Source organism: Amycolatopsis sp. NPDC101161 (assembly GCF_044768185.1).
In the GTDB taxonomy this organism is placed as follows: Bacteria; Actinomycetota; Actinomycetes; order Mycobacteriales; family Pseudonocardiaceae; genus Amycolatopsis.
Genome location: NZ_JBIWPI010000002.1, coordinates 1033328 through 1144157, shown reverse-complemented (window position 1 = coordinate 1144157; position 110830 = coordinate 1033328). Strand labels below are relative to the sequence as shown.

The following is a 110830-nucleotide window of genomic DNA, read 5'->3' as shown; positions in this document are numbered from 1 at the left end:
CGTACAGCAGGAAGCCGAGCAGGTACCAGAGCAGGCCCCACAGCAGCGTGCCGGTGGCGAAGCCGGACAGGGAGAACACCCCGGTCGCCGACGCGGCGGCGAGCCCGGCCGCGCCGAGGATCACCAGCTGCGTCAGCCCGACCAGGCCGAGCCCGATCACCTTGCCCAGCAGCAGCTGCCACGGCCGCACGCTGGCGAGCAGGATCTCCACGACCCGGCTCGACTTCTCCTCGACGACGCCCTGGGCGACCATCATCCCGTAGGTGATGATGCTGAGGTAGAGCAGGAACGCGACGATCAGGCCGACGATGAGCCGTTGCGTGTGGTCCGCGGGTTCCGGCGAGATCGGGTCGTCGTGCACGTGGGTGCCGTCGACCTGGGCCATCACCTGGGCCGGCTCGAGCTGCGCGGACGACAGCACGCCGTCGAGGACCTGCTGCTGCGCCACCTGGTCGAGCACCCTGCGGAGCTGATCGTCCAAAGAGGACTTGTAGGTGGCGGTCAGCTTCGCCGCGCTGCCCGAGACGAGCGCGTCGAGGTCGCCGCCCTCGACCTTCGCGCGGCCCTCGGCCGGGTCGGTGACGGTGACCGTGTCGATGTGCCGCCCGGACTGCGCCGCCGCGACCTGCAGCTGCTGCGCGATCCCGGTCGCCTGGCCGGTGAGCCCGACCGTGCTCTTGTCCGCCGAGCCCGCCAGCGACGTCTGGAACCCGACGTACCCCAGCAGCAGCACGAGCAGCACCACGGTGCCGATGACGAACGAGCGCGTGCGCAGGCGGGTGTTCAGCTCGCGCTTCATCACCAGCCAGACGGCCCGCCGGCCGCTGAGCTTCTTCATCGCCGAACCCCCTCTTCTGAGACAGCGTCGCGGAACAGCTCGGTCAGCGACCGGCGCCGGCGGCTGAACTCGGTGACCGGCCCGGTCGCCAGCGCGGCGGCGAGCACGGCCTGGTCGTCGGCGCTCGGGTCGAGGTCGAGGACCGCGGTGGCGCCGTGGTTTTCCAGGACGCGCACGCCGGGCACGCCCGCGGCCCAGCCTTCGGGCGCGGCGGGCGCGGTGACGACGAGCTTGCTGCTCGCGCCCGCCGTCAGCTCGTCGACCGTGCCGACCGCGACCATCCGGCCGCTGCGGATGATCCCGACCCGGTCGCACAGCCGCTCGACGAGGTCGAGCTGGTGGCTGGAGAACACGACCGGCACGCCGGCCGCGGCCTTCTCGCGCAGCACGGCGCTCATGACGTCCACGGCGAGCGGGTCGAGGCCGGAGAACGGCTCGTCGAGCACCAGCACGGCCGGGTCGTGCACCAGCGCGGCGGCCAGCTGGACGCGCTGCTGGTTGCCGAGGCTGAGCTTCTGCACCTCGTCCTTGCGGCGCTCGGTCAGCCCGAGCCTCCCGATCCAGGTCTCGGCGTTGCGGTGGGCCTCGTTCGCGGTGAGGCCGTGCAGCTCGGCCAGGTAGACGAGCTGCTCCAGGACCTTCATCTTCGGGTAGAGCCCGCGTTCTTCGGGCATGTAACCGATGTGGGTGCGGGTTTCGTGGGTGATCGGTTCGCCGTCGAAGCGCACCTCGCCGCCGTCGGCGGCCAGCACGCCGAGCGCGATCCGCATGGTGGTGGTCTTGCCGGCGCCGTTGCTGCCGACGAAGCCGAACAGCTCCCCGGCGCGGACGTCGAACGTGACGCCGTCCAGCGCGACCTTGGCGCCGTAGCGCTTGGAGATCCCGTCGATCTCCAGTGTCCCCTTCATGCGTTCCCCTCTTCGAAGTCCTCGGGGTCGTCGTCCGGCAGCGCCCAGCCCAGGATGATCGTCGGGATGGTGGTGCCGGTGACCAGCAGCGCGGACAGCATCATCGCGCCGCGGAAGCCGCCGTCTTCGGTGTCCGCCACCACGATGCTGTAGATCATCGCGGCGATCATCAGGTAGCTCAGGATCTGGAAGCCGATGTAGGTGACGCGGTGGCGCCATTCGCGCTCGCGTTCGTCCAGCAGCCGCGAGAAGCCCCCGCTCATCCGGCCGGTGAGGATCCGCAGCAGCACGAACGAACCGGCGCCGACTAGCATGCTGCTCATCCAGACGGCGCCGTAGACCCAGTCGCCGCCGGTCGTGAAGATCGACGCCGCGGCGATCAGGCCGAGGTCGGCGGCCGCCACGACGACGGCGAGGGCCCGGCGGTGCTTCCGGGTGCGCCAGCCGGGCATCCTCTTGGCGTGCCGGAGCTCCCGTTGGTCCATCTTGTCCAGCTGGCGTTCCCAGTAGGCGGCGAGTTTCGTGGTCATGCTCCCCCCTCGCGGTAGACCTGGGTGGACAACGGCGTGAACGGCTCGCGGCTGAACACCGCTTCGACCGGCAGGTCGAACACCGCGCAGATCCGGAAGGCCAGGTCCAGGCTCGGATAGTGGTCCCCCCGCTCGAGCGCGCCGATGGTCTGCGGGTTGACGTCGACGGCGGTGGCAAGCGCGGCGCGGCTCAGTCCGCGCTCGGCCCGGAGCACGGGGAGCCGGTTGTAGATCGGCAGCTCCTTGCCGCGCCTGACCGGACTCATGAACGTACTGTTGCAAAAACCCAACGGGTCGTCAAGTTAAGTGCACATCAAGTGGTGTCCACAGGGTGGCTGTGATGTGGACAGGTGGCTGCCTCGGCGCTTGGGGCGAGTTTACTGTCGGTGCTCGCCGATAGACTGGACGTGGGCACGCCCCCCAGGGAAGGGCGGGGCGTGCCGGTGGAGCGGGGCATGCCGGTGGAGCGGGGCATGCCGGTGGAGCGGGGCATGCCGGTGGGGCGAGACATGCCGGCGGGGCGAGACATGCCGGCGGGGCGGGGCGTGTTGGTGGGGCGTGGCGTGCCGGTGGGGGCGGGGCGTGCCGGTGGGGCGAGGCGTGCCGGTGGCGCGTGGCGTGCCGGTGGGGGCGGGGCGTGCCGGTGGGGCGAGGTGTGCCGGCGGGGCGTGTCGGTGGGGCGGCTGGCGGCTCAGGCCAACCCGGCGAGTGACTTGTCGACAAGCTCCGCCACCCGCGCCCGCGCGGCTTCCGCGTCCGATGGGATCAGTGCCAGCCGTGTCCGGCGTTCCAGCACGTCCGCCACGTCGAGTGCCCCCTCGTTCCGGACCGCCCACACCACCTCGGCCGCCGTGATGTCCGTCCCCGGTGCCACCGGGGCCGCGAACTCCGCGTCCAGCTCGCCCAACGCCGCCACCCGCGGCGCTTCCGTCCCGTAGCGGGCCACCAACCGCGGTGAAGCGTCCACAAGGGACAGACTCGACCTCGGTGCCGCACCGAGCAGGGGCAACCGCGCGGTCCGGCACGGCGACGCGCTGAGGCAGGCCAGCTTCACCGCCGCGTCGACCGCGTCCTCCGCCATTCGGCGGTACGTCGTCAGCTTGCCGCCGACCACGGTCAGCAACCCGTCCGAACCCGCCAGGACGGCGTGCTTCCGGGACAGGTCCGCCGACCTCCCGCCGCCCTCGACCAACGGCCGCAGCCCGGCGTAGGACCCGGCCACGTCGTCTCGGGTCAACGGCCGGGCCAGCACCGAGGAAGCCAGTGACAGCAGGAAGTCCACATCGGACTCGGGCACCGCCGGGACGTCCGGGATCGGGCCGGGAACCGGCTCGTCCGTCAGTCCCAAGTAGACGCGGCCGTCCGGCTGGGGGAGCAGGAACACGAACCGGTTCGTCTCGCCCGGCACGCCGATGTTCACCGACGTCGTGCCCATCGGGACCGTCCCCGGCGCCAGCACCAGGTGTGATCCCAGTGACGGCCGTAGCCGGACCGCGCCCGTCAGCGTGCCCGCCCACACCCCGGTCGCGTTGATCACCTGGCGCGCGTGGATGTCCACAGTGGAACCCGAAACGCCGTCGACCGCCGAAACCCGGTCCGCCGACAGCGACGTCGCCGACAACCGCGTCAAGATCCGGGCCCCGAACGACGCCGCCGTCCGGGCCAGGGACACCACCAGCCGGGCGTCGTCGACCAACGCGCCGTCGTAGGCCAGCAGTGCGCCGCGCAGGCCACGCGGGGACAAGCCGGGCGCAAGGGCCAACGCCTCGGCGGTGGGGATCGACCGCGGCCGCGGCAGCACCGATGACGGCGTGCGCGCCGCCCGGCGGAGGGCGTCCCCGGCTCGCAAACCGGCGGCGACGAGCGCCTGCTGGGCCCGGGATGTGCTGGGGTACAACGGGAACAGCTGCGGCATCGCGCGCGTGAGGTGCGGGGCCGTGCGCGTCATCAGGACACCGCGCTCGACCGCGCTCTCGTGCGCCAGGCCCAGCTCGCCGTGCGCCAGGTACCGCAAGCCGCCGTGGACGAGCTTCGACGACCAGCGGGACGTCCCGAACGCCAGGTCGTGCGCCTCGACCAGCGCCACCGACAACCCGCGCGAGGCCGCGTCCAGAGCGATGCCCGTTCCGGTGACGCCGCCGCCGACCACGACGACGTCGACCCGCTCGCCCGCCGCCAGCTCCGCGAGCTCGTGTTCGCGGCGCCGCGCGTTGAGCGAGCCGGACGTCACGGCTTCAGCGCCGCGTCGAGCACGTGGGTGAACTCCGCCAGCAGCGCCGCCTCGCCGACGTCCGCCGTCGCCGGCCGCAGCGAGAACGCGAAGGACTGGACCACCAGCAGCACCGCCCGGGACTGCACCGCGACCGGCGCGCGCCGGATCGAGCCGTCCTGGTGGCCGGCCTCCAAGAGCCCGTGCAGCGCCTGCTCGGCGAACTTCTGCGTCGCGCCCAGCCGCTCCACGATGTACGGGAGCACCAGCTCGGGGTCGACGTCGAGCAGCGTGCGGAACAGCGGGTCGGCCGACAGCGCTCGGACGCCGGCCGCCGCGATGAGCACGAGCCGCTCGCGGCTGTTCGCGGCGTCGGCGCCGCGCTCGCTCGCCGTGCGCAGCAGCCCGCTGAACTCGCGGGTCATCAGCGCCGCGAGCACGCTGCGGACGTCGGGGAAGCGGCGGTAGACCGTCATCCGGCTGACGCGCGCGGTCCGGGCGATTTCGGCGAGTGTGGTGCGGCGCACACCGACGGCCAGCACGCACGAGCGCGCGGCGTCGAGCAGCACGTCATCGGCCACGCGCGTCGCCGTCTGGCGGTTGCGGGTGTCCGCGAGCGCGGACGATCCCGCGGTCGAAGTGGTGTGACGTTTCACGTCCATGTGTCACACTGTATCGGTGAACGCGCTCATTGACCACCGCCTTCGACGGTCCTGGGCCCCGGAAGCCGCCGACGCCGCCCGGCTGCCCGCGCGGGCGGCCAAGTGGCTTGAACAGCGTATAGGCCAGGCGGGTTCCGGTGCTGCCCTGGCCGGGAATTTGCCGGTGGAAATACCGTCACCGAAACTGGACGAATCTGCTGCCGCCGCGTTGTCGAAAGTGGTCGGCGCGGAGAACGTGCTGGTCGACGCCGCGGCACGGCTGGCGCGCGCGACCGGGCTGTCCTACCTCGACCTGCTGCGCCGCCGTTCGCCCGGCGCGGACTTCCCGGTGCCGGACGCGGTCGTGCTGCCCGCCGACCCGGACGAAGTCCAGGAAGTGCTCGACGTCTGCGTGACCCACGACGTCGGGGTCGTCCCCTTCGGCGGCGGCACCTCGGTCGTCGGCGGCGTCGCGGCCCTGCGCGGCGACAAGGCGTCGGTGATCGCGCTCGACCTCGTCCGGCTCGACGCGCTGGTGTCGGTCGACGCCGAGTCGCGCATCGCGGTCCTGCAGGCCGGCGTCCGCGGGCCCGAGGCCGAGCGCCTCCTCGGCGAGCACGGCCTGACGCTCGGGCACATCCCGCAGTCGTTCGAGCGCGCCACCATCGGCGGCTTCGCGGCGACGCGCTCGGCCGGGCAGGCGTCGTCGGGCTACGGCCGGTTCGAGGACATGGTCACCGGCGTGCGGCTGGCCACTCCGCGCGGCGAGTGGAAGCTCGGCGTCGCACCGGCGTCGGCGGCCGGGCCGGACCTGCGCCAGCTCGCGATCGGCAGCGAAGGCACGCTCGGCGTGATCACGGAGGTGTCGCTGCGGGTCCGTCCCGCGCCGCCGGTCCGCCGGTACGAGGGCTACGCCCTGCCCGGCTGGGAAGCGGGCCGCGAGGCCGTCCGCGACCTCGCGCAGCACCACGCGCTCGCCGACGTCACCCGGCTGTCCGATGTGGACGAGACCGGGGTTTCGCTGGCGCTGAACGCCGGCCTCAAGACGGCGGCGCTGCGCCGGTACCTCGCCGCGCGCGGGGTGCCGCACCCGTGTTTCCTCATCGTCGGCTGGGAAGGCACCGCGCGCGACGTGAAGCTGCGCCGCCGCGAGACGACGCGCCGGCTGAAGGCCGCGGGTGCCGTGCGCGTCGGCAAGGCGCTCGGCGAGTCGTGGCGCCACGGCCGGTTCGCCGGGCCGCGGCAGCGGGATGCCCTGCTGGACCGAGGTGTCTGCGTCGAGACGCTGGAAACCGCCGCCTATTGGTCCAATGTGGATGAACTGCGCGACGACGTCCGCGCGGCGCTGACGGCGTCGCTCGGCCGGGCGATCGTGATGTGCCACATCTCGCACGCGTACGAGACGGGCGCGTCGCTCTACTTCACGGTGCTGACGGCCCGCGACGAGAAGGACCCGGTCGGCCAGTGGCAGCGCGCGAAGGCGGCGGCCTGCGAGGCGATCGTCGGCCTGGGCACGATTTCGCACCACCACGCCGTCGGCGTCGACCACGCGCCGTACCTGCGGGCGGAGATCGGCTCGCTGGGCGTCGAAGTGCTGCGCGCGGCGAAGTCCACAGTGGACCCGACCGGGATCCTCAACCCGGGCAAGCTGGTCTAGGGGAAGGTGCGCCCGTCCGGCGGCTCGACGACCTCGCAGGCGACGCCGGGGCCGTCGGCCGGGACGCCGTCCAGCTCGACGGCCTGCGCCTGCGGGACGTCGGCCGTGCGCACCGGCTTCCCGTCGACCAGCAGCGGGTAGCGGATCGGCACCGCGCCGATGTAGGCCAGCACGTCGGTGACGCGGCTGCCGTCCTCCAACGTGATGTCCGGCTCGGTGAGCCGGACCAGGTGGTAGCGGTTGCCGCGGCCTTCGCAGCGGTCCAGCACCACAAGCTGCTCCGGCGTCACGAACCAGACGGCGTGCTCCTCGACGCCGGGCAGCGCGGTGAGCGTCGCCGGGCGCTGGCCGTCGCGGAAGCGCAGCCCGGACGCCCACACGGCGGCGAGGCCGTCGCAGCGCGCGTGCGCGACGACGACCGGGCCCTCGAGCCCGAGTTCGGCGCGCATCCAGCTGATCTTCGACGGGTTGGCGTTGGAGCCGTAGGCGAGCACGGCCTGCCGGCCGCGCCAGCCCGCCGGCGCGGTGTCCAGCGGGTACCCGGCCCCGTTTTCGTGCACGAACGAGAAGCCCGGCCGGGCCCCCGGGTAGGGGTCGGCCGGGTAGTCCGCGTCGCTGAAGAGAGTCAGAACGTCACCACGCTGCGCAGGACGTCACCGTGGTGCATGCGCTCGAAGGCCTGCTCGACGCCGTCGACGCCGATCCGCTCGGTGACGAACTTGTCGAGCGGCAGCCGGCCCTGCAGGTAGAGGTCGACGAGCATCGGGAAGTCCCGGCTCGGCAGGCAGTCGCCGTACCAGGACGACTTGAGCGAGCCGCCGCGCGAGAAGAAGTCGATCAGCGGCAGGTCGTCCAGGCGCATCTCCGGCGTCGGGACGCCGACCAGCACGACGGTGCCGGCCAGGTCGCGCCCGTAGAAGGCCTGCCGCCAGGTCTCCGGGCGTCCGACGGCGTCGATCACGACGTCCGGGCCGAAGCTGTTCGTGGCGTCCTGCATGGCCTCGACGACCGCCTCTTCGGAGAGGCCCTTGCTGTTGACGGTGTGCGTCGCGCCGAAGTCCTTGGCCCAGTCCAGCTTCCGGTCGTCCATGTCGATCGCGACGATCGTGGTGGCGCCCGCCAGCTTCGCGCCGGCGATGGCGGCGTCGCCCACCCCACCGCAGCCGATGACGGCGACGGAGTCGCCCCGCGTGACGGCGCCGGTGTTGATGGCGGCTCCGAGCCCGGCCATCACGCCGCAGCCGAGCAGTCCGGCGACCGCGGGCTCGGCCTCGCGGTTCACCTTCGTGCACTGTCCGCTGTGGACGAGGGTCTTCTCGAGGAAGGCGCCGATGCCGAGGGCGGGCGAGAGCTTGGTGCCGTCCTGGAGGGTCATGGGCTGCGCCGCGTTGAAGGTCGAGAAGCAGTACCACGGCTTCCCGCGCTTGCAGGCCCGGCAGGTGCCGCAGACGGCGCGCCAGTTGAGGATGACGTAGTCGCCGGGCGCGACGTCGGTGACGCCCTCGCCGACGGCCTCGACGACCCCGGCGGCCTCGTGGCCGAGCAGGAACGGGAACTCGTCGTTGATCCCGCCTTCGCGGTAGTGCAGGTCGGTGTGGCAGACCCCGCAGGCCTGCACGTTCACGACGGCCTCGCCGGGCCCGGGATCGGGCACGAGGACGGTCTCCAGCGAGACGGGCTCGCCCTTCGCCCGCGAAACGACCCCCTGGACCTCGTACGGCATGCGAATCCACCTTCCGGCTTTGCTGGCTCTGCCCGCAGCTAATCACGGATCACGCGGAGATGGCGACATCCGCATGAGTGAGTCTTGGTGGTTTGTGCGCAACATGTTGCGTGTTACGCAACTGTGGCGACCCAGCTGGCGAGGGTTTCGAAGTCGTGGCCGGTGAGCCCCGTGCTCGCGGCGACGGTGTGCACCAAAGCCGGCCCCGGGTGGTGGCGGGCGACCCACGTCCGGTCGGCGTCGGTGGTTTCGTCGTCGACCCAGGCGAACGGGCGGCCCGCCGCGTGCTCGACGATCCGCGGGGTCTTCCAGTGCGGCCCCGGTCCGGTGTCTTCCTCGGGGAAATCGAGCACGGGCAGCGGCGGCAGGCCCAGCAGCGGCGCGACGGCTTCGTTGGCGTCGTCCAGCCACGTCGTGGCCCAGACCAGGTCGCACCCGAGCGCCAGCAGCCGCGGGCCGAGGCCCGGGTCGACCCGGGACAGCAGGGGATTGCCCAGGTCGGCGTCCGTGAAGTGCGCGTACTCGCCGGAACCGCGCCCGAACGGGATCAGCGGGCCGTCGACGTCGAGGAACAGCAGGGGGCGCATGGTTGCGGCAGTCTGGCACGGGCCTCCGGCCCCCGTCTTCCAGCTTAGCGGGCGGTACCGACAGTTCCGGGCGGCTCGGGCAGCTCCATCGACGCCAGGCGCGCCGGGTCGGCGACCCCTGCGATGCCGGTGATCCGGCCGCCGACCACCGTGAACGCCACCACCGACATCGGGGTCCCGTCCGGGTACCACGCCACCACGCCCGGCAGGCCGCCGACCAGGACCTCCTGGCCGCCCGCCGCCGCTCCGACGCGCGCTCCCGCCGCCACGTTCGTCGCTCCCAGGACCACCACCACGCCGTCCGGGGTGTCGACCGTCAAGCGGACGTCCGGGTCCAGGACCCGCAGCAGCTCCTCGAAATCGCCGTCGCGGGCCGCCCTCAAGAACGCGTTCACCACCTCGCGCTGCGACCTCCCCGCACCGGAAGGACCCGCCGGTGTCCGGACCTTCTTGCGCGCGCGGCTCGCCAGCATCTTCGTCGCGCCCGGGGACTTGCCGAGGATGCGGCCGATCTCCTCGAACGGCACGGCGAACAGGTCGTGCAGCACGAACGCCAGCCGCTCGCCCGGCGCGAGGGACTCCAGCACCACCAGCAGCGCGAGCCCGACCGAGTCCGCCAGCTCGGCGTCGTCGTCCGGGGCCGGGCTTTCGTCGACCGCCACGACGATCTCGTCGTACGGCGCCTCGGGCCGGGACCGGCGCGAGCGCAGCACGTCCAGGCTGATCCGGCCGACCACCGTCGTCAGCCAGCCGTCGAGGTTGCCGATCGTCGCCGCGTCCTGGCGGGACAGCCGCAGCCACGCCTCCTGGACCACGTCCTCGGCGTCGGCGTGCGAACCCAGCACGCGGTGGGCCACCGCGCGCAGCCGGTCGCGCTGCGCCTCGAAGACCTCGGTCATCGTGTCGGGCATGTCGTTACCTTCCTCGGTTCCGCTCCGTCATGGGGATGACGGATCCGAACCACCACAGGTAACACCAGGAGGAACGATGGAAGCGCGGCTCAAGAGCACCAGCGGCCCCGAGGTGACGGGAGCGGTCCAGCAGCTGTTCAAGGTCGTGTACGGCGCCGGCGTCGACCCGCTGCTGCTCGAGCTGGTCCACCTGCGGGCCAGCCAGATCAACAGCTGCGCGCCGTGCGTCTACGGGGGTGTCCACTCGGCGAAGAAGCACGGCGAGACCGACGAACGGCTGCACAGCGTCGTCACCTGGCGCGAGACGCCGTTCTTCACCGAGCCGGAGCGGGCCGCGCTCGCGCTGACCGAAGCGGCGACGCGGATCGAGGACGGCCAGCCGGGCGTGACCGACGAGATCTGGGCGGCCGCCGCCGGGCACTTCGACGAGAAGCAGCTGTCGGCGATCGTCCTGCACATCGCGCTGACCGGCTTCTTCAACCGGATCAACCGCGCGATCCGGGAGCAGGCCGGCAAGACCTGGTGAGGTCCGGCGGGGCGCCGCCCGGCGCCCCGCCGATCCGGTCAGGCCGGGGTGATGATGTACGCGACGCCGCCCGGGCCGCTCGCCACGGACCCGTCCGCGCGGTAGCGCTTGGTCCGCTGCCAGATCTTCTCGAACTGGTCGCGCTTGTACACGTTGCGCACGCGGTCGTTGCTGCTCGACGCCGGGTCGTTCGCGATCACGTCGCCGTCCTTCGTGAAGCCGACGACCACCATGATGTGCCCGGACGTCCCGTAGCCCGCGCCGTCCAGTTCCGACGACAGGAACGACTGGGACGTGATCACCGGGATCCCGCGGGCGATGTAGTTCTCGAGCTCGTTCAGCGAGTGCAGCCGCGTGATGTGGCCGCGCAAGCCGCGCGACGCCGCGTACGCCGTGTTGAACGGCCAGTTGCCCGTGCCGTCGTACGCGTGGTCGTAGGTGTAGCGCGCCGCGAACGCCACCGACGGGTCGACGTAGTCCGCCGGGATCCAGGACATCTCCGCCGCTGACGGCTTCTTGCCCCAGTACTCGGCCACCATCTCCGTCGACGTCGGGCTGCACCAGGCTTCGCCGCCCCCGCCGTACTGCGGGAACTGTCCCTTGTGGAGGTTCTGCGCGTAGGCCGGCACCTTCAGCTCGATCCCGGTGGCGCGGCCCGGCTTCGTCGTCTGCACGTCGAAGCGGTCCGGCACCGCCGAGGTCATCGCGCCCAGCGACGTCACCGACGGCGTCGCGTGCGACCCGGCTTCGCGGTAGAGGTCGATCCGCAGCTGGTACGACTTCAGCGTCACGCCCGTCTTCATCACCAGCGTGTCGACGTCGACCAGTGCGTTTGCGTCGTCCTGGCCGTCGACGCTGGTCCGCAGGATGTCGGCGTCACCGCTGGCCCAGCGGCCCATCACGTACCACGCGGTCTCGGTGCCGGCCGACGTCCGGCCGCGCGCCTCGACCTGCAGCCACGTCTTCGCCGGCGTCTGCGCGTTCCAGGACGCGACCAGTTGCGTCGCGCCGAAGCCTTCGCGGTACTCCGGCGACGTCCACCGGCCGTACTCGTACGTTCTCGTCGTGCCCAGCTCCGGCTCGGTGTGCTCGACCGTGCCGGCCGGGCGCGTGATGCGCAGGCCGTCGCGGGTCAGCGCGAGCCCGGCGAAGTCGCCTTCGTGGAAGCGGCCGCCGTTCCACTCGTGGTAATCGATCGCCTCGTCGTCGTGGGGCCGGGCGGGCGCGGCCTCGGCCACTTGCGCGGTTACAGCGGTCAACACAACCACTGACAATAAGGTGAACAACTTGCGTACGCGCATCCCGGCTCCCTGATAGACCCACCCAGTAGGCAGGGATTTTCGCCGGTCCGGCCGGGTCTGTAAACAGGTACCTAGAGGACGGCCTGCGTCTGTGTCACTTTCGCGACCAACTTGCCGTCGTCGTCGTGGATCTCGGTCTCCACCACGACGAACTTGCGGCCAGCGTGCAGTGGTCTGGACGACGCAACGGCGTAGCCCGAACGCACCGCGCGCAGGAAGTTCGTCTTCGACTCGACGGTCGTCGTGCCCTGGCCGCCCTCGGGCAGGTTGAGGAACGCGCACACGGCGCCGGTCGAGTCGGCCAGCGCCATGAGCGCGCCCCCGTGCAGCGCGCCGCCGAGCGTGCACAGGCTCTCGTCCCACTTCAGCCGGCTGCGGACGAGCTCACGCCCGTGTTCCAGCACCTCGACGCCGAGGCGCTCGGAGAACGGCATGGAACGGTGGAAGAGCTGCGTGCCCTCGGGATCGGTCATGCGGTCACCTTGCCGCACGCCCGGCCCGAGGGCGATTACGCCGGAGGTAACGCGTTCAGCTCAGCGGGTTGACGAGCAGCAGCTCGGTGTTGTGGTCCGCGGGATCCCCGACGCGGCCGAGATTGGTGTGGATGTCGTTGTACGACAGCTCGCGGTACAGCGACGCAAGCGCTTGCGGCGTCCGGTCGCCGTAGTCCACGGCGTACGGCGCTTCGGCCTCGATCAGCGTCGTGAACAGCGACAACGTGCCGTCGGCGTTGTCCGCGACCTCGACGATCCGCGCGTGCTGCGGGAAGTCGATGTGCGACGCCGTGTTGATCTCCCAGAAGCCCTGCTGCGGCGTGTTCCCCGCGTGCGGCGTGATCTTGTTGAGGTGCGTGTGGCCGTTGACCCAGGCCAGCACGTTCGGGAACCGCTTGAGGAGCCCGACGAACGCGTCGCCGTTGAGGCGCGGGTCGAGCAGGTGGCGCGAGTCCGGCAGCAGGTTGGTCATCGTGCCGCTGGTGTGGTGGCTGAACAGCAGGAACAGCTCGTCGGTGACGTCGTGGGTGACCTTGCGGCCGAAGAAGTCGTAGTACGTCGAGCTGCCCCGCTTCAACGTCGACTCGACCCAGTTGAACTGCGCCAGGCCGATCGAGCCGTCGGCGAACCCGGCGTCGGTCGTCGTGTCGAGGCTGATCCCGGTGATGCCCGGCGCGATCCGGAACGTGTAGTAGACGTTCTTGCCGTCGGCGTTGGCGCTGCCGAAGCCGTGCCCGACCGGGCCGGGGCCGGTGTTGGCCGTGTCGAGGTGCGCGCGGACGAACTCGCCGGTGTCGAACGGGCGGCGGCGCGCGTCCGGCGTGACCTCGCGGATGGTGCCCGAGCCGCCGAACAGCTCGGCGACCGGCACGCTCGAGCCCGGCTTCTTGATGGCGTCGGCGAGCTTCTTCGCGGTGCTCTCGTCCTTGCCGATGACCTTGTACCGGCCGGTGTACCAGGCGTCGATGCCGGGGATCTGCGCCGGCAGCGAGCCGACGATGCTGTCGTCGTGGTTGCCGAAGGTGCAGAACCACGGGACGTCCAGGCCGGGCGCGGTGAACGGCTTGATGCCGGCTTCGAGCAGGCCGGGGATCTGCGGGAAGCCCTTGGCCGAGTAGTCGTCGCTGCCCGGCGTGCCCGGGTTCCAGAACTCGTGGTTGCCGGAGTTCTGGACGCCCTCGTAGGCGTTCGGGTCGCCCGAGTTCGGCGTGACGCTGCCGCCGTTGAGGACCTTGAGGAACCAGTCGAGCTCGATCAGCTCGTGGTTGTCGGTGTTGTCGCCGGTGGTGACCATGAGGTCGAACGGCCGCCCGGTGAACGGCCCCTGCCGCACGCTGTTGACGCGCTCGACGAGCGCGCTCGTCGCGACGGTGCCGAGTGCCTCCTGCGGCCGGTGCGCCGAGCCGATGAACGGGTGCAGGTACTCGAAGCGCGCGGGGCTCTCGGTGTCGGTGATGTGCAGGTCGGTGAACTGCACGAACGCGCTGAGCGCGCGGCGGCGGTCGTCGCGCCCGGTCTTCGGCGTCGCGAGGTCGCTGCGGACGACGAGCGGCCAGCCGGGGCCGCCCTGGAGGCGGGTGTAGGCCGGCCCGGCGGTGACGGCGGTGGCGACCTGCTCGAGCGTGGTGCCGGACGTCGTGACCGAGCGCGTGCTCGTGAGCCGCAGTGCGCGGTCGAGGGCGTTCGCGGTGGGCGTGCACAGCAGCAGTCCGAGACCGGCGGCGCCCGCGGTCGTGACGGCGCGCCGGGTGAGTTCGGCCATGGTTGTTCGCTCCCCAGTCTTCTCGGTTGCCCAGCACCGTGCCGGACGTGGGTGGACGCGGGGTGAACGTGAAAAACATTCACCGTGACAGTTCAATCCACCCTGTCACAGGCCTCGGTGCGGGGAGTACCGCCGAACGTCGTGGGGATTTCGGGCGCCGGAACGGTCAGCAGGCGATCCCGCACGCGGTCCCGGCCGCGGCGAACAGGCCGAAGAAGAACAGCATCACGATCAGCGCCGGGATCACCGCGATGATCCCGCAGATCAGGCCGGCGATGCCCATGCCCTTGCCGGTGTAGCCGGGCCGGTCCGCCTGCATCATCCCGCCCCAGGACAGGCCGATCGCCAGGAACCCGAGGACCAGGTCGACGAACGGGATCCAGAACGTGACCAGGGCGACGATGCCGACGACCATGCCCGCCACCGCCATTCCGCTGGTCGTCAACGGCTGGTACCCCGGGTATGCGCCGTAACCGGGCTGCGGCGCGTACCCCGCGTACGGCTGCGGCTGCGTCACGTACGGCTGGACCGCGTACTGCGGCGCCGAAGGCGGGTAAACGGGATCGGCCGGGGGCGGGAACTGCGGCTGATCCGGCTGGTAAGGGTCGTAACTGGTCACAGGGCACCCACTTCTGTCCGTCACCGGCGAAGTCGCCTGGACGGTGCCGCACGTTACTCAGCCCGTCAGACCCGACTCCGTCACCCCGCGGACCAGGTACCGCTGCAGGAACGCGAAGAGCAGCACGATCGGCAGGATCGACACCGCCGCCGCGATGAACAGCAGGTTCAGCTGGGGGTTCTGCGCCGTCAGCAACCCGGACAGCGCGACCTGGACCGTCCACGAGTCCGGCGACTGAGCGATGATCAGTGGCCAGAGGAACGCGTTCCAGCTGCCGATCACCGTGATCACCGCGATCGCCGCGAAGAACCCCTTCGAGTTCGGGACGACGATCCGCCAGAACACGCCCCAGCGACTGAGCCCGTCGACCCGGCCGGCTTCCTCCAACTCGCGCGGGAAGTCCAGGAAGTACTGCCGGAAGAGGAACACGCTGAACGCGCTGAACAGCCCCGGGATCACCAGCCCGCGGAAGTCCGACAGCCAGCCCAGCGACGAGACCACCACGAAGCTCGGCACGAACGTCACCGACGTCGGGATCATCAGCGTCGCCAGGACCGCGTAGAACACGAACCGCGAGTGCCGGTACGGGATCCGGGCCAGGCCGTAGCCCGCCAGCGAACAGATCACCAGGAGACCGAGCGTCTGCAGGACCGCCACGATCACCGAGTTCAGCAGGCTGCGCGCGAACGGGACGTCTGTGAGCGAGAACAGCTTCGAGAAGTTCTCCCAGTGCACTGTGGACGGGAAGAACGTCCAGCCGGGCGCGGTGATCTCCGCCCGGGACGCCAGGCCGTTGCGCACCAGCAGGTAGAACGGCAGCAGGAACAGCACCGCCGCGACGGCGAGCGCCGTCCAGCGCAGGGCCGCCTTCACGACACCCGCCCGAAGCGGAAGACGCGGCCCTGCAGCAATGTCACCAGGGCGATGATCAGGGCCAGGATCACCGCGCCCGCGCTGCCGCGGCCCAGGTCCTGGCCGCCCGACCCCAGCGACGTGTAGTACAGGTACACCAGCGGTGGCCGCGCGAACGGCGGGTAGCCCCGGGCGTCCCCCATGATGTTGTAGAACTCGTCGAACGCCTGGTACGCGTTGATCAGGTTCAGCAGGAGCACCGCCACCGCCGTCGCGCGCAGCTGGGGGAGCGTGATGTACCGGAAGACCTGCCAGCCCGGCTTCGCGCCGTCGAGCCACGCAGCCTCGTACAGGTGCCTCGGGATCCGTTGCAGCGCCGCGATGAACAGGATCATGTAGAACCCGAGCTGCAGCCACAGCCGCGCCGTCACCAGCACGATCCAGTACAGCGGCGGGTCGACCGTCCCCGTCCAGGCGACCGGGTCGGCGCCGAACAAGGACAGCACGCTGTTCGCCAGTCCGTAGCGGACCCCGGAGAACAGCGACGTCTTCCAGATCAGCGACGCCACGACGTACGAGCACGCGAACGGCAGGAAGAACACCGACCGGAAGAACGCCCGCGCGAACCGCAGCCGGTTGACGCCGAGGGCGAGCGCCAGCGACAGCGCGAACGTCAGTGGCACGATGAAGACCGCGAACACGCTGAACGTCCCCAGGCTCGACAGGAACGGCTCGTCGGTCAGCATGTGCCCGTAGTTGTCCAGCCCGACGAACTCGGTCGGGGCCACCGTGTTGCGCGCGTCGAAGAAGGACAGGTACGCGCTCCAGCCGATCGGCAGGTACGCGAACACCGCCAGCCCGAGCAGGAACGGCCCGACGAACAACCAGAACGCGCGCGCGTCGCGCCGCTTCACCCGAACAGGCGCTTCAGCTCAGCCTGAGCGACTCCGACCGCCGTCTTGGTCTGCTCGACCGGGTCCGCTCCCTCCTTCGCGATCTTCGCGACCGCGTCGGACAACGCGGTGTTCGACTGCTGCGTCCACACCGGACCGCCGACGAGGTGGCCGTTCTCCCGGACGAACCGGGCGGCGTCCGCGGCCGGCCCCGTCGCGAGGCTGTTCGCCTGGCCGACCAGGCTCTGGCGCGCCGGGACGTGGAAGCCGAACTTCGTCGCGAACTCCAGCTGGTCGTCGGTCTTGTCGATCCACAGCCACTTCACGAACGCCTTGGCCTCGGCGACGTGCGCGCTCTTGGCGTTGACCATCGCGCCGTACGCGCCGACCGGCACCGACGGCGCACCCGTCGCGTCGAGGCGGGGGAACGGCAGGACGCCGAAGTCGTCGTCGAACGCCTGCCGGATCTTCGGCACGTTCCACAGCCCGGTCCACTGCATCGCGGCGAGCCCGTCGACGAACGCGCCCGGGTCCGACCAGTCCGCCGGCGCGCCGAGCAGCAGGGAACCGTTGGCGTTCAAGGTGTGCAGCTTCGCGAGCGCGGTCGCCGCGCGCGGGTCGTCGAAGCCGACCTCGCGGTTGCCGTTCTTGAGGTAGTCGAGGCCGGCCGACCACAGGAGCGGCCCGGTGAGGACGGCGACGCCGCCGTCGTTGCCGGCGAAGAAGCCCTTGACCCCGTCCTTCGTCAGCTTCGCGGCCGCGTCGATCAGCTCGTCGACCGTCTGCGGCGGCTGGACGCCCGCGGCCTGCAGCAGGCTCTTGCGGTAGAAGAGGACCTGCGTGTCCACGGCCTGCGGGATGCCGTAGACCTTGCCTTCGACGGTCTGCGCGGCCAGCACGGCCGGGCTGAAGTCGTTCCGGACCGGCGCGATGACGTCGTCGAGCGACACGACCTGGTTCTGCCGCACCCAGTCGATCTTGACCTGCGCCTCGAAGACGTCCGGGACGGCGCTGTTCTGCAGCGCGGTGACGATCTTCGAGTCGTAGTCGCCGGGGTTCCACTGGACGTTAACGCTCGCGCCGGGATAGCTGGCGGCGTAGCGCTTGACCGCTTCCTGGACGCCGTCCTCGCCGTACGCGTGGTACCACTGCTGGAGCGTGACCTTCGGCGCGTCGGACGGCGGCGGGCCCGCCGAGTACGCGGTCGACGGCGGCGCGGTGCCCTGCCGTCCCGTGTTCGACCCGCAAGCCGCCGCCAGCGCGCCGACACCCGCCAGTGCCAAGAACGTGCGCCTGTTATGCATCCCCAGAACCCCTCCGACGTGGTCTGAAGGCCACCATGAGGGACGTAGGTTCCCCCATGGTGGCCGTCCCAAGCGTGCAGACTCGCCGGAGATTTACCCGTTAGAGCTGGGCGATGTCGAGCTTTCCCTCGGAGTAGGACGCGCGGATCCGCTTCTTGTCGAACTTGCCGACGCTCGTCTTGGGCACTTCGTCCACGAAGGTCCAGTTCTCCGGCAGCTGCCACTTCGCGACCTTGTCGGACAGGAAGTCGCGCAGCTCCTCGGGCGTGGCCGTCTGGCCCTCCTTGAGCACGACGGCGACCAGCGGCCGCTCGTCCCACTTCTCGTCGGGGATGCCGACGACCGCGGCCTCGGCGACGGCCGGGTGGCCCATGACCTGGTTCTCCAGGTCGACCGAGGAGATCCACTCGCCGCCGGACTTGATGACGTCCTTGGCGCGGTCGGTCAGCGTGAGGTAGCCGTCCGCGCTGACCTTGCCGACGTCGCCGGTGCGCAGCCAGCCGTCGTGGAACTTGTCCGGGTCGATCTCCGCGCCGCCGTAGTAGGAGCCGGCGATCCACGGGCCCTGGACCTCGAGCTCGCCGACGGCCTCGTTGTCCCAGGGCAGCACGGAGCCGTCGTCGTCGATCAGCCGGGCGCGCACGGACGCCGGGAAGCGGCCCTGCGTGTAGCGGTACTTCCAGGCTTCCTCGCCGGTCGCGCCGGCCGGCGGGCGGGCGACGCTGCCCAGCGGCGACGTCTCGGTCATGCCCCAGGCGTGCAGGATCGACACCTTGTGCTTCTCCTCGAACGCGTGCATCAGCGACGGCGGCACGGCCGAGCCGCCGACGACGACCTCGCGCAGGTGGGAGATGTCCTGCGGGTTCGCGTCGAGGTGGGCGAGCAGGCCCTGCCAGACGGTCGGGACGGCGCCGGCGAACGTCGGCTTCACGGCGGCCAGCATCGCCGAGATCGGCGCCGGCTGGAGGAACCGGTCCGGCATCAGCAGGGACGCGCCGACCATCAGCGCCGCGTACGGCAGGCCCCACGCCATCGCGTGGAACATCGGCACGATCGCCAGCGCCGTGTCGCTCTGCGCGAGGTTCATGCTGTCGCTCATGCAGACCTGCATCGAGTGCAGCCAGATCGAGCGGTGCGAGTAGGCGACGCCCTTGGGGTCACCCGTCGTGCCCGAGGTGTAGCACATCGCGGCGGCCGAGCGTTCGTCCACGTCGGGCCAGTCGAACGTGTCCGGCTGGCCGGCCAGCAGGTCGGCGTAGGCGTGCACCTGGACGCCGTCCGGGGCTTGAAGCGTCGCCGCGTCGCCGTTGGCCACGATGACGTGCCGGACGGTCTTGAACTCCGGCAGCTGCTTCGCCAGCAGCGGGACCAGCGTGCCGTCGACGATGACGACCTGGTCCTCGGCGTGGTTGGCGACGAAGGTCAGCTGCTCGGGGAACAGGCGGATGTTCAGGGTGTGCAGCACGGCGCCCATCGCCGGGACGGCCAGGTAGGCGGCCAGGTGTTCGGCGTTGTTCCACATGAACGTGCCGACGCGCTGGTCGCCCGTGACGCCGAGGCTCCGGAGCGCGTTCGCGAGGCGGGCGGCGTTGCGGCCGAGTTCGCCGTAGGTCTCGCGACGGGCTTCTGAACCGGTCCAGGTGATGACTTCGCTCGCCGAGTGCACCGACGTGCCGTGGCGGAGCAGGTTCGCCAGCGACAGCTGGCCGTCCTGCATGGTGCTCAACATGGTCGCTCCCGGGGGTCGTTCGCCGGTGGACTGGGGTTGCGCCGACTCTAGTGCGGATCGGGTGAAGCGGGCATGGTCAACAACGGCTCCGTTCGGTCACGGTCGTCGCGCGATCGGGGGACGACCGGACGATGATCAAGATCATCAATTTTTACGCTTTTCCTTATAGGCGAGGAAATGCACGCCGTAACGGAGGCTTCACTTCCGGGTGAGTCTGGCCACTCCGGCCACTTCTTGGGAGCGTTTCCGCAGGCCGGAGCGGGTTGCCCGGTATCACCTCCGGGGGTAATAAGTGCGTGTCGGTTGCACGGCCACGAAGCCGGTGGCGTTTACTGGGGCCGTGGCAAGAGACGGCTGAGCAGCGCTTGCAGGAGCAAGCACTCAGAAAAGCTGTCGGCCGCGAAAGCGGAGACCTGAGAGGAAAGGACACTACGTTGGCTCTGCCTACGTTGACTCCGGAGCAGCGCGCCGAGGCCCTGGCCAAGGCCGCCGAGGCTCGCAAGGCGCGTTCGGAGCTGCTCGCGTCGATCAAGTCCGGCAAGGAGAGCATCGAAAAGGTGCTCAAGCAGGCCAAGGAGAACAAGACCATCGGGAAGACGAAGGTCACCCAGCTGCTGAAGGCCGTCCCCGGCCTCGGCGCGGTGAAGGTCGCCGCCCTGCTCGAGCAGGCCGGCATCGACCCGGACCGGCGGGCCGCCGGCCTGGGCGAGCGCCAGCGCGAGGCGCTCATCGACGCGCTCAAGTAGCTCGTCACCCCGGAGCTCCCGCGAGGGGAGTGTCGCTCGTGACACTCCCCTCGCGGATCTCCCGAAGCCTGGGACGCTAGGTCTTGTGAGTTCTCCTGACCCGGCGACCCCGGCTGACCTCGCCGCCCGCTACCAGCGAGGCGACTTCCTCTTCACGACGGCCCAGCGCGCACTCCTCGCGCAGGGCACGATCCGGACCGTCACGGACACGGACCCGCGGCAGCTCGCCGCGGCGATCCCCGGCGTCCTGGCCTCGACCGGAGCCCCGCTGGCCGTCGGCGTCCTCCCGTTCGACACCGGGCCCGACACGAAGGTGCCGGGCCACCTCGTCGTGCCCCGGACCGTCCACCGCTCCGAGGGCGTGCCTTCGCTTTCGCGCGAGGTCCTCCCGGCGCCCGTGCGGGTGCGCGCGGTGCCCTCGCCCGAGCAGCACATGGCTTCCGTCCGGTCCGCGGTCTCCGCGCTGGGTGAGCGTGACCTGCGCAAAGCCGTCTTGGCCCGGGCTCTCGACCTCGAGTTCGCCGCGCCGGTGTCCGCTGAGCGCGTCGTGCGGAACCTGGCGGTCGGCAACCCCCGGCACTTCACGTACGCGGCCGAGGTGCCCGGTGGCCGCACGCTCGTCGGCGCCACGCCCGAGCTGCTGCTGCGCCGGACCGGCCGCACGGTGTTCTCGTCGCCGCACGCGGGCTCGATGCCGCGGTCGGCCGACCCGGCGACCGACCGCGCCAACGGTGAGGCGCTGCGGACGTCCCGCAAGGACCAGCTGGAGCACGCGGTGGTGATCGACTACCTCGTCGAGGCGCTGCGGCCGTTCTGCCGGACCCTGGACGTCCCGGCCGAGCCGGAGCTGGTCACGACCCCGGCGATCTGGCACCTGCGCACGCCGATCACGGGCGAGCTGGCCGACCCGGACGTCACGGCGCTGGACCTCGCGGCGGCCCTGCACCCGACGCCGGCGATCTGCGGCACCCCGACCGAGGGCGCGCGCGAGCTGGTCCAGGAGCTGGAGCCGTTCGACCGCGACTACTACGCGGGAGCGGTCGGCTGGGTCGACGCGGCGGGCGACGGCGAGTGGGCGGTGGCGATCCGCTGCGCCGAGATCGCGTCGACGTCGATGCGGCTGTACGCGGGCGGCGGCATCGTGGCGGCGTCGGACCCGCGGGCGGAGCTGGACGAGACGACGGCGAAGTTCCGCACGCTGCTGGCCGCGATGGGCCTGGAGGACAGCGTCTAGGGGGCCCAGAGCTCCTCGGTCACCGACAGCTCGTCGGTGGTCAGGACGGCGATGGCCGCGCGGTAGCCGTCCGCGGCCTTCAGGTCCACCAGCCGCGTGCGGGCCGGCTCCAGCGCCGGGTCGCCCGACTCCACCAGCCGGGGCGGCTCGTCGAAGCGCGAGAACGTGATGCTCTTCAGCGGGATGCGCAGGCCCTTGCCGGTGGCCTTCATCACCGCTTCCTTGCGCGTCCAGTAGACGAAGAACGCGTTCGCCTTTTCGGCGTCGGTCAGACCGGTCAGGTGGGCCGCTTCGGCGGGGCTGAGGGCGTATTCGATCAGGCCGTCGTCGGCGCGCCGGGTCGCCGTCTCGACGTCCAGGCCCACCGGGACCGACGGGGTTGCCGCGACGCCGATCAGGTCGCCCGAGTGCGAGATCGACAGCGTCAGGTCGGCGCCCGGGACGTGCGGCCGGCCGTGCTGCTTGCCGCAGTCTTCGCAGGTCGCGTCGAACTTCACCGAGTCCACCGGGACCCCGAGCCACTCGGCCGCCACCGTCTTCGCCAGCACGCGGCCGGTGAGGAAGCGGCGCTTGTCGGCGTCCTGCCGGTACGCCTCGAACCGGCCCTGCTCGACGTCGTCCAGCAGACGCAGGAAGCGCTCTTCGGCGGGCAGCGGCGAGGACCAGCGGACCACGATCTCCATCACGCCTCCGATCCTCCCGGGCGCCGGAGCGGTTGTCACGAATTCGGGGAGAGGTCTGGGGTAATCACGCGGTCAGGAGGTACCCTGGACTAAGCAAGCGCTTAGCCAGTGACAGTGTTGTCTGGGGCCGAGCCCCAGGCCCCGGCCGGGGGCGAGCCCCCTGGACCCCCAAAAGCGTGTCGGAGGAGCAGCGTCGGTATGGACTTTTCTCTCAGCACCGAAGAACGGGAAGTGCGCGACTGGGTCCGCACGTTCGTCCAGCGGGAGCTGATCCCGCTCGAGCAGGAGGTCCTGCGGCGTGAGCGCGCCCACCAGCCCGGCCTCACCGGCGAGGAGCTGAAGGACCTCCAGCTGAAGGCGAAGGAGTCCGGCTTCTGGGGCGTCTTCACGCCCGAGGAGTACGGCGGCATGGGCCTGTCCGCCGTGATGGCCGCGCTGCTGGAGGCCGAGCTCGGCCGCACCTTCGTGCCGTTCCGCTTCGGCGGCGCCGCGGACAACATCCTGTTCCACGCCAACGAGGAGCAGAAGCAGACCTACCTGCTGCCGACCATCTCGGGCGAGCGCAAGTCGTGCTTCGCGATCACCGAGCCGGGCGCCGGGTCGGACGCCAAGGCCATCCGGACCACCGCCCGCAAGGACGGCACCGACTGGATCATCAACGGCGAGAAGACGTTCATCACCGGCGGCAACGAAGCCGACTTCACGATGGTCTTCGCCATCACCGACCCGGAGAAGGGCGCGAACGGCGGCGTCACGTGCTTCCTCGTCGACCGCGAGGCCGGCTGGAAGTCCGAGTACATCGACACCATGGGCGAGTGGGGCCCGGCGTCGCTGATCTTCCAGGACGTCCGCGTCCCGGAGACGCAGATCCTCGGTGAAGAGGGCCGCGGGTTCGAGCTCGCGATGCAGTGGATCGGCCAGGGCCGCTACCTCCTGCCGGCGCGCGCGATCGGTTCGTGCGAGCGGCTGATCTCGATGGCCATCGAGCACGCCAACACGCGGGAGACGTTCGGGCAGAAGATCGCCGAACGCCAGGCCATCCAGTGGATGATCGCCGACTCCGGTGTCGAGCTCGAGGCGCTGCGGTGGCTGGTGCTCAACGCGGCCTGGCAGGTGGACCAGGGCATCGACTCGCGGCACGCGCAGTCGATGGCGAAGCTGTACGGCGGCCAGAAGGCCAACGAGATCGTCGACCGCGTCCTGCAGATCCACGGCGGCATGGGCTACACGCGGGAGCTGCCGATCGAGCGGTGGTACCGCGAGCTGCGGCTGCTGCGCATCTACGAAGGCACCGACGAGATCCAGCGCCGCACGATCGCGCGCAACCTGCTCAAGGGGCACGTGAAGGTCGGCGGCGTCCTGGGCTGAGTCCCCCCGAAACGCGTGAAGCCGTCAAGGCCGCCCTCTCCGGCGGCCTTGACGGCTGTTCGGCTGCGTACTGCTTGCTGACTACTGCTTGTTGCGAATGGCGATCGGGACGCCGGCCAGGTCCTCTTCGTTGCACAGGAGCTTCACGTCGTAGTACGGCGAACCCTGGCGGTCGTCGTAGTCGAGGTGGATGGCCAGGACGTCGAGGGGTTCGCCCAGCCACTCCTGTGCCTGCCGTAGCCACTTCGAGCACCGCTCCAAGGCGGTGGGGAGATCGTCATCACGGAACTCGACGGGGCGATAAGGGACATCCTGCACCTGATCGCGGGGGTGTGCCGGCGCCGGGAGGCCCGGCGCGAGACCCGAGTCGTCCAGTTCCAGTTGGATCGTTTCCTCAGTCACCCTTCGAGCGTCCCCCACGCACGCCGTCTGGGCAAGGCGTACACAGGTAAAAGCGCCGCTAAACGGACATGCCCCACTCTTTCGCGACGATTTCCCGGCAGCGTCGCAAGTCGGCCACGCCCGGCGGTGCGGTGCAGCCCAGGGCCCGCGAGACCAGCTCCGCGTAGTGCTCGGCGAGCTGGTCCAGCGCCAGCGGCCCCGACGGCGAATACCAGCGGGCCACGCCGCTGCACATCTCCAGCAGTGCGAGCCGGGTCACCGCCGGGTGTTCGGTGTGGAACACCCCGGCCGCGACACCTTCTTCGATCGCCGCGGCCCACAGGTGTTCGTACGCGTCCCGCAGCGCCACCACCGGCTCGCGCGCCGACGGCGACAACACGTCGACTTCGTTGTCCACCACGCGGGTTTCCGCCGGGCCGACCGCGTGCGCGAGGACGTGCAGCGCGACCAGCGTGCGCAGCCGGTGCACCGGGTCCACGCTGCCGGCCGTCGCCTCGCGAGCGGCGTCCAGCAGGCGGTTCAGCGCCGTGTGCATGATCTCCGCGAGCAGATCCTCCTTGGTGCCCATGTAGTGGTACAGGCTCGCCGACGAGAGTTCGGCCTCCTGCGCCAGATCGCGGATGCCGGTGCCGTGGAAACCCTTGGTGGCGAACAGCTTCACCGCCGCCGCGCGGACGCGCTCCCGGCTGGTCACAGCCATGCCGCCGCCTTGGCGTCCCACGACCCGGCGCGCGGGTCGGCCACCTTCCGCAGCTCGCCCTTGGCGACGCGCTCCGACGGCGTCATCGGCAGCTCGTCGGCGAACGCCCAGAACCGCGGAACCTTGAAGTACGCCAGCTTTTCCGAGCAGAACGCGACCAGGGCGGCCGGTTCCGGGCGCTCGCCGTCGCAGACGACGTACGCCTTGATCTCCTCGCCGCGCAGCTCGTCGGGCACCGCGACGACCGCGGCCAGCTTGACCGACGGGTGCAGCAGCAGCGCGCGCTCGACCTCGTCGGCCGACACGTTCTCGCCGCTGCGGCGGATCATGTCCTTGGTGCGGCCGACGTAGTAGACGCGGCCGGCGTCGTCCATCCGCGCGAGGTCGCCGGTGTGGAACCAGCCGTTCTCGAACGCCTTCGCCGTCGCGGCCGGGTCGTCGTGGTAGCCGTGCATCAGGCCGATCCCGCGGAGCAGCAGCTCGCCGGTTTCCCCGCGCGGCAGCGGCTTCCCGTCGGTGCCGGCGATCATCGCCTCGCGGTCGCGGCTCGGCCGGCCGATGCAGCCGGTGCCGACGGTCTCGTCGTGGTCGGCCGCCGTCATCCGGATGTCGCCGCCGGTCTCGGTCATCCCGAACGCCTCGTACCACGGCACGCCCCAGCGCGCCTCCAGTTCGGCGTGCAGCTCGTGCGGGATCGCGGACGCGCAGATCGCGCGCACCCGGTGGTCGCGGTCGGCTTCGGACGGTTCCTGGCGCAGCAGCAGCGTCGGCATCAGGCCGAGGCAGTAGAACCAGGTGACGCCGTGCTCGCGGACCTTCGCCCAGAACGTGCTGGGGTGGAAGCGGTCCAGCACGACGAGGGTGGCGCCGGCGGCCAGTCCCAACGCGACGTTCCACTGTGGATCGATGTAGTGGAACGGCTGCGCTGTGAGCACGACGTCGTCCTCGCCGACGGCGGGGAAGTCGGTGGCCAGGCTCACCGCGAGGGTCGTCCAGTACCGGTTCGGCAGGACGCAGCCCTTGGGCGCGCCGGTCGTGCCGGACGTGTACTGGATGTTGACCGGCAGCTCGGGCACCGGGGTGAAGTCCGGCGGTTCGGCGTCGGTGCGGAGCTCGTCCGGCGTGATGACGTCGGTCAGCCCGATCCGGCCGAGGAGATCGGTGAACTCCGGGGCCGCGACGGCCAGTTTCGCGCCGGAGTGGCGGAGAACGTGAGCGCCGTCGAACTCCTGGTAGTTCGTGTTGACCGGCACCAGCTGCGCGCCGATCTTGGCCAGCGCCAGCCACGTCAGCGGGAATTCGGGCTGGTTGCGCAGCATCACCGCGACCCGGTCGCCGGGGCCGATGCCGCGCTCGGCCAGCGCCGCGGCGATCCGTGCGCTTTCGCGGTCGACGTCCGCGAACGTGAACGTCCGGTCCAGGTGATCGAAGACCCACGCCGTGCGGTCCGGCCACAGCGCGGCGGCCCGCGTGACGAGCTGCGCCAGGGTCCCGATCTCGGCGAGCGGCGTCACGCCCGGCTCCGGAAGGCTTCCGTCGACGCGGCGACCGCGGCCGAGGTTTCGGTGATCAGCGCGTGGCTGACCTCCAGCTCGAGGGCCGGTTCGAGGTCGGTACTCGCGTCGAGGACGCGCTTGGCCATCGCCGCGGCCGCGGGCGGGTGCTCGGCGATCCGCTTGGCCCAGCTCAGCGCCTCGGCCTGGAGCTGCTCGGCGGGGACGGCGGCGTTGACCATGCCCAGCTCCGCGGCCTTCCGGCCGTCGAAGCGCTCGCCGAGCAGCAGGAGCTCCTTCGCCTTGAGCGGGCCGACGAGCAGCGGGAGCAGCCGCGACGCCGCGCCGGTGACGCTCAGGCCCAGCGAGACCTCGGGGAACGCGAAGACGGCGTCTTCGGCGGCCAGGATCAGGTCGCAGCCCAGCGCGAACTCCGCGCCGGCGCCGATCGCGTAGCCGTGCACCGCCGCGATGACCGGCTGGCGCAGCCCGCGCAGCCGCCGCGTGACGTCCTGGAGCCGGTCCAGCCGCGCCCGCGAATCACCCGCGGGGGTGGGTTCCTTGAGGTCGTGGCCGGCGCAGAAGGCCCGGCCGTTCCCGGACAGCACGACGACGCGGGCGTCGCTGCGGGCGGCGGCGTCGAGGGCGGCGAGGAAGTCGTCGACCAGCACGGCGGCGACCGCGTTCAGCCGCTCGGGCCGGTTCAGCCGGATGTGCGCGATGCCGTCCTCGACGGCGAAGTCCACGGTGGGCATGAGGGCGATGCTAGACGTTCGATCGATCGATCGATAGCCTCGGACTCATGCGGGTCGATGCGGTCTACGAGAACGCCACGGTGTGGACAGGCGCAGGCGTCACCAGTGCGCTCGCCGTCCTGCATGGCCGGGTCGTCGCGCTGGGTTCCGATGCCCTCGAGCTGTCCGCGCGCTCGCGGGTCGACCTGGCCGGCGGGTTCGTCGTGCCCGGCTTCCACGACGCGCACAACCACATGGCGTGGTTCGGGATGGGCCTCGACGACGTCCCGCTCAGCGACTGCCGCAGCGTCGAGGAGGTCTACGACGCCGTCGCCGCGCGCGCCGCGACGCTGCTGCCCGGGAGCTGGGTGGTCGGCAGTGGGTACGACCAGAACAAGCTCGCCGGCGGGCACCCCGACCGGCACGGCCTCGACCGCGCGGCGCCGGGGATGCTCGTGCGGCTCAAGCACACGTCCGGGCACATGACCGTGGTCAACTCGGCCGTGCTCGACCAGCTCGACCTGGCGCACGTCCCGGTCGGCGGCGACGTCGTGCTCTCGCCGGACGGCTCGCCGACCGGCCTGCTGCGCGAGCAGGCCCAGCTGCTGCTGCGCCCGCTGACGTACCCGACGCCGGTTTCGCGGGTCGTGCGCGGGCTCGGCCGGGCGTCCGAGCAGTACCTCTCGGAGGGCATCACCAGCGTCCAGGAGGCCGGGATCGGCGGTGGACTGGTCGGCGAGACACCCGCCGAGCTGGCCGCCTACCAGGAGGCGCGCGACCAGGGCGTGCTGCGCGTGCGCAGCACCGTGATGGTCGCCGCGAGCGTGTTGCACGACCTGCCCGACGACGCCGGCTTCGGCCTCGACCTCGGCCTGCGCACCGGCCTCGGCGACGAGTGGCTGCGCGTCGGCCCGATGAAGTTGTTCGCCGACGGATCCCTGGTGGGACGCACCTGCGCGATGCACGACCCCTTCGACGGCGAGCCGGACAACCGCGGCTACTTCCAGGTGCCCGAGGACGAGCTCGCGCGCACGATCCGCCGCGCCCACGACGCCGGCTGGCAGATCGCGACGCACGCGATCGGCGACCGCGCGATCACCGTCGTCCTCGACGCATACGAAGCCGCGTTGGCCGCTTCGCCGCGCACGGACCACCGCCACCGCATCGAGCACTGCGCGGTGCTCCAGCCCGCGGAGCTGTCCCGGCTCGCTTCGCTCGGGCTCATCCCGTCACCGCAGGGCCGGTTCGTCAACGAGCTCGGCGACGGCATGCGCGCCGCGCTCGGCGAAGCGCGCGTCCCGTGGTGCTACCGGCTGCGAAGCGTCCTCGACGCGGGTTGCGTGCTTCCCGCGTCCTCGGACCGGCCCGTCGTGAACGGCGCGCCGCTGCTCGCGCTGGCCGACATGGTGCGTCGGCGCACGGCGTCAGGCGCCCCCTTCGCACCCGAAGAGGCGTTGACGCCGGAGCAGGCGTTGCGCGCGTACACGTTCGGCTCGGCGTACGCGACCTTCGCCGAGCGTGACCTGGGCACGCTCGAACCCGGGAAGCTCGCCGACTTCGCCGTGCTGTCCGGTTCGCCCCTGGACGAGTCCGCTTTGGACGACCTCGCTGGTGAAGGACTCAGCGTGCAAGGCACCGCCGTCGGCGGCGAACTGCGTTATCAAGCGTGATGGCTCACTTCCTCCCCACGAACTCGAGTGCTTCTTCCGCCAGCGCGGACCAGGGCTGCGCCGACGCCGTGTCCAGCGCCAGCCACTCCTTCATCGGGGTGCCCTTGTTCGCGTCGAAGCGCACCCCGTGCCCGCCCTCGACCAGTGCGTCGACCCGCGCCCGGGGCAGTTTCAGCACCAGCTGCCCGCGCACGAACATCGCGAAGATCCGGCCGTGCGCACGCAGGGCCGTGCGCCCGAACCCACCGGTCGCGCCGGGTGGCGTGATGCCCGGGCGTCCGGTGAACTCGTCGACCAGGTTCTCGAACTTCTCCTCCGGCGACATCGACCACCTCCGCGTCCGACCATAACGACCACCACCGACAGAAAAGGAGGCGAGATGCCCGTCCGCGACGCCGTCTTCGAAGACATCGAAGAGATCTGCGCGCTCATCGAGGAGCACGCCGTCTACGAGGACAACCACGACCTGAAGCTGGACCGCGCGGAGATGAGCGGTCACCTGTTCGGGCCGGACCCGAAGGCGTGGGTGCTGATCGCGACCCCGCCGGGCGAGCCCGGCACGGTCGCCGGCTTCGCCTTCTGCAGCTGGAACTTCTCCACGTGGGAGGCCCGGCCGGGGATCTGGCTGGACGACCTGTTCGTCCGTCCCGCCCACCGGCGCTTCGGGCTCGGCAGCGAGCTGCTCGACGAGCTGCGCAACCGCACGAGCGGCCGCGTCGAGTGGGACATGCAGGAGGGCAACGAAAAAGGCGCGGCGTTCTACGCCCAGCTCGGCGCCGAGCCGGTGCCGGGCTGGATCCGCTACCGCTGGCGGCCGTGAACTTTCACGAGAAAGAACCCCGCCCCGTATCGTATGCGGCATGGGAGATGGTTCGGTCCGGAGGTCCTCGTCGGTCGAGGACTACGTCCGGGTGATCTACGGCCTGGTCGAGCGGGGTGAGGCGGTCACGAACACCTCGCTCGCCGGCCGGCTGGAGGTCAGCCCGTCCTCGGCGTCGGGGATGGTCACGAAGCTGTCCCAGCTGGGCTTGGTCACGCACATGCCGTACCGCGGGATCGAGCTGACGGCCGACGGCCGCCTCCTGGCGCGCTCGGTGCTGCGGCGCCACCGGCTGATCGAGACGTACCTGGTGTCCGAGCTCGGCTACACGTGGGACGAGGTCCACGCGGAGGCGGACGCCCTGGAGCACGCGGTGTCGGACCGGCTGGTCGAGCGCATCGCAGCGAAGCTGGGCAACCCGGTCCGCGACCCCCACGGCGACCCGATCCCGGCCCCGGACGGCAGCGTGGAGGAGCTGTCGGTCCGGATCCTGGACGACCTGGAGCCGGGCGCGGTGGGCGAGATCGTCCGGGTGTGGGACACGGACCCGGAGCTGCTGAGGTACTTGACGGAACACGCGATCAACCTGGGCGAACGCATCGAGGTCGTCGAGCGCCAGCCGTTCGGGGGGCCGATGGTGGTGAAGGTGGGCTCGCCGCCCGACGCGGCGACGCACGCCATCGGCAAGGAGATCGCGCAGGCCCTGTCGGTCACCCTGCGCTAGCCACCCAGCGAGAGCTGGAACCCCACGCGCTCGGCACGTCGGCGAACGTGAAGGTGAACGTGCGAACCCACATCCCGTCGACGATCTTCGTCTCCTCGCCGGGAGTCCGGTGCAGCTCGGTGGTCGCCACGACTCGGCCGCTTTCGTTCACGAGGGTGACCTGCGAGCCGTCACTGAGGTCGGAATAGCCGTCGTAGCCGTCAGCGGTGGACTTGGTGCACTGCATGTCGCACAGCAAGGAAAGCGTGCCGTTGACCGATGTGGTTCCCGACGTCGTGAGGACGATGGTCAGAACGGTTGCGAACGCGGCAACGGATCAGCCCTCTTCGCTGTTACGATCGGTAACCAAGGCGTTAGGACGCTGAGGGGCGTACGCCCGAGTGACGTCGTGAAGCGGATGTGGTGACGACCCCGCCGCCGCGACCATGGCTTCATGAAACCCTTCCGCTTCGGCGTCGTCGCCGGTTATGCCGCCGATCTCACCTCGTGGACCGCTCAGGCCGAGCGGGTCGAGAAGCTCGGCTTCGACACCCTGCTCGCCACCGATCCCGTCGGTACCGCCGATCCCTTCGTCCTGCTCGGGGCCGCCGCCGCGGTCACCCTGGACCTCACGCTCGGGACCTTCGTGCTCGCCGATCCGTTCCGGGACGCCAAAGCGCTCGCCTGGCAGGTGCGGACGTTGCACCAGCAGACCGGCGGTCGCTTCGAACTCGGGCTCGGTGTCGGGCGCCCCGGGGCCGAAGCGCACACCGCAAGCCTCGGCCGGGAGTTCGGCGGACCGGGTGAGCGCATCACACGGATGGCCGAGACGATCGCCGTCCTCAAGGAGACCGCGGACCGGCCGCGGCTGGTGCTCGCCGGCGGGGGACCGAAAATGCTGGCGCTCGCCGCGCAAGAAGCCGACACCCTCACCTTCACCTGGCGGCCGCAAACCACCGAAGCCGAGGCCGAGTCCATTGTGGATCGATTCCGTAAGCTTGCTGAAGAACGGTTGCCGGACATCGAGCTCGGGCTGAACCTGATGGCCGTCGGGGACGCGCCGTCGCCCGGGATCGCGCGGTGGGCCGGGGTCGACGTCCCGGAGCTCGCCGCCGGCGGGGCCGTCACGGTGCTGCCCGCTGATCCAGGTCAAGCGGTGGAAAGGCTTCTCGATTGGCGGGAGCGGTGGGGGATTTCCTACGTCACGATCAACTCGGGCTACGCGGAACCGTTCGCCGAGATCGCCGCGCAGGTGCGGCTCGCAGGTGGGTGAGGGCCCTTCCGATCTTGCGAAGCTGGGCCTACGCTCCAATTTTCGTACTCGGGAGTGCTTCGGAGCGTTGTGATGACCGGTCAGCGAACTCGCACCATCGACCGGGGGGAACAGGCGGAACTGGGTCACCTCCTGGCCGCCGGGCCGTTCGACGTCGCGCTGCGCGCGGCGATCAGGGCACGCGGCCTCGGCCTCGACCGGATCCGCTATCGCTTGCGCGGCAGGGGAACCACGGTCAGCCTGGCCACCCTCAGCCACTGGCAGTCCGGGCGGTGCCGGCCCGAGCGGCCGGAATCGTTGGAGGCGTTGCGGAATCTCGAGGACATCCTGAACGTGCCGGACGGCTCGCTCAGCAGGCTCCTCGGCCCGCCGCGCGGCAGAACCCGGTTCCACGCGCAGCCACCCGCGCTCAACTGAGCGGTATCAACGGAAAACCGCTCACCTGAGCACGTAGGCTCGTGGTCATGCGAGCTGTCGTCATGGAGGAGTTCTGCGTCCCGCCGGTCGTGCGGGACGTGCCCGAGCCGGTGGCGCCGCCCGGTGGCGCGGTGCTCGAGGTCGACGCCACCGGTGTCTGCCGCAGCGACTGGCACACGTGGCAGGGCCACGACGCCGCGGTGAAGCTGCCGCACGTCGCCGGGCACGAGCTCGCCGGCCGGATCGTCGCGCTCGGCGAAGGCGTGCGCGGCTGGGAGCTCGGCGCGCGCGTCACCGTGCCGTTCGTCTGCGCCTGCGGCACCTGCCCCCAGTGCGCCCGCGGCGACCAGCAGATCTGCGACCGCGAGTTCCAGCCCGGCGCGACGCACTGGGGTTCCTTCGCCGAGCGCGTCGCCATCGAGCACGCCGAGACGAACCTCGTCGCGCTGCCGGACTCGCTCGGCGCCGCCGAAGCCGCCGCGCTCGGCTGCCGCTTCGGGACGGCGTTCCGCGCGGTGCTGCGGCAAGGCCGGGTCACCGCCGGGCAGTGGGTTTCGGTGTACGGCTGCGGCGGCGTCGGCATCTCCGCGGTGCTGCTGGCGGTCGCGGCCGGCGCGAAGGTCGTGGCCGTCGACGTCTCGCCGTCGGCGCTGCAGCTCGCCGCGAAGTCGGGTGCCGCCATCACCGTCGACTCGTCGGCGTTCGACGGCCCGGAAGCCGTCGCCGAGCACGTCCGCGAGCTGACCGGGGGCGGCACGCACGTGTCGCTGGACTGCCTCGGCGCGCCGTCGACCTGCGCGGCGTCGGTGGGCAGCCTCCGCAAGCGCGGCCGGCACGTCCAGGCCGGGCTGATGCCGCCCGCGCAGGGCGTCGCGCCGATCCCGATGCACCGGGTCATCGGCGGCGAGCTGGAGCTCGTCGGCATCCACGGCCTGCAGGCGCACGAGTACCCGGAGCTGCTGCGCGTCGTCGAGACGGCCGGCATCGACCTCGCCGCGCTCATCGGGCAGCGGATCGGCCTCGACGACGTCCCGGCCGCGCTGGCCGCGATGAACGACCCCGTGCCGGCGCGCGCGGGCGTCACCGTCGTGACGTTTCGTGACTGATCCGCGGCACCCAGGTCAAGTGACCGGTTCGTAGCTGATCCACGCTGGCCTTGTGACATTCAGGTGTGGGAACGTCTAGCGCATGGTGGCCCAACGCGAGGGGATTCGGCCGCAGGAGCGCCCGGTTGGTTCGTTCGGGCGACTCCTGCGGCTGTTCACCATCGCGGGCGTGACGTTCCGCGGTCACCGAATCGTGCCTTCGACGATCACCGAACGTGCCCGGCAGGAGTCTCCGGCACAATCGAGGTGATGGACGCCCTCCTGCCGCGCCCGCGCACCGAACTCGCGCCCGGTGCCGTCCACGTGCCCGACTGGCTCGGCTTCGACGAACAGCGCGAGCTCGTCGCGGCCTGCCGCGGCTTCGCCGGCTACCGCCACACCCGGCTGCCCAACGGCGGCGTGATGTCGGTGAAATCGGTCTGCCTCGGCTGGCACTGGTACCCGTACGGCTACTCGCGCACGACCGGTGAGGGGACGCCGGTGCTGCCGTTCCCGGACTGGCTCGGCGACCTCGGCCGCCGCGCGCTGGCGGACGCGTACGGCGCACCCGCCGAGGACTACGCACCGGACATCGCGCTGGTCAACTTCTACGACGCCGCCGCGAAGATGGGCCTGCACCAGGACAAGGACGAGCGCAGCCCGGCACCGGTGGTGTCCTTCAGCCTCGGCGACGCGTGCGTGTTCCGCTTCGGCAACACCGAAACGCGCGGCCGGCCGTACACCGACGTCGAGCTGCGCTCGGGGGACGTGTTCGTGTTCGGCGGCCCGTCCCGGCTCGCCTACCACGGGGTGCCGAAGACGCTGCCGGGCACGGCGGACCCGGCGCTCGGCCTGACCGGACGGCTGAACATCACGCTGCGCGTCTCAGGTCTCTAGTCCTCTGTGGACTCTTCTTCCTCGGGGACGACGATCAGCCGGACGGCGACCGCGCGCGAGCCCGGCGGGTGGTGGCCCGGCTCGGTGACGTACTTCCAGAGCAGGTTCTGGTACTCCTCGACGAACGACGCGACCTGCTCCTTCGTGAGGGTCAGGCCGCCGCGGTAGATCTGGTTCCAGCCGTCGGCGCTGTCGTAGCCCGCGTACGCCCGCGTGACCAGGCCGAGGTCGTGGCTCATCTTGAGCGCGCCGAGCTTGTGCGCGGCTTCGCGCTCGTCCGGCGTCATCTCCAGGCCCGGCGGGGTGTAGATGTCCTTCATCAGCGACCGCCACCAGCGTTCGCGGCCGGTCGAGCGCTCCTCGATCTCCGCGATCAGGTCGAGGTCGGCGAGCCGGCGGAGGTGGTAGGAGGTCGTCCCGGTGCTCTCGCCGAGGGCCTTCGCGACGCTCGTCGAGTTCGCTTCACCGTGTTTGCCCAGGTAGGACAGGATGTCGCGGCGCACCGGGTTGGCCAGTGCCTTGTAGAAGGCCTTGAGGTCCGCGCCCGTGAGGACGCGGCGTTCGGGACGGTCGACCATGCCCAGAGCGTACTACAGAGACTGTTTGCAAAGAACCTCTGCAATCGGCTACCTTGGATCGGGAGATCGGGGGTTCTGATGAAAAGACTGTTCTGGGTGGCGGGTCTGTGCCTGCTGCCGTGGATCGCGGTACTGGGGATGACGCTGCCGGACGTCGCGGAGGCGCGAAACTGGCGGCTGGCCTGGACGGGCTTCGACGCGGCGGAGGCGCTCGGCCTGCTGGCCACCGCGTGGCTGCTCGGCCGCGGCGACCCGCGGACGCCGTTCGCGGCGATCGGCACGGCGACGCTGCTGCTGGCCGACGCCTGGTTCGACGTGGTGACAGCCGGCGACGACGTCGTGTTCTCGCTGCTCATGGCCGGTTTGGAGGTGCCGCTGGCGCTGGCGTGCCTGTCGGTGGCGCTGCCGCGCCCGGCGGTCCCGGCGCATGTCTGAGCTGGACGCGCGGTTGCGCGACGAGATCGACGACCAGGTCGCGGAGGCCCTGGAGGCCTATCTGGCGGAAGCCGGGCACCTGCCGCGCCCGCGCACCTGGCCGCTGGTGGGGACGGTGGCACTGGGGGTCGTCACCACCTGGCTCGTGCCCTCAGCGGCGTGGGCAGCTTGGATCGCGATCGCGGTCACGAACGTCGCCTGGCTGATCGTCCTGAGTGGAGCGCCTCGAAGCTAGCCTGCGGTCGAGGTCTACTTCGGGTCCTCGCCTGAGGGCGACTTCTCGTTGATAATCCCGAAAGGGACGTGAACGCTGGGGATCTGGGTTGTCTTCTCAAGATGCCGCGCTTGATCGTCGAAGAACACGTGAGGTTTCATGACGTCCAGAATGACGCTCTTGTTTATCCCGCCCAGGAAGAAGGCTTCGTTGACGGTTACGCCCCACGACTTGAGGCTGGTGACGGCGCGCTCGTGAGAAGGTGAGTTCCTTGCGGTCACGATTGAAATTCGTACGCGAGTTTTGTAGGAGGGGTCGGTCAGTCGCCGCTCTTCCTCGAGGCGCTGCAGACGGTTCATGTTCGCCAAGAAGTCGCGCAGAGGTCCTGGCGTGTGCGGAGTTACTGCATTCGCTACCTCGTAGCTGTAGAAGTCCTCGAGGGTTCCGGACTGCATCACTCGTTCCGACTCGTCGTTCGCAAGGACGCCGTCGAAGTCGAAGGCGATGCGGAGGTCCTCATCGTCGTCGTCCACGAACGACGACTCCATGACACGGCCTGCGGGAAGTCCCAGTCCGATCGCATCGCGCACATCCGCCTCGTCGGCAGACAGGAATAGCGACATGTTCAGCGCGGACATGTACCTGTACGGCGATCGCCCCTGTGTGAATATCGCCCTTGTGATCGAAAGACCATGGTGGTTGATAGAGCGCATGACACGCATCCCTGTGTCGGGGTCATTTTCGACAGGACGATGACCTCGACCGGGGGATAATCAGCGTTGGCGAGGTTGTTGAGTGAGAGCAACCGTTTGATGAAGGGAAAGGCGACGCCTGGAGTCAGCGCGTTGTCGAGATTCTCTTCCTGATGCCGACGGTAAGCGTCCTCTCCTTGCTCTTCGAAGATCGTTCGACTTCTTGAGGTCGAACAGTGCGCTTGAGGCCACTCCCACGACAAGTCGGTTGGTGAGATCGTACGACATGGTCATCCTTCGGGTCGCTTCAGCGAGATCGAGGCAACCGGGTGCTCGCTTCCGTGAAGTCGGCGACCATGTCGACGCGGTTACTGCTCACACGAATTCGTGATCGTCGAGCTAGGCAAATGTTGCAAAAAAGATCTCTGAAGGCTGGCTCGCGATCGTCCTCACCAACGTCGTCTGGCTGGTGGTCACGACCACGTGAAGCGGACAGTCTGGCCCGGGCGCAGCTGAGCGGCGACGTCCAGGTCGGCCTCCTCGACGACCGCGATCACCGGGTAGCCGCCCGTCGTCGGGGAGTCCGCGTGGAACAGGATCGGGCGGCCCGATGGTGGCACCTGCAGCGATCCCGGCACGCACGCCTCGGACGGCAGCTCGCCGGAGCGGGCGCGCTGCAAGGGCGGTCCGGTGAGCCGGATGCCGACGCGGTCCGAGTCGGGCGAGACCGTGTACACAGTGGACAGCAGCTCGTCGGGGGCGGCGAACCAGTCGCGACGCGGTCCCGGCGTCACGCGCAGGACGGGCGACGACGGCAAAGCCGGGCGCGGGGCCAAGTCGACCACCGGGAAGGCCCCGGGCGTGCCGACCGGCAGCAGCATCCCGGCCGCGAGCGGTGGTGGGCCGAGCTTTCCGAGGGTGTCCGTCGAGCGTGAACCGAGCACCGGTGGGACGTCGATGCCGCCGCGCACCGCGACGTAGCAGCGCAAGCCCGCCGACGCCATGCCCAGCACCAGTTCGTCGCCCGGCCGGAGCGTGATCGGGCCGTTCATGCCACCCGGCGAGACCGCGCACGAAGCTCCGGTCACCGCCACCGTCGTGACGCTCGACGCGCGCAGCACCAGTCCACCCAGCGTCACCTCCAGCGCCGCGGCGTCCGAAGGGTTGCCGACGAGCCGGTTGGCCAGCTCGAACGACGCGCGGTCGGCGGCGCCGGAGCGGGAGACGCCGAGCGCCGCGTGGCCGGGCCGGCCGAGGTCCTGCACCGTCGTCGAAAATCCCGGTCGCACCACTTCGAGCTTCACGACCGCACCGCCTCGAACCGCACGCGCGTGCCCGGCGGCAGCAGGTTCGGCGGGTCGCGCTCGACGTCCCACACCGGCACGGTCGTCCGGCCGAGCAGCCGCCAGCCACCCGGCGACGCGCTCGGGTAGACCGCGCTGTACTCGCCGGCGATCGCCACCGAGCCCGCCGGGATCCGCGTCCGGGGCGTGGACCGGCGCGAGACGTGCAGCGCCGGGTCCAATCCGGACAGGTACGCGAAGCCGGGCGCGAACCCGCAGAACGCCGAGACGTAGGAACCCTCGCTGTGCCGGGAAATCAGCGTGTCGATCGACAGGCCCGCCTCGGCCGCGACGTCGGCGAGGTCCTCGCCGTCGTACACCACCGGGACGACCACTTCGGCCGACGCGGACACCTCACTGTCCACAGGGGACACTTCGCGCAGCACCGCGCCGAGCCGGTCCGCGTCCGTCACCGCGGGGTCGAAGCGGACCAGCAGCGTCCGGGCCGCCGGGACCAGCTCTTCGACGCCGGGCAAGGACAACCGCGTCAACGCCGCTTGGAAGCCGAGCACGTCGTCGAGTTCCACGAGCACCGCGCGCCGCCCGCACGGCAGCAGCCGGACGGTCATCCGGTGAACGCGGTCAGCGGGACGTCCGCGGCGGTCAGGCCTTCGCGGATCCGCCGGGCGAGGTCGACCGCGCCCGGCGTGTCCCCGTGCACGCACAAGGAGTCCGGGAGCAGGTCGAGCTGCCCGCCGTCCGCCGTCACGACGCCGCCGCCGGTGGCCATCCCCACCGCGCGCTCGGCCACCGCCGAACCGTCGTGCAGCACCGCGCCCGGCTCCTTGCGCGAGACGAGCTTGCCGTCGGCGGTGTACGCCCGGTCCGCGAACGCCTCCGCGTACGCCACCACGCCCGCTTTTTCCGCTTGCCGCTGCATTTCCGAGTTCGGCAGGCAGAGCAGCGCGAGCGCGGGGTCGTACCGGCGCAGGCCGTCGACGATCGCCGCCGCCTGCTCGACGTCCACCGCCGCGGTGTTGTACAGCGCGCCGTGCGGCTTCACGTACGTCACGCGGCTGCCCGCCGCGCGGGCGAACGCGTCCAGCGCACCGATCTGGTAGAGCACCTCGTTCGCCAGGTCGTCCGGTGCGATGTCGAGCGCGCGCCGGCCGAACCCGGCCAGGTCGTGGTAGCCGACGTGCGCCCCGATCGCGACGCCGCGTTCGGCCGCCAGGTCGCACACCCGCCGCATCACCGACGGGTCGCCGGCGTGGAAGCCGCACGCGACGTTCGCGCTGGTCACGATGTCGAGCATGGCTTCGTCGTCGCCCATCTTCCAGGCGCCGAAGCCCTCGCCGAGATCGCTGTTCAGATCCATTTCAGCCCACCCGGTATTCGCTGTCGAGCCGGTCCGTGATGAACATGTACCCCGGCGCGTGGGTGATCGCAAAGGGGGGCCGCGACGCCATCAGCGCCGCCTGCGGGGTGACGCCGCAGGCCCAGAACACCGGGACGTCGCCCGGCTCCGCGTCCACCGGGTCGCCGAAGTCCGGCCGGGAAAGGTCGTCGATGCCCAGCGCACGCGGGTCGCCGATGTGCACCGGCGCGCCGTGCACGGCCGGCATCGCGCGGGTGATCCGGACGGCGTCGTCGACGCGGTTCTCCGGGATCTGCCGCATCGACACGACCATCGGCCCGAACAGCCGCCCGGCGGGTTCGCACTGCCGGTTCGTCACGTACATCGCGACGTTGCGGCCCTGGTCGACGTGCCGCAGCGGGACGCCCTCGGCGGCCAGCGCCGTCTCGAACGTGAAGCTGCAGCCGATCGAGAACGCGACCATGTCGCTGCGCCAGAGGCCGGTCGCGTCGGACACCTCGCCGGCCAGCACGCCGTTCTGCCAGATCCGGTAGCGCGGCAGGTCGGTGCGCAGGTCCGCGCCCTCGGCGAGGCGGGTGGCCGGGTCGCCGGGGTCGGTGACGTCGAGCAGCGGGCACGGCTGCGGGTTGCGGGTGCAGAACAGCAGGACGTCGTAGGCCCAGTCCTCGGGCACGGCGATCAGGTTCGTCTGGGTGAAGCCGTTGGCCCAGCCCGTCGTGGGGTGGGCGGTGCCGCGGCGGAACGCTTCGCGCGCTTGCGCGGGAGTGAGCGTCGCGGGTTCCTCAAAGGTCGTCATGAGTTCCCCCTCAGTCGACGAGTTCGATGCCCCGAGTCTCCGGAAGCCCCAGCAGGGCGAGCACGGCGATGCCGTAGCCGAGCGCGCCGAACACGATCGCGCCGCCCGCGCCGAGGAAGCCGACGACGGTCGGGAAGATCGCGCCGACCGCGCGGCCGAAGTTGTAGGTGAAGCCCTGTCCCGTCCCGCGCAGCGCCGTCGGGTACAGCTCGGCGAGGTACGCCCCGAAACCGCTGAAGATCGCGGACATCGAGAAGCCGAGCGGGAAGCCGAGGACGAGCACGAGCCCGTTGGCGCCCTTGGGGATCTGCGTGTACGCGACGATCAGCGCGGCCGAGAGCAGCGCGAACGTCAGGAAGGTCTTCTTGCGCCCCATCAGGTCCGTGAGGTAGCCGCCGCAGACGTAGCCGACGAACGCACCGGTGATGAGGAACGCGAGGTAGCCGCCGGTGCCGATCACGGTCAGCTCGCGCGTCTTCTTCAGGTAGGACGGCAGCCACGTCGAGATCGTGTAGTACCCGCCCTGGACGCCGGTGGCGAGCAGCGCGGCGAAGAGCGTCGTGCGCAGCAGGTCGGCCTGGAAGATCTTGACCAGCGTGCCTTTCACGCGCTCGGTCTTGAGCCGCTCTTCGGCGCGCGGGGCGTCCTTGACGCTCTTGCGGACCCACAGCACGAGCAGCGCCGGGATGATGCCGGTCCAGAACATGATCCGCCAGGCGACGTCGTCGCTCGCGACGCTGAACACCACGGTGTAGACGATCACCGACAGGCCCCAACCGACCGCCCACGCGCTCTGCACGAACGCCACGGTCCGGCCGCGGTACTTGGCCTGCGAGTACTCCGCGACCAGCGCGGCGCCGGCCGCCCACTCACCACCGAAGCCCAGGCCCTGCAGGGCGCGAAAGACCAGCAGCGTCTCGAAGTTGGGCGCGAACCCGCAGAGCACGGTGAAGATCGTGTACATCGCGATGGTGATCTGCAGCGTGCGGACGCGGCCGATCCGGTCGGCCAGCATGCCGGCCCCGACCCCGCCGACGGCCGACACGACCAGCGTCGTCGTGCCGAGCAGGCCGGCTTCGCCGCTGGATATCCCGAAGTACGCGGTGATCGCGGCCAGGCCGAGCGGCAGGGTCTGGTAGTCGAACGAGTCCAGCCCGTAGCCGCCGAAGGCGCCCACGAAGGCGCGGCGCCCGCGTTTGCCGAGCGTGCGGAACCAGTCGAACGGCCGAGCCTCGGTAGCAGTTGTCGCAGTCATGGGCACCTCCTGGCCAGTGTCTCATCGTGGCGCGCCTCACACACTAGGGATTGTTGAACAATTCCACAAGACGGCAATTACATCGTCCTTAGTGTGACGGGTACCATCGTGGGCGTGGTCATCGAAGACAGCGGGCTCCCGGGCCTGGAGGCCGACCGCGGCCTGGTCAGCCGCAAGAGCACGGCCGAGCGGGTCGCCGGCGTCCTGCGCAAGCGCATCGCGGAAGGCTTCTTCCTGCCCGGCGGCCGGCTCTCGGAGCAGGACATCGGCAACGCGCTCGGCGTCTCCCGCAACACGCTGCGCGAGGCGTTCCGGCTGCTCACGCACGAGCGGCTGCTGGCCCACGAGCTCAACCGCGGGGTCTTCGTCCGCATCCCGAGCGTCGAGGACGTCGTCGACATCTACCGCGTCCGCAAGATCATCGAGTGCGCCGCGGTCCGCGGGGTGACGGCGAAGCCGGCGACCTTCCAGCGGATCAAGGAGAAGGTCGAGATCGGCGACGAGGCCGCGCGCACCGGGAACTGGAAGGACCTCGGCACCGCGAACGTGTGGTTCCACCAGGAGCTGGCCGCGCTGTCCGGCAGCGAGCGCGTCAACGAGCTGGTCGGCCGGCTGACCGCCGAGCTGCGGCTGGTCTTCCACATCATGGCCGAGCCGCGGCGCTTCCACGAGCGCTACCTGCCGCGCAACCACGAGATCCTGGACCGCATCGAGGCCGGCGACGGGCCGGGCGCGGAGCAGCTGCTGATGAAGTACCTCGAGGACGCCGAGGAACAGCTGGTCGAGGCGTACGCGGACCGCGCCGAAGCGGCCCGGGCGGCGGTCGCGGCCGACTAGCTAGGCCTGCCGGCGCACCATTTCGGCGATCCAGACCGGCGCGAACGGCGACGTGCAGTTCGGCGGGGTCGGGTAGTCCTTGAGCACCTCGAGGCGCTCGCCGATGTCGATCGCGCGGGCGCGGTGGCTCTCGTGCTCGATCCCGATCCGGGCCAGGCAGCTGTTCATCGCCCACTGCAGCCGGTCCGGCGCGTCCTTCATCTCCTTCTCGATGAGGTCGAGGAGGCCGTCGAGGTCTTCGGGGTGGTCCGCCACGCGGTCGGTGGTCAGCGCCCAGCCGGCGCTCGCGACCACGGGATCCGGGTCGGCGAACCAGGTCCGGCGCAGTTCTTCGGCGTGCGGGCTCTTCTTCACCACGTAATTCACGAGCCAGTCGTGCGCCTTGGGGGTGCGCGCGGTCCGCAGCATGGCGTCCAGCTCGTCGCGGCCGAACGCCTTCGGGCGGCAGATCAGGGTGGCCAGGAGCTTCGCCGCCGTGTCGCCGGTGGCCCAGAGATCGCGGGCGAGGTCCTGCTGCGTCTTCAGCCGCTTCGCGACCGCGCGCAGCTTGCCGAGGTTGACGCCGTGGTCGTCGCCGTGCTTCTCGTTGACCGCGCGGGCCTTGGGGTCCTCGAGCGCGGCCAGCTCGGCGAGCACGGCGTCCACTGTCGATTCGGGCACGGCGGCCAGTCTACGGCTGCCCGTTCGGGCACCCCGGCATTTTGACGGTCCCCAATTCCCGCTCGGCTCGATAGCCTGCGAAAGCGGTTTCGCCGCCGGAGACCCCCAGCGGCAGGCGGAGCCCACCGCTGCCGGGCCGGGGCCTCCCCAGTGTCACGGTCCGGCAGCCCTCGAACGCGCGGCAGGCCCGGCCGGAACCCAGGCCGGGCCTGCTGTTGCACGCCGTCAGCCGGCGTAGCGGGCGAAGATCCTCGTGAAGTCCCACGCCTGCTGGGAAACACCCGAACACGTGTCGTCGTTCGGGTAGGCGCCCGGGCACGGGCGGTCGCGGTTGGCCGACCAGAACGTCAACCGGGCCAGGTGGTGGGAGTTCGCGTAGGCCAGGATGGTGGTGAAGTCGTTCAGCGTGACCGTCTCGTTGTTGTCCGTGATGCCGTTCATCGACGAGATGCCCATGTGCCGGTAGGCCGTGTCGTCGTCGTAGCCGTACGCGGTCTTGACGACGTTCTTGAGCCCTTCGGCCGCGCGCTGGGTCAGCGTGCCCATGTTCTGGCCGGCGCCGCCGAAGTCGAACGGCATGATGACCCAGCCGTCGACCGTCAGCCCGGACTGCGCCGCCCGGTTCACCAGGCTGTTGTCCGGACCGGACTGTCCGGTGCCGAACGTGACGTACAGCTTGATGCCCGGGTTGTTCGCCCGCACCGTCTTCAGCGCGTCGACCGTGCGCTGCTGCACGGTCGGGTTGCTGTAGGCGTCGGCCTCGATGTCGATGTCGATCGCCTTGAGGCCGTAGGCGCTGATCACCTTCTGGTAGCCCGCCGCCAGCTCACCCGCGCTGCCGCACGACGACTCCAGCTTGTTGCCGGAGTAGCCGCCGAACGACGGGATGACGTCGCCGCCGCCCGCGCGCACGGCGTTGATGGTGTTCTGGTCGACACCGCCGGTGAGCGCCCGGCCGCCGTCCCACATCGGGTTGCAGTAGCCGTTGGACAGGATGAACGCCAGCGTGAACCACTTGACGCCGGTGGCGTTCTGGATCGTCTGCGGGCTCGGCGGGTTGCCCCAGCCGTTGTAGAGGTAAGGCGCCACGGCCATTACGCCCGGCCCGCTCGGCGGCGGCGTGGTGCCGCCGGACGGGAGCGTCCACTGCTGGTTGGCCGTGCTCGCGCACGTCCAGATCTGCAGCCGCGTGCCGTTCGCGCTGGAGTTGCCGGTCGCGTCGAGGCACTTGCCCGAACCGGTGTTGACCAGGTTCTTCGCCGCGTTGGCCGTCCACTTCTGGGCGGCGGAGCCGTTGCAGTCCCAGAGCTGGACCGTGGTGCCGTTCGCGGTGCCCGCGCTCGTGACGTCCAGGCACTTGCCCAGTGCCTGCAGGGACCCGTCGGAGCCGACCGTCCACTGTTGGGCGTTGGTTCCGTTGCAGTCGTAGAGCTGGATCGCCGTGCCGTTGGCGGTGCTCGCCGCGTTGACGTCGACGCACTTGCCGGCGATGCCGGTGATCGGGCCGGTCGCCGCCTGCGCGACGCCCGGTGCGAGCACCAGCGCCGACGCGGCGATCAGCGCACCGAATACTGCTGTCTTCTTCATGCGGGCACGTTCCACTTCTGGTTGGCGGCGCCGGTGCACGTCCAGATCTGCAGCCGGGTGCCGTTGGCGCTGGAGTTGCCGGTCGCGTCGACGCACTTGTTCGACCCGGCCCCGACGAGGTCCCGGGCCGCGGTGGCCGCCCACTGCTGGTTGGCCGTGCCGCCGCAGTCCCAGAGCTGCAGCTGCGCACCGTCCGCTGTGGACTGTCCGGTCACGTCGAGGCACTTGCCGAGCGCGCGGATCGTGCCGTCGGTGCCGACGGTCCACTGCTGCGCGCTCGAGCCGTTGCAGTCGTAGAGCTGGACCGCGGTGCCGTTGGCGCTGCTGGCGCCGGCGACGTCGATGCACTTGCCGCCGAGGCCGGTGATCGGGCCGGTCTTGCCGGTGCCGCCCCCGCCGGTGCCCTGGTTGCCGTTCCAGGTGAAGGTGGCCGAGGTGTGGCCGGGCAGGGTGTAGGTGAACGACGAGTTGCCCCAGTTCACGCGCACGCTCTGGTTGCCCGTGCCGGAGTTGTACGCGATGAGCGCCTTCGAGCCGTCCGGGTTCTTCCAAACGACATTGCGGACGGTCGAGTTGTCGTTCGAGTCGATCCGGTACGCGCCGGGCTTCACGAACTTCGTCAGGTGGCCCATCGTGTAGTACTCGACGGTGTAGTCGACCTGCCCGCTGCGCGAGTCTCCGTTGTGGACGGTGATCAGGCCGGTGCAGGTGCCGCAGCCGCCGTTGTGCGGGCCCATGTTCTGGTCGACGCCGAGGCTCCACTTGACGAAGCTCTTCGACCAGTTGCGCGTGTAGTCGACGATGTTGTTCATGTCCTCGGCCTGCTGGTTCGAGATCCAGGTGCCCCCGGAGTGCTCGGTCGAGTAGGCGTTGACGTTCGGGTACTGGTTGTGCGTCGTCGTCTGCTGCGAGATGTCGCCGCCGTAGCCGTGCCAGGCGACGCCGCCGAAGTTGGGGTGGTTGCGGATCGCCGGGTCGTCCAGGGTCGGGGCGCCGTAGGACGCGTAGGTGTCCCAGTTCCAGTCGAGCGCGAGGACCTTTGTGGACAGTCCGGCACCCTGCAGGGCCGGCAGCAGGTTGTTCTTGGCGAAGTACGCCAGCCCGGCGCCGTTCCAGTTGGTCGACGGGTAGCTCGAGCAGCACGTCGGCTCGTTCTGCATCGAGACGTAGTCGATCGGCACGCCCGCGGCCTGGTAGGCCTGGAGGTACTTGACGAAGTACTGCGCGTAGGCCGGGTAGTACTGCGACTCGACCCAGCCGAGCAGGTAGCTGTCGTTGTCCTTCATCCACGGCGGCGCGCTCCACGGCGACGCCATCACCTTGGCCTGCGGGTTGAGCTGCTTGGCCTGCTTGGTGAGCGGCAGCACGTCGGCCTGGTCGTGGGCGATCGAGAAGTGCGTCAGGTTCGGGTCGGTCTGCCCGGCCGGCATGTCGTCGAAGGTGTAGCTGTAGCGGGCCAGGTCGGACGCGCCGAGCGGGTTGCGGATGAAGCTCAGCCCGATGCCGGTGTTCGGGTCGAACAGCTTGCGCATCGTGTCGTCGCGGGTGGCCTGGGACAGCGCCCCGCTGGAGTTCAGCAGCCACGCGGCGGTGTCCGTGAAGGACGCTCCACCGCCTTCGAACTGCTGGTAGGTGGTGTTTTCGTTGACGTTGATGGTCACACCGCCGGACCCGGTGCCCGAGGCGAAGGTGACCGGCGTCTGCTGCTGCAGGCCGCGGGTGACCGTCCGGCCGCCGGAGTCGCTGGTGGTGGTGAGCCAGACGTTCACGGTCTCGCCCGCGGCCTGCGCGGGCGCGGCGAAGGTGGCCGCGGCGAGCGCGGTCACGCCGAGCAGGGTGAGCAGTTTCTTCATGGCAGCGTCCACTTCTGGTTCGCACCGGACCCGCAGGTCCAGATCTGGAGCCGGGTCCCGTTGGCGCTCGAGTTCCCGGTGGCGTCGAGGCACTTGCCGGAGCCGGCGTTCACGAGGTTCTGCGATCCGTTGGCCGACCACTTCTGCGCGGCGGAACCGTTGCAGTCCCACAGCTGGGTCGGCGTGCCGTTGGCCGTGCCGGCACTGGTGACGTCGAGGCACTTGCCAAGTGCTTTTACGGTCCCGTCGCTGCCGACTGTCCACTGTTGAGCGGTCGTGCCGTTGCAGTCGTACAGCTGGACGGCGGTGCCGTTGGCGTTGTTCGCGCCGGCGACGTCGACGCACTTGCCGCCGAGGCCGGTGATCCGCCCGGCGTTCTGCGTGGGCGGCGTCGTGGTGCCGCCGGCGAACTGCGTCGCGACCTGCTCGCCGAGGCTCGTGGCGTTGGCGTGGTTCTCGATCGGGTCGACGTGCGTGTTCGGGAACACGATGTACGTCACCGGGCCCTCGGTGCCGCCGTTGGACGGGTCCGGTTTGATGCCGAGGTTGACGGCGGTCGCGTAGGACGCCTCACCGATGATGCTCGTCGGACCCGTGTCGCCGACGACGGCGTAGGTGACCTTGTTGTTGTAGATCACCGCCACGACCGAACCGCCGTCGATGCCGTAATTGCGGTAGTCCCAAGTGGACGTCGGCTGCGGCAGGACGATGTACGGCAGCTGGGCCGCGTTGAGCGGCTGGTCGGTCGAGGTGTGGAACGCGGTGTCGGGGTAGAAGCAGCAGTCGGTGTTCTCGTTGCACTGGGTCGTCCGGACCCCGTCGCAGTCGATGTCCATGTCGGCCGTGAAGAACACCGCGCCGTTGGCCTGGCAGACGGGCACGGTGGCCGCGCCGCCTTCGTCGAAGGAATATTTGCCGTTCGAAATCTGCTGGCAGGTCTGGGTCTTCGCGAGCAGCTGGCTCGCGGACGGACCGGCCTCGACGGCGGCTTGGGCGGAGCCGGTGAGGAAAGAAAGCGCTAACAGGGCACACCCCATTAGCGCGACGAACATTCGTCGCACTGGGATTCTCCTTGTGGGGGAAGGAAAGAGTGCCGGGCAGGCGGGCCGGGCGGGGCCCGCCTACCCGGGGGGATGGATCAGGGAGTGTTCCACTTCTGGTTGGCCGTGCCGCCGCAGGTCCAGATCTGCAGGCGGGTGCCGTTCGCACTCGAATTGCCGGTGGCGTCGAGGCACTTGTTCGCGTTGGGGTTCACGATGTCCTTCGCCCCGCTGATCGCCCATTGCTGGGCCACGGTTCCGTTGCAGTCGTAGAGCTGCACGGGGGTCCCGTCCGCGGTGCCCGCGGCGCTGACGTCCATGCACTTGCCGAGCGCGCGGATCGTGCCGTCGGTGCCGATGGTCCAGTTCTGCGCGGCGTTGCCGTTGCAGTCGGTGATCTGGATCGGTGTGCCGTTGGCGGTGTTCGCCCCCGCGACGTCGACGCACTTGCCGCCGATGCCGGTGATGGTGCCGGTCCGGCCGCTCGGCGGGGTGCCGCCCCCGGTGTCGCTGGTGACGTGGACGTAGTCGACGACCAGCTGCTGCGGGAACTGCGTGCTGCTGTTCGGGTCGCCGGGCCAGTACCCGCCGACGGCGAGGTTGAGGATGATGAAGAAGTTGTGGTCGTAGACCCAGCGGTTGCCGTTCAGGTCGGCCGGCGTGCGCGTCTGGTAGAGGTTGCCGTCGACGTACCACTTGATCTGGTTGGGCGACCAGTCGACGGCGTAGGTGTGGAAGTCGTCGGAGAAGTTCGGGCCGTTGTAGGCCGCGCCGATGCCGCCGGAGCCGGAGTAGCCCGGGCCGTGGATGGTGCCGTGCACGGTGTTCGGCTCGAACCCGACGTTCTCCATGACGTCGATCTCGCCGTCGGTCGGCCAGTTGCCGCCGCCGAGCATCCAGAACGCGGGCCACATGCCCTGCCCGCGCGGGAGCTTCATGCGCGTCTCGAAGTGACCGTAGGCCTGGCTGAACTTGCCGGCGGTGTTCATCCGCGCGGAGGTGTACTCGCAGCGGCCGTACCAGCAGTTGTAGTTGCCGGGGTTTTCCTTCTTGGCGGTGATGACGAGGTGGCCCTGGCCGTCGAGCTGGGCGTTGTTGGTGCCGGAGGTGTAGTACTGCCGCTCGTGGTTGTTGACGTTGTCGCCGGTTTCGAGCTGCCACTTCGACCCGTCGACGGCGGCGCCCGCGGGGCCGTTGAAGTCGTCGGTGAAGGTGGCGGCGGCCTCGGCCGCTACGGGGGTCAGGACCTGCTGGCCGAGGAACAGCAGGGAGGCCGCGGCGAGGAGCGCGGCTGTTCTCTTTCGGGCTTTTCGGAACGAGGTGGACATCGTTGTCGCCTCTCTCACCGTGGGGGGAACGGCGTTCCGCGCGCAGCACGGAACGCGGGGAGGGGGAGGTGGCCTCGCATGCCGGGGCGGCGGCAGGCGCGACCGTTTCGCCGGCGCACGCGGTCCGTGGGCGGGGTCGGACTTTACGGGCGGCGACGTCTTTGCCGGGTGCTTTGTTGTGCCTGGCAACAAAGTATGCATGGTCCAGACAAGCCGGGCAACCGTCGGGCGGTCATTTTTTTTCAACCCGAATTAAGGGTGAGTGGGTGGCGGGTTTGGGGTGCGATGCTGGTGGGGCGGGTTCCCGGTCAGCGGGGCACGTGCTCTGCACTCGAGCTCGTCGCTCCTTCCGGCACCCCGAAGCCCTCATTGTGACTACGGCCGGCGACACCGCGTCAAGGCGGGAAAGATGCCTTGACCCGGTGCCGCCGGCCGTGTTCTGGCTTCGGATCGGGGTGCGGGGGAGTCTGGGTTCTCGTCCGTTCCTGTTCTCGGGTTCCCCTTGCTTTTGCCTCACGCCGCGTCTGAGTTGGGGGCTCCTGGCTTGGCGATCTTCGATGTTGCTCCCTGCTCCAGCAGGTCCGCTACCGGTAGCGTTGCTGCTCCTGTTGCCACCGCGTCCAGGCCCAGGGAGCCCAGCTGGATTGATGTCTGGCTGAACGGGTGCCTCAGTGCGTGCTCGCTCGCCGCTTCGCGGATTCTTGGCAGCAGCTGCTCGCCCAGGGCCAAGCCTGCCCAGCCGCCGATCACTATGCGCTCCGGGTTGAACAAGTTGATCAAGTTCGCTATCCCCGCGCCCAGGTAGCCGGCCGTCTCGTCCAGTACCTTTGCCGCCGTCTTGGACTTCGGGGCTGCCTCCAGGAGGGCCGCGAACTGGGCCTGCTCGTCCTCGCCCGGGACTTCCTTCCCCCGCACTCGCCGGTACCTCGCCAGCACTCCGCCCGCGCCGATGTACGCCTCCAGGCAGCCGAGCGCTCCGCAGCGGCATTGCTGCCCTCCGTACGCGATCGTTGTGTGGCCCCACTCGCCCGCGCTGCTCGTCGATCCCCGGTACGTCGTTCCGTCCGTCACCACCGCCGCGCCCACGCCCGAGCCGATCAGTGCTATCACCGCGTGGCGGGCTCCCCGGCCCGCGCCGAACCACATCTCCGCCTGGCCCTGCGTCTTCGCTCCGTTGTCGACGAACAACGGCAACGACACCCCCGCGTCCTGCAGCAGTGATACCAGCGGCACCGCGTCCCAGCCCACCGTCGGTGCGTGGACCAGCACCCTCGCGCCCTGCTCGACCGTGCCCGGGACGCCGATGCCCACGCCCAGCACCGTTGCTTCGTCGATGCCCGCGCTCGCGAACACCTCGCGCAACCCCGATGTCACCTGCTCGACCGCCGTTGCCGGGTCCGGGGCCTTCGGGAGCGGGTGGTCCACCGTTGCCAGGCGGGTCATCGCCAGGTCGAACAGCTCCACCTTGACGCCCGTCTCGCCGATGTCGACCCCCGCGACGTGCCCGTACGCCGGGTCGACGCGCAGCAGCACTCGCGGCCGGCCGCCGTCGGACTCGACCTGGCCCGCCTCCGTGATGAGGCGCTCTTCGCCCAGTTCGGCGGTCACGTTGCTGACCGTCGCCGCACTCAATCCGGTGAGCTGGCTCAGTTCGTGCCGCGACAGCGGGCCGTCGAAGTACAGTTTCGACAGCAGCAGGGAACGGTTGTGCCGCCGCAGATCACGGACGGTGGTGCGCTTGCTCGCCATGGGCAACCCATCTGAAACTCTCACCGGCTGCGACCAGGATGCCTGATCACCGTAAGTTGTGGCTATGTATTAAGTGGTGAACTAAGTCCCGAACCCATAGTGACATGGGTGGTATCTGGCACAATCCCCCAGGTGACCCAGGTGGTACGCCAGACAACTCGAGACCTCCGGCGGCACAACCGCGCGGCACTCCTGTCCTCCCTCTACCTCCGCGGCCCCGTCAGCAGGCTGGAACTAGTAGCTGAATCGGGACTGTCGGCCGCCACCGTTACCAACGTCGTCTCCGAGCTCATCGCCGACGGCGTCGTCGCCGAGGCCGGCTCGGTCGAATCCGACGGCGGACGGCCGCGGACGCTGCTCGCCGTGCGCCCCGACTTCGGGCACGTCGTCGGCGTCGACGTCGGCGAAACGCACGTCGAGGTCGGATTGTTCGACTGCGCACTCGGGACGCTCGGCACGGTCCGCCACCCGCTCGTCGGCACCCGCTTGGACCCGGACGAAGTGGCCGGTTTGGTGCGAACCGGCATCGCCGAAGTGCTCGAAGGGGGCGAACCGGACGCGGTGTTCGGCGTCGGCATCGGCGTGCCCGGCGCGGTCCGCGACGGCGGGATCGTGCACGCGCCCACCCTCGGCTGGCGCGGCGTCGCCTTCGCCGACCTCATCCACCCGCACATCGGCGCGCCCCTCCACCTGGACAACCGCGCCCGCACGCTCGGTCAGGTCGAGGCCTGGCGCGGCGCCGGCCGGGGTGCCGAACGCGCGATCGTCGCCCTGCTCGGCGTGGGTGTCGGGGCCGCCGTCGCGACCGCCGGGCCGTCGCACCCCGGCATCACCACCAGCGAGTGGGGGCACACCGTCGTCAAGGCGGGCGGCGCGGCCTGCCGGTGCGGCTCGCACGGCTGCCTGGAGGCCTACGTCGGCACCGAGGCGATCGTCCGGCACTACGCCGACCGCGTCGGAAAGCAGCCGGTCATCGGGGATGAAAGCGACAACGAGCTGGCGCGGATCGTCGCCGAAGCCCGCGACGACGGCCCCGCCGCCGACGTCCTCGCGGAGACCGGCGAGTACCTCGGGATCGGCATCGCGAACCTGATCAACCTGCTCAGCCCGGACCGGGTGGTGCTCTCCGGCTCGGCGGGGGCGATCATGGGACCGGCGATCCTGCCCGCCGTGCGCGACGCGGTGGGCCGGCACGCGCTCGACTACCTGGCCGGGCGCACCGAGGTCGTCCTCGGCAGCCTCGGGCCGGACGCGGTCGCGCTCGGCGCGGCCACCCTGCCCATCGCGCAGCTGCTCGCGAACGGGGGCCGGACCGGCTGATTCCCTTGCGTCGCAAGGAGTAATCACCGAGACAGGTCCAGACCGCCAGTTCTTTCAGTACTTAAACTTAGGTACAAAACGTTACCGCCGTGTTATTGACGTGACCCGAGTCACCCGGGTTGACTTCGGGACGTCGTTCGGTCGCCGGCGGTCGGGGCTCGCTACCAGTCGACATCTACGCACGTCGTCGATGACTAGGAGGAACGATGCGAGTCAAGCGCTCCATCGTCGCAGCGCTGGTGGCCGCGATGGCCCTGAGCGGCCTGACCGCGTGTTCGGGCGGCAGCTCGAACGCCGCGCAGAGCAACCCGGACCAGGTGCTCAACGTGGGCAAGCCCGACGGCCCGCAATCGGAGAACAACAACCCGTTCCTCGAGACGTCCGCCCTGTCGAACATGGGTTACCGGTGGATGATCTACGAGCCCCTCGTCATGCACAACCGCGTCAAGCCGCAGGAGCCGGGCAAGCCCTGGCTGGCGACGAAGTGGGACTGGTCGGACAACTACAAGAAGCTGGTCCTGACCGTCCGTGACGGCGTCAAGTTCTCCGACAACCAGCCGATGACCGCCGAGGACGTCGCCTACACGTTCCAGCTGCTGCGCGACAACAAGGCGCTGAACGTCGACGCCGTGCCGTACAAGGACATCACCGCGGCCGGAAACCAGGTCACGCTGGGCTTCGAGACGTCCCAGTTCGTCAACCAGCTCAAGATCCTGCAGACGCTCGTCGTGCCGAAGCACGTCTGGCAGTCGGTCAAGGACCCGGCGCTCGACACCGTGAAGAACCCGATCGGCACCGGGCCGTACACGCTCAAGTCGTTCACGCCGCAGACGATGATCGTCACCCGGCGCGACGCCGGCTACTGGCAGGAAGCGCCGAAGGTCAAGGAGATCCGCTACACCTCCTACACCGACAACAACGCGCAGGTCAGCGCGCTGGTCAGCGGGGCGTCGGAGTGGAGCTTCGTCTTCATCCCGAACTACAAGGCCGTCTACACGAACAAGGACCCGCAGCACTACAAGCTGTGGTTCCCGGCGCAGCTGGCCGTGCACGGCCTGTGGTTCAACACCGAGAAGGCCCCCTGGAACGACGCGAAGCTGCGTCAGGCGGTCAGCAAGGTGATCAACCGCGACGACATCTTCAACCAGGGCGAGGCCGGCTACTTCTACCCGAAGAACGACCAGGTCACCGGCATCCCCACGCCGGCGGGCGACCCGTTCATCGCGCCGCAGTACAAGGGCCAGACGGTCCAGGTCGACGTCCCGGGCGCCAAGTCGCTGCTGACCGGCGCGGGCTACAAGTTCAACGGCGACAAGCTGGCCGACCCGAGCGGCAAGCCGGTCACCCTCAAGCTGACGGTCCCGTCGGGCTGGTCGGACTACATCACCGACCTGGAGATCATCAAGGACAACCTGGCGCAGATCGGCATCACCGCCACGGTCGAGAAGATGAACCAGGACGCGTGGATCAAGTCGGTCGACACCGGTGACTTCGAAGGCCTGATGCACTGGACCAACGACGGTGCGACGCCGTACGACATGTACCGCGACGTCATGGACGGCAACCGCTACAAGCCGACCGGCCAGGGTGGCATCAACGGCAACTACGGCCGCTTCAAGAACGACGAGGCGACCAAGGCGCTCGAGACCTACGCCAACGCCGAGGACGACGCCGCCCGCACCGCCGCCATGGCGACGCTGCAGAAGATCATGATCGACCAGCAGCCGATGGTCCCGACCTCGGCGGCCAACTCCGGCGGCGAGTACAGCACGAAGAACTGGGTCGGCTGGCCGGACGACGCCAACCCGTACGGCCCGGCGCAGCCCACGCTGCGCAACGCGCTCGACATCGTCCTGCACCTGAAGCCCGCGGCCTGAGCAATGGCGGAGTCCGTGGCAACGACCGAGCAGTCCCCCTCCGACCCCGTCGCCGTCGGGTCGGAGGGGGACCTCCCCGTCGTCCTCGAGGCGGCGGGACTCACCAAGCACTTCCCTGTCCGGCGGCGCGGACGCGCGGGCCTCACCGGCCCGCGTCGCGCCGTCCAGGCCGTCGACGACGTCACCCTGACGCTGCGGCGGGGCCGGGTCACGGCGCTGGTCGGCGAGTCCGGCTCGGGCAAGTCGACCGTCGCCCGCCTGCTCGCGGGGCTCTACCCGCGCACCGGCGGCGACATCCGGCTGCACGGCGAGACGGTGAACGTCAAGCACGGCAAGGCGTTCCGCACCTACGCGCGCCGGGTCCAGATGATCTTCCAGGACCCGTTCGCGTCGCTGAACCCGGTGCACACCGTGCGCTACCACCTGACGCGGGCGCTCAAGATCCACGGCCGCGCGGGCGACGACCTCGAGAAGTCGTTGCACGAGCTGCTTTCCCGCGTCCAGCTGACCCCGCCCGAGCGGTACATCGACAAGTTCCCGCACGAGCTGTCCGGCGGGCAGCGCCAGCGCGTCGCGATCGCGCGGGCGCTCGGCGCCGACCCGGAGGCACTGCTGGCCGACGAGCCGGTGTCCATGTTGGACGTCTCCATCCGGCTCGGCGTGCTGAACCTGTTGCGGGACCTCAAGGAACGCCTGCACCTGGCGATCCTTTACATCACGCACGACATCGCGTCCGCGCGCTACTTCGCCGACGAGACGATGGTGATGTACGCCGGCCGGATGGTCGAGGGCGGCGACAGCGAGACCATCACGCAGAACCCGGCGCACCCGTACACGCGGCTGCTCATCGACTCCGCGCCCGACCCCGACCGGCTGGCCGGCGGCGCGGCCGAGCTCGACCCCGGCGAGGTGCCGGCCGAGCGCGGGGCGGGTGAGCCGCCGAGCCTGATCGACCCGCCGTCCGGGTGCCGGTTCCACCCGCGCTGCCCGGTCGCGATGGAACGCTGCAAGACCGACCTGCCGCCGCGGTTCGAGGTCGACGACGCACCCGGCCACTGGGCCGCGTGCTGGCTGTACGACGGGGCCGCCCGATGAGGTACCTGCTGCAACGGCTGGCCTTCTACGTCTTCACGGCCTGGGCCGCCGTCACCATCAACTTCTTCATCCCGCGGATGATCCCGGGCGACCCCGTGCAGTCGCTGATCGCGAAGAACCAGGGCATGATCAGCCAGGACGCCGTCCAGTCGCTGTACGTCCTCTTCGGACTCGACAAGAACGAAAGCCTGATCTCCCAGTACTTCGACTACTGGGGCCAGCTCTTCCGCGGTGACCTCGGGATCTCGTTCACGTTCTTCCCGACGCCGGTGTCCGACCTGCTGAGCGACAGCCTGCCGTGGACGATCATCCTGGTCGGCATCACCACGATCGTGGGCTTCGCGCTCGGTACCGGGCTCGGCGTGGTCGCCGGCTGGAAGCGCGGCTCGTGGGTCGACGGCCTGCTGCCGGTGACGACGTTCCTCTCGTCGATCCCGTACTTCTGGCTCGGCCTGATCGCGCTGACGCTGCTGGCCGGTCCGGGCAGCTTCTTCCCGTCGTCCGGCGGCTACGACCCCGGCACCATCCCGGGCTGGGACGGCACGTTCATCGGCAGCGCGATCCAGCACAGCCTGCTGCCCGCGCTGACCATCCTGATCAGCTCGATGGGCAGCTGGATCCTGGGCATGCGGAACATGATGGTCACCGTCGCGTCGGAGGACTACGTCACGGTCGCGCACGCCAAGGGCCTGCCCGAGCGCCGGGTGATGGTCGGGTACGCGGCGCGCAACGCGCTGCTGCCCAGCGTGTCCGGCTTCGCGCTGGCGCTCGGGTTCATCGTCGGCGGCACGCTGCTGGTGGAGATCGTCTTCTCCTACCCGGGCGTCGGCTACCAGCTGTTCCAGGCGGTCGGCTCGCAGGACTACCCGCTGATGCAGGGCATCTTCCTGATCATCACGCTGTCGGTGCTGGTGGCGAACCTCTTCGCCGACGTCGCCTACCTCGCGCTCGACCCGCGCACCCGGAAGGAGGGCTGACATGGCCGTACCCGCGGCGGACGTCAAAGCCGCCCGAGCCCTCCCCGTCGACGCGGTCGCCGGCCGGTCGAAGCGGCGCCGGTTCCGGTTCCTGACCGGCGGCAAGACGGTCACCGGGCTCGCCGTCATCGTCTTCTTCGTGGTGATCGCGATCGTCGGTGAGTGGATCGCGCCGTACGACCCGTCGGCGCGCAGCAACGACCTGATGGAGTCGCCCTCGGGCCGGCACTGGTTCGGCACCACCCACCTGGGCCAGGACATCTTCAGCCAGGTCGTGGTCGGCACGCGCAGCGTCATGCTGGTCGGGCTGACCGCCGGGATCGTGGCGACGATCCTCGCGGTGCTCGTCGGCGTGACGTCGGGCTACCTCGGCGGGACGCCCGGGGAAGGGCTGTCCGCACTGTCCAATGTGTTCCTGGTGATCCCGGCGCTGCCGCTGATCATCATCATCGGCAGCGCGGTGCCCACCGGCGGTGACTACCTGGTGGCCGTGATCATCGGCTTCACGTCGTGGGCGTGGGGCGCGCGAGTCCTCAGAGCGCAGACGCTTTCGCTGCGCGGCCGGGAATACGTCGAAGCGGCCCGGGCGACCGGCGAGTCGACCTGGCGGATCATCTTCTTCGAGATCCTGCCGAACCTGACCGCGGTGATCGCGTCCAGCTTCGTCGGCACGGTGATCTTCGCGGTGATGTCGGAGATCACGCTCGCGTTCGTCGGCGTCTCCGGGCTGTCCAACTGGAACTGGGGCACGATCCTGTTCTGGGCGCAGAGCCAGCAGGCCCTCGCGCAGGGCGCGTGGTGGTGGTTCGTGCCGGCCGGGCTGGCCATCGCGATCCTCGGCACCGCGTTGTCCCTGCTCAACTTCGGCATCGACGAGTTCGTCAGCCCGCGGCTGCGCGGCAGCGGCAAGGCCCGCGTCAAGGGCGCCGACGGGCGGACGCATCGCATGCGCGTGGGCTTCACGCCCGTGCTCGGGCGGGAGGAGCAGCCATGATGGACCCGGTCTTGGAGATCAAGGGCCTGGACGTCGACTACGGCGTCGGCGAGGAGGCCGTGCGCGCGGTCCGGGACGTGGACCTGACGCTGCACCGCGGCGAAGTCCTCGGCCTGGCCGGGGAAAGCGGCAGCGGGAAGTCCACTTTGGCCTACGGGCTGACGCGGCTGCTCGCGCCGCCGGGCGTGATCCGCGGTGGTCAGGTCATCTACCACCCGGCCGACGGCGAGCCCTACGACGTCCTTCGCCTGACGGACCGGCAGCTCCGGGACTTCCGGTGGGCGGAGACTTCCATCGTGTTCCAGGGCGCGATGAACTCGCTGAACCCGGTGCACAAGGTCGTCACGCAGCTGGTCGACGTCATCAAGGCGCACGAGCCGCGCTCGACGAAGGCGGCCCGCGTGGCCCGCGCGAAAGACCTGCTCAAGCTGGTCGGGATCTCGGCCGACCGGCTGGAAGCGTACCCGCACCAGCTCTCCGGCGGCATGCGCCAGCGCGTGATGATCGCGATGGCGCTCGCGCTCGAACCGCGGGTCGTCATCATGGACGAGCCGACGACCGCGCTCGACGTCGTCATGCAGCGGCAGATCCTCGGCCAGCTCGTGGAACTTCGGGAACGGCTGGGGTTCTCGGTCCTGTTCATCACGCACGACCTTTCGCTGCTGGTCGAGTTCTCGGACCGGATCGCGATCATGTACGGCGGCCGGATCGTCGAGCAGGCGCCGGCGTCGGCGCTCTACCGGGACGCACTGCACCCGTACAGCTTCGGCTTGCTGAACTCGTTCCCCGCGCTGCGCGGGCCGCGTCGCGAGCTGGCCGGGATCCCGGGATCGCCGCCGGACACGCGCGGCATGCCGGCCGGCTGCGCGTTCCACCCGCGGTGTCCCAAAGCCTTCGAGCCGTGCGACTCGAAGGTGCCCGAGCTGGGCTTGCCCGGCGGCGACCCGTCACGGGAAGTGGCTTGCTTCCTGCACCCGGTCGCGACCCCCTGAACGCCGTCTGTCCTATCCGGTCCACCTGGAGGAGACCCGCCTTGACCGAGACCACCGCCGCGACCGCCGAACAGCAGGCGCTGATCGACACGCTGCCGCCGGACTTCCGCTGGGGCGTGGCCACCGCCGCGTACCAGATCGAAGGCGCGGTCGCGGAAGACGGGCGCACTCCGTCCATTTGGGACACCTTCTGCCAGGTCCCCTGGGCCATCGACAACAACGACACCGGCGACGTGGCGTGCGACCACTACCACCGGATGCCGTCGGACATCGAGCTGGTGAGCGATCTCGGTGCGGACACGTACCGGTTTTCCGTGGCGTGGCCGCGGGTCCAGCCGCGCGGCCGCGGCGGCGTCAACGAGGCCGGGATCGGGTTCTACGACCGGCTGGTCGACGAGACGCTGAGCCGCGGGATCACGCCGTGGCTCACGCTGTACCACTGGGACCTGCCGCAGGAGCTGGAGGACGCGGGCGGCTGGCCGGCGCGCGATACGGCGTACCGGTTCGCGGACTACGCGATGCTGGTGTTCGACCGGCTGAAGGACCGGGTCCGGCACTGGACGACGTTGAACGAGCCCTGGTGCTCGGCGATGCACGGGTACGTGCACGGCGTGATGGCGCCGGGCCGTCGTGACTACACGGCCGGGCTGCACGCGGTGCACCACCTGCTGCTGGGTCACGGCCTCGCGACGCAGCGGATGCGTGAGGCCGCCCCGCCGGACACCGAGTTCGGCATCACGCTGAACATGTGCACGGCGGACCCGGCGACGGACTCCCCGGAGGACGTCCGCGCGGCCCGGCAGGCCGACGGCCTCGGCGTCCGGGTCTACCTGGACCCGCTGGTGCACGGGCGCTACCCGGACGACGTGGTGGAGGACCTGGCTGACCGCGGGGTTCGTCTTCCGGTCCAGGACGGCGACCTTTCGGTGATTTCGACGCCGCTGGACTTCCTGGGCGTGAACTACTACTTCGGCCAGCAGTTCTCGGGCGTCGACGAGACGGGCCGCGCGGTCGACGACGAGGGCGTCCCGGCATCCCGGGTGGTCCCGTTCGGCGAGCCGACGACGGCGATGGGCTGGGAGATCCTGCCGGGCAAGTTCACCGAGCTGCTGACGCGCCTGGGCCGCGACTACCCGGGCCTCCCGATGTACATCACGGAGAACGGCTCGGCGTTCGACGACGACCCGGACACCTCGGGTTTCGTCCGCGACGAGCAGCGCACGGCGTACTTGGCATCGCACATCGCCGCGGTCGCGGCAGCGCGCGAGGCGGGTGCCGACGTGCGCGGGTACTTCGCGTGGTCCCTTTTGGACAACTTCGAGTGGGCGTACGGGTACGCGAAGCGGTTCGGCCTGATCCGGGTGGACTACGAGACGCAGGAGCGCACGATCAAGCAGAGCGGCTACTTCTACCGCGACACCGTGCGGCGGGTCCGCGGCAGCTGAGCAAGGTCACTCGATCGGGGGTGGGGTACGCCCCACCCCCGCGTCGGTGGTGCGCACCATGGTTCGCGCCCCCGGGCAACCCCTAACGTCGGCTGGGACGGATCCCGACGACGGAGGGGAATCATGGCAGTCCGAACCGCGGCCCGGCCCGTACCTCAGACGGCGCGAAAAGCCTGGTGGCGACGGCCGTGGATCGGCCCGCTGGCCCTGCTCGTGCTCGCCTTCCTGTCCTTCTCGCTGCCCCCCTACCTGGCGCTCGACCCCGCCCGGTCGCGGGTGCCGCAGCCCGAGGGCTTCCCGGCGCACTACTGGTTCCTCGTCGCGCACGTCATCTTCGGCTCGATCGCCATGGGCGGCGCCGTGCTGCAGATCTGGCCCTGGCTGCGGCGGACCCACCCGGTGATCCACCGCAACGTCGGCCGCGCGTACGTCTTCGCCGGCGTGCTGCCCTCCGGGTTGATGGCCCTCACGATCGGGTCGCAGAGCCCGTTCGGCCCGGTCACCCGGGTCAGCGACGTGCTCGCAGCCGTGCTGTGGATCGGGTGCACGATCGCCGGCTGGCGGGCGGTGCGCGACCGGCGCTTCGGCGACCACCGCAAGTGGATGATCCGCAGCGTGACGTTGACCTTCTCGATCATCGTGAACCGGGTGATCTCGCCGATCGCCATGATCGTGCTGGAACCGCAGATCCCGACCACTTTCGGGGGTAGCGAACTGGCGTTCAGCCAGAGCGTCGGAGCGATTTCCTCGTGGGGCGGCCTGGCGTTCGCGGCGATCGTCAGCCAGCTGATCCTGGAGCACCGGCCCGCGAGGAAGCCAGCCATCTCGCGATGATCGTTCGCTGGATCTCCGACGCCCCTTCGTAGATCCGGGGCGCGCGGACCTCCCGGTAGAGGTGTTCGAGCAGGTGCCCGCGTCGCAAGGCGCGGGCGCCGTGCAGCTGGACCGCCGAGTCGACGACGAACTGCGCCGCCTCCGTGGCGAACAGCTTCGCCATCGCCGCGCGGCCGCCGAGGTTCTGCTCGCCCGCGTCGTACGCGCCCGCGGCCGCGTAGACCAGCAGCCGCGCGGCCTCCGTGCGCGTCGCCATCTCCGCCAACGCGTGCGCCACCGCCTGCTGCTTGATAAGCGGGCCGCCGAACGCTTCCCGTTGGCTCGTATGGGAAACAGTGGCGTCCAGCGCGGCCTGCGCCATCCCGACGGCGAACGCGCCGACGCTCGGGCGGAACAGGTCCAGCGTCCGCATCGCCACCGCGAACCCGCGGTTCTCCTCGCCGAGCAGCTCCTCGCGCCGGACCTCGACGCCGTCGAACGTGACCGTGCCGATCGGGTGCGGGCTCACCAGGTCCAGGTGCTCGCCGCCCAGGCCCGGGCGGTCGGCCGGGACGACGAACGCGCTGACCCCGCGCGAGCCCGCGCCGGGTGTCGTGCGGGCGAACACCGTGTAGAAGTCGGCTTCGGGGGCGTTCGAGATCCACATCTTCGAGCCGGTCAGGCGCCAGCCGTCGCCGTCGGCCTCCGCTGCCAGGGACAGCGCTGCCGCGTCCGAACCCGCGTCCGGCTCGGTCAGCGCGAACGCCGCCACCGCGTCGCCAGCCGCCACGGCGGGCAGCCACTTCGCGACCTGACTGTCCTGTCCGGACTGCAGGATCGGGTAACTTCCCAATCCCTGCAACGCGAGCGCCGTCTCGGCCTCGGTGTTCACCGTGGCCAGGTTCTCCCGCAGGATGCACAGGTCGGTCGCGGCCGCCTGGCGGGAAGGCGACCCCGAAGAGACGCCCGGGAAGAGCCGCGCGAGCAGGCCGAGCGCACCCATCTCCTTGAGGAGCGGCCGGTTCACCGCACCCTCCACACCGGACTCGGCGAGCGGGCGCAGCTGCTCCGCGCCCAGCCGCCGCACTTCCGCGGCGAACGCCTGCTGGTCGGGATCGAGGGTGAACGTCATGACGAAGCTCCCGGTCGCCAGCGGGCATGGGCGGTCCCCGTCGGTCCGGAGCGGACGAGGTCGAGACGCGGCTCCGGCCCGTCGCTGCGGCCGGTCTGGGGCTTGCGGCGGCCGGCGGCGAACGGCTTCGGCCACGGCAGCGGGTAGTCCTGCTCGGCCGCCGCGTGCAGTGTCCACTGTGGATCGTAGAGGTGCGTTCGGCCCAGCGCGCAGAGGTCCGCGCGGCCCGCGAGGATCAGCGAGTTGACGTCGTCGTACGACGAAATCGCGCCGACCGCGATCACCGCGATCCCGTACTCACGCCCGATCTCGTTGCGGATCCGGTCGGCGTACGGCGTCTGGTAGCTGCGGCCGTACTGCGGACGCTCCTCGCTGACGACCTGCCCGGTCGAGACGTCGATGCCCGCGGCCCCGTGCGAAGCGAACGCGCGCGCGATTTCGACGGCGTCGTCGGCGTCGATGCCGCCTTCGCACCAGTCGGTCGCCGAGATCCGGACGGTCATCGGCCGCTCGGCGGGCCAGGCGGCACGCACCGCGTCGAAGACCTCCAGCGGGAACCGCAGCCGGTTCTCCAGCGACCCGCCGTAGGCGTCGGTCCGCTGGTTGGTCAACGGCGAGAGGAACGACGACAGCAGATACCCGTGCGCGCAGTGCAGTTCGAGAACGTCGAACCCGGCGCGAGCGGCAGCCTCCGCGCACGAGACGAACTGGTCGCGGATCTCCGAAAGCTCCGATGTGGACAGTTCGCGCGGCACTTGGTTCCGCGAGGAGTACGGCAACGCCGAAGGGGCGCAGACTTCCCAGTTGTCCGAAGGCAACGGCTCGTCGATGCCGTCCCACATCAGCTTCGTCGAGCCCTTGCGACCCGAGTGTCCCAATTGGACACCGATGCGGGCGGGGGACTGCGTGTGCACGAAGTCGACTACGCGCTTCCACGCCGCTTCCTGTTCGGCCGTGTACAACCCGCCGCAACCGGGCGTGATGCGGCCTTCGGGGGAGACGCACACCATCTCGGTCATCACCAGCCCGGCCCCGCCGAGGGCCTTGCTGCCCAGGTGGACCAGGTGGAAGTCGCCCGGGACACCGTCCTCGGCGGAGTACATGTCCATCGGGGACACGACGATCCGGTTCGGCAGTTCCAGACCACCCAAGGAGAACGGCTGGAACATCGGCGGCCGCGACGTCGTCCCGAGCGACCGCGCGAACCAGTGGTCCAGCTCGGCGGCGAACTCCGGGTCGCGCAAGCGGAGGTTGTCGTGGGTCACCCGGCGGCTGCGCGTGAGGATGTTGAACGCGAACTGCGGCGGGTCCTGGTGGGTGTACTGCGCGATGTTCTCGAACCACTCCAGGCTCGCCTGCGCGGCCCGCTGCGTCGACTGGACGACCGGCCGCCGTTCCAGCTCGTAGGCCTTCAACGCCGAAGCGACGCCGTCGTTTTCGTGCAGGCACGCGGCCAGCGCGAGCGCGTCCTCCATCGCCAGCTTCGTGCCGGAGCCGATCGAGAAGTGCGCGGTGTGCGCCGCGTCGCCGAGCAGGACGACGTTGTCGTGCACCCAAGTCTCGCAGCGCACGGTGCCGAACGTGACCCACTTCGAGTTGTTGGCCATGATCCGGTGGTCGCCCAGGATGTCCGAGCACAGGTCGCGGATCATCGCGATGGACTTCTCGTCGCTCTCGCCCGGCGGGAGCGAGGTCGCCGCGATGGGCCCGAACGCGCGCTGCCAGACGTCGTCGTGCACCTCGAGGATGAACGTGCTGCCGTCGCGGCCGTACGGGTAGCCGTGGATCTGCATGATCCCGGCCGGCGTCTCGAGGACGTAGAACTTGAAGGCGTCGAACACCAGGTCCGTGCCGAGCCAGATGTAGTGGCACCGGCGGGTCTCGACGCTCGGCCGGAACGTCTCGGCGTACCGGGCGCGGATCGCCGAGTTGACGCCGTCGGCGGCGATGACCAGGTCGTAGCCCGAGAGGTCGGCCGGGGCCTCCTCCCGGAAGTGGAGGCCGACGCCGAGCTCGGCGCAGCGGCCCTGCAGGATGCCGAGCAGGCGCTTGCGGCTCATCGCGGCGAAGCCGTGGCCGCCCGAGGTGGTGACCGTGCCGCGGTAGTGGACGTCGATGTCGTCCCAGCGGGCGAACTCGGCCTTCATGGCTTCGTGCACCGACGCGTCGGCGTGCTCGATGCCGCCGAGCGTCTCGTCGGAGAACACGACGCCGAAGCCGAACGTGTCGTCCGGCGCGTTGCGTTCCCAGACGGTGATTTCGTGACCGGGACCGAGCTGCTTCGCCAGCGCGGCGAAGTACAGACCCGCCGGGCCGCCACCGATGACCGCGATACGCACGTCGTCGAGGATATGTCGTCACCGGTACGACCGTCAATAACGCGAAAGATGGCGTACGGTGTGCCGCATGGAACGCATCAACCCGCCGGAGCTGGGCAAGCCGTCCGGGTTCTCGCACGCGGTCGTGGCCGAGGGCCGGGTCGTCTTCCTCGCCGGCCAGACGGCGCTGGACGCGTCGAACAAGATCGTCGGCGACGGCGTCGTCGAGCAGTTCGAGCGCGCGCTCGGCAACCTGCTGACGTCGTTGCGCGCGGCGGGCGGTTCGCCGGAAGACCTGTGCAGCGTGACGATCTACATCGTCGACATGGCGGACTACCGCGCCCACGCGCGCGAAATCGGCGCGGTGTGGAAGCGGCTCGCGGGCACCGAGTACCCGGCGATGGCCGGCATCGGCGTCTCCCGGCTGTGGGACGAGGAGGCCTTGGTCGAGGTCCAGGGCTTCGCGGTCGTCAGCCGAGGTTGATCGACTTGGCGACGAACGCGCGGGCCGGGTCTTCCAGCTGCGCGTGCAGCTCGAAGAACAGGTCGGCCGCGCGGATCCCGGACCAGTCGCGGGGCAGGAACTCCGCGGGCAGGCCGGGGTCGAGGTAGGGCATCCGCCGCCAGCCGGTCAGCACGCGGACGTAGTCGGCGAAGGCCTGCTCGTCGGTCACGGACTTGCGGCGCAGCGCGGGGCCGTGCTCGTCGAGGAACGTCGTGTACAGCTCGTCGAGCCGGTCGAGGGCCCACCAGTCGCGGATCTTCGCCCGGACGTCGCCGAAGGCCAGGTGGTCGGCGCGGAACAGGTCGGCGTACCCGGCCAGGCCGAGCCGGGTCAGCGCCTCTTCGGTCGCCGCGTGCAGGTGGGCCGGGGCGATCCAGACGCCGGACGCGGCGGTGCCGAAGCCCATCCGGGCGAGCTGGGTGCGCAGGAGGTGGCGCTTGTGGCGCTCGGTCTCCGGCACGGAGAACACCGCGAGCAGCCAGCCGTCGGCCGGGGTCGCGCGCCCGCGGCGGAAGATCCGCTCGTCGCCCTCGCGCAGGATGTCCCGGGCGGCGTCGGACAGCTCGTAGCCCGCGGTCGCGCCGCGGCGAACGGCTTCGAGGATCCCGCGCCGCTTGAGCCGGGAGATGGAGGAGCGCACGGCGGGCTCGTCGACACCGACGGCGGCGAGCAGGTCGATCAGCGAGGCGACCGAGAGCCACCCGCCCTCGGTGCGCGAGTAGAGGCCGTACACCGTCACGATGAGCTGGCGAGGCTGGGCCGCACGGCCGGAGCCGTCCAGTTCGGTTGCCTCGGGTACGGCCGTCATCGGGCCACGATAGCAACTCCCGCGCCGATCGCTCCGCTACGATTTCGCCGCGATGCTGCCAGCCACCAAGGGGATCTTCGACCGGCTCACCCGCCGCGGGCGCTTGATGACCAAGCGGACCTGCGACCGGCAGGGCCACGTGCTGCGCGAGGGGCGGTTCCTCTTCCGGACGCCGACCGCGTGGGAGTACGCCGCCGCCGTCGCCTGCGGCAGTGATCCCGCCGCCCAGCGGTGGCTCGGCTGGCAAGCCGACTCCATCGTCGCGAGGGGCGCGCGGGCCGACGCGCTGCGCGTCGTGCCCGGGACCGGCCCGGACTGGGTGTCGCCCGATCCGCAGTCGGTCGACCTCGTGATGATCGACGTCGAGGCCAACCGGTGCGTCGGCCTGGTGAGCGTGCACACCGGGGAGGACGGCGGCCCGGAGACCGGCGGCTACCTCGCGCCGGACTACCGCGGGCGCGGCAACGGCCGGGTCCTCTTCGCGGCCGGGCTGACGCTGGCGCACGACCACCTCGGCCTGCCGCGGGTCCGCGCCGGCGCCGAGGTCGGCAACATCGCGAGCGCGCGCTCGCTGCAGGCGGCCGGCCTCGCGCGCGTCGCCGGGCCGCCGACCTACCGGCTGCCGGACGGCCGCGTCACCGAGGCCTGGTGGTTCGAGCACGCCGTGCCGCGCGTGACGCGGTGCGGTGGTCCGCAAGCGACCTGGTTTCCGGCCTCGCTCCTTTAGAAGCTTCGGCCGTCGCCGACGTTTTCCGTGGCTACCTTCACCGCATGACTTCGCTTTCCGCTCCGGTTCCGCCCGTTCCCGTCGACGTTCCGCTGGGGAGCGTGGCCTGGCTGCGAGCGACGGTTTCCCGCTTCAGCAATGGTCCCGACCACGTCCGCCGGCGCGCGCTCGCGGTTTCGGCGTTGGCTCAAGTCGACCCGGAAGTGTTGCGGCGCAAAGCATTCGAAGTCGCGAGCCGGGTGCTCGGCGACGGCGTCGACGTGATGGCCGTGGTCGCGCGGCCGGTGCCGATCGCCGTGCTGGCGGGGGAGCTGGGCCTGCTGGTGACGCCCGCCGACGTGGTGGCGGTCGCGGCCGCCTACCACCCGCACGTCGTGCCGGACGCCGCCGCGGAGGACGCGCTGGGCCGGCTGCTCGCCGCGTGCGGCGGACCGACCGAACTCGCGGCGGCGCGGATCGGACTGCTCGTCCAGGCCTGTGACGCCACCGCCGGGCTGATCGGGAACGCGCTCCTGGTGGCGCGCAACGGAAACACCGCCGAGGAGGCGGTCGCCGGGGCGCAGCCGCCGGTGCTGAGCACCCGCCGCCGGGTGGACGGGCAGGACGTCGTCGTCGAGCTGACCGGGACGCCGTTCGGCGCCGGGCCGCGCGAATGCCCGGGCTCGCGGCACGCGATCGCCCTCGCCACCGGCGTTCTCCAGGCGCTGCGCGGTTTTCGCCTGACAGAAGCGGAACCGGCGTGGGTGCCGGCGCCGAATCTCCGGATGCCCGCTGTGCTGCGGGTGACCCGGAACCGAAACGCCGGCGGGTTCTGCTAAGAATTACCGCGTTCATCTTCTGGGGAAGGCGCGGGAATTGCTGTATTTCGATGGCCTGCTGGGCTTCGTCACGCTCGGGCTGTGGATCTTCTGCCTGGTCGACGTGATCACGACGGACGAGCTGTCCTGCCGCAACCTGCCGAAGGGCTTGTGGCTGCTGGTCGTGCTGGTGGTGCCGCTGGTGGGGTCGATCGTCTGGCTGGTGGCGGGCCGTCCGCAGCCGGCGGCGCGGGTGCGCGGGCCGTACGAGCGGAACGCGCCGGCGTACCCGGAGTACGACCGGCCGGGCCGGTTCGCGGCCGGGAACCCGGACGACGACGAGGAGTTCCTCCGCAAGTGCCGCGAACGCGCGGAGGCGCAGCGCAAGCTGGCCCGCGAAAAGCGCGCGGAAGACTGAGCTAGCAGCCCGGCCCTTCGCACGTTCCGCGTTCGTAGGCCTCCAACGTCGAGATCACCAGCTGGCGCTCGGCCGGCGTCAACGGCGCCAGCGCGTCGCTCCACGCCTTCGCGCCGCGCGCCAGCCACTCGTCGACCGCCGGGCGCTTGTCCGGCGTGATGCTGACGATCGTGCGGCGCCGGTCGGCCGGGTCCTCGTCGCGGTTCAGGACGCCCTGGCGGCTCAGGTCGCCGACCATCAGGCTCGCCGTCGTCGGCGCGACCTCCAGCCGGCCGGCCAGTTCCGTGACGGTCATCGGCCCGTCGAAGAGCAGGTACGACAGCAGCGACAGGTGCCGCGGCGCGAGCGCGCAGCCGTTGAGCTCCTCCGGTACCGGCGTCCGCTTCGCGCGGCCCACCAGGCGCGGCATCAACAGCAGGAGCCGGCGCACACCGTCCTCGACACTCGGTCCGGCCTCCGTTGACACCGCCTGCCTCCCGTCGGTAGCTTTGTTTGCAAAGCAAACGCTTCGGGTGAACCCGAGCGTACTCCACACCCGGTCGAGCGTACCGGCCAGAACAGGGGAATCCATGACCGCGCCAGCTGACATGAACGCGTTCAACAACCAGGTCGTCGAGGAGTTCCGGGCCAACGGCGGTGTGGTCAAGGGCATGTTCGAGGGCAAGAACGTGCTCCTGCTCACCACGATCGGCGCCAAGAGCGGCCAGGAGCGCCTGTCGCCGCTGGTCTACACCCGCGACGGCGACCGCCTCGTGATCGCCGCCTCCATGGGCGGCGCCCCGAAGAACCCGGCCTGGTTCCACAACCTCGTCGCCAACCCGAAGGTCACCGTCGAGGTGGGCACCGAGAAGTTCGAGGCCACGGCCACCGTGATCGAAGACCGCGCCGAGCGCGACCGCCTGTACGCCGGCATGGTCGCGCACGCCGAGGGCTTCGCCGACTACGAGACGAAGACCACGCGGCTCATCCCGATCGTCGTCCTCGAGCGCTGACCCTCAGCCGAACCGCCCGGCCGGGTCGTACTTCGCCTTGAGCTGCGTCAGCCGGGCGCGGTCCCCGGCCGGGAAGGCCGTCGCCAGCTCCGCGGCCGAGTGTTCGCCGTAGAGGAACGGCAGCAGCCGGCCGGTGGACCACGGCGCCAGCGCGTCGAACAGCTTCGCGTGCGCGCGGCGGATCGTGTCGACGCCGTCCTCGACGACCGACAGCGCCCGCACCACGAACTCCGCCGCCGAGTCCCAGCCGACGCCGCCGGCCGGGCGCCGGGCCAGCTCGCCGCCCAGCCGGTCGATGATCAGCACCGTCTCCACCGGCGCGCCCGGGCCCGCGTGCTCGACGATCGACGCCACCATCGCGTCGTTCAGGACTTCCACCGTCGCGTTCGTCCCGTGGTACGGGTGCGGGTGCGGCGGGTCGCTCGCGATCGAGCCGGAATCCGTGTACGGCAACCGCTTCAGCGTGTCGAGCAGCACCGGCGCGGCCGCCCGTAGCGGCTCGACGAGCCGGTCGCCGTCCTCGCCGAGGTAGGCGATCCGGATGTTCGCGACGTGCTTCCCGCGGATCGGCTCGGGCAGGAACGGCAGGTCGGGCAGCGGGACCACCGCGATCGACGTCGTCAGCTCGTCGGGCGCGGCCACCGCCCACGTCCGCCACGCGCGCAGCACCGCGGGCAGGTCCGCCGCGTCGAAATACAGCCCGCCGCCGTACAGCTCGGTGACCGGGACCAGGCCGAACTCCAGCGCCGTCACGACGCCGAGGCCGGCACGGCCGCCGAGCAGGGCCCAGAACAGTTCGGACCCCGGCGTCACCGTGCGGAGCTCGCCGTCGGGGGTGACGACGTCGATCGCGCGGACGTGGTCGGCCGCGCGGCCGTAGCGCCGGGCCATCAGCCCGAAGCCGCCGCTGAGCGTGTAGCCGACGACGCCGACGTCGGGCGACGAGCCGCTGAGCGGGGCCAGCCCGTGCTTCGCGGCGGCCTCGATCACCGCGCCCCACCGGACCCCGGCTTCGACCCGCGCGGTCTTGGCGACGGCGTCGATCTCGACGCCGGTCATCCGGCGCGTAGTGATGAGGAGGCCGTCGGTGCCGGCGGTCCGGCCGTGTCCGGTGGCCTGGACGGTGACGGCCAGGTCGTGCTCGGCGGCGTACTTCACGGCGGCGACGACGTCGTCCGCGCTCTCGGCGGCGACGACCACCGCGGGCTGGGTGGCCACGGACGTCTGGAAACCCGCGATCTCTTCGGCGTAACCGTTCTCGCCGGGACGGAATGTCTGCATGTCTCCAGCTTCGGGCCGCGCCGATCAGAAGTCCAAGATCTAGCTTTTCTGATGACTAGAATCAGTGCTTATGGAACTCCACCAGCTCGCCTACTTCGTCGCCGTCGCCGAGGAAGGCAACTTCACGCGCGCGGCGGAACGGCTGCACGTCGCCCAGCCCGGGGTGAGCGCGCAGGTCAAACGGCTCGAGCGGGAGCTGGGGCAGGAGCTGCTGGACCGGTCGGGCCGCACGGTCCGGCTCACCGACGTCGGCGCCGCCGCGCTCCCGCACGCGCGGGCGGCGCTCGCGGCGGTGAAGGGGGTGCGCGAAGCCGTCGACGAGCTGGCCGGGCTGGTCCGCGGCCAGGTCGCGATCGGCGCGGTGACGTCGGCGGGGCCGGTGAAACTGCCCGACCTGCTGGCCCGCTTTCACGAGCGCTACCCGGCGGTCGAGATCACGCTCTCCGAGGCGAACTCGGACGAGATGCTGGCGGCCCTGCGCGAAGGCCGGCTCGACCTGGCGGTGGTCGGGCTGGCGACCGACCCGCCACCGGGCATCGCGACGCAGGTCCTGATCGACGAGCCGTTCGTGGCGGTGACGTCGGGCTTGCTGGCCGACCGGGCCGAGGTGGCGATCGCGGACCTGGCCGGCCTGCCCTTGATGGCGTTGCCGAAGGGCACGGGCCTGCGCACGGCGTTGGACGCGGCCTTCGTGCGAGAGGGGCTGACGCCGCGGATCGCGTTCGAGGCGGCCGACCCGAACGTCTTGGTGCAGCTGGCGATGCGTGACCTGGGTGTGGCGGTCGTGCCGGAGTCGCTGGCCCGCTACCACGAGGGGGAGCTGCGGGTCGTGACGATCACCGGGCCCGGGCTGCGGGGTGTGCTGGCGCTGGCGTGGCGGACCGACGGGCCGCTCAGCCCGGCGGCCCGGGCCCTGATCGCGTTCGCCCGGGGCAGCTACCGCTCTTGACACGTCGTCAACAGTGTCGTTCCCTGGATGGCGTGACCGAAACCGCGCTCGAGGACGCCGTGGTCGGGGCGGGGCTGCTGGCCGGCACCGCCAACGTGATCATGCAGCTGTCCCGCGCGCCCGTCGGGTACGGCGTGCTCGAAAGCAAGGTCGACAGCGGCAACCTCTTCCGGCACCCGCTCAAGCGGACGCGGACCACGTTGACCTACCTCGCGGTCGCCTCGATGGGCACCGACGCCGAACGCGCCGCCTACCGCCGCGGCGTCAACGCGGCCCACGCCCAGGTGCGGTCGACCGCGGACAGTCCCGTCGCGTACAACGCCTTCGACACCGATCTCCAGCTGTGGGTCGCGGCCTGCCTGTACAAGGGTTTCGAAGACGTCTACCTGGCGTTCGTCGGCGGCGAACCGGCCACGTTCTACCGGGACGCCGCCCGGCTCGGCACCACGCTGCAGGTCCGCCCGGAGATGTGGCCGCCCGACCGAGCCGCCTTCGAGGAGTACTGGACCGCCGGAGTCGCCGCGACCGGCATCGACGACACCATCCGCCGCTACCTCACCGACCTCGTCGACCTGCGGTACCTGCCACCGCCGGCGGCGGCGCTCGGCCGGCGGTTCAGCCGCTTCGTCACGACGGGCTTCCTGCCGCAGCACTTCCGCGACGAGATGCGCCTGCCCTGGACGGCCGCGGACCAGCGCAGGTTCGAGACGCTTTTGGCGGCCATCGGCCGGGTGACGCGCGTACTGCCCGGCCCGTTGCGGCGGTTCCCGTACAACCTCTGTCTCTGGGACCTGCGCCGGCGGCTGCGGACCGGGCGTCCGCTCGTTTGAGAGTTGACCGCCTCCCGCGAGGGCGAAAAGGTGGGTCAATGAGCGACGAGGTACGCCACGGCGTCAAGTTGAGCAGTCTCGACCAGGAGGTCTTCCCGGGCGCCGGGGTGACCAAGCGGGAGTGGCTCGACTACCTCGAAGCCGTCTCCGATCGGATGCTCCCCGAACTGCAGGACCGGCTGCTGACCGTGCTGCGGGTGCTGCGCGGCCAAGGCCCGTTCATGCAGAAGAACCTGCCGAAGTACACGCCGGACTGGGTCGAGCGGGTCAGCGTGTGGGCCGAGACGTCCAAACGGGACGTCCACTACGCACTCTGCAACGACCTCCGCACGCTGATCTGGTTCGGCAACCAGCGCGCGATCGAGTTCCACACGTCGCTCTACCGCGGGGAGCCCGGCAACGGCCCGACGCACCTCATCCTCGACCTCGACCCGCCCGAAGACGGACCCTTCTCACTCGCCGTCGGCGCCGCGAAGCTGGTGCGCGAAGCGTTGCGCAACGACGGCCTCGACGGCGCGGTGAAGACGAGCGGTTCCAAGGGCGTGCACGTCTTCGTGCCACTCGCGCCCGGCCAGTCGACGGAGGACATCGCCGCCGCGACGCGGGCGGTCGCGGCCCGGGCCGAGCGCATCGACCCGGCGCTCGGGACGACGGAGTTCGTCAAGGACCGCCGCGAGGGCAAGGTGTTCCTGGATTCGACGCGCGCGGGCGGCGCGACGGTGGTGTCGGTCTACAGCCCCCGGCACCGCCCGGGCGCGCCGGTGTCGTTCCCGGTCGCGTGGGCCGACCTCGACGGCGTCAAGCCCGCGGACTTCACGGTGCACACCGTGCCGGGCCTGCTCGACGGCGGTGACCCGTGGACGGGGGAGATGCCGGAGCCGTTCGCGCTGCCGGACGACCTGGTGGCGGAGGGGCACACGATCCCGATCGCCCGGGTGGTGGCGATGCACGAGGGCAAACGCCGGGCCCGGGCGGCCCGCGAGTCGGGCTAAGCCGCCTGGTTGTGGCCGCGCCAGGCGGCGCCGTGCGGGCGGCGCAGCGTCGCGCGGGTGATCTCGACGATCCGGCCCGGCTCCACCTGCTCGCGGTGGCGGGCCAGCCAGACCGTGTCCCGGCCGAACGACCAGACCAGCGACCCCAGCGCCGCCACGACCAACGCGAACGACAGAGCCCAGGGCAGCAAGCCGGACACCGCGACCAGGAGCACGACACCCTGCACCGCGGCCACCGTCTTGCGGGCCATGCTCGGGTACAGCGGCGCGGTCAACCACGGGAACGCCCACGAAGCCGCCACGAACGCGTAGCGCATCAAGCCGATCGCCAGCACCCACAGCCCCAGCGTCCGGGACACCTGGATGCACAGCAGCAGGATCAGGAACGCGTCGACCTCCATGTCGAACCGCGCGCCGAACTCCGACGCCGTGCCCGTGCGGCGGGCGACCTGGCCGTCGAAGCCGTCCATCGCCAGGGCCACCCCGACCAGGCCGACCAGCCACCACAGCGGGTGACCGCCGGCGGCGATCAGCTCGGCCGCGCAGCCCACCAGGACCGCGCGGGCGAACGTGATCCAGTCCGCCGGGCCGAACGCGCCCCGGCCGCTGCGCCGCAGGCCCCAGCCCGTCAGCAACACCAGCGCCACGCCGTACGCGAGCCCGGTCGCCCCGGCGAGGACACCGCTCGCGAAGACCCCGGCGGCGAGCACCGACAGGGGTACCACCGAGCGTAGGAGAACCTCGTTCTTGATCATCTTTTACTCCGCGAATCGGCACGGCTGCTCATAAGGTGGCGGCGACACAGCCTCCGGTCGCCTGCAAGGGAGAACACGTGGAACAGGCTTTCTGGGTTCAAAGCCCCGGCGAAGGCGCGCTCCGGTCCGTGACGCTTCGTGACCCGGAACACGGCGAAGTCCTCGTCCGCACGCTCTTCTCCGGCGTCTCCCGCGGCACCGAAACCCTCGTCTTCCGCGGCGGCGTCCCGGCGAGCCAGCACGACGTCATGCGCGCGCCGTTCCAGGAGGGCGAGTTCCCGGGTCCGGTGAAGTACGGCTACCTCAACGTCGGCATCGTCGAGCGGGGCCCGGCCGAGCTCGAGGGCAAGACGGTGTTCTGCCTCTACCCGCACCAGACCGCGTTCGTCGTCCCCGCGAGCGCCGTGACGCCGGTGCCGGACGCCGTCCCGCCGGGCCGCGCGATCCTCGCCGGCACCGTCGAGACCGCGGTGAACGCCGTCTGGGACGCGAAGCCGCAGCTCGGCGACCGGATCGCCGTCATCGGCGCCGGGATGGTCGGCTGCAGCGTCGCGAAACTGCTCCAGGGCTTCCCGGCCACCCGCGTGCAGCTGATCGACGTCGACCCCGCGCGGGCCGAGATCGCCGAAGCGCTCGGCGTCGACTTCTCGACGCCCGAAGCCGCGAAGGCCGACTGCGACCTGGTCGTGCACGCGAGCGCGTCGGAAGCCGGTCTCGCCCGCGCGCTGGAGCTGCTCGCGCCGGAAGGCGAGGTCGTCGAGATGTCCTGGTACGGCGACCGCCGGATCAGCGTGCCGCTCGGGGAGAACTTCCACTCGCGACGGCTGACCATCCGCAGCAGCCAGGTCGGGACGGTCGCGCGGCCCGACCGCGACTACGCCCAGCGGCTCGGTCTCGCCCTCGAACTGCTGGCCGATCCGGCGTTCGAAGCGCTGGTCAGCGGCGAGTGCATGTTTGAGGATCTTCCAACCGTGTTACCCCGGTTGGCCGCGAATGAACTTTCCGCCCTCTGCCTCCGTGTTGTGTATCAGCCGCAGTGACCACGTCCACCCGAACGCATCGGAGGTCTTGGTGTTCAGCATCACCGTCCGTGACCACGTGATGGTCGCCCACAGCTTCCGCGGGGAAGTCTTCGGACCCGCGCAACGCCTGCACGGCGCGACCTTCGTGGTGGATGCGACCTTCCGCCGCGCCGAGCTCGACGAGGACAACATCGTCGTCGACATCGGCAAGGCCACGGAAGAGCTCGGGGCGGTGCTGAGCGACCTGAACTACCGCAACCTCGACGACGAGCCGGTGTTCAAGGGCATCAACACCTCCACCGAGTACCTCGCGAAGGTCATCGCCGACCGCCTCGCCGACGCCGTCCACGCCGGACGCCTCGGTGAAGGCGCGCGCGGCCTCGAAGGCATCGCCGTCTCGTTGAAGGAATCGCACGTCGCCTGGGCGAGTTACGAGCGTGCGCTGTGAACAGCCTGTACGTGGTCCTCCCCGGGGACGTCGACGACGCGTCCGTCCCGTCCGGCGGCAACACCTACGACCGGCGGATGTGCGACCGGCTCGTCGAGGCCGGTTTCGACGTCCACGAGATCGCCGTCTCCGGCACCTGGCCGCGCCCGGACACCGAGGCCCGCGCGGTCCTCGGCCACCTGCTGTCCGCGCTGCCCACCGGGTCCGCGGTCCTGCTGGACGGCCTGGTCGCCTGCGGCGTGCCCGAGGTGATCGTCCCGCAGGCGCGCCGGCTCTCGCTGTCGGTGCTGGTGCACCTGCCGCTGGCCGACGAGACCGGCTTGCCGCCCGCGCTCGCCGCCGAGCTCGACGCCCTCGAGCGCGACACGCTCCAGGCCGCGAGCTCGGTCGTCGCGACCAGCGAGTGGGCCGCGCGCCGGCTGGTCGAGCACCACGGCCTCGCCCCGCACCGGGTGCACGCCGTGCCGCCGGGCGTCGACCCCGCGCCGCCCGCAGTCGGCACCGACGGGATGTCCCGGCTGGTCTGCGTGGCCACCGTGACCCCGCGCAAGGGCCAGGGCCTGCTCGCCCAGGCCCTGGAAACCGTCGCCGACCTGCGCTGGACCTGCGAGTGCGTCGGCGGGATCCGCCGCGAGACGAAGTACGTCGAGCGGCTGCGCGAACACCGGCTCGGCGCCCGCTTCACGCTCACCGGCCCCCGGACGGGCGCGGCGCTGGCCGCGACCTACCACACCGCCGACCTGCTCGTGCTGCCTTCGCGCGCCGAGACCTTCGGCATGGTCGTCACCGAGGCCCTCGCCCGCGGCGTGCCGGTGCTGACCACCGACGTCGACGCGCTGCCCGACACCGTCGGCGTCGCCCCGGACGGCTCGGTGCCGGGCATGCTCGTGCCCGGCGACGACGTCGAGGCGCTCGGCGCCGCCCTGCGCCGCTGGCTCACCGAGCCCGACCTGCGGACGCGCTTGCGCGCCTCGGCGAAGCTGCGCCGCGGGACGCTGACCAGCTGGGACGACACCGCCCGCCGGATCGCCGACGTCCTGCAGCGGCAGGAGGCGGCGGCATGAGCGAGCCCGCGAGCGAATCAGTCAGCACTGCCGCGTTCGCGCCGGAGTGGCTGTACCTGCGCGAACCCGCCGACGCCGCCGCCCGCGCCACCGAGCTGCTGGCGCCGCTGCGCGCGCACCTGCCCGAGGACTTCACCGTCCGCGACCTCGGCTGCGGCACCGGCTCGCTCGGCCGCTGGCTGGCCGCGCGGCTGCCCGGCACGCAGCACTGGATCCTGCACGACCACGACACCGAGCTGCTGACCCGCGCCCGGACCGCCCTGCCGGCCACGGCGCTGGACGGCAGCCCCGTCGACGTCGTCGCCGAGCAGCGGGACGTCACCGCGCTGCGGGCCGCCGACCTCGCCGGGACGTCGCTGGTCACCGCGTCCGCCCTGCTCGACCTGCTGACCCGGGACGAGGTCACGGCCCTGGCCCGGGCGGTCGTCGAGGCCGGCTGCGCGGCGCTGCTGATGCTGTCGGTGACCGGCCGGGTGGAGCTCTCGCCCGCCGACCCGCTCGACCCCGCGATCGCCGCCGCGTTCAACGCCCACCAGCGCCGGATCACCGGCGGCCGCCGGCTGCTCGGCCCGAACGCGCTGGACGTCGCCGCGACCGCGTTCGGCCGGCTCGGCGCCACGGTCCGGCGCGCCGAAAGCGCGTGGCGGCTCGGCCCGGACCAGGCGGAACTGCAGCGGCAGTGGCTCGAAGGCTGGGTCGGCGCCGCCGTCGAGCAGCTGCCGGAGCTGCGTCCGGTCGCCGACGTCTACCTGCAGCGCCGGCTCGAGATGGCCCAGGCCGGCGAGCTGCGCGCGGTCATCCACCACGGCGACCTGCTGGTCCTGCCGCCGAGCCTGGAGGTGGCGGCGTGAAGCGCGCGCTGGCCTGGCTGCGGATCTTCGGCGCCTTCGCCATCCTCGGCGTCCTCGTCTGGCAGCTCGGGAGCGCCGCGTTCCTCGACGGCCTCGGCCGGATCAGCGTGCCCGGCGTGCTCGCCGCCCTGGTCATCGGCTTCGCGACGACGCTGTTCAGCGCGGGCCGCTGGCAGATCGTCGCCACCCGGCTCGGCCTGCGGCTTTCGCTGCGCACCGCCGTCGCCGACTACTACCGCGCGCTGTTCCTCAACGGCGTGCTGCCCGCGGGCGTCCTCGGCGACGTCCACCGCGCGGTGCAGCACGGCCGCGACTCGGGTGACGTGCCGCGTGGCGTGCGCGCCGTCGTCCTGGAGCGCACCGCCGGGCAGCTCGTGCTGATCGCGTCCGCCGTCGCCGTCGTGCTGGTCTCGCCGGACGTCGTGCCCGGTGCGTTCCGCGAGGTCGTGACGGTCACCGGCGTGGTCGTCGTGCTGGCCGCCGTCGCCGCGGTCGTCGCCGGCCGGGTGTTCGGCGGACGCTGGATCCACAGCGAGTCGAAGGTCCGCCGCGGCTTCGCCGTCACCCTCGCCGACCTGCGGCTCGGCCTGTTCACCCGCGAGACCTGGCCGGGCGTGGGCTTCCTGTCGGCCGCGACGCTGGCCGGGCACCTGGCGCTGTTCGTCGTCGCCGCCCGCGTCGCCGGGGTCGGCGCGCCGGTGTGGCAGCTCGTGCCCCTGATGGTCCTCGCGCTGCTCGCGATGGGCCTCCCGCTCAACGTCGGCGGCTTCGGCCCGCGCGAGGGCGTCTGCGCCCTGCTCTTCGGCGCGGCCGGTCTGGGTGCCGCCCAAGGTGTCACCGTCGCTGTCGTCTACGGCGTGCTCACGCTGGTCGCGAGCCTGCCCGGCGCCGGTGTCCTGCTCGTCCGGAGCGTCGCCGGGTTCCGCGTGACCCGCGCTCCGCACACCGGTGTCGTGCCTGCTCCGCGCACCGCGGCCGCCGCCGGGATCGAATCGGAAGTGGGGTTGCAGACATGACCGCAAGCGAAGTCCTCGGGGATCTGCCGCGCCGGGCCGTGGTGGAGCGGGTCGTCGAAACCCGGCTGCCGACGCGGCACGGGACGTTCCGGGCGGTCGGGTACCTCGACCGCACCGGCACCGAGCAGGTCGCGCTGGTCCACGGCGACGTCGCCCCGCTCGGCGCACTGGTCCGGGTGCACAGCGAATGCCTGACCGGCGACGTCTTCGGCTCGACCCACTGCGAGTGCGGCGACCAGCTGGCGGCCGCGCTGGACCGGATCGTCGAGGAGGGCGCGGGCGTGGTGGTCTACGTCCAGGGCCACGAGGGCCGCGGGATCGGCCTGCTCGCGAAGCTCGAGGCGATGCGGCTGCAGCAGGACGAGGGCCTCGACACGGTCGACGCGAACGTGGCGCAGGGCCTGCCGGTCGACGCCCGCGACTACCACGCGGCGGCGGGCATCCTGACCGACCTCGGCGTCCGGTCGGTGCGGCTGCTGTCGAACAACCCGCGCAAGGTCGAACAGCTCACGCGCTACGGAATCCGGATCAGCGAGCGGGTTCCGCTGCTGGTTCCGCCGAACCCGGAGAGCCTGCGGTACCTGCGCACGAAAGCCGAGCGGATGGACCACCTGCTCCCGCACCTATCCGGCGCCTAGCGCCTCGAGGACGCCGGCGAAGCGCTGGACCAGCGTGTCCAGCACGACGTGCCCCTTCGCCGCGGTCGCCAGCGACGGGCGGCCGACCACCCCCGACTCCGTGTACGCCCGCAGGCCCAGCGTCAGCAGGTGTTCCCGGTCGGTGACGTGGTCGGCGTCCGCGTGGCCCGGCCGGACCAGGTGCGGGTGGGCGTGCAGCAGGATCGACGTCTCCAGCTCGCCGGCGTGCATGTCGTCGTCCAGCGACGTCCGCAGGCCGGCCGCGGTGTGCGCCGCCTGCCAGTCCGCGACGCCGGGGAACAGCGCCATCGCGCCGGCCGCCTCCTGGACCACATTGGACAGTACGTAGTTGCCGCCGTGCCCGTTGACCAGCACGAGCCGTCCGATCCCGGACGCCTTCAGCGACGCGGCGACGTCGGTGACCACGGCGTGCAGCGTGCGGGCCGAGATGCTCACCGTGCCGGCCCACCCCGCGTGCTCGTGCGAGCACGAGATCGTGATCGGGGGCAGGTGGAGGACGGGGTAGGAGTCGGCGACGGCCTTCGCGAGCGTCGCCGCGATGACCGTGTCGGTGGATAGGGGGAGGTGGGCGCCGTGCTGCTCGAAGCTGCCGACCGGCAGCACCGCGACCGCCGCGCCCCGCTCCTGCTCGTCGACGCTGGTGGCGAGCGGGAAGAGGTCGGTCATGAGCACGTCCCTTCACTTAGGTTGGAGTCATGAGCGAGCATGCCGCACTACTCGACGTCGCGCGCGAAGCCGTGGCGAAGGCGACGGAGATCGTCCGGTCGCGCCCGAGCTTTTCCGTTTCCGCGAAAGGCGATCGCGACCTGGTGACCGACGTCGACACGGCGGTCGAGGACGCGCTGCGGGAGTTCCTCACCGCGGAGACGCCGGAGATCGGCGTCCTCGGCGAGGAGCGCGGCCGCAGCGGTGACGGCGGCGGCCGCTGGTGGGCGCTCGACCCGATCGACGGCACCGCGAACTTCGCCCGCGGAATTCCACTCTGCGGGATTTCCTTGGCTCTGGTGGACGGCGAGCACAGCACGGTCGCCGCGATCGCCCTGCCGTACCTCGGTGTCACGTACACCGCCGCGCGCGGCGAAGGTGCTTTCGCGAACGGAGAGCGCGTCGGCGCGTCGGCGGCGACGGAAATGTCCGACGCGATGATCGCCGTCGGCGACTTCGCGATCGGCCGGCTGGCGGAGGAGAAGAACGCGACCCGGCTGCGGTTGCTGTCGGACCTCGGCGCGCGGGCGCAGAAGATCCGGATGCTCGGCACCGCGGCGATCGACCTCTCCTGGGTGGCGGACGGAAAGCTCGACGCCGCACTGATCCTGTCCAACAACCCGTGGGACACCATGGCCGGCGTGCTGCTCGTGCGCGAGGCCGGAGGGGCCGTCGTGGACCGCGACGGCAGCGAGCACACGGTCGGTTCGTCGTCGACGATCGCGGTCGCCGCGGGGCTGCGCAAGGAGATCGTGGACGCACTTGATCGCGCGTACGGGGTTGTTCGTTAAGATTCCGGGGTACACGGTGGGCAGCGCCACAGCGCGCGATTGCGCTGCCCGTCCAAGGTTTTCGGCTACGTTGGTACCGGCCGGCGGATGATCCTGGCATGCTGGCCGGATCTCGTCGGCACACTTTTTGAGAATGGTGGATGCTCGTGGAAAGTCGCCGGATCCGCGATCGGTACCGGCTGCTGGAGCCGATCGGCGGCGGCGCGATGGGCACGGTGTGGCGGGCGCAGGACGAAATGCTCGACCGCACCGTGGCGATCAAGGAACTCCTGCTCCCGCACGACCACGACGAGAGCCGCACCGAAGAGGCGAAGAACCGCGCGATGCGCGAGGCGCGGATCGCCGCCCGGCTCCAGCATTCCCACGCGATCACCGTGTTCGCCGTCCTCGAAGAGGAGGACCGGCCGTGGTTGATCATGGAATACCTGCCGTCCAAGAGTTTCGCCGTCGTCATCGGCGAGGAGCCGGCCTCGGTGGACGACGCCGTCCGCGTCGGCGCGCAGATCAGCTCGGCGCTGGCCGGCGCGCACCGCGCCGGGATCGTGCACCGCGACGTGAAGCCGGCGAACATCCTCGTGTCCGAGGACGGCACGGCGAAGATCACCGACTTCGGCATCTCCCGCGCGATCGGTGACGTCAAGCTGACGGCCACCGGCGAGATCGCCGGCACGCCCGCGTACCTCGCGCCCGAGGTGGCCCGCGGCGAGGACGCGAGCTTCGCCGCCGACGTCTTCTCCCTCGGCGCCACGCTCTACGCGGCGGTCGAGGGCAAGTCGCCGTTCGGCACGGCGGACAACCCGATCGCCTTGCTCTACAAGGCGTCCAGCGGGGAGATCGAGCCGCCGGAGAAGGCGGGCCGGCTCACCCCGCTGCTGCTGCGGATGCTCGCGACCGAGCCGGCCGACCGGCCGTCGATGGACGAGGTCGAGCAGGAGCTGCGGGCGCTGCTGCCGGACGCGGAGCCCGGCGAGTCGGTGCTCGCGGAGACGATCCCGGAGACGGAGGCCGCCTCGGTGTCCGCGGTGGCGACCGTGCCGGCCACGGTCGCCGTGCCGCCGGGCGGCGAGGTCGCCGCGGTGACGCCGGGCGCGCGCAAGGGCCTGATCGCCGTCGGGGCCGGCGCGGCGCTGCTGTGCATCGCGGTCGTCGTCGCGATCCTGCTGGTCGTGCGCCAGCAGCCGCCGCAGGACAACGCCGCCCCGCCGGCGGCGTCGCAGACGTCGACCTCGGCGTCGGCGGCACCTTCGACGACGCCGTCCCCCGCGACTTCGGCTTCGGAGACCCCGTCGACCACGGCGCCGCCGCCCACTTCGCCGCCGGTTTCGCCGGTGTCGTCGACCCAGAGCGCCGCCCAGGCCCTGTCCGCCTACTACTCGCTGCTGCCGAACAACCCGGCGGAGGCGTGGAAGCTGCTCACGGACAACTTCAGGGCGTCGCGCCACCAGACGTACGAGCGGTATGTGAGCTGGTGGAAGCAGTTCAAGTCGGTGGACGCGACCAACGTGAAGGACGCCGGCCCGAACCGGGTCACGGCCCGGATCCTCTACAACGGCGGCCAGGCCGAGAACGACACCTTCACCATGGTCCAGGTGAACGGCGTTTGGATGATCGACGCCCAGAGTTGAACCGTTCAGCTCCAGGCCGCGTGTGACGGTTGAGGCGTCCCGCCGTCGATCCACGCTGGAGGTTGAGCGATGAGGCCTGCCGACCCGATGGTGTTCCTCCTCCCGGCCGTGCCGCCGGCGGCGGACACGTACGACAAGCGCATGTGCCAGAACCTGCCCGCCGTCGGCCAGCCCGTGCTGGAGCTGCCGATCGCCGGCGACTGGCCGACGCCCGACGCGACGGCCCGCCGTCGCCTGGCCCGGTCCCTGGCCGCGCTGCCGGACCGGACGGTCGTGCTGCTCGACGGCGTGATCGCGTCCGGCGTGCCCGAGATCGTCGTGCCGCACGCGCGGCGGCTGCGGCTGGCCGTGCTGGTGCACCAGGCCCTGGCCGACGAGCCGGGCCTCGACCCGGCGCACGCGGCGGAGCTGGACGCGTGCGAGCGCGAGACGCTGCGGATGGCCGGGATGGTCGTCGCGACCAGCCCGTGGCTGGCCCGGCTGCTGATCGACCGCCACGACCTCGACCCGGGCCGCGTCTACGTGGCCAAGCCCGGCACCGACGCGGCGCCGCTCGCCGCGGGCGCGGACGGTGTGTCCCGCCTGCTCTGCGTCGGCGACGTCACCCGCCGCAACGGCCAGGACCTGCTGGTCCAAGCCCTCGGCGAGGTCGACCACCTGGCGCTGTCCTGCGTCATGACGGGCTCGCTCGAGGTGGAGCCGGGGTACGTCGACGAGCTGGGCTGGTCGATCGAGCGGCTCGGCCTCGGCGGCCGGATCACCCTCACCGGCGACGCGGTGGATCTCGGCGCGGCCTACAACGCGGCAGACCTGCTGGTCATCCCGGCGCGCGCGCCGATGTCGGGGATGTGCATCGCCCAGGCACTGGCCCGCGGCATCCCGGTACTGGCCACCGAGGTCGGCGGGGTGTACGACGCGCTCGGCGTGGACGCGGACGGCGAGATGCCGGGAGTGCTGGTGGAGCCGAACGACCCGTTCGCCCTGGCGGACGCGCTGCACCGCTGGTACGCGGACCCAGAGCTGAGACGGTCGTTGCGAACGGCGGCGCTGGGCCGGGGCAGCGCACTGGAGGAGTGGAACGTCGCGGCCCGGCGGCTCACGGAGGCGTTGTCGAGGCTGGCGTCCGAGCCGCGCATCGTCGCCTGACGCTTGCCGCGGGGGCCGGGACTCCGCCAACCTGGCCGGATGTGGCCCCGACGCCGGACCTCGTCGCCGATCGAACTCACCTCCGAGCGCGGATTCCTGGAGTTGGTCGGGCGGCAGCCCGACCTTCCCCTCCGGGATGTCTTCCTGGGCTTCCGCGACCTCGTCTCCGCGGACATCGAGTGGATCGACTCCCGGAAGAAGCGGTTCAAGAAGCCCGCTTCGCGGGTGCGGATCGCCGCGCTGGTCCTCACCGCGCTGTCCACGATCGTGCTCGGCATCCCCGAGATCCCCCTACGCGCCTCGATCGCATTGCCGCTGGTCGCGGCGGTCACGGTGCTGACCGGCCTCGAAACCTTCTTCACCTGGCGCTCGCGCTGGCTGCTCATGGAAGAAACGCAGTACCGGATGAACCGGCTGCGCGATGAGATGGACTACTACCTGGTCACCACGGCCGCCGCGGACTTGCGCCGCGATCGGCTCGATGCTTTCTACGCTGAACAGCAGGAGCTGTGGGCCGATGTGAGCAGGCGGTGGGTCGAGTTCCGCAAACACGACCGAGCGCCCCAGCCGGAGATCCGGACTTCGCCCTGACCGATTCCTTTCGCTCACCGCGCCGGTCGACCAGAGTGTGACCGTGGATTTCGAGCCCTACCGGCGTGAGCTGCTGGCCCACTGCTACCGCATGCTCGGCACGCCGGACGAGGCCGAGGACGTCGTGCAGGAGACCTACCTGCGCGCCTTCCGGGCGTACGACCGCTTCGAAGGCCGTTCGTCGCTGCGGTCGTGGCTCTACCGGATCGCGACGAACGCCTGCCTGACCGCGCTCGAGCAGCGGGGACGGCGGCCGCTGCCGTCCGGGCTGGGCGCGCCCGCGGCCGACCCCGACGCTCCGCCGGTCCCCGCCGAGCCCGGTGACCAGTGGCCACGGCCGATCCCCGACGCCTTGGTCACGCCGGAAACCGACGACCCGGCGGAGATCGCCGTGGCCCGCGACGGCGTCCGGCTCGCCCTGATCGCCGGCCTGCAGCTGCTCCCGCCGCGCCAGCGCGCGGTGCTGATCCTGCGCGAGGTGCTGGCGTTCCCGGCGGCCGAGGTCGCCGAGCTGCTGGGCACCTCGGTCGCGGCGGTGAAGAGCATGCTGCAACGCGCCCGCGCGACTCTCGACGCGGCCGGCGAAGTCGGCGAGCTGACCGAGCCCGATCAACGCGAACTCCTGAACCGCTACATGAGCGCGTTCATGAACTCGGACCTGGCGGCGCTGGAGCAGATCCTGCGCGACGACGCGGTGATCGAGCCGGTGCCGTCCCGGTCGTGGTTCGCCGGAAAGACGACTTGTGTCGCGTTCTTGCGACACGTAATGGGCGAGCCGGGCGAGTGGCACATGACGCCGACCCGGGCGAACGGCCAGCCCGCGGCGGCGGCCTGGTACCGCGGCGAGCCGTTCGGCATCGCGGTCCTGACCCTCGGCAAGGGCGGCATCGCGCGCATCACCGTGTTCGGCTTCCCTGACCTGGTGGAGCGGTTCGCCGGGACGGACCCGGCGAACCGGACCATCACGCCAGGGTGAGCGCGTAGATCTCGACCCGCGGGTCGTTCGGCAGGCTCACCGACTGCAGCGTCTTGGCGGAATCCAGCGCCGCCGAGATGCCGAACAGCCGGACCGGCGGTCCGTCGATCCCGCTGCCCGCCTTGATGCGGTGCGGCATGTCGAGCACCACCGACGCGCCCGAGCCGGCCCAGTCGGCGAACGTCGCCGCGAGGTCGGCGCTCGTGCCGTCGGTGTAGTGCGCCGTCAGCGTCGTCGACACCGGGCCGTTGTGCGACGACCCGACCAGCTTCAACGCCGCGTGCTGACCCGCCGGCAGCAGCAACGACTGCCCGCGAGCCTCCACGAAGTTGGGCGAAGTCCCCGAAGCGTCGGGAGCCGCGTACGTGACGCCGTCCCAGGTCACCGGGCCCGCCGGCGGCAGGAGCGACGCGTCGTAGCTCCAGCCGCCGCCGTCGAAGTTGCCCTCCGACGACGACGCCACCGTCGCCGTGCCGTCGTGGTTGTAGTCGCGGCCCAGGTCGACCGCGCACGACGTGCCCGAAGACGCGCAAGCCGACGGCGTCCGGACCTCGACCGTGGCCGACCGGGTAACGCTGTTCGCGCCCAGCCCGGACACCTTGACCTGCACCGGGTACGTGCCGAGCGCGGTCCCGGCCGGCACGGTCACCGTGATCGGCACCGTCTTCTGCACCGGCAGCCGCCCCGACCAGATCAGGTCGACCGGCTGGACCTGGACCTTCCAGCCCGTCGGCGCCGTCGCGGAAACCGTCACCGGCTGCAGCGCCGGGTTCTGCGCGAGGACGTCCAGGTCGAGGTGCACCTGCTGCGCCGCGCCCGCCGGGATCACGACGGACGTCTGCCGCAGCGACGCGTCGACGTGCCGCCGCGGGTCACCGGCGGCGTTGTTCACCGACGGCGGCTCCGAACCCGTGCCCCACGAGGACGGCTTCGACCCGAGCTTGTGGTTCAGGACGCCGCCGTGCGCCACAGCGGACCAGTCGAGGGACGTTTCCCGGACGTTCCGGCCGTTGAGCGAAACGCTCTGCACGTACCGGTTCGCGTCGGAGGCACCCGGCGCGTTCACCGTCAGCGTGCCGCCCTGCGAGCGGCCGTACTGTCCGATCCGGACGGTCGCCGTTTCGAACTGCGGGCTCGACAGCGCGAGGAAGTTCGCGCCGCTCATCGTCGGGTACAGCCCGAGCGAGGAGAAGACGTACCAGGCCGACATCGTGCCGAGGTCGTCGTTGCCGGTCATGCCGTCCGGGCCGGTGGTGAACAACGTCATCGCGGCGCGGACGACGGTCGCCGTCTTGGCCGGCGCGCCCGCCCACAGGTACATGTACGGCGCGAGCAGGTCGGGCTCGTTGTTCGGGTTGTAGGTCGCCTTGCCGTAGTAGTCGTACGGGCTGGAGATCCAGTCGTTGCGCGCGGTGCCCGCCGGGTCCTTCAACAGGTTGCCGTAGGCGAAGAAGGAGTCGAGCCGCTTCTCCGTCGTCTTCTTGCCGCCCATCAGCGAGACGAGCCCGGCCGGGTCCTGCGGCACGAGCCACTGGTACTGGTACGCGCCGCCCTCGTGGAACTGGTGGTCGGCGTCGACCGGGTTGTACGGCGTGAGGAACGTGCCCTCGGTCGTGCGCGGGCGGAACTGCTGGATCGAAGAGTCCCACAGGTTGCGGTACCACTGCCCGCGGTCGGCGAACATCTTCGCGTCGGCGCCGTGGCCGAGCCCGCGGGCCATCAACGCCAGCGCCGCGTCGGCCGCCGAGTACTCCATGGTCGCGGACGCCGGGTGCTCGCAGTCGTTGTCGCCGCCCTTGGCCGCGCAGTCCTTGCCGAGCTCCAGGCCGCTCGGGATGTACCCGCGGTCGTTGTAGTAGTTGACGCCGGAGCGGCCGTTGTACGGCGAGTCGGCGGGTGGCGTGCTCGTCGCGTTCTTCTTGAGCAGCGCGTACGCCTCTTCTTCGTGTCCGGCGAGCAGGCCCTTCGACCACTCCTCGACGAGGAACGGTGTCACCGGGTCGCCGGTCATGATGTTGGTTTCGCTCTCGGCCAGCGCCCAGCGCGGCAGCCACCCGCCGTCGCGGCCGATGGCCACGACCGACAGCGCGACATCGCGCGCGACCTGCGGTTCGAGCATTTCGAGCAGCTGGTTCTGCGGCCGGTAGGTGTCCCAGAGCGAGAAGTTCTGGTACGGCGTGTAGCCGCTCGCGGTGTGCACCTTGCCGTCGAAGCCGGTGTACGCGCCATCGGTGTCGCCGGCCAGGTTCGGGTGCAGCTGCGCGTGGTAGAGCGCGGTGTAGAACGCCGTCTGGCGCTCGGTCGTGCCGCCGCCGATCTTGATGGCGCCGAGCTTGTCGACCCACTGCTGGTGCAGCGCGGTCTTCGTGGCGTCGAAGTCGAAGCTGCTCGACGTCTCCGCCGCCAGGTTCTTCCGCGCGCCGTCGAGCCCGGTGTACGACAGGCCGACCTTGAGGACGACGTCGTGGTCGGTGGTCGCGTCGAAGCTCGCCCAGGCGCCGTTGTTCCCGGTGCCCGCGGCATCGCGGCTGCCGTCGGTGCGCGTCGAGCCACGCCAGGTGCCGAACGAGCTGAACGGCCGGTCGAACGTCGCCGTGAAGTAGACGGTGTGCTCGTCGTGGCCGGCGCAGAACCCGCCCGCGCGGACGCGGCCTTCGAGCGTCCGGTCGCCGACGACGTGGATCTCGGAGTCCTTGACGGACTGGTTGGCCTGACCGGTGTTGAACAGGACGTTCGCCTGCCCGGTCGAGGGGAACGTGTAGCGCTGCCAGCCGGTGCGCGCGGTCGCCGTGAGCTCGGCGTTCACGCCGTACTTCTTGAGCCCGACGCGGTAGTAGCCCGGCTCGGCGTGCTCGTCGTCGTGGCTGTACTCGGACTTGTAGGCGTCCTTGTCAACGTTGTCGACGGCACCGGTCGTCGGCATGATCGGCAGCTCGCCCATGACGCCGCAGCCGACTCCGGACAGGTGCGTCTGGCTGAAGCCGTAGATCGCGTTCTGCAGGTAGTCGTAGCCGCCCTGACCGCCGGTGTCCGGGCTGACCTGCACCATGCCGAAGGGCGCGCTCGCGCCGGGGAACGTGTTGCCGAAGTTCTGCGTGCCGACGAACGGGTTGACCAGGCCGATGGGATCGACCGGCGCGGGCGCGGCCTGCGCGACGGCGGGCGCCAGGCCGGCGACCACCACCCCCACGGCCACCGCGGCGGCCATCCGTCTGCTCTGCGACCACATGGGCGCACCTCCCGGAGGGTGACAACGTTGTCAGAAGCGGACCTTTGGTCAGGCCCGTCGTTCGGACAGCAGCTTTCCACCTCGATGGGCGTTTGAGAAGACCTCAACCACCCGCTTCGCGCAGTAACCGGGCGGCGGGCTCGACAGCGTTGTCAGCCAAGTTGCCGTCGCCGAGCACGAGCGCGGGCTCGCCGGGGGCCCAGCCGATCGCCCTTGCGTTCACCCTGGGAACTGTCCGAAGAGGACTTGTCCATCTTGGACAATCGCTGATCAGTCCAGCAGGCGCTGTTCCTTGGCCACGGCGACCGCTCCCGCGCGGGTGTCCACTTCGAGCTTGGCGTAGATCCGGCTCAGGTGGGTCTTGACCGTCGCCTCGCTGATGAACAGCGCGCGGGCGATCTCCTTGTTGCCCAGGCCCTGGGCGAGCTGGCGGAGGATGTCGCGTTCGCGGCCGGTGAGCGTCGGCCGCGGGGCGCGCAGCTGGGCCATCATCCGGTCGGCGACCGGCGGCGACACCGCGGTGCGCCCGGCCGCGGCCGCCTCGATCGCCGCGTACAGCTCGGTGGCGGACCCGGCTTTCAGGAGGTAGCCGGTCGCCCCGGCGGCGATCGCGCGGCTGATGTCCGCGTCGGTGTCGTACGTGGTCAGGACGAGGATCCGGGGCGCGCTGGGCGTGCTCCGGATCCGCCGCGTCGCCTCGATCCCGTCGATGCCGTCGCCGAGCTGGATGTCCATCAGCACGACGTCCGGGCGCAGGGCGGCGGCGGTCGCGACGGCTTCCTCCCCGCTCGCGCTCTCGCCGACGACCTCGATGCCGTCCGCGCCCGCCAGCAGCGCGCGCAGCCCGGCGCGCACGACGGCGTGGTCGTCGCACACCAGGACCCGGATGCTCGTCGGGGGTTCCGGGTGGCGGAGCCCCCGGCCCAGGGCGGAGCCCTGGTTGTCACCGATCGTCACGAGGTCTCCAAGGGGATCGCGGCCGAGATCACCGTGCCCTGGCCGGGCGCGGACTCCACGGTCAGCCTGCCACCGAGCTGCTGGGCCCGGACGCGCATGGCCGGGAGCCCGTGCCCGCGGTTCCCGTCGGAAGGCGCCGCTTCGAGGAAGCCCCGGCCGTCGTCGGCGACGTCGAGCACGACCTGGTCGTCGAGGTAGGTGAGGGTGAGCACGACGTGGCCGGCGTCCGCGTGCTCGCGCGCGTTGGCCAGCGCGCCTTGGGCGATGCGCACCAAAGTGGACTGGACGCGCTGCGGAAGCGGCGGCTCGGCGCCGTCGACGCGGACTTCGACCGGCACCCCGGCCCGGCCGGCCACGGCCCGCAACGCCTCTTCGACCGTGGCGTCGGCGAGGTCGGCGGGCGTCAGGTCCTGCACGAGCCGCCGCGCTTCGGAAAGGTTGGCCGCGCCGACGCGCTCGGCGGCGCGGAGGTGTTCGCGGGCCAGCTCGGGCCGGTCCCACGCCTGGTCGGCGGCCTGCAGCAGCATCGCCTGGCTGGACAGGCCCTGCGCGAGCGCGTCGTGGATTTCCCGGGACACGCGGCCGCGCTCGGCCAGCACGCCGGCGCGTCGTTCCGACTCGCTCAGCCGCTCGGCCTGGCGGCGCATGTAGGTGATCACCGCCGCGGTGACCAGGGCGATCGCGATCGGCACGATCGTGAGGTTGGGGTCGAAGCCGTCGGCGAGCCGGTTCTGCGAGACGACCACCAGCGCCGTGATCACGGCGACGAGCGCGAGCGCCTGCCCGGTCGGCAGCGTGCGCAGGCCGGTGACCAGCAGCGGGATCGCCGACCACGCGAAGCTGGGGGCGAGCACCACCAGCACGACCCAGAGCGCCAGGACCACGGTCAGCCAGGCGAGGTGCCGGTCGACGAACAGGCCGGCGCCGTACGCGACGACCAGCGCCGCGGTGAAGCCGATCACCCACGGTGCCAGGGGAGTGCCGTCGTGGCGCGTGAGGAACCGGACGGCCGAGCCGAGCACCAGCAGGAGGAACGCCGAATGCATGGCGGCGGCGAGCCATCGCGCGTCGGCGTCTTCCATGTCTTCCATGCTGGCTCCTTCCTCGTCCGACACCAGCGTCGACCCGGCCCGGAGGCCGCGCATCAGCCGATCGGATGACCCCGGTGTCAGCCGGGACGCCGACCGGATCCACCCGGTTCCGGGCTGAAGCTGGAGTCGTCGAACCGCTTGATGACGAGGAGCAAACCATGAACTCGACCGGTATCCGCATCGCCGCCGCCGTCGCCGGGCTCGCCGCCGTCGGCGCTGTTTCGTTCGCCGCTGTCCCGGCCACCGCCGCCCCGGCCCCGGCCACCCACAAGGGCGTCATCCAGACGTCGCACCTGTCGATCGCCGCCGCTTCGAAGGCCGCGCAGGCCGCGTTGGACGCCGCCGGCAAGGCCGGCCAGCACGTCTCGGTCGCCGTGGTGGACCGCGACGGCAACACGATCCTGACCCTGCGCGGCGACGGCGCGGGCCCGCAGTCCTACAGCTCGGCGCAGGAGAAGGCGTTCACGGCGGTGTCGTGGAACGCGAAGACGTCCGAACTGGTCGGCCGCCTGCAGCAGACCCCGACGCTGAAGGACATCGACGGCACCCTGTTCCTGGCCGGCGCGGTCCCGGTCGCGGCCGGTGGCGCCCCGATCGCCGCCGTGGGGGTCGCCGGTGCGCCGTCCGGGGCGCAGGACGAGGCGTTCGCCCAGGCCGGTGTGGACGCGCTCGGCAAGTAGCGTGTCCGTGGTGTTGATCAGTGATGTCCGCCCCTGGGGCGGCGAGCGCAGTGACGTCGAGCTGAACGGCGACCGGATCGGGGCGGTCCGTCCGCACTCGCCGGGGCCGGCGACCGTCGAAGGCCGTGGCCGGTTGCTGTTCCCCGCGTTCAGCGACGTCCACGTGCACCTGGACTCGACGCGGATCGGGCTGCCGTTCCGGCCGCACACCGGCGGCCCGGGCGTGGTGGCGATGATGACGAACGACCGGGAGAACTGGCGGTCGGCGGAGGTCCCGCTGCCCGGGCGCGTCGCGGGAACGCTCGAGCGGATGATCGCCCACGGCACGACCCGCGTCCGCAGCTACGCGCAGGTCGACGTCGACTGCCGGCTGGAGAAGCTCGACGCCGTGCTGGCCGCACGGGAGAAGTTCGCCTCTCAGGCCGAGGTGCAGGTGATGGCGTTCGCGCAGGCGGGCATCCTGCGGGAACCGGGCACGCTGGAGCTGCTGGACGCGGCGATGCGGTCCGGCGCGACGGTGATCGGCGGCATCGACCCGTGCACGCTGGACCGCGACCCCAAGGGGCACCTGGACGCGGTGTTCGGCCTGGCCGAGAAGCACCAGGCCGAAGTGGACATCCACCTGCACGAACCCGGGCACCTGGGCCTGTTCTCGACGGACCTGGTCATCGAGCGCGTCCGGGCGCTGGACATGCGCGGCAAGGTGACGATGTCCCACGCGTACGACCTGGGCTCGATTTCCGAGTCGGTCAGCCGCCGGGTCATCGACGACTTCGCCGCGCTGGACATCGCGATGACGACGGTGGCGCCGTCCGCCGCCGGTCAACTGTCCCTTTTGGACTTGGTGGCGTCGGGAGTCCGAATCGGACTCGGCGAGGACGGCCAGCGCGACTACTGGAGCCCGTACGGCAACTGCGACCTGCTGGACCGGACGTGGCAGCTGGCGTTCACCCGCGGCTTCCGCCGTGACGAGCACATCGAGCTGGCGCTGGCGGTGGCCACGATGGGTGGGGCGTCGATCATGAGCCACGACGTCCCCCGCCTGGCCGGCGTTTCCGATCGCCCCGGCCTGGCGGTCGGCGATCGAGCGGACCTCGTCTTGGTCGACGGCGAAACGCCGGCCAGTGCGGTGATGGACCGCGGCAAGGACCGCACGGTCGTCCACAACGGAGTCGTGGTCGCGGACGGACTGTCCGTGGTCAAGCGCTAGCGAGCAGCGCGGCGATGCCGGGTTTGTGTTCGTCGCGCCGCCGCCAGGTCATCGTGACGTCGGCGGTCTCGCCGGCCAGCGGAACGGCGACGGCGCCGGGGTGGTTGACCAGGGCGGGCACGATCCCGCACCCCATCCCGGCGGCGACGCACCGGCCGAGGGCGGCGAGGCTGCCGACCTCGGTGTCGATGACCGGTCCGTCGATCCGGTCCAGCATTTCCCGGAAGCCGCAGCCCTTCGGCGTCGCGAGGAACCCGACCCCGCGGAGGTCCTCGGTCCGGAGTTCTTCCTTCGCTGCCAAGGGATGGCCGGGTGGCACGATGACGACGAGCGGTGTTTCGCCGACCTTCCGGGTCGCGAAAGTCGGGTCCCGCGGTGGGTCGCCGAACGTGAAGCAAACGTCCACTTCGGACTCCCGGACGCTTTGGTACAGCTCGCCGCGGCCACCCTCCTCGAGGGTCAGCCTGACGCGCGGCCACCGGGTCCGGTAGGCGCTGAGGATGCCGGGAACCCAGTGCGCGCACAGGGTTTCGAGCGCGCCGATGGTCAGGTCGCCGTCGGGTTCGCCGCGTTCGTCGTCGACGGCGGCCTTGGCTTCCTCGACGAGTTCCAGCACCTGGTCGGCGTACCCGACGAGGCGTTTCCCGGCGGCGGTGAGCGTCCGGTTGCCGCGGTCGAAGAGCTTCGCCCCGAGTTCGGCTTCGAGGGCCTGGATCTGTTCGGTGACGCTGGACTGCGCGTAGTGCAGTTCGGCGGCGGCCCGCGTGAGGTTGAGCGTCCGCGCGACGACGCGGAAGGTGCGCAGGTGGCGCAGTTCCATGAGATCCCCCATCGGCGTTCCCGATACCCGCCATCGTAACTCCCCGCTTCCGCCGGTGTCACGGAGCGTCCAGGCTTCCTGGTGTGGCAAGACTTCTCACGGGCCTCTCGCTGGGCTACTTCCTGGTCATGCTGGACACGACGATCGTGACGGTGGCGTTGCCGTCCTTGTCGCCGTCTTTGCCGGACCAGCAATGGATTTCCAACGGCTACACGCTGACGTTCGCGGCGTTCCTGTTGACGGCCGGAGCGTGGTCGGACCGCTTCGGTGCTCGCCGCGTGTTCCGCACCGGCTTGCTCTCGTTCGGCACGTTGTCCTTGCTGTCCGCGGTTTCCCCGTCGCCGGCCGCGCTGATCGCCCTGCGCGCGTTGCTCGGCGTGGCGGGCGCGCTGCTGGTGCCGTCCTCGCTGTCGCTGATCGCGACGGCCTACCCGGTCACCGCGGCCCGGGCGAAGGCGATGGGCGTGTGGGCGGCGGTGAGCGGAACGGGCCTGGTGGCGGGCCCGCTGCTGGGCGGCGTCCTGACCCAGGCCTTCGGGTGGCGCGCGATCTTCCTGGTGAACGTCCCGGTGGCGCTGGTCGCGCTGGCGTTGTCCCGGACGGCTCCACCGACGCCGCCCAAGCCGGGCCGGGTCGACTGGGTGGGCCAGGTATCCGCCGTGGTCGCTTTGTCGACATTGACGTACGCCCTGGTGGAGTCGGCGTTCTGGCTGCTGCCGGTGTTCCTGGTGGCGGCGGTGGTGTTCGTGGCATCGCAACGGCGTCCGGACGCGATGCTGCCGGTGTCGCTGCTGTCCCGGAACCTCCTGGCGGGCGCGATCGTGAACTTCGGGTTGTCGGGGGTGTTGTTCGTGCTCTCGCTGTATTTCCAGCAATCGCGTGGTTATTCACCGTCGACGACGGGGCTGGCATTCCTGCCGTTGACAATCCCGACGGCGTTCAACCCGATCTTCACGGGCCGGTTGGTGGCCCGCATCGGCCCGCGAGTCCCGGCGATTTCGGGTTTCTTGCTGATGGCGTCCGGCACGCTGCTTCAGGCATTCTTTCCCGCTTTGTCCGTGGTCGCGCTGGCGCTGCTGGGCTTCGGGGTCTCACTGGCGATCCCGTCGCTGCTGACCGCGGTGGTCGGCTCGGCACCGCGTGAGCTGGCGGGAATGGCGGGCGGCGCCCTGAACGCGTCCCGCCAGACGGGCGCGGTCCTGGGCGTGGCGGTCCTGGGCGCCCTCCTGAACGCGACGACGACCACGACGGCCCTTGCTGTTGCCGGCGGCCTGCTGCTCGCCGGCGCCTTTCTGGTTCCCCGCCGTTGACTGTTTCCTATTCCAACGGGAAACAGGAAACGCCTTGTTGCACCAAGTCACATGACGAATCCTGGGTGCAGGGCCGGAAATTCCTCCGGAATCCCTGGTCAAATCCCATTCCCTTGGAGGATTCGTCATGTCCATGCCCAAGAAGCTGGCCAAGATCGGCGGCCCCGTGCTCGCGCTCTGCATCATCGCCGCGGCGCCGATCATCGGTTCGACCACGGCGTCCGCGGACGGCGGCGGCAGCACCCCGCCGTCGAGCAGCACGCCGCCGCCGGCGGGGACCGACGGCAACCCCTGGCACGGTTGAGCCGCGCGCCGGGCCGGCCGCGACGTCGGCCGGCCCGGTATCAGGCGCAGGCGCAGTCGAAGGCCGCGCGTGTTTCCCGCACCTCGCCGGCCTCCGGCAAGCCGAGGTCGGCGAACCCGGTCGCGGCCGCGTCCCAGTGCTTGACGGCGCGCTCGTGCTCGCCCATCGCGTGCAGCGTTTCCGCGACCCCGCGACGCGCCCGCGCCTGGTAGGTGCGGTTCCCGTCCCCGACGGCCAGGTCCAACGCTGCTTCGCACGCCGCCAACGCGTCCTGGCGGGCGCCCCGGGCCAACGCCGTCGCGCCGCGGTCGAGGTAGAGCTGGGTGCGCAGGTCGGCGTCCGGCACGTTCGCCGCCACCTCGCGCGCCTTGTCGTGGTACCGCACCGCTTCGGTGAACCGGCCCTGCTGGCGGTGCACGTTGCCGATGTTGTTCAGCGCGTACGCCTCGACGCAGTGGTCGCCGACTTCGGCGGCGTGCCCGTGCGCCTGCGTGTAACTGGCCGAAGCCTCCGAAAGCAGACCGAGATGCTCCTGCACGGACCCGAGGTTGTTCAGCGCGTGCGCCAGTCCCTGGACGTGCCCGACTTCGCGCAGCATCCGCGCGGCCGCCGAGTGCTGGCGCAGCGCGACGTCGAGGTGGCCGTGCAGCTCGTTGAGGTAGCCGAGCATGCTCAACGCGTGGGCCTCGCCGCGCCGGTCCTCGCTCTGCTCGTACTTGGCCAGCGCGGCTTCGAGGTGCGCCATCGCCTGCTCGTGCTTGCCCAGCTCCATCGTCGGGATCGCGAGCGCGCACAACGTCGCCGCCTCGCCCCGCGGATCGCCGAGGCGCCGCCACTTCGGCAACGCGCGCGCGGCCAGCTCGAGCGCCTCGGAAAGCTGCCCGCGCCGGTCGTGCGCGGTGGCGAGCCGGAGCAGGACGTGCGCCTGGCCGTAGTCGTTGCCGGAGTCGGCCGAGACGGTCTCCCAGGCGAGTTCGAGCGTGCCGATCCAGTCTTCGAACTGGTTGGTCGTGTTGAAGTAGCGCCACAGCAGCACGGCCAGCCGCCAGGTGTGCTCGGGCAGGCCGTGCCGGGCGGCGTAGCCGATCGCGGCCACGAGGTTGTCCCGTTCGGTGACGATCCACCGCAGCCCGGCAGCCTCGTCGGCGAACTTCGGCGTCACCGGGCAGGAGCGGTCGGGCGCGGGCAGCTGCGCCCGGTCGAACGGGTACGCGGCGCCGACCGCGGCCGCGAGCGTGACGAGGTAGAAGTCCAGCAGCCGCACCAGTGCCTGCTCGGACGCCGGCTCGACGGCGGCGAATTCCTTGAGCGGGTCCAGCATCTGGTACCGCTCCGGCGCGGCCTCCTCGAGCAGGCTGACCTCGTGCAGGTCGTCGAGCAGCGACCGCGCCTCGGCGACGCCGCAGCCGGCCAGCGCCGCGCCGCCCGCGACGCCGACGTCCGGGCCGGGCAGGCTGCCGAGCAGCCGGAACATGGCGCGCTGCGGCTCGCCGAGCTGCTGGTAGGACACCCGCACGGCGGCGATGCCGTCGTCCTCGCCCCAGGGGCCGTCCTCTTCGAGCAGGTGCAGCAGGTGCTCCAGCGGCCACCGCTCGTGCCGCCGGAACAGCGCGGCCGCCACCCGGATCGGCATCGGCAGGTACCCGCAGCGCTTGACGACCAGCGCGACGTCGGCCGCCCGCCCGCGCACCCGCGCCGGGCCGGACAACGCGGTGAACAGCTCGGCCGCCTCGTCCGGCGGCAACGGCGAAAGCCGGACCGGCTCGCCGACGTCACCCATCCGCCGGCTCGTGATGACGGCGAGGCAGCCGTCGGCCTCGGGCAGCAGCGGCCGGATCTGCTCCGGCGTCGCGGCGTTGTCGAGCACGACCAGCGTGCGCGTGCCCCACAGCGTCGTCTGGTAGAGCGTGGCCTTCCGGCCGACGGTGGCCGGGATCTGTTCAGCGGGCACGCCGAGTTCGACCAGCAGCTCGGTGAGCGCGTCGCCGACGCTGGTCTCGGCGACGCCGGGGGTGAAGCCGTTGAGGCGGGCCAGCAGCTGCCCGTCGGGGAAGCGGTCGCGCAGGCGGTGCGCGGCCTCGATGGCGAGGCCGGTCTTGCCGACGCCGGGCGCGCCGCTGATCCAGACCGCGTTCCGGCCGGCCCTGGCGGCCGCCTCGATCGCCGCGAGTTCGGTGGCGCGGCCGGTGAACCCGCCGGGCCGCGACGGCAGCGAGCTCGGCGGCTCGCCGTGTTCGGCACGCGCGGCGAGGTTGCGCAGCACCGGACCGGGCTCCATCCGCAGCTCGCCGAGGGCGGCGCGGGTGCTCTGGAACACGCGCAGCGCGCCGACCTGGTCACCGCCGGCGAGCAGCGCGCGCATGAGGAGCCCGGCGTGCTTCTGGCTGGCCGGGTCGGACCGCACGAGCGGCCGCAGCCGGTCGCGCGCCGAGCGGTGGTCGCCGGCGTCCAGCTCGAGTTCGGCGAGGTCGCCGACGGCGTCCGGCAGGGTTTCCTCCGGGACCACGACCTCCGGCCCGCCGACGCGGTCGATGTCGATGTCCTCGAGGAACCGCCCCCGCCACAGGCCGACGGCCTCCCGCAGCAGTTCGATCTTCCGCCGCGGATCGTCGGTCCGGCCGGCCTCGGCGCGCAGCCGCTCGAACCGGACGGTGTCGAGCTGGTCGTCGCCGAGCCGCAGGAGATAGCCGGTCGGCGTGGTCTCGATGCTCACGCCGATGTCGCGCAGCCGCTTGACGTAGCCGCGGACCAGGGTGGGTTTGGTTTCCCGCCCGGTCCAGACGATCTCCGTGAGCCGCGCGGTCGACACCGGCTTGTTCGCGTTCAGGAGCAGCACGACGAGGACGAACCGCTGCTGCTGGTCACCCAGCGGCACCGGCACGCCGTCGTGCCACGCCTCCAGCGGGCCGAGCATCCGGAACTCCACACAGCCTCCCCGCCGTCAGCTTGCTTTCCCCCGTTGATGTCGCGCAATCGGCCGTTGGAGTTTCGGTAATCCGCATTTCTTGCACGTTCGATACACGCGGGGTTGCCAGACTCCGCCGGTCGAATCAGGGGTGAAGGAGAAACCGGTATGGGGTCCGACGTGTTGCCGTGTTACTTGGCGTGCGACGTCTCGCTTTCGATGGCCGACCACCTCGAAGAGCTGAACGAGGGCCTGCGCGAATTCCGCGGCGCCGTCCACGCGGACGCGTCGATCGCCGACCGGGTGCTGTGCAGCGTAATCGGCTTCGGGGAGGAGCCCTCGGCGGTGCACGGGCTGTACCTGGCGGGCGAGGTCGCCGAGCTGCCGCCGCCGGGCCGGTGCGCGGGCACCAACTTCGGCCCGGTGTTCACGTTCCTGCGGTCGGCCATCGACCTGGACGTCCGGCTCCTGGAGACGCACCGGGTGCGCGTCCACCGCCCGCTGGTGTTCTTCCTGTCCGACGGCCAGCCGACGGACCCGGTCACCTGGCCGGCGGCCTTCGCGCGGCTGGTGGACCCGACCTGGGAGCGCCGACCCCGAGTGGTCACGTTCGGCGTCGGCGACGCGGACGAAGAGGCGCTGGGCCGCATCGGGACGTTCCGCCGCTACCTGGGCCGAGACGGCGTCCGCCTGGGGACGGCGCTGATCGCCTCGGTGATGCACGTTCTGTCCACTTTCGGTCCACCGCCCGACCGCACCCTGTCGCCGAGGGGGTGCTGACCATGGAGACGCACTGAAGGAGAACGCCGTGGAGCGCGCAGAGCTGGTCCAGGAGCTGAAGACGCTGCGCAAGGGCCGAGGACTGGCGGGCCGGCTCGAAGGCCGCGTCGGGCCCCGCCTGCGTACGGCATGCGCGGTCGCGTCGGACGACGGCCAGGTGGCGATCAGGGAGAAGGTGTCCGGCCGCTTGACTGAGTGGGCATCGGATTTACCGGACGACTTGAGGTTGGCGGCATTGGCGGCCTTCGCGATCTGTGCGGAGGCCCGCCAGCCGCTGTATCAGGACAGGGTCAAGTGGGCAGCGTCCCGGGTGGACCGCGACCCGCGAACGGTCCGCCGTCGCGTGGACGAGGCGATCGTGTTGCTGGCGGAACTGGCCTCATCGTCGTCAACGATGCCTGCGTCATCTGATCAATGGCACACTTCGTCACTGTCGCTGGCGCTGGCACTGGAGGAGCTGCTGGTGCTCGAGCAGCGCCGGATCGTCGCCGACCAGGACGGCCTTCGCACGGTCGACCTGGCGGTGTCTCTCCCAGCCGGCCGTCCGTCGGTCACTGTGCTCTATGGAGGGACGTTGGTGGACCACGGAATGGAGACGTCATCCCGCTGGGGTTACGGTCTGGAGCTCCCACGCCCGTTGTCCCGGGGAGAGTCGCTCGACTACGCGATCCTATTCCGGCCGCCGTCGTTGGACTCGCACATGGTGTGCGTGCCCCGGCACCCCTGTGGCCAGTTCGACTTGCGGGTGCGGTTCGGTGGTGCGCCTTTTCCTCCGGAAGTTCGGGTGCTGGGCGGCGCGTTCCAGCGGGACGTGTCGGATCCGGGATTCCGGGGGCGTCCGGAGCCGGTGGACCCGTCGGGGGAGGTACACCTGCGGTTCCGGGGCCTCACGCCGGGGTTGGCGTATGGAGCCCGTTGGGAGAGTGGACTATAGAACCTAACAAACTCACGTGAGCGCTCCTGTCAAGGCCTCAGTAGTGTTTTGCTTCGTGCGTCGATTGTTTCGTTCAGATACTTGGATAGCCCGGAGGGTAGCTTGAGCGTTTCTGCTAATTCTGCCCAATTTGCTCTGACCCGCTCCACTGTCTCCACAACTTGATCGGCCAGCCCGGCATTGGTGGCGCTCAGGCGGCGCTCTAGTCTGTTAAATGTCTCTAGTGAAACGTCTTCAAACCGTCTTGAGCCGCCGAGCTTAAGGCCAAGATCTTCTTTTCCGGACTCCGCTCTATAGATGTCCGTCGACACCAAGTCGTAGGCTGGAGAAAGTGTGGGAATCTGCTCGTTTCGATAGATCAGAGACCAGTTCTTGAGGTGGGCATCACCGTTGCTGATTAGGATAATAAAGGCCATCCTGCGTGAGAATTCTCGCAACGCGTCGACGTCGTGCTTCCTGTAGATAAGGGAAGCAATTGTCTCAAAGTTTCCCTTGTACTTGTCTCGGGGGTAGAAGTTTCTGACTTGTGCGAGATCTTCGATGTGAATGAGCTCCCTGTTTGGTCCGCGGTCAAATCGTTTGATTGCATAGGCCCATTCTTCCCTGCCTGGCCATATGTTGGAGGGAAGTCCAGATAATTGGTCGCGATGAACTAGCGTGATGCTCGGAATATCAATTCCGGACTTTCGTGCAAGATGCATCATTGCAAATTCATTTTGTGGTAACATGCTGAATTGTTGATCCGGCAGCTTTACAATCCAATCGCTCCCTTCTCCGAATCCTGGAATGGTCAAGCGGTCATCTTTCGAGATCATGGCGAACTTCAGTTGCACGCCGGCCAGAGAGATTCGCCAGCCGGGGTGACTCTCCGCTCCTGGAGAAGGGGCTCGACTGTCTGGGGCCTCCCAGGATGCTGCCTCTTCTATGGGCTGAAGATCTATCGGTAATATGCGCACAGCTCCGGGGAGGTCTCTTCCGACGTGGGAGAGAATTTCCATCTCCCTGTCGACTGAAACGCCTCGGTCTTCGGCAACCCAATCGCGAACTCGGCCCTCTGGTAACAAGTTTGAAAACCATGGGGGGGCTCGAAGTGCGGATGCTTGGGGCGATAATACGGTCTCTTCGAAATGTAGACCCAGTACAGGTCGGTCTGGGTCCTCCCGGTAAGAAACATCGAATGTCAAGCGCGTGTGGTCGCCGCGTTGGTGAAGCACGCCAACGTGGCGGTTCTTAAGCCAAACGGCATGCTGCGTTTCACGCAATGCCTTCTTCCTCCGTTGAATCTTCGATCAGAAGTGAAGTAAGCGGCGGCGTGCTTTCGAAGCTCCACTCGCACATGCGCTTAAGGAAAGATGTCAGCTGAGATTGCAGAGCCGCTTGGCGTGCCTTGAGAAAATCCACAGTCTGCCCTCTGACAATCAGGTCTGCCATGTCGGAGGATATTAGGTGGGACGCGAGTGCTGCCCGCCAAGCACTCTCTGAGAGCTTTAGAGGTCGTTGTGCAATAATGGATTCAATCGAAGTCGAAGTGGCCTCCGTGAGGGGTACGAGGGCTCTGTTTGCTGCCCAGAGTCGGTATTCGTGAGGAACTGTATTTCTGGGCACAATGTAGCGCACTGCATCAAGGGCGGTAGGTCGGTCTATTAGCACGCGTGAGAGGTCGTCTCGAGCAAATGGGTTACCGTCATCGAGAGATCGAGGCATATTTGCCCACCAGGCGCACAAGACCGTTTTGGTGGCAGCCTCATTACTGCGAAAACGTCGTAGGTCAGGGGGCGGAGTGTCTGGATACTCGACAAGTTTGAGGAGCTCTTGGATTGACCCGGTAAGGTCGTCTGGTTTTACCGCAAACACTAAGAAACGTATGGCGCCAGTAGTACTTCCCTTGAATACTTCTGGACCAACAACTGCGGCACGCCAGAACCACCTCCGAAGAAGGCGGATGTTTCTGGGGTCCGGATTAGGATGGTGAGCAAATAGTCGCGTAAGAACAACTAGCAAGTGACGATAGGGCAGCATGCCCACGTGTGGAACGTTTGCTTCCTCTTGGAGAAACGAGATCGCGCGGCGCATTGCGCTCTCTCCAAGTCGGTACGCGGTATCGCGAGCCTCGTCGGGGAAGTCGATAATCGCGCGCCCAGGCTGGTGGCCGCGCGGTATACCCTCTTCGCCTCCGAATTCATTTCTAATCTCTCGTTTTACGTCGGGGCCTCTGCGAGCCAGCATTGCCATGAGAATTGTGTCGTTGTCAACCGTTCCGAATCCCAGGTCCTCGTCAAGGTGTTCGGCGATTCTGTCGAACGTGAGCCGGTTCTTAATGGATTCATCGTCCGCAAAGAGTGCTGAAAATATCTCAGCTCTACTCAGCCTTTTTCCGTAATTGTTCATTCGGTCGAAAATGTCTTGCAAGACTTTTACGTCGTTCTGCGTGACCTCGTATGCCGGAATTTGAAACTGGCGCAGTGTTTGCGTGATATTATTTGCGCGATCCACGTATTCAAGAGTTTCGGGGAACTTCTGAAACCACTGCAGTACGCGAGTCAAGTTGAATAGTACTGGCAGTGGGATGACTAGGGGCTCATCTTCGGGCGGCGCGGGTACGAATTCTTGATCGCGTAAGTTGTACGCAAGTGCGAACCGCGGATCCCTGCTCGCTTCGGGGATCAGTGCGCTGGCGAGGCTGGTTATGCGCTGTTGCCCGTCTACCACCCACCTTGCCGCGCTGACGTCTGGAGCCTCGATCTCCAGTGAGCCGAGCTTGAGTGTTTGCGCTGTTGCTGGTCGTCGCCATAACAAAAGGGAGCCAACTGGGTAGCCTCGGACAATGCTGTCGAAAAGCCGCACAACATCTTGGCGCTGCCAGCGGAAGTCACGTTGGAAATGGGGAATTCGAATCTCTCCCGATCGGGCCATGGTCACGAGATTCTCTACCGTGAACATGGTCGCGTTGGGGCGATCATCGAGTCCGGTTGTCACGTTCGCCTCCGGTTGCTCACTGCTAGTCATCAGGAAAGTTGTACCACTTCAATGGCCAGTCGGGGGCGAATTTCGACGCGAGTTGGTTGCATCAGCTGACCGAAACCCGAGCGTCATGCGCTTTACCGATCAGTAACCAGCAGTCGGTCTGATGTCAGTTGGCGTAGCCTGAGTGACGGGAGGTCCCGCGTGTCACTCGTGGCACGGCTGCAACAGTGCAGGCAAGCTGCAGACGCTAGACGTCGCGAACGGCACGCCTCGGATGCCGTCCAGTAGGTGCCCCCGGCAGGATTCGAACCTGCGACACCCGCTTTAGGAGAGCGGTGCTCTATCCCCTGAGCTACGAGGGCCTGCTGCTGCCAAGCTCAGCTTAGCCTGCCGAAGGTCAGCCCGGCAGCAGGGGCGACCAGACTCTCGTCGTCACCCAGGTGAGTGGTTCTGGGGCGCGACCAACCCTGGGGATACACCCTGCCGGACGGCCGACCGCACCTGACCTGGACGGACCAGTGCCTCACCTGGTCGTGTCTGGTTTCGAACTGCTGAACAACAGTAGGTAACCTTCGTTAACGGGACGCGGGGAGCCGCCTCCTACTGGCTGTTGCGGAGGGCTTCGTTGATCAAGCTCATGTTCGCCGACGACGAGGAACTGGTGCGCTCGGGGTTGCGCGCGATGATGTCCGGGGCTCAGGACATCGAGATCGTGGGCGAAGCCTCCGACGGCAGATCCGCAGTGGAAGTTGCCCGGCGGTACCACCCGGACGTCGCCCTGCTCGACATCAAGATGCGCGCCCCTGACGACGGCATTCGCGCGCTCCGGGCCATCCTCGCCCTCCCCGATCCGCCCACCGTTGCCATGCTGACCACCTTCGACATCGATGAGTACGTCAGTCTCGCCCTCAGGCTCGGTGCCAACGGCTTCCTGCTGAAGGACATCGATCCGGCCGCCCTCCTGCGAGCCGTCAGGGACCTCGCGCGTGGGGGCGCCGTCCTGGACCCGGGTGTCGCCGCGCGGATGGTTCAGTCCCACCGGGATGAACAACGCGCTGCTCAGCCTGCCCGGAAGCTGCTCGCCTCACTGTCCGAACGCGAACGGGAGGTCGTCGCGCTCATCGGGCAGGGCCTCTCCAACGCCGAGATCGGCGGGCGCCTTCACCTCTCCGAAGCCACCGTCAAGGGGTACGTCTCCGCCGTGCTCTCGAAGATCGGCGCCGCCAACCGCGTGCAGGCCGCTCTGCTGGCCTACCGCGGGGGCCTGCTCGACCAGTAGATGCTGCTCACGGCGCTGGAGTTCCTCGGGCTCGTCGCCTTCGCGGCGTCCGGGGCGCTCGCCGCCGTGCGGGCTCGGCTCGACGTCTTCGGCGTCGTGGTCGTCGGGCTCACCACCGCGCTCGGCGGCGGCGTCATCCGGGACGTCCTGCTCGGCATCCACCCGCCCACGACGCTGCGGAACTGGCCCTACCTCGCCGTCTGCGCGGCGACCGCCTTGGTCGTCTTCACCTTCCACCCGCAGGTCGCGCGGCTGCGGCGGGGCGTGCTGCTCGCCGACGCGCTCGGGCTCGGCGTCTTCGCCACCGCCGGGACGACCATCGCCCTGAACGCCGGCGCGACCGTCTACGCCGCGTGCCTGATCGGCATGACGACCGGCATCGGCGGCGGTGCCGTGCGCGATCTGCTGCTCCGGGAAATCCCCCTCGTCCTGCGGAAAGAGATCTACGCGGTGGCCGCGCTGGCCGGCTCGGTGCTCGTCGCCGTCGGTCACTCCCTGCAACTGCCGGAGGGGCCGGTCACCGTGGTCTCGGCCGCGGGAGTGGTCGCCATCCGGATGATCGCGCTCTGGCGGCACTGGAACGCGCCCGTCGCGCGACCGCCGGAGTGAGGATCTCTTTGTTAGTTCTGTGTGTGTTCTTAGGCGAGTCTCAGCACGCTGAGTAAGACTGACGCCATGCGCATCCTTGTGGTGGACGACGACCGCGCCGTCCGTGAGTCGCTTCGGCGGTCCCTGGAGTTCAACGGCTACCAGGTCGAGCTGGCCAGCGACGGTGCGCAAGCCCTCGAGGCGATCATCGCCGACCGGCCGGACGCCATGGTCCTAGACGTCATGATGCCCCGGCTCGACGGCCTCGAGGTGGCTCGCCGCCTGCGCAGCACCGGCGACGACCTACCGATTCTCGTGCTGACCGCGCGCGACACCGTCTCCGACCGGGTGTCCGGGCTGGACGCCGGCGCCGACGACTACCTGCCGAAGCCGTTCGCGCTGGAGGAGCTGCTCGCCCGGCTGCGGGCGCTGCTGCGCCGCGCCGTCCCCGAGGGCCAGAACGGCCAGGCGACGGAAGTCCTGTCCTTCGCCGACCTGACCCTCGACCCGGGCACGCGCGAGGTCCGCCGCGGCGGCCGCGAGATCAGCCTGACCCGGACCGAGTTCGCACTGCTGGAACTGTTCCTCTCCTACCCGAAGCACGTCCTCACGCGGGGCCGGATCCTGGAGGAAGTATGGGGTTACGACTTCCCGACGTCGGGCAACGCGCTGGAGGTCTACGTCGGCTACTTGCGCCGCAAGACGGAGGCCGAGGGGGAGCCGAGGCTGATCCACACGGTGCGGGGGGTGGGGTACGTCCTGAGGGAAACCCCACCGTGATCGACGCCGGCGAGCCCGGTGACCCCCGCGGCACGCGCTGGGGGACGCGCCGGTTCTCGCTGCGCGGCCGGGTGACGCTGCTCGCCGCCGCCTGCGTCGCCGGCGCCGTCGCCCTGGTGTCGATCGGCGCGTACATGGTCGTGCGCAGCAACCTCTACCAGCAGCTGGACGACGGCCTGATGGCGCGCGCGCAGGCCGCCGTCGCGTCGCCGCAGGTGCAGACCGAGCTGCGGCAGGTGCCGGGTGCCTTCCTGGCCAGCGCCGACCTGCAGATCGGGCAGCTCAACGCCGCGCCCGACGTCCAGCACGCCGTGATGACCTACCCGCTGTCGAGCTCGGCGCCGCCGTTCGACCAGCGCGAGCTGGCCGTCGCGAACGGCGACTCGCCGGAGTCGATGCGGACGGACTTCCGCACCGACAGCCGCGTGGTCGCGCTGCCATCCGGGCACGGCGAGGCCATCGTGCTCGCCCAGTCGATGGGCCCGACCAAGCGGACGCTGAACGAGCTCGCGCTCGTGCTGTTCCTGATCGGCGGCGCCGGCATCCTGGTCGCCGCCGCGGCGGGCACCGCGGTCGCGCGGGCCGGTCTGCGCCCGGTCGACCGGCTGACGTCGGCCGCCGAGCGCGTCGCCAAGACCGGCGACCTGCGGCCGATCCCGGTCAGCGGCGACGACGAGCTGGCGCGCCTCACCACGACGTTCAACACGATGCTCGGCACGGTCGCGGACTCCCAGGAACGCCAGCGCCAGCTGGTCGCGGACGCCGGCCACGAGCTGCGGACGCCGTTGACGTCGCTGCGCACCAACCTCGAGCTGCTGCTCGCCGCGAGCAAGCCGGGCGCGCCGCCGCTGCCGGACGCCGACCGCATCGACATCGTCGCCGACATCAGCGGCCAGCTCGACGAGCTGACCCAGCTCATCGGCGACCTCGTCGAGCTCGCGCGCCAGGACGAGCCGCGCGAGCGGTTCGAGCGCGTCGAGCTGCTTGACGTCGTCGAGCGCGCGCTTGACCGGGCGCGACGGCGGGCGGGCGAGATCAACTTCGACGTCTCGCTACAGCCGTGGGTGCTCACCGGCGACAACAGCTCGATCGAACGCGCGGTGCTGAACCTGCTGGACAACGCGGTGAAGTTCTCGCCGCCGGACGCGACGGTCTGGGTGCGGCTCTACCCGCTCGGCGACGGCACGGCCGTGGTCGAGGTCGCCGACGAGGGCCCGGGCATCGCCGAGGAGGACCTGCCGAAGGTGTTCGACCGGTTCTACCGCTCGTCGGAGGCGCGCACGCTGCCCGGCTCCGGTCTGGGCCTGGCGATCGTGAAGCACGCGGCCGAGCGGCACGGCGGCGCGGTGTACGCGTCGCGGGCGCCCGAGGGCGGCGCGTTGATGACGATCCGGCTGCCGGGGGCGCCCGGCTGACTTTCGCGCGCTGCGCCGTCCACGGTGGGGTTGTTCACCTGCGACGCGGAGGCCGGTTCCATGACCTGCCGTTTCGAAGTTCACCCTCGTCGGCTCTGCGAATCCTGTGTTGAATCGTGTAGGATTTTGTGTGGTTGAAGACGGGGATGGAGTTGAGCGGTGCTTGCGCGTCAGCGACAGGCGGTGATCCTGGAAGAGGCACGCCGGACCGGGGCGGTCCGGGTCAGTGACCTCGTGACCAGGCTGGGCGTGTCCGATATGACGGTGCGCCGCGACCTCGACGTCCTCGCCGGGCGCGGGCTCGTCGAGAAGGTCTACGGCGGCGCCACCTCGATCGTCGGCAAGAGCACCGACGAACCCGGCTTCGAGGCGAAGTCCGTGCGCCAGCGCACGCAAAAGGAGGCCATCGCCGAGCTCGCCGCGACACTCGTGCGGCCCGGCACCGCGATCGGCATCTCCGCCGGCACCACCACCTGGACGCTCGCCCGCGCGCTCGACGCGATCCCCGGGCTCACCATCGTGACCAACTCGATCCAGGTCGCCGACGTCCTCCGCGGGTCGACGCAGCCGGACCGCACCGTCGTGCTCACCGGCGGGGTGCGGACGCCGTCGGACGCGCTGGTCGGCCCGGTCGCCGTGCACAGCCTGCGGTCGCTGCACCTCGACGTCGTCTTCCTCGGCGTGCACGGGATGGCCGACGGGCCGGGCTTCACGACGCCGAACCTGACCGAGAGCGAGACCGACCGCGCGCTGGTCGAGGCCGGGCGCAAGCTCGTCGTGCTCGCCGACCACACCAAGTGGGGCACCGTCGGGATCTCCACGATCGCCGACCTGGACGAGGCCGACGTCGTCGTCACCGATGACGGGATTCCCGACGAGGCCAAGGAAGTACTCGCCGAACGGGCGGGGGAACTCATGATCGCCGAGACGGCGGAGACGGACGAGGCCCAAGAAGCGTGAAGCGCACCGTACGACACCTGGCCGACGGCCGCGAGATCATCTACTTCGACCAGCCCGGCGCGCCCGACCGCGTCGCCGAGGACACCCGAGACCTGCCGCCGGTCGCGGCCGCGTCGGAAATCCGGCTGGACCCGCTGACCGGTGAGTGGGTCGCGATGGCCGCGCACCGGCAGACGCGGACGTACAAGCCGCCGGCGGACCTCTGCCCGCTGTGCCCGAGCAAGCCCGGCAAACCGAGCGAGATCCCCGAAAGCGACTACGACGTCGTCGTCTTCGAGAACCGCTTCCCGTCCTTCGCCGAGGACGTCATCGGCGAGCCGTCCACTGTGGATGGTCTGGGGCTGGTGCCGGTGCGGCCCGGGCGCGGCCGCTGCGAGGTCGTCTGCTTCACCAGCGACCACGAGGGCGCTTTCTCGCGGCTGAGCCCGGAGCAGGTGCGGGCCGTCGTCGACGCGTGGGCCGACCGCACCGCCGCGCTGTCCGAAGTGCCCGGTGTGGAACAGGTCTTCCCGTTCGAGAACCGCGGCGAGGAGATCGGCGTCACGCTGTCGCACCCGCACGGGCAGATCTACGGCTACCCGTTCGTCACGCCGAAGACCGAGCGGATGCTCGACGTCGCCCGCGCCTACCAGGCCGAACACGGCCGTCCGGTGCTCGGCGACGTGCTGGCCGCCGAGCAGAAGTCCGGTGCGCGCGTGGTGGCGTCCGGCGAACACTGGACGGCGTACGTGCCGCCGGCCGCCCGCTGGCCGATCGAGGTGCACGTGGTGCCGCACCGGCAGGTCGCAGACATCCCGGCGCTGACCGACGCCGAACGGGACGACTTCGCCGCCGTCTACCTGGACGTCCTCCGCCGTTGCGACGCGCTGTACGACCGGCCGTTGCCGTACATCGCCGCGTGGCACCAGGCGCCGGTGCGCCGCGACCGCGAGCTCGGCTGGCTCCACCTGGAACTGTTCTCGGTGTTGCGCGCCAAGGACAAGCTGAAGTACCTGGCGGGGTCCGAATCGGGCATGGCGGTGTGGATCAACGACGCGACGCCGGAGCAAATCGCGGAACGGCTCCGCGCGGCGGGCTGATCCGGCCATACTCATCTCCGATGCACAGGTTCGGCTCAGGAACCTCTCAGGACCATCGCGCAAGGTGAGGGACATGACCGAGAACGACCCCAGCGCGCACGACCCCGCGGCGCCGCGGCACCCCGAGACCGGCCAGCAGGCGGCTCAGGGCGGTTGGGCGGGGAGCCCGTACGGTGACCAGGCCGCCGCCACGCCCGAGTCCGGCGGCACGCCGCAGTACTCGGCGCCGGAGCCGTCCTACCACGCGGTGACCGGGGCCGATCCGTCCTACGGGGCGCAGCAGACCGCGAACCCCTGGTCCGCGCAGGGGGCGGCGCCGGGCCAGACCCAGCAGAGCGTCTACCCCAACCCGAACCCCTACGCACAGCCCGGCACGGGCGCCTACGGCACGCCGTCGGCACCGCCGCCCGCGCAGCCGAAGCGGTCCGGCGGCAAGCTGCTCGCCGGCGTCGCGCTGGTCGCGCTGCTGGTCGGCGGCATCGCGGGCGGGGCCGTCGGGTACCTCACCGGGGGCTCGTCCGGCGGTCCGGTCGGCAACGCTCTCGACGCGCCGAAGCCGGCCCAGCAGACCGGCAACGCGCCGGCCGGCTCGGTCGAAGCGGTCGCGCAGAAGCTGTCGCCCAGCGTCGTCGAGCTGCAGGTGAGCGGACAGCAGGGGGCCGGCGAAGGCTCCGGGTTCGTCATCAGCACCGACGGCTACATCCTGACCAACAACCACGTCGTCGAGGTCGCCGCGAACGGCGGCCAGATCCGGGCCGTGTTCCAGGACGGCAAGAAGGCCCCCGCCAAGGTCATCGGCCGCGACCCGACGACCGACATCGCGGTCGTCAAGGTCGACGGGGTCAGCAACCTGACCCCGGTCGAGATCGGCCGGTCCGACGACCTGCGCGTCGGTCAGTCGGTCGTGGCCATCGGTTCGCCGTTCGAGCTGGCCGGCACGGTCACCTCGGGCATCGTCAGCTCGCTGCACCGGCCGGTGCGCGCGGGCGGCGGCCAGGGCGGGCAGGAAACGGTGATGGACGCCGTCCAGACCGACGCGGCGATCAACCCGGGCAACTCGGGTGGCCCGCTCGCGAACATGTCCGGGCAGGTCATCGGCATCAACTCGGCGATCTACAGTCCGCAGTCGGCGTCCGGCGGCCAGGGCCAGGGCGGTTCCGAGAGCGGCAACGTCGGCATCGGGTTCGCCATCCCGATCGACCAGGCCCGCCGCACGGCGGACACGATCATCAAGACCGGCCAGGCGGTGCAGACCTACATCGGCGCCCAGGTCACGGACGCCCCGCAGGGCGGCGCGAAGCTCGGCGCCATCACCCCCGGCAGCCCGGCGGAGAAGGCCGGCCTCAAGTCCGGCGACGTCGTGACGAAGATCGACGACCGGAACATCGACACGTCCGACACGCTGGTCGCGGCGATCCGCACCCGCGCCCCGGACGAGAAGGCGACGTTCACGCTCGCCGACGGCCGCACGGTCGAGGTGACGCTCGGCGGCCAGCCCGTCCCGGCCAACTGATCCCTTCCAGACGCTCGGCCGCCTGGTGCGGCCGAGACCAAACATCGGCTCGACCCCCGCACCTCGGGGCCGGACCCCCAAGGCCACGCGCGACCCAGGCATTCCATGCCGGTCGCGCGTGGCCGCATTTGTGGGTGGGGTCAGGAGCCGGGAGGGGTGGTTGGCTTGCCGGTTGGGTCGGTCGGCGTGCCGGGAGGGGTTGGGCGCGAGCTGGGCGGGTCGACGCGTGTACCGGGTGGCTCGGCTGGCGCGCCGGAAGGCTCGGCCGGCGTACCTTGCGGGCTTGGCGAGACGGTTCGCGTGTCCGGTGCGGCATCTCGTGTACTCGCAGGAACGACACGCATGTCTGGGCGGACGACACGGCGGACCAGAGGGGTCGCCAGCGCTACCAGCCAGACCGCCGCAAGCGTCAAAAGCAAGCCCAAGGCCGGGTTGCCGTCGTGGAGGCCTGGCATCGGCGGGGTTCCGTACGGGCGCCAGAGCAGCGGGAACGCCACGATCAGCAGCACCCCAGTGATGACCGTGCCCGTGACCACCGGGACCCGCCACGGCCGCGGGAGGACTCGGGCCAGGACGATGCCGAGGATCGCCGTCAGCGGGGCGACCACGCCGTCGTTGACCAGCGGGCCGCCGACGATCCAGCCGACCGTGCCGAACACGTCCGGCCGCAGCGGCAGCGCGTACTCGGCGAACAGCACCACGCCCCACGCCAGCGCCGCGAGGCCCGGCAAAACGAGCAGCGTGCGAGCGATCTTCACAGCGCCTCCAGGTTCGTGACCCACTTCGTCTGCAGCACGCCGGGCCGGTTCGGGGCGATGATCCGGCACGGGAAGCCGTGGTCGAGGTCGAGCACCTCGCCGTTCAGCTCGAGGGCGAGCAGCGTCAGCTCGTCCGCCGTGTGCTCGCCGGGCAGGACGCTCACGCCGTACAGCCCGGAACGCTCCGAAGAGGACACCCGCACCGCCGTGCCCGGTGCCACCCCGACGGCTTTCAGCAGCGCAGGCAGGGAAACCCCGCGCCAGGTCGCCGACTGGCTCCAGCCCTCCACGCACGCGATCGGCAGCTCGGCCGTCGTCTGCGGGAGTGCGCGCAGCTCGTCGAGCGAGAACTTCTTCGTGCCGCTCGGAGTCACGACCGAGAGCCGCCACGACTCAGACCACGTGATGCCCGCGGCCGCGGCCGTCCGGTTCACCGGGAGGCCTTGCGTGCCCTTGCTCGTCTTCCAGGAAAGCCCGGAAACCCCGCGCAGGAACGGGACCGTCGCGCCGGCCGTGGCGACGACCGCGACGCCCGTCGCGAGCCCGGTCGTGCGGAGGAACCCGCGCCGGGACAGCCCGGCGGCCGTCGACTCGTCTTCGGTTACGCCGCGGGTCAGCGCCCGGCGGATGACCGGCAGCTTCACCGCCACGTGCACCAGGATCGACCCGATCGCCAGCCACGCCACCGCGTAGTGCACCTGCGGGAAGTAGAAGCCCCACGGGTAGTTCTGCGCGACGTTCAGCAACCCCGTCGTCAGCTCGAAGAACGCCGCACCCGAGAGCACCAGGATCGACAGGCGCTCCAGCGCGTGCGGCAGCGAGCGGACGAGCGGACGGCCGAACAGCTTCGGGTAGACGCTCCACAGCTTCGCCAGTAGCAACGGGATCGACGCGATGCCGGAGATCACGTGCAGCCCCTGCGTGACGCGGTAGAGCCCGACCGGGCGGCTGGGCCAGAAGAACCACTCCGGCGGGTGCTGGATCAGGTGGCTGATCAGGCCGGTCACGAAGCAGGTCGTGAACGTGACCGCGAGCGCCAGCCCGATCTTCGACGTCACGCGCTCGTTGTGCGCCGGCGCCTTGAACTGTTCTTCCTGGGGAATCGGCAGCTTCACGACCGCTCCAATCGCGCGAACCAACGGTGGCCGTGCCGGGTGGTCCAGGCGACGCGCAACCCGGCGCGCAGGGCGACTCCGGCGATCGCGTCCACGCCGACCCACGCCCACGTGAACCAGGCGACGTCGGCGTGCCCGGGCCGCAGCCGGACGCGCTCGTGCCGCAGGCCGCGGCCGGGCGGCTCCAGTTCGACGAGGACGTCGCCGTCGGGCGCGATCAGCTGCGCCGCGCGGCGCAGCAGGACGACCGGGTCGCCGCCGATGCCGATGTTGCCGTCGGCGAGCAGCGCGTGCCGCCACCGTCCTTCGCCGGGAACGTGGTCGAAGACGTTGCGGTGCAACGCACTTCCGCCGCGACGACGGGTCAGCCGGACGGCCGTGCGCGAGCTGTCCACGCCCAGCGCGACGACTCCGCGTCCGGCCAGGGCCGCGGTGAGCCGGCCGGGGCCACAGCCGATGTCGAGGGTCGGGCCGGTGCAGGCGTCGAGCAGCACCTCGTCGCCGTCGGACGGCGCGGTCCAGCGCTCGACTGGCAGGTCCACCCGCTCGCCGTTCGCCAGCTCGAGCCAGCAGTGGTGGCCGAGCAGACCGCGGTCGAACTCGTTGCCGAGCAGGGCCGTCTTCATGCGACCGCCTGCCCGTGCACGGCCGCGACGGCACGGGCGAAGCGGCCGTCCGGGCACAGCGCCGCCACCGCGCGCGCATCCGCCATGGTGTCCACATCGGACAGTGTCGCGGCGAGCTGCGGTCGCAACCCGCACGCGGTGAGCGCGCGCACCGTGCGTTCGCCGGTGTCGTCACGGGACATCGGGACGCCTGCGAGGACCTGCGCGTGCCGCGGGTCGGCGAGGCCCAGTGCCCACCAGCCGCCGTCGGCGGCCGGGGCGAGCACCGAGTCGTGCCCGCCGTCCACGACCGGCGCGGCGGCCGCGGCCAGGGACGCCGGGGTGACCTGCGGGGTGTCCATGCCGATCTGGAGGATCGGCAAGCCCGCGTGCACCGTGGCGGCGTCGGCGTGGGCGTGCGCCAGGCGAGCCCCGAAGTCCCAGCCACGCTGGGGAATCGTGGTGACGTAGCGCAGCGCCTCCCCGATCTCGGGGGCCAGCGCGGCGGCGCCGAGGTCACCGGTCATCGCGACGACCGGCGCGGCGCCGGGGACCGCGCACACGGCGTCGAGCGTGTCCAGCAACGCGGCCGCGGCGATCCGCGCGGCCTGCGCCGGGGTCGCCGGCGGGGTCAGCCTGGTCTTGGCGAGCCCCGGTACCGGCGCCTTGGCCACGACCAGCAGCACGAACCGGGCCGTCATCGCGCCAGCACCCGCCCGAAGTCGCGGACCGCGCGCACCGTGCCGCGCACCGAGCCGGACACCTTCGACTTCGTCCCCTTGGCGCGCTCGCCGTAGCGGACGTCGAACTCCCGCACCCGCCACCCGGCGCGCTGAGCCTTGATCAGCAGCTCGAGCGGGTAGCCGAACGCGCGGTCCGCGACGCCGAGATCGAGCAGTGCCCGCCGGTCCGCGGCGCGCAGGGGCGCGATGTCCCGCACCGGCAGCCCGCGGCGGCGCAGTAGCCGCGCCAGCACGACGTTGCCGGCTCGCGCGTGCCACGGCCACACCCCGGGCCCGGTCGGCACCCGCCGTCCGACGGCCAGGTCGGCGCCACCCTCGACCGCGGTCACCAGCCGCGGCAGGTCGCGCAGGTCCAGGGAACCGTCGGCGTCGGCGAAGCACACGATGTCCGCGGTGGCGGCCTCCAGACCCGCGTGCACGGCCGCGCCGTAGCCGCGACGCGGCTCGTGCACGACCTTCGCGCCGAGCGAGGCCGCCACGTCGGGCGAGCCGTCGGCCGAACCGTT

At 70.5% G+C, this 110830-nt stretch carries 111 protein-coding genes, 1 tRNA gene and 1 pseudogene (2 of these 113 cut by a window edge); 55 read left to right on the top strand and 58 right to left on the bottom strand.

Features of this window, described 5'->3' with window-relative positions; all coding sequences use genetic code 11:
• From ACIRSS_RS16620 to ACIRSS_RS16595, 6 genes are all read right to left on the bottom strand, one after another.
• Positions 1 to 838 carry the 5' portion of an ABC transporter permease gene (locus tag ACIRSS_RS16620; RefSeq protein WP_400895531.1) on the bottom strand. Its footprint begins 353 nt before the window's first position, so only the first 838 of its 1191 coding nucleotides appear in the window; its start codon is at positions 836 to 838; the stop codon falls past the left edge of the window.
• Positions 835 to 1746 (bottom strand): ABC transporter ATP-binding protein, encoded by a 912-nt coding sequence (locus ACIRSS_RS16615; protein WP_400895529.1) that lies wholly within the window; start codon positions 1744 to 1746, stop codon positions 835 to 837. Before ACIRSS_RS16615 ends, ACIRSS_RS16620 begins: the two co-directional genes overlap by 4 nt.
• Positions 1743 to 2276 (bottom strand): hypothetical protein, encoded by a 534-nt coding sequence (locus tag ACIRSS_RS16610; RefSeq protein WP_400895527.1) that lies wholly within the window; start codon positions 2274 to 2276, stop codon positions 1743 to 1745. Before ACIRSS_RS16610 ends, ACIRSS_RS16615 begins: the two co-directional genes overlap by 4 nt.
• A complete protein-coding gene (locus ACIRSS_RS16605) occupies positions 2273 to 2542 on the bottom strand; it encodes a helix-turn-helix transcriptional regulator (RefSeq protein WP_400895525.1) in 270 nt (89 codons plus the stop codon). Before ACIRSS_RS16605 ends, ACIRSS_RS16610 begins: the two co-directional genes overlap by 4 nt.
• Positions 2543 to 2967: 425 nt before the next feature.
• Positions 2968 to 4506 (bottom strand): glycerol-3-phosphate dehydrogenase/oxidase, encoded by a 1539-nt coding sequence (locus ACIRSS_RS16600; protein ID WP_400895523.1) that lies wholly within the window; start codon positions 4504 to 4506, stop codon positions 2968 to 2970.
• Positions 4503 to 5066 (bottom strand): TetR/AcrR family transcriptional regulator, encoded by a 564-nt coding sequence (locus tag ACIRSS_RS16595; RefSeq protein ID WP_400897498.1) that lies wholly within the window; start codon positions 5064 to 5066, stop codon positions 4503 to 4505. The genes ACIRSS_RS16600 and ACIRSS_RS16595 overlap by 4 nt, the downstream gene beginning before the upstream one ends.
• A 97-nt stretch (positions 5067 to 5163) precedes the next feature.
• Here ACIRSS_RS16595 and ACIRSS_RS16590 point away from each other — a divergent pair, with 97 nt between their 5' ends.
• Complete coding sequence (locus ACIRSS_RS16590) at positions 5164 to 6783, top strand: FAD-binding oxidoreductase (protein WP_400895521.1); 1620 nt, start codon at positions 5164 to 5166, stop codon at positions 6781 to 6783.
• On the opposite strand, the gene ACIRSS_RS16585 is transcribed toward ACIRSS_RS16590, so the two are convergent.
• The 4 genes from ACIRSS_RS16585 to ACIRSS_RS16570 form a co-directional block, all read right to left on the bottom strand.
• The gene (locus tag ACIRSS_RS16585) at positions 6780 to 7343 is read right to left on the bottom strand and encodes a gamma-glutamylcyclotransferase family protein (protein ID WP_400895518.1); all 564 of its coding nucleotides are present in this window, start codon (positions 7341 to 7343) and stop codon (positions 6780 to 6782) included. The genes ACIRSS_RS16590 and ACIRSS_RS16585 overlap by 4 nt on opposite strands.
• A 65-nt stretch (positions 7344 to 7408) precedes the next feature.
• Positions 7409 to 8506: an S-(hydroxymethyl)mycothiol dehydrogenase gene (locus ACIRSS_RS16580; RefSeq protein ID WP_400895515.1), complete on the bottom strand. Its 1098-nt coding sequence runs from the start codon at positions 8504 to 8506 to the stop codon at positions 7409 to 7411.
• A 113-nt stretch (positions 8507 to 8619) separates the two neighbouring features.
• Positions 8620 to 9093, bottom strand: a complete 474-nt coding sequence (locus tag ACIRSS_RS16575; RefSeq protein ID WP_400895513.1) for an HAD domain-containing protein — start codon at positions 9091 to 9093, stop codon at positions 8620 to 8622.
• Between the two features lie 44 nt (positions 9094 to 9137).
• Positions 9138 to 10004 (bottom strand): sigma-70 family RNA polymerase sigma factor, encoded by an 867-nt coding sequence (locus ACIRSS_RS16570; protein WP_400895511.1) that lies wholly within the window; start codon positions 10002 to 10004, stop codon positions 9138 to 9140.
• 76 nt (positions 10005 to 10080) lie between these two features.
• On the opposite strand from ACIRSS_RS16570, the gene ACIRSS_RS16565 reads away from it, so the two are divergent.
• A complete protein-coding gene (locus tag ACIRSS_RS16565; RefSeq protein ID WP_400895508.1) occupies positions 10081 to 10530 on the top strand; it encodes a carboxymuconolactone decarboxylase family protein in 450 nt (149 codons plus the stop codon).
• Between the two features lie 38 nt (positions 10531 to 10568).
• Here the strand turns inward: ACIRSS_RS16565 and ACIRSS_RS16560 are convergent, their stop codons facing one another.
• From ACIRSS_RS16560 to ACIRSS_RS16525, 8 genes are all read right to left on the bottom strand, one after another.
• Positions 10569 to 11831, bottom strand: a complete 1263-nt coding sequence (locus tag ACIRSS_RS16560; protein WP_400895506.1) for a peptidase C39 family protein — start codon at positions 11829 to 11831, stop codon at positions 10569 to 10571.
• 71 nt (positions 11832 to 11902) lie between these two features.
• Positions 11903 to 12304, bottom strand: a complete 402-nt coding sequence (locus tag ACIRSS_RS16555) for a PaaI family thioesterase (protein ID WP_013230138.1) — start codon at positions 12302 to 12304, stop codon at positions 11903 to 11905.
• A 55-nt stretch (positions 12305 to 12359) separates the two neighbouring features.
• On the bottom strand, positions 12360 to 14087 hold the full coding sequence (locus ACIRSS_RS16550) for a TIGR03767 family metallophosphoesterase (protein WP_400895504.1): 1728 nt from the start codon (positions 14085 to 14087) through the stop codon (positions 12360 to 12362).
• 166 nt (positions 14088 to 14253) lie between these two features.
• Positions 14254 to 14706: a DUF4190 domain-containing protein gene (locus tag ACIRSS_RS16545; RefSeq protein WP_400895501.1), complete on the bottom strand. Its 453-nt coding sequence runs from the start codon at positions 14704 to 14706 to the stop codon at positions 14254 to 14256.
• Positions 14707 to 14763: 57 nt separating this feature from the next.
• Positions 14764 to 15579: a carbohydrate ABC transporter permease gene (locus tag ACIRSS_RS16540; RefSeq protein WP_400895499.1), complete on the bottom strand. Its 816-nt coding sequence runs from the start codon at positions 15577 to 15579 to the stop codon at positions 14764 to 14766.
• On the bottom strand, positions 15576 to 16472 hold the full coding sequence (locus ACIRSS_RS16535) for a carbohydrate ABC transporter permease (protein WP_400895496.1): 897 nt from the start codon (positions 16470 to 16472) through the stop codon (positions 15576 to 15578). Before ACIRSS_RS16535 ends, ACIRSS_RS16540 begins: the two co-directional genes overlap by 4 nt.
• Positions 16469 to 17755 carry an ABC transporter substrate-binding protein gene (locus ACIRSS_RS16530; protein WP_400895494.1) on the bottom strand — a complete coding sequence of 429 codons (1287 nt, stop codon included), beginning with the start codon at positions 17753 to 17755 and terminating at the stop codon, positions 16469 to 16471. The genes ACIRSS_RS16535 and ACIRSS_RS16530 overlap by 4 nt, the downstream gene beginning before the upstream one ends.
• 100 nt (positions 17756 to 17855) lie before the next feature.
• A complete protein-coding gene (locus ACIRSS_RS16525; protein WP_400895491.1) occupies positions 17856 to 19484 on the bottom strand; it encodes a long-chain fatty acid--CoA ligase in 1629 nt (542 codons plus the stop codon).
• Positions 19485 to 19918: 434 nt separating this feature from the next.
• Here ACIRSS_RS16525 and mihF point away from each other — a divergent pair, with 434 nt between their 5' ends.
• Together mihF and ACIRSS_RS16515 are read left to right on the top strand one after the other, a co-directional pair.
• A complete protein-coding gene (gene mihF / locus ACIRSS_RS16520) occupies positions 19919 to 20230 on the top strand; it encodes an integration host factor, actinobacterial type (protein WP_051767699.1) in 312 nt (103 codons plus the stop codon).
• Positions 20231 to 20315: 85 nt separating this feature from the next.
• A complete protein-coding gene (locus ACIRSS_RS16515; protein WP_400895489.1) occupies positions 20316 to 21464 on the top strand; it encodes an isochorismate synthase in 1149 nt (382 codons plus the stop codon).
• On the opposite strand, the gene ACIRSS_RS16510 is transcribed toward ACIRSS_RS16515, so the two are convergent.
• Positions 21461 to 22147, bottom strand: a complete 687-nt coding sequence (locus ACIRSS_RS16510; RefSeq protein WP_400895486.1) for a 4'-phosphopantetheinyl transferase family protein — start codon at positions 22145 to 22147, stop codon at positions 21461 to 21463. The genes ACIRSS_RS16515 and ACIRSS_RS16510 overlap by 4 nt on opposite strands.
• 198 nt (positions 22148 to 22345) lie before the next feature.
• Between ACIRSS_RS16510 and ACIRSS_RS16505 the strand changes: the two genes are divergently transcribed.
• On the top strand, positions 22346 to 23515 hold the full coding sequence (locus ACIRSS_RS16505; protein WP_086856274.1) for an acyl-CoA dehydrogenase family protein: 1170 nt from the start codon (positions 22346 to 22348) through the stop codon (positions 23513 to 23515).
• A gap of 81 nt (positions 23516 to 23596) precedes the next feature.
• Here ACIRSS_RS16505 and ACIRSS_RS16500 read toward each other — a convergent pair whose 3' ends face one another.
• The 4 genes from ACIRSS_RS16500 to ACIRSS_RS16485 are packed head-to-tail and all read right to left on the bottom strand — an operon-like array spanning position 23597 to position 26865.
• On the bottom strand, positions 23597 to 23917 hold the full coding sequence (locus tag ACIRSS_RS16500) for a hypothetical protein (RefSeq protein ID WP_284742934.1): 321 nt from the start codon (positions 23915 to 23917) through the stop codon (positions 23597 to 23599).
• Between the two features lie 58 nt (positions 23918 to 23975).
• Positions 23976 to 24611, bottom strand: a complete 636-nt coding sequence (locus tag ACIRSS_RS16495) for a TetR/AcrR family transcriptional regulator (protein WP_400897496.1) — start codon at positions 24609 to 24611, stop codon at positions 23976 to 23978.
• Positions 24608 to 26131 carry an ATP-dependent acyl-CoA ligase gene (locus ACIRSS_RS16490; protein ID WP_400895483.1) on the bottom strand — a complete coding sequence of 508 codons (1524 nt, stop codon included), beginning with the start codon at positions 26129 to 26131 and terminating at the stop codon, positions 24608 to 24610. The genes ACIRSS_RS16495 and ACIRSS_RS16490 overlap by 4 nt, the downstream gene beginning before the upstream one ends.
• Positions 26128 to 26865 (bottom strand): enoyl-CoA hydratase/isomerase family protein, encoded by a 738-nt coding sequence (locus tag ACIRSS_RS16485; RefSeq protein WP_400895480.1) that lies wholly within the window; start codon positions 26863 to 26865, stop codon positions 26128 to 26130. The genes ACIRSS_RS16490 and ACIRSS_RS16485 overlap by 4 nt, the downstream gene beginning before the upstream one ends.
• A gap of 47 nt (positions 26866 to 26912) precedes the next feature.
• Between ACIRSS_RS16485 and ACIRSS_RS16480 the strand changes: the two genes are divergently transcribed.
• Positions 26913 to 28514, top strand: a complete 1602-nt coding sequence (locus ACIRSS_RS16480) for an amidohydrolase (RefSeq protein WP_400895478.1) — start codon at positions 26913 to 26915, stop codon at positions 28512 to 28514.
• Between the two features lie 4 nt (positions 28515 to 28518).
• On the opposite strand, the gene ACIRSS_RS16475 is transcribed toward ACIRSS_RS16480, so the two are convergent.
• Positions 28519 to 28839: a hypothetical protein gene (locus ACIRSS_RS16475; RefSeq protein ID WP_400895475.1), complete on the bottom strand. Its 321-nt coding sequence runs from the start codon at positions 28837 to 28839 to the stop codon at positions 28519 to 28521.
• A 54-nt stretch (positions 28840 to 28893) separates the two neighbouring features.
• Here ACIRSS_RS16475 and ACIRSS_RS16470 point away from each other — a divergent pair, with 54 nt between their 5' ends.
• Together ACIRSS_RS16470 and ACIRSS_RS16465 are read left to right on the top strand one after the other, a co-directional pair.
• The gene (locus tag ACIRSS_RS16470; protein ID WP_364259262.1) at positions 28894 to 29334 is read left to right on the top strand and encodes a GNAT family N-acetyltransferase; all 441 of its coding nucleotides are present in this window, start codon (positions 28894 to 28896) and stop codon (positions 29332 to 29334) included.
• Between the two features lie 40 nt (positions 29335 to 29374).
• Positions 29375 to 30058 carry a metal-dependent transcriptional regulator gene (locus ACIRSS_RS16465; RefSeq protein WP_400895472.1) on the top strand — a complete coding sequence of 228 codons (684 nt, stop codon included), beginning with the start codon at positions 29375 to 29377 and terminating at the stop codon, positions 30056 to 30058.
• On the opposite strand, the gene ACIRSS_RS16460 is transcribed toward ACIRSS_RS16465, so the two are convergent.
• Positions 30045 to 30284 carry a hypothetical protein gene (locus ACIRSS_RS16460; RefSeq protein WP_400895469.1) on the bottom strand — a complete coding sequence of 80 codons (240 nt, stop codon included), beginning with the start codon at positions 30282 to 30284 and terminating at the stop codon, positions 30045 to 30047. The genes ACIRSS_RS16465 and ACIRSS_RS16460 overlap by 14 nt on opposite strands.
• 207 nt (positions 30285 to 30491) lie before the next feature.
• Here ACIRSS_RS16460 and ACIRSS_RS16455 point away from each other — a divergent pair, with 207 nt between their 5' ends.
• The 4 genes from ACIRSS_RS16455 (at position 30492) to ACIRSS_RS16440 (ending at position 33709) form a co-directional block, all read left to right on the top strand.
• The gene (locus ACIRSS_RS16455; protein ID WP_400895467.1) at positions 30492 to 31310 is read left to right on the top strand and encodes an LLM class flavin-dependent oxidoreductase; all 819 of its coding nucleotides are present in this window, start codon (positions 30492 to 30494) and stop codon (positions 31308 to 31310) included.
• Between the two features lie 72 nt (positions 31311 to 31382).
• A complete protein-coding gene (locus tag ACIRSS_RS16450; protein ID WP_400895465.1) occupies positions 31383 to 31727 on the top strand; it encodes a transcriptional regulator in 345 nt (114 codons plus the stop codon).
• A 47-nt stretch (positions 31728 to 31774) separates the two neighbouring features.
• Positions 31775 to 32833, top strand: coding sequence for a zinc-binding dehydrogenase (locus ACIRSS_RS16445; RefSeq protein ID WP_400895462.1), 1059 nt, complete (start codon positions 31775 to 31777; stop codon positions 32831 to 32833).
• A gap of 249 nt (positions 32834 to 33082) precedes the next feature.
• The gene (locus ACIRSS_RS16440; RefSeq protein ID WP_400895460.1) at positions 33083 to 33709 is read left to right on the top strand and encodes an alpha-ketoglutarate-dependent dioxygenase AlkB family protein; all 627 of its coding nucleotides are present in this window, start codon (positions 33083 to 33085) and stop codon (positions 33707 to 33709) included.
• On the opposite strand, the gene ACIRSS_RS16435 is transcribed toward ACIRSS_RS16440, so the two are convergent.
• Positions 33706 to 34287: an ArsR/SmtB family transcription factor gene (locus ACIRSS_RS16435; RefSeq protein WP_400895457.1), complete on the bottom strand. Its 582-nt coding sequence runs from the start codon at positions 34285 to 34287 to the stop codon at positions 33706 to 33708. The two genes, ACIRSS_RS16440 and ACIRSS_RS16435, sit on opposite strands and share 4 nt — an antisense overlap.
• Positions 34288 to 34365: 78 nt before the next feature.
• On the opposite strand from ACIRSS_RS16435, the gene ACIRSS_RS16430 reads away from it, so the two are divergent.
• Both ACIRSS_RS16430 and ACIRSS_RS16425 read left to right on the top strand, forming a co-directional pair.
• Positions 34366 to 34722: a hypothetical protein gene (locus ACIRSS_RS16430; protein WP_400895455.1), complete on the top strand. Its 357-nt coding sequence runs from the start codon at positions 34366 to 34368 to the stop codon at positions 34720 to 34722.
• Complete coding sequence (locus tag ACIRSS_RS16425; RefSeq protein WP_400895453.1) at positions 34715 to 34957, top strand: hypothetical protein; 243 nt, start codon at positions 34715 to 34717, stop codon at positions 34955 to 34957. The genes ACIRSS_RS16430 and ACIRSS_RS16425 overlap by 8 nt, the downstream gene beginning before the upstream one ends.
• Before the next feature lie 14 nt (positions 34958 to 34971).
• On the opposite strand, the pseudogene ACIRSS_RS16420 reads toward ACIRSS_RS16425, so the two are convergent.
• The 6 genes and pseudogenes from ACIRSS_RS16420 to ACIRSS_RS16395 all read right to left on the bottom strand — a co-directional run bounded on the left by ACIRSS_RS16420 (position 34972) and on the right by ACIRSS_RS16395 (position 40340).
• Positions 34972 to 35891, bottom strand: a pseudogene (locus ACIRSS_RS16420) (5'-nucleotidase).
• A 210-nt stretch (positions 35892 to 36101) separates the two neighbouring features.
• Positions 36102 to 36932: a biotin-dependent carboxyltransferase family protein gene (locus ACIRSS_RS16415; protein ID WP_400895450.1), complete on the bottom strand. Its 831-nt coding sequence runs from the start codon at positions 36930 to 36932 to the stop codon at positions 36102 to 36104.
• The gene (locus ACIRSS_RS16410; protein ID WP_400895448.1) at positions 36929 to 37540 is read right to left on the bottom strand and encodes an allophanate hydrolase subunit 1; all 612 of its coding nucleotides are present in this window, start codon (positions 37538 to 37540) and stop codon (positions 36929 to 36931) included. Before ACIRSS_RS16410 ends, ACIRSS_RS16415 begins: the two co-directional genes overlap by 4 nt.
• A complete protein-coding gene (locus ACIRSS_RS16405) occupies positions 37537 to 38289 on the bottom strand; it encodes a LamB/YcsF family protein (RefSeq protein WP_400895446.1) in 753 nt (250 codons plus the stop codon). The genes ACIRSS_RS16410 and ACIRSS_RS16405 overlap by 4 nt, the downstream gene beginning before the upstream one ends.
• Before the next feature lies 1 nt (position 38290).
• A complete protein-coding gene (locus ACIRSS_RS16400) occupies positions 38291 to 39085 on the bottom strand; it encodes a putative hydro-lyase (protein ID WP_400895444.1) in 795 nt (264 codons plus the stop codon).
• A gap of 10 nt (positions 39086 to 39095) precedes the next feature.
• A complete protein-coding gene (locus tag ACIRSS_RS16395; protein WP_400895442.1) occupies positions 39096 to 40340 on the bottom strand; it encodes an MFS transporter in 1245 nt (414 codons plus the stop codon).
• Between the two features lie 114 nt (positions 40341 to 40454).
• Between ACIRSS_RS16395 and ACIRSS_RS16390 the strand changes: the two genes are divergently transcribed.
• Positions 40455 to 41177 (top strand): GntR family transcriptional regulator, encoded by a 723-nt coding sequence (locus ACIRSS_RS16390; RefSeq protein WP_400897494.1) that lies wholly within the window; start codon positions 40455 to 40457, stop codon positions 41175 to 41177.
• Here the strand turns inward: ACIRSS_RS16390 and ACIRSS_RS16385 are convergent, their stop codons facing one another.
• The 6 genes from ACIRSS_RS16385 to ACIRSS_RS16360 all read right to left on the bottom strand — a co-directional run bounded on the left by ACIRSS_RS16385 (position 41178) and on the right by ACIRSS_RS16360 (position 49394).
• Positions 41178 to 41837 (bottom strand): DNA alkylation repair protein, encoded by a 660-nt coding sequence (locus tag ACIRSS_RS16385; RefSeq protein WP_400895439.1) that lies wholly within the window; start codon positions 41835 to 41837, stop codon positions 41178 to 41180.
• A 225-nt stretch (positions 41838 to 42062) separates the two neighbouring features.
• A complete protein-coding gene (locus tag ACIRSS_RS16380) occupies positions 42063 to 43424 on the bottom strand; it encodes a ricin-type beta-trefoil lectin domain protein (protein WP_400895436.1) in 1362 nt (453 codons plus the stop codon).
• Positions 43421 to 45277 (bottom strand): ricin-type beta-trefoil lectin domain protein, encoded by a 1857-nt coding sequence (locus ACIRSS_RS16375; RefSeq protein WP_400895433.1) that lies wholly within the window; start codon positions 45275 to 45277, stop codon positions 43421 to 43423. Before ACIRSS_RS16375 ends, ACIRSS_RS16380 begins: the two co-directional genes overlap by 4 nt.
• Positions 45274 to 46338: an RICIN domain-containing protein gene (locus tag ACIRSS_RS16370; protein ID WP_400895431.1), complete on the bottom strand. Its 1065-nt coding sequence runs from the start codon at positions 46336 to 46338 to the stop codon at positions 45274 to 45276. Before ACIRSS_RS16370 ends, ACIRSS_RS16375 begins: the two co-directional genes overlap by 4 nt.
• A gap of 77 nt (positions 46339 to 46415) precedes the next feature.
• Positions 46416 to 47645: an RICIN domain-containing protein gene (locus ACIRSS_RS16365; protein WP_400895428.1), complete on the bottom strand. Its 1230-nt coding sequence runs from the start codon at positions 47643 to 47645 to the stop codon at positions 46416 to 46418.
• A 513-nt stretch (positions 47646 to 48158) separates the two neighbouring features.
• On the bottom strand, positions 48159 to 49394 hold the full coding sequence (locus ACIRSS_RS16360) for an ROK family protein (protein WP_400895426.1): 1236 nt from the start codon (positions 49392 to 49394) through the stop codon (positions 48159 to 48161).
• Positions 49395 to 49526: 132 nt separating this feature from the next.
• On the opposite strand from ACIRSS_RS16360, the gene ACIRSS_RS16355 reads away from it, so the two are divergent.
• The 8 genes from ACIRSS_RS16355 to ACIRSS_RS16320 all read left to right on the top strand — a co-directional run bounded on the left by ACIRSS_RS16355 (position 49527) and on the right by ACIRSS_RS16320 (position 58928).
• Entirely contained in the window at positions 49527 to 50714 is a 1188-nt protein-coding gene (locus ACIRSS_RS16355; protein WP_400895423.1) for an ROK family protein, read from the top strand.
• A 206-nt stretch (positions 50715 to 50920) separates the two neighbouring features.
• Positions 50921 to 52591: an ABC transporter substrate-binding protein gene (locus tag ACIRSS_RS16350; protein WP_400895420.1), complete on the top strand. Its 1671-nt coding sequence runs from the start codon at positions 50921 to 50923 to the stop codon at positions 52589 to 52591.
• Between the two features lie 15 nt (positions 52592 to 52606).
• Positions 52607 to 53686, top strand: coding sequence for an ABC transporter ATP-binding protein (locus ACIRSS_RS16345; protein ID WP_400895418.1), 1080 nt, complete (start codon positions 52607 to 52609; stop codon positions 53684 to 53686).
• On the top strand, positions 53683 to 54663 hold the full coding sequence (locus tag ACIRSS_RS16340) for an ABC transporter permease (RefSeq protein WP_400895416.1): 981 nt from the start codon (positions 53683 to 53685) through the stop codon (positions 54661 to 54663). Before ACIRSS_RS16345 ends, ACIRSS_RS16340 begins: the two co-directional genes overlap by 4 nt.
• Before the next feature lies 1 nt (position 54664).
• Positions 54665 to 55657, top strand: coding sequence for an ABC transporter permease (locus ACIRSS_RS16335; protein WP_400895414.1), 993 nt, complete (start codon positions 54665 to 54667; stop codon positions 55655 to 55657).
• A complete protein-coding gene (locus ACIRSS_RS16330; RefSeq protein WP_400895412.1) occupies positions 55654 to 56649 on the top strand; it encodes an ABC transporter ATP-binding protein in 996 nt (331 codons plus the stop codon). Before ACIRSS_RS16335 ends, ACIRSS_RS16330 begins: the two co-directional genes overlap by 4 nt.
• A 41-nt stretch (positions 56650 to 56690) precedes the next feature.
• Positions 56691 to 58094, top strand: a complete 1404-nt coding sequence (locus tag ACIRSS_RS16325) for a GH1 family beta-glucosidase (RefSeq protein ID WP_400895410.1) — start codon at positions 56691 to 56693, stop codon at positions 58092 to 58094.
• Between the two features lie 123 nt (positions 58095 to 58217).
• Positions 58218 to 58928 (top strand): DUF2306 domain-containing protein, encoded by a 711-nt coding sequence (locus ACIRSS_RS16320; RefSeq protein ID WP_400895407.1) that lies wholly within the window; start codon positions 58218 to 58220, stop codon positions 58926 to 58928.
• Here the strand turns inward: ACIRSS_RS16320 and ACIRSS_RS16315 are convergent.
• Positions 58873 to 60039 (bottom strand): acyl-CoA dehydrogenase family protein, encoded by a 1167-nt coding sequence (locus ACIRSS_RS16315; RefSeq protein WP_400895405.1) that lies wholly within the window; start codon positions 60037 to 60039, stop codon positions 58873 to 58875. The two genes, ACIRSS_RS16320 and ACIRSS_RS16315, sit on opposite strands and share 56 nt — an antisense overlap.
• Positions 60036 to 62378, bottom strand: a complete 2343-nt coding sequence (locus tag ACIRSS_RS16310; protein WP_400895402.1) for a bifunctional salicylyl-CoA 5-hydroxylase/oxidoreductase — start codon at positions 62376 to 62378, stop codon at positions 60036 to 60038. The genes ACIRSS_RS16315 and ACIRSS_RS16310 overlap by 4 nt, the downstream gene beginning before the upstream one ends.
• A 67-nt stretch (positions 62379 to 62445) precedes the next feature.
• Here ACIRSS_RS16310 and ACIRSS_RS16305 point away from each other — a divergent pair, with 67 nt between their 5' ends.
• Entirely contained in the window at positions 62446 to 62841 is a 396-nt protein-coding gene (locus ACIRSS_RS16305) for a RidA family protein (protein WP_400895399.1), read from the top strand.
• Here ACIRSS_RS16305 and ACIRSS_RS16300 read toward each other — a convergent pair.
• Positions 62828 to 63670 carry a PaaX family transcriptional regulator C-terminal domain-containing protein gene (locus ACIRSS_RS16300; protein ID WP_400895397.1) on the bottom strand — a complete coding sequence of 281 codons (843 nt, stop codon included), beginning with the start codon at positions 63668 to 63670 and terminating at the stop codon, positions 62828 to 62830. The genes ACIRSS_RS16305 and ACIRSS_RS16300 overlap by 14 nt on opposite strands.
• Positions 63671 to 63722: 52 nt before the next feature.
• Here ACIRSS_RS16300 and ACIRSS_RS16295 point away from each other — a divergent pair, with 52 nt between their 5' ends.
• Genes ACIRSS_RS16295 through ACIRSS_RS16285 form a run of 3 tightly spaced genes read left to right on the top strand, consistent with a single transcriptional unit; the run spans position 63723 to position 65612 of the window.
• Complete coding sequence (locus tag ACIRSS_RS16295; RefSeq protein ID WP_400895395.1) at positions 63723 to 64397, top strand: GNAT family N-acetyltransferase; 675 nt, start codon at positions 63723 to 63725, stop codon at positions 64395 to 64397.
• Positions 64398 to 64441: 44 nt separating this feature from the next.
• On the top strand, positions 64442 to 65215 hold the full coding sequence (locus tag ACIRSS_RS16290; protein ID WP_400895392.1) for a hypothetical protein: 774 nt from the start codon (positions 64442 to 64444) through the stop codon (positions 65213 to 65215).
• Positions 65216 to 65252: 37 nt separating this feature from the next.
• Positions 65253 to 65612 carry a PLDc N-terminal domain-containing protein gene (locus ACIRSS_RS16285; protein ID WP_400895389.1) on the top strand — a complete coding sequence of 120 codons (360 nt, stop codon included), beginning with the start codon at positions 65253 to 65255 and terminating at the stop codon, positions 65610 to 65612.
• Position 65613: 1 nt separating this feature from the next.
• On the opposite strand, the gene ACIRSS_RS16280 is transcribed toward ACIRSS_RS16285, so the two are convergent.
• Complete coding sequence (locus tag ACIRSS_RS16280) at positions 65614 to 66078, bottom strand: MarR family winged helix-turn-helix transcriptional regulator (protein ID WP_400895387.1); 465 nt, start codon at positions 66076 to 66078, stop codon at positions 65614 to 65616.
• A 103-nt stretch (positions 66079 to 66181) separates the two neighbouring features.
• Between ACIRSS_RS16280 and ACIRSS_RS16275 the strand changes: the two genes are divergently transcribed.
• A complete protein-coding gene (locus ACIRSS_RS16275; protein ID WP_400895385.1) occupies positions 66182 to 66604 on the top strand; it encodes a nitroreductase family deazaflavin-dependent oxidoreductase in 423 nt (140 codons plus the stop codon).
• Between the two features lie 3 nt (positions 66605 to 66607).
• Here ACIRSS_RS16275 and ACIRSS_RS16270 read toward each other — a convergent pair whose 3' ends face one another.
• The gene (locus ACIRSS_RS16270; RefSeq protein WP_400895383.1) at positions 66608 to 67885 is read right to left on the bottom strand and encodes an FAD-binding oxidoreductase; all 1278 of its coding nucleotides are present in this window, start codon (positions 67883 to 67885) and stop codon (positions 66608 to 66610) included.
• Positions 67886 to 67955: 70 nt separating this feature from the next.
• On the opposite strand from ACIRSS_RS16270, the gene ACIRSS_RS16265 reads away from it, so the two are divergent.
• The 3 genes from ACIRSS_RS16265 to ACIRSS_RS16255 are packed head-to-tail and all read left to right on the top strand — an operon-like array spanning position 67956 to position 70656.
• Positions 67956 to 68834, top strand: coding sequence for a LysR family transcriptional regulator (locus tag ACIRSS_RS16265; RefSeq protein ID WP_400895381.1), 879 nt, complete (start codon positions 67956 to 67958; stop codon positions 68832 to 68834).
• A 32-nt stretch (positions 68835 to 68866) separates the two neighbouring features.
• Positions 68867 to 69664 carry an oxygenase MpaB family protein gene (locus tag ACIRSS_RS16260; RefSeq protein ID WP_400895378.1) on the top strand — a complete coding sequence of 266 codons (798 nt, stop codon included), beginning with the start codon at positions 68867 to 68869 and terminating at the stop codon, positions 69662 to 69664.
• A gap of 38 nt (positions 69665 to 69702) precedes the next feature.
• Positions 69703 to 70656 carry a DNA polymerase domain-containing protein gene (locus ACIRSS_RS16255; RefSeq protein ID WP_400895377.1) on the top strand — a complete coding sequence of 318 codons (954 nt, stop codon included), beginning with the start codon at positions 69703 to 69705 and terminating at the stop codon, positions 70654 to 70656.
• Here ACIRSS_RS16255 and ACIRSS_RS16250 read toward each other — a convergent pair.
• Positions 70653 to 71411, bottom strand: a complete 759-nt coding sequence (locus ACIRSS_RS16250; protein WP_400895376.1) for a CDP-alcohol phosphatidyltransferase family protein — start codon at positions 71409 to 71411, stop codon at positions 70653 to 70655. The two genes, ACIRSS_RS16255 and ACIRSS_RS16250, sit on opposite strands and share 4 nt — an antisense overlap.
• 77 nt (positions 71412 to 71488) lie before the next feature.
• Between ACIRSS_RS16250 and ACIRSS_RS16245 the strand changes: the two genes are divergently transcribed.
• The 6 genes from ACIRSS_RS16245 to ribA are packed head-to-tail and all read left to right on the top strand — an operon-like array spanning position 71489 to position 76450.
• On the top strand, positions 71489 to 72451 hold the full coding sequence (locus ACIRSS_RS16245) for a zinc-binding alcohol dehydrogenase (RefSeq protein WP_400895375.1): 963 nt from the start codon (positions 71489 to 71491) through the stop codon (positions 72449 to 72451).
• 31 nt (positions 72452 to 72482) lie between these two features.
• On the top strand, positions 72483 to 72881 hold the full coding sequence (locus ACIRSS_RS16240; RefSeq protein ID WP_257920749.1) for a 6-carboxytetrahydropterin synthase: 399 nt from the start codon (positions 72483 to 72485) through the stop codon (positions 72879 to 72881).
• Positions 72878 to 73945 carry a glycosyltransferase family 4 protein gene (locus tag ACIRSS_RS16235; protein ID WP_400895373.1) on the top strand — a complete coding sequence of 356 codons (1068 nt, stop codon included), beginning with the start codon at positions 72878 to 72880 and terminating at the stop codon, positions 73943 to 73945. The genes ACIRSS_RS16240 and ACIRSS_RS16235 overlap by 4 nt, the downstream gene beginning before the upstream one ends.
• Positions 73942 to 74796, top strand: a complete 855-nt coding sequence (locus tag ACIRSS_RS16230; RefSeq protein WP_400895371.1) for a methyltransferase domain-containing protein — start codon at positions 73942 to 73944, stop codon at positions 74794 to 74796. Before ACIRSS_RS16235 ends, ACIRSS_RS16230 begins: the two co-directional genes overlap by 4 nt.
• Positions 74793 to 75812 (top strand): YbhN family protein, encoded by a 1020-nt coding sequence (locus ACIRSS_RS16225; protein ID WP_400895370.1) that lies wholly within the window; start codon positions 74793 to 74795, stop codon positions 75810 to 75812. Before ACIRSS_RS16230 ends, ACIRSS_RS16225 begins: the two co-directional genes overlap by 4 nt.
• Positions 75809 to 76450, top strand: coding sequence for a GTP cyclohydrolase II (gene ribA / locus ACIRSS_RS16220; protein ID WP_400895368.1), 642 nt, complete (start codon positions 75809 to 75811; stop codon positions 76448 to 76450). Before ACIRSS_RS16225 ends, ribA begins: the two co-directional genes overlap by 4 nt.
• Here the strand turns inward: ribA and ACIRSS_RS16215 are convergent.
• Positions 76436 to 77137: a creatininase family protein gene (locus ACIRSS_RS16215; RefSeq protein ID WP_400895367.1), complete on the bottom strand. Its 702-nt coding sequence runs from the start codon at positions 77135 to 77137 to the stop codon at positions 76436 to 76438. The genes ribA and ACIRSS_RS16215 overlap by 15 nt on opposite strands.
• A gap of 29 nt (positions 77138 to 77166) precedes the next feature.
• On the opposite strand from ACIRSS_RS16215, the gene ACIRSS_RS16210 reads away from it, so the two are divergent.
• The 5 genes from ACIRSS_RS16210 (at position 77167) to ACIRSS_RS16190 (ending at position 82305) form a co-directional block, all read left to right on the top strand.
• Positions 77167 to 77967, top strand: a complete 801-nt coding sequence (locus tag ACIRSS_RS16210) for an inositol monophosphatase family protein (protein ID WP_400895366.1) — start codon at positions 77167 to 77169, stop codon at positions 77965 to 77967.
• A gap of 140 nt (positions 77968 to 78107) precedes the next feature.
• Positions 78108 to 79592: a protein kinase gene (locus ACIRSS_RS16205; protein WP_400895365.1), complete on the top strand. Its 1485-nt coding sequence runs from the start codon at positions 78108 to 78110 to the stop codon at positions 79590 to 79592.
• Between the two features lie 87 nt (positions 79593 to 79679).
• Positions 79680 to 80738 carry a glycosyltransferase gene (locus tag ACIRSS_RS16200; RefSeq protein WP_400897492.1) on the top strand — a complete coding sequence of 353 codons (1059 nt, stop codon included), beginning with the start codon at positions 79680 to 79682 and terminating at the stop codon, positions 80736 to 80738.
• 39 nt (positions 80739 to 80777) lie between these two features.
• A complete protein-coding gene (locus ACIRSS_RS16195) occupies positions 80778 to 81329 on the top strand; it encodes a DUF4231 domain-containing protein (RefSeq protein WP_400895364.1) in 552 nt (183 codons plus the stop codon).
• A gap of 37 nt (positions 81330 to 81366) precedes the next feature.
• A complete protein-coding gene (locus ACIRSS_RS16190; RefSeq protein WP_400895363.1) occupies positions 81367 to 82305 on the top strand; it encodes an RNA polymerase subunit sigma-70 in 939 nt (312 codons plus the stop codon).
• Here ACIRSS_RS16190 and ACIRSS_RS16185 read toward each other — a convergent pair.
• The 3 genes from ACIRSS_RS16185 to ACIRSS_RS16175 form a co-directional block, all read right to left on the bottom strand.
• Entirely contained in the window at positions 82292 to 85534 is a 3243-nt protein-coding gene (locus tag ACIRSS_RS16185) for a GH92 family glycosyl hydrolase (protein WP_400895362.1), read from the bottom strand. The two genes, ACIRSS_RS16190 and ACIRSS_RS16185, sit on opposite strands and share 14 nt — an antisense overlap.
• 270 nt (positions 85535 to 85804) lie before the next feature.
• The gene (locus ACIRSS_RS16180) at positions 85805 to 86461 is read right to left on the bottom strand and encodes a response regulator (RefSeq protein WP_400897490.1); all 657 of its coding nucleotides are present in this window, start codon (positions 86459 to 86461) and stop codon (positions 85805 to 85807) included.
• Between the two features lie 26 nt (positions 86462 to 86487).
• Positions 86488 to 87582, bottom strand: a complete 1095-nt coding sequence (locus ACIRSS_RS16175) for a sensor histidine kinase (protein WP_400895361.1) — start codon at positions 87580 to 87582, stop codon at positions 86488 to 86490.
• A 158-nt stretch (positions 87583 to 87740) separates the two neighbouring features.
• Here ACIRSS_RS16175 and ACIRSS_RS16170 point away from each other — a divergent pair, with 158 nt between their 5' ends.
• The gene (locus tag ACIRSS_RS16170) at positions 87741 to 88262 is read left to right on the top strand and encodes a heme-binding protein (RefSeq protein WP_400895360.1); all 522 of its coding nucleotides are present in this window, start codon (positions 87741 to 87743) and stop codon (positions 88260 to 88262) included.
• Positions 88263 to 88272: 10 nt separating this feature from the next.
• On the top strand, positions 88273 to 89472 hold the full coding sequence (locus ACIRSS_RS16165; protein WP_400895358.1) for an amidohydrolase family protein: 1200 nt from the start codon (positions 88273 to 88275) through the stop codon (positions 89470 to 89472).
• On the opposite strand, the gene ACIRSS_RS16160 is transcribed toward ACIRSS_RS16165, so the two are convergent.
• On the bottom strand, positions 89462 to 90304 hold the full coding sequence (locus ACIRSS_RS16160) for a LysR family transcriptional regulator (RefSeq protein ID WP_400895355.1): 843 nt from the start codon (positions 90302 to 90304) through the stop codon (positions 89462 to 89464). The genes ACIRSS_RS16165 and ACIRSS_RS16160 overlap by 11 nt on opposite strands.
• A 71-nt stretch (positions 90305 to 90375) precedes the next feature.
• Between ACIRSS_RS16160 and ACIRSS_RS16155 the strand changes: the two genes are divergently transcribed.
• Complete coding sequence (locus ACIRSS_RS16155; RefSeq protein ID WP_400895353.1) at positions 90376 to 91602, top strand: MFS transporter; 1227 nt, start codon at positions 90376 to 90378, stop codon at positions 91600 to 91602.
• A 127-nt stretch (positions 91603 to 91729) separates the two neighbouring features.
• Complete coding sequence (locus ACIRSS_RS16150) at positions 91730 to 91906, top strand: hypothetical protein (RefSeq protein WP_329054933.1); 177 nt, start codon at positions 91730 to 91732, stop codon at positions 91904 to 91906.
• 40 nt (positions 91907 to 91946) lie between these two features.
• On the opposite strand, the gene ACIRSS_RS16145 is transcribed toward ACIRSS_RS16150, so the two are convergent.
• Positions 91947 to 94832, bottom strand: a complete 2886-nt coding sequence (locus ACIRSS_RS16145; RefSeq protein ID WP_400895350.1) for a tetratricopeptide repeat protein — start codon at positions 94830 to 94832, stop codon at positions 91947 to 91949.
• A gap of 147 nt (positions 94833 to 94979) precedes the next feature.
• Between ACIRSS_RS16145 and ACIRSS_RS16140 the strand changes: the two genes are divergently transcribed.
• Together ACIRSS_RS16140 and ACIRSS_RS16135 are read left to right on the top strand one after the other, a co-directional pair.
• Positions 94980 to 95591 (top strand): hypothetical protein, encoded by a 612-nt coding sequence (locus tag ACIRSS_RS16140; RefSeq protein WP_400895348.1) that lies wholly within the window; start codon positions 94980 to 94982, stop codon positions 95589 to 95591.
• A gap of 28 nt (positions 95592 to 95619) precedes the next feature.
• Entirely contained in the window at positions 95620 to 96525 is a 906-nt protein-coding gene (locus ACIRSS_RS16135; protein WP_400895346.1) for a hypothetical protein, read from the top strand.
• Positions 96526 to 96554: 29 nt separating this feature from the next.
• Here the strand turns inward: ACIRSS_RS16135 and ACIRSS_RS16130 are convergent, their stop codons facing one another.
• From ACIRSS_RS16130 to ACIRSS_RS16120, 3 genes are all read right to left on the bottom strand, one after another.
• A complete protein-coding gene (locus tag ACIRSS_RS16130) occupies positions 96555 to 97787 on the bottom strand; it encodes a type II toxin-antitoxin system HipA family toxin (RefSeq protein WP_400895344.1) in 1233 nt (410 codons plus the stop codon).
• The gene (locus tag ACIRSS_RS16125) at positions 97780 to 99531 is read right to left on the bottom strand and encodes a DUF262 domain-containing protein (RefSeq protein ID WP_400895341.1); all 1752 of its coding nucleotides are present in this window, start codon (positions 99529 to 99531) and stop codon (positions 97780 to 97782) included. The genes ACIRSS_RS16130 and ACIRSS_RS16125 overlap by 8 nt, the downstream gene beginning before the upstream one ends.
• 247 nt (positions 99532 to 99778) lie before the next feature.
• A tRNA-Arg gene (locus ACIRSS_RS16120) sits at positions 99779 to 99851 on the bottom strand.
• Between the two features lie 263 nt (positions 99852 to 100114).
• Between ACIRSS_RS16120 and ACIRSS_RS16115 the strand changes: the two genes are divergently transcribed.
• The 7 genes from ACIRSS_RS16115 to ACIRSS_RS16085 all read left to right on the top strand — a co-directional run bounded on the left by ACIRSS_RS16115 (position 100115) and on the right by ACIRSS_RS16085 (position 107103).
• Positions 100115 to 100768 (top strand): response regulator transcription factor, encoded by a 654-nt coding sequence (locus ACIRSS_RS16115; RefSeq protein ID WP_003087851.1) that lies wholly within the window; start codon positions 100115 to 100117, stop codon positions 100766 to 100768.
• Positions 100769 to 101377 (top strand): trimeric intracellular cation channel family protein, encoded by a 609-nt coding sequence (locus tag ACIRSS_RS16110; protein ID WP_400895339.1) that lies wholly within the window; start codon positions 100769 to 100771, stop codon positions 101375 to 101377.
• Between the two features lie 66 nt (positions 101378 to 101443).
• A complete protein-coding gene (locus tag ACIRSS_RS16105) occupies positions 101444 to 102136 on the top strand; it encodes a response regulator transcription factor (protein WP_400895336.1) in 693 nt (230 codons plus the stop codon).
• Complete coding sequence (locus ACIRSS_RS16100; protein ID WP_400895334.1) at positions 102133 to 103551, top strand: ATP-binding protein; 1419 nt, start codon at positions 102133 to 102135, stop codon at positions 103549 to 103551. Before ACIRSS_RS16105 ends, ACIRSS_RS16100 begins: the two co-directional genes overlap by 4 nt.
• Positions 103552 to 103710: 159 nt before the next feature.
• Complete coding sequence (locus ACIRSS_RS16095; RefSeq protein ID WP_400895332.1) at positions 103711 to 104511, top strand: DeoR/GlpR family DNA-binding transcription regulator; 801 nt, start codon at positions 103711 to 103713, stop codon at positions 104509 to 104511.
• Positions 104508 to 105590 carry a galactose-1-phosphate uridylyltransferase gene (galT, locus tag ACIRSS_RS16090; protein ID WP_400895330.1) on the top strand — a complete coding sequence of 361 codons (1083 nt, stop codon included), beginning with the start codon at positions 104508 to 104510 and terminating at the stop codon, positions 105588 to 105590. The genes ACIRSS_RS16095 and galT overlap by 4 nt, the downstream gene beginning before the upstream one ends.
• 73 nt (positions 105591 to 105663) lie before the next feature.
• Positions 105664 to 107103, top strand: a complete 1440-nt coding sequence (locus ACIRSS_RS16085) for a trypsin-like peptidase domain-containing protein (RefSeq protein WP_400895328.1) — start codon at positions 105664 to 105666, stop codon at positions 107101 to 107103.
• A gap of 140 nt (positions 107104 to 107243) precedes the next feature.
• Here the strand turns inward: ACIRSS_RS16085 and ACIRSS_RS16080 are convergent, their stop codons facing one another.
• The 5 genes in view from ACIRSS_RS16080 to ACIRSS_RS16060 are tightly spaced (each overlapping or abutting the next) and all read right to left on the bottom strand, a layout consistent with a single transcriptional unit that may run on beyond the window.
• Positions 107244 to 107861 carry a hypothetical protein gene (locus ACIRSS_RS16080; RefSeq protein ID WP_400895325.1) on the bottom strand — a complete coding sequence of 206 codons (618 nt, stop codon included), beginning with the start codon at positions 107859 to 107861 and terminating at the stop codon, positions 107244 to 107246.
• Positions 107858 to 108976, bottom strand: a complete 1119-nt coding sequence (locus ACIRSS_RS16075) for a molybdopterin-dependent oxidoreductase (protein ID WP_400895324.1) — start codon at positions 108974 to 108976, stop codon at positions 107858 to 107860. The genes ACIRSS_RS16080 and ACIRSS_RS16075 overlap by 4 nt, the downstream gene beginning before the upstream one ends.
• Positions 108973 to 109602 (bottom strand): class I SAM-dependent methyltransferase, encoded by a 630-nt coding sequence (locus ACIRSS_RS16070; protein WP_400895321.1) that lies wholly within the window; start codon positions 109600 to 109602, stop codon positions 108973 to 108975. Before ACIRSS_RS16070 ends, ACIRSS_RS16075 begins: the two co-directional genes overlap by 4 nt.
• Positions 109599 to 110282, bottom strand: coding sequence for a DUF2064 domain-containing protein (locus tag ACIRSS_RS16065; RefSeq protein ID WP_400895319.1), 684 nt, complete (start codon positions 110280 to 110282; stop codon positions 109599 to 109601). Before ACIRSS_RS16065 ends, ACIRSS_RS16070 begins: the two co-directional genes overlap by 4 nt.
• A protein-coding gene (locus tag ACIRSS_RS16060; RefSeq protein ID WP_400897488.1) for a glycosyltransferase family 2 protein crosses the window boundary here: on the bottom strand, positions 110279 to 110830 show its 3' portion. Its footprint extends 93 nt past the window's final position; 552 of the gene's 645 nt are visible here — the last part of the coding sequence; the start codon falls outside the window, past its right edge — the gene reads right to left on this strand; it ends in the stop codon at positions 110279 to 110281. The genes ACIRSS_RS16065 and ACIRSS_RS16060 overlap by 4 nt, the downstream gene beginning before the upstream one ends.

Bases quoted from the DNA above. Each gene is read 5' to 3' on its own strand.
- ACIRSS_RS16615 (WP_400895529.1), bottom strand. From the start codon at position 1,746: ATGAAGGGGACACTGGAGATCGACGGGATCTCCAAGCGCTACGGCGCC.
- ACIRSS_RS16610 (WP_400895527.1), bottom strand. From the start codon at position 2,276: ATGACCACGAAACTCGCCGCCTACTGGGAACGCCAGCTGGACAAGATG.
- ACIRSS_RS16605 (WP_400895525.1), bottom strand. From the start codon at position 2,542: ATGAGTCCGGTCAGGCGCGGCAAGGAGCTGCCGATCTACAACCGGCTC.
- ACIRSS_RS16580 (WP_400895515.1), bottom strand. From the start codon at position 8,506: ATGCCGTACGAGGTCCAGGGGGTCGTTTCGCGGGCGAAGGGCGAGCCC.
- ACIRSS_RS16575 (WP_400895513.1), bottom strand. From the start codon at position 9,093: ATGCGCCCCCTGCTGTTCCTCGACGTCGACGGCCCGCTGATCCCGTTC.
- ACIRSS_RS16570 (WP_400895511.1), bottom strand. From the start codon at position 10,004: ATGCCCGACACGATGACCGAGGTCTTCGAGGCGCAGCGCGACCGGCTG.
- ACIRSS_RS16565 (WP_400895508.1), top strand. From the start codon at position 10,081: ATGGAAGCGCGGCTCAAGAGCACCAGCGGCCCCGAGGTGACGGGAGCG.
- ACIRSS_RS16560 (WP_400895506.1), bottom strand. From the start codon at position 11,831: ATGCGCGTACGCAAGTTGTTCACCTTATTGTCAGTGGTTGTGTTGACC.
- ACIRSS_RS16555 (WP_013230138.1), bottom strand. From the start codon at position 12,304: ATGACCGATCCCGAGGGCACGCAGCTCTTCCACCGTTCCATGCCGTTC.
- ACIRSS_RS16550 (WP_400895504.1), bottom strand. From the start codon at position 14,087: ATGGCCGAACTCACCCGGCGCGCCGTCACGACCGCGGGCGCCGCCGGT.
- ACIRSS_RS16530 (WP_400895494.1), bottom strand. From the start codon at position 17,755: ATGCATAACAGGCGCACGTTCTTGGCACTGGCGGGTGTCGGCGCGCTG.
- ACIRSS_RS16525 (WP_400895491.1), bottom strand. From the start codon at position 19,484: ATGTTGAGCACCATGCAGGACGGCCAGCTGTCGCTGGCGAACCTGCTC.
- ACIRSS_RS16510 (WP_400895486.1), bottom strand. From the start codon at position 22,147: ATGGAGATCGTGGTCCGCTGGTCCTCGCCGCTGCCCGCCGAAGAGCGC.
- ACIRSS_RS16505 (WP_086856274.1), top strand. From the start codon at position 22,346: ATGGACTTTTCTCTCAGCACCGAAGAACGGGAAGTGCGCGACTGGGTC.
- ACIRSS_RS16485 (WP_400895480.1), bottom strand. From the start codon at position 26,865: ATGCCCACCGTGGACTTCGCCGTCGAGGACGGCATCGCGCACATCCGG.
- ACIRSS_RS16480 (WP_400895478.1), top strand. From the start codon at position 26,913: ATGCGGGTCGATGCGGTCTACGAGAACGCCACGGTGTGGACAGGCGCA.
- ACIRSS_RS16475 (WP_400895475.1), bottom strand. From the start codon at position 28,839: ATGTCGCCGGAGGAGAAGTTCGAGAACCTGGTCGACGAGTTCACCGGA.
- ACIRSS_RS16470 (WP_364259262.1), top strand. From the start codon at position 28,894: ATGCCCGTCCGCGACGCCGTCTTCGAAGACATCGAAGAGATCTGCGCG.
- ACIRSS_RS16465 (WP_400895472.1), top strand. From the start codon at position 29,375: ATGGGAGATGGTTCGGTCCGGAGGTCCTCGTCGGTCGAGGACTACGTC.
- ACIRSS_RS16460 (WP_400895469.1), bottom strand. From the start codon at position 30,284: ATGCAGTGCACCAAGTCCACCGCTGACGGCTACGACGGCTATTCCGAC.
- ACIRSS_RS16455 (WP_400895467.1), top strand. From the start codon at position 30,492: ATGAAACCCTTCCGCTTCGGCGTCGTCGCCGGTTATGCCGCCGATCTC.
- ACIRSS_RS16450 (WP_400895465.1), top strand. From the start codon at position 31,383: ATGACCGGTCAGCGAACTCGCACCATCGACCGGGGGGAACAGGCGGAA.
- ACIRSS_RS16445 (WP_400895462.1), top strand. From the start codon at position 31,775: ATGCGAGCTGTCGTCATGGAGGAGTTCTGCGTCCCGCCGGTCGTGCGG.
- ACIRSS_RS16440 (WP_400895460.1), top strand. From the start codon at position 33,083: ATGGACGCCCTCCTGCCGCGCCCGCGCACCGAACTCGCGCCCGGTGCC.
- ACIRSS_RS16435 (WP_400895457.1), bottom strand. From the start codon at position 34,287: ATGGTCGACCGTCCCGAACGCCGCGTCCTCACGGGCGCGGACCTCAAG.
- ACIRSS_RS16430 (WP_400895455.1), top strand. From the start codon at position 34,366: ATGAAAAGACTGTTCTGGGTGGCGGGTCTGTGCCTGCTGCCGTGGATC.
- ACIRSS_RS16425 (WP_400895453.1), top strand. From the start codon at position 34,715: ATGTCTGAGCTGGACGCGCGGTTGCGCGACGAGATCGACGACCAGGTC.
- ACIRSS_RS16410 (WP_400895448.1), bottom strand. From the start codon at position 37,540: ATGACCGTCCGGCTGCTGCCGTGCGGGCGGCGCGCGGTGCTCGTGGAA.
- ACIRSS_RS16405 (WP_400895446.1), bottom strand. From the start codon at position 38,289: ATGGATCTGAACAGCGATCTCGGCGAGGGCTTCGGCGCCTGGAAGATG.
- ACIRSS_RS16400 (WP_400895444.1), bottom strand. From the start codon at position 39,085: ATGACGACCTTTGAGGAACCCGCGACGCTCACTCCCGCGCAAGCGCGC.
- ACIRSS_RS16395 (WP_400895442.1), bottom strand. From the start codon at position 40,340: ATGACTGCGACAACTGCTACCGAGGCTCGGCCGTTCGACTGGTTCCGC.
- ACIRSS_RS16380 (WP_400895436.1), bottom strand. From the start codon at position 43,424: ATGAAGAAGACAGCAGTATTCGGTGCGCTGATCGCCGCGTCGGCGCTG.
- ACIRSS_RS16375 (WP_400895433.1), bottom strand. From the start codon at position 45,277: ATGAAGAAACTGCTCACCCTGCTCGGCGTGACCGCGCTCGCCGCGGCC.
- ACIRSS_RS16365 (WP_400895428.1), bottom strand. From the start codon at position 47,645: ATGTCCACCTCGTTCCGAAAAGCCCGAAAGAGAACAGCCGCGCTCCTC.
- ACIRSS_RS16360 (WP_400895426.1), bottom strand. From the start codon at position 49,394: ATGGCGAGCAAGCGCACCACCGTCCGTGATCTGCGGCGGCACAACCGT.
- ACIRSS_RS16350 (WP_400895420.1), top strand. From the start codon at position 50,921: ATGCGAGTCAAGCGCTCCATCGTCGCAGCGCTGGTGGCCGCGATGGCC.
- ACIRSS_RS16340 (WP_400895416.1), top strand. From the start codon at position 53,683: ATGAGGTACCTGCTGCAACGGCTGGCCTTCTACGTCTTCACGGCCTGG.
- ACIRSS_RS16335 (WP_400895414.1), top strand. From the start codon at position 54,665: ATGGCCGTACCCGCGGCGGACGTCAAAGCCGCCCGAGCCCTCCCCGTC.
- ACIRSS_RS16330 (WP_400895412.1), top strand. From the start codon at position 55,654: ATGATGGACCCGGTCTTGGAGATCAAGGGCCTGGACGTCGACTACGGC.
- ACIRSS_RS16320 (WP_400895407.1), top strand. From the start codon at position 58,218: ATGGCAGTCCGAACCGCGGCCCGGCCCGTACCTCAGACGGCGCGAAAA.
- ACIRSS_RS16315 (WP_400895405.1), bottom strand. From the start codon at position 60,039: ATGACGTTCACCCTCGATCCCGACCAGCAGGCGTTCGCCGCGGAAGTG.
- ACIRSS_RS16305 (WP_400895399.1), top strand. From the start codon at position 62,446: ATGGAACGCATCAACCCGCCGGAGCTGGGCAAGCCGTCCGGGTTCTCG.
- ACIRSS_RS16300 (WP_400895397.1), bottom strand. From the start codon at position 63,670: ATGACGGCCGTACCCGAGGCAACCGAACTGGACGGCTCCGGCCGTGCG.
- ACIRSS_RS16295 (WP_400895395.1), top strand. From the start codon at position 63,723: ATGCTGCCAGCCACCAAGGGGATCTTCGACCGGCTCACCCGCCGCGGG.
- ACIRSS_RS16290 (WP_400895392.1), top strand. From the start codon at position 64,442: ATGACTTCGCTTTCCGCTCCGGTTCCGCCCGTTCCCGTCGACGTTCCG.
- ACIRSS_RS16275 (WP_400895385.1), top strand. From the start codon at position 66,182: ATGACCGCGCCAGCTGACATGAACGCGTTCAACAACCAGGTCGTCGAG.
- ACIRSS_RS16270 (WP_400895383.1), bottom strand. From the start codon at position 67,885: ATGCAGACATTCCGTCCCGGCGAGAACGGTTACGCCGAAGAGATCGCG.
- ACIRSS_RS16265 (WP_400895381.1), top strand. From the start codon at position 67,956: ATGGAACTCCACCAGCTCGCCTACTTCGTCGCCGTCGCCGAGGAAGGC.
- ACIRSS_RS16255 (WP_400895377.1), top strand. From the start codon at position 69,703: ATGAGCGACGAGGTACGCCACGGCGTCAAGTTGAGCAGTCTCGACCAG.
- ACIRSS_RS16250 (WP_400895376.1), bottom strand. From the start codon at position 71,411: ATGATCAAGAACGAGGTTCTCCTACGCTCGGTGGTACCCCTGTCGGTG.
- ACIRSS_RS16230 (WP_400895371.1), top strand. From the start codon at position 73,942: ATGAGCGAGCCCGCGAGCGAATCAGTCAGCACTGCCGCGTTCGCGCCG.
- ribA (WP_400895368.1), top strand. From the start codon at position 75,809: ATGACCGCAAGCGAAGTCCTCGGGGATCTGCCGCGCCGGGCCGTGGTG.
- ACIRSS_RS16215 (WP_400895367.1), bottom strand. From the start codon at position 77,137: ATGACCGACCTCTTCCCGCTCGCCACCAGCGTCGACGAGCAGGAGCGG.
- ACIRSS_RS16210 (WP_400895366.1), top strand. From the start codon at position 77,167: ATGAGCGAGCATGCCGCACTACTCGACGTCGCGCGCGAAGCCGTGGCG.
- ACIRSS_RS16205 (WP_400895365.1), top strand. From the start codon at position 78,108: ATGCTCGTGGAAAGTCGCCGGATCCGCGATCGGTACCGGCTGCTGGAG.
- ACIRSS_RS16200 (WP_400897492.1), top strand. From the start codon at position 79,680: ATGGTGTTCCTCCTCCCGGCCGTGCCGCCGGCGGCGGACACGTACGAC.
- ACIRSS_RS16195 (WP_400895364.1), top strand. From the start codon at position 80,778: ATGTGGCCCCGACGCCGGACCTCGTCGCCGATCGAACTCACCTCCGAG.
- ACIRSS_RS16185 (WP_400895362.1), bottom strand. From the start codon at position 85,534: ATGTGGTCGCAGAGCAGACGGATGGCCGCCGCGGTGGCCGTGGGGGTG.
- ACIRSS_RS16175 (WP_400895361.1), bottom strand. From the start codon at position 87,582: ATGGAAGACATGGAAGACGCCGACGCGCGATGGCTCGCCGCCGCCATG.
- ACIRSS_RS16170 (WP_400895360.1), top strand. From the start codon at position 87,741: ATGAACTCGACCGGTATCCGCATCGCCGCCGCCGTCGCCGGGCTCGCC.
- ACIRSS_RS16160 (WP_400895355.1), bottom strand. From the start codon at position 90,304: ATGGGGGATCTCATGGAACTGCGCCACCTGCGCACCTTCCGCGTCGTC.
- ACIRSS_RS16150 (WP_329054933.1), top strand. From the start codon at position 91,730: ATGTCCATGCCCAAGAAGCTGGCCAAGATCGGCGGCCCCGTGCTCGCG.
- ACIRSS_RS16140 (WP_400895348.1), top strand. From the start codon at position 94,980: ATGGGGTCCGACGTGTTGCCGTGTTACTTGGCGTGCGACGTCTCGCTT.
- ACIRSS_RS16125 (WP_400895341.1), bottom strand. From the start codon at position 99,531: ATGACTAGCAGTGAGCAACCGGAGGCGAACGTGACAACCGGACTCGAT.
- ACIRSS_RS16110 (WP_400895339.1), top strand. From the start codon at position 100,769: ATGCTGCTCACGGCGCTGGAGTTCCTCGGGCTCGTCGCCTTCGCGGCG.
- ACIRSS_RS16105 (WP_400895336.1), top strand. From the start codon at position 101,444: ATGCGCATCCTTGTGGTGGACGACGACCGCGCCGTCCGTGAGTCGCTT.
- ACIRSS_RS16085 (WP_400895328.1), top strand. From the start codon at position 105,664: ATGACCGAGAACGACCCCAGCGCGCACGACCCCGCGGCGCCGCGGCAC.
- ACIRSS_RS16070 (WP_400895321.1), bottom strand. From the start codon at position 109,602: ATGAAGACGGCCCTGCTCGGCAACGAGTTCGACCGCGGTCTGCTCGGC.
- ACIRSS_RS16065 (WP_400895319.1), bottom strand. From the start codon at position 110,282: ATGACGGCCCGGTTCGTGCTGCTGGTCGTGGCCAAGGCGCCGGTACCG.